101 protein-coding genes (1 of these 101 running past the window's edge) are annotated in these 115,343 nt (G+C 42.4%); 52 read left to right on the top strand and 49 right to left on the bottom strand.

Annotated elements, in window-relative coordinates; genetic code table 11:
* Positions 1–405, bottom strand: partial view of a carbamoyl-phosphate synthase large subunit gene (carB, locus tag AB6735_RS05835; protein ID WP_370994917.1) — the beginning only. 2,412 nt of this gene lie to the left of the window's left edge; the window shows 405 of its 2,817 coding nt (coding positions 1–405); it begins with the start codon at positions 403–405; the stop codon falls past the left edge of the window.
* Between the two features lie 391 nt (positions 406–796).
* Here carB and AB6735_RS05830 point away from each other — a divergent pair, with 391 nt between their 5' ends.
* Positions 797–1,321, top strand: coding sequence for a hypothetical protein (locus AB6735_RS05830; protein WP_370994916.1), 525 nt, complete (start codon positions 797–799; stop codon positions 1,319–1,321).
* Positions 1,322–1,579: 258 nt separating this feature from the next.
* Here the strand turns inward: AB6735_RS05830 and panD are convergent, their stop codons facing one another.
* Both panD and panC read right to left on the bottom strand, forming a co-directional pair.
* Positions 1,580–1,930: an aspartate 1-decarboxylase gene (panD, locus tag AB6735_RS05825; protein WP_370994915.1), complete on the bottom strand. Its 351-nt coding sequence runs from the start codon at positions 1,928–1,930 to the stop codon at positions 1,580–1,582.
* A 164-nt stretch (positions 1,931–2,094) separates the two neighbouring features.
* Complete coding sequence (gene panC, locus AB6735_RS05820; RefSeq protein WP_370994914.1) at positions 2,095–2,925, bottom strand: pantoate--beta-alanine ligase; 831 nt, start codon at positions 2,923–2,925, stop codon at positions 2,095–2,097.
* A gap of 152 nt (positions 2,926–3,077) precedes the next feature.
* On the opposite strand from panC, the gene AB6735_RS05815 reads away from it, so the two are divergent.
* The 6 genes from AB6735_RS05815 (at position 3,078) to AB6735_RS05790 (ending at position 12,257) form a co-directional block, all read left to right on the top strand.
* Positions 3,078–3,902 carry a glycogen/starch synthase gene (locus AB6735_RS05815; protein WP_370994913.1) on the top strand — a complete coding sequence of 275 codons (825 nt, stop codon included), beginning with the start codon at positions 3,078–3,080 and terminating at the stop codon, positions 3,900–3,902.
* 15 nt (positions 3,903–3,917) lie between these two features.
* Positions 3,918–5,315: a DUF4270 family protein gene (locus tag AB6735_RS05810; RefSeq protein WP_370994912.1), complete on the top strand. Its 1,398-nt coding sequence runs from the start codon at positions 3,918–3,920 to the stop codon at positions 5,313–5,315.
* Between the two features lie 187 nt (positions 5,316–5,502).
* The gene (glmS, locus tag AB6735_RS05805; RefSeq protein ID WP_370994911.1) at positions 5,503–7,338 is read left to right on the top strand and encodes a glutamine--fructose-6-phosphate transaminase (isomerizing); all 1,836 of its coding nucleotides are present in this window, start codon (positions 5,503–5,505) and stop codon (positions 7,336–7,338) included.
* 275 nt (positions 7,339–7,613) lie between these two features.
* Positions 7,614–8,549: a LysR substrate-binding domain-containing protein gene (locus AB6735_RS05800; protein WP_370994910.1), complete on the top strand. Its 936-nt coding sequence runs from the start codon at positions 7,614–7,616 to the stop codon at positions 8,547–8,549.
* 131 nt (positions 8,550–8,680) lie between these two features.
* On the top strand, positions 8,681–11,098 hold the full coding sequence (locus tag AB6735_RS05795) for a TonB-dependent receptor domain-containing protein (RefSeq protein ID WP_370994909.1): 2,418 nt from the start codon (positions 8,681–8,683) through the stop codon (positions 11,096–11,098).
* Position 11,099: 1 nt separating this feature from the next.
* Positions 11,100–12,257 (top strand): PepSY-associated TM helix domain-containing protein, encoded by a 1,158-nt coding sequence (locus AB6735_RS05790; RefSeq protein WP_370994908.1) that lies wholly within the window; start codon positions 11,100–11,102, stop codon positions 12,255–12,257.
* Positions 12,258–12,343: 86 nt separating this feature from the next.
* Here the strand turns inward: AB6735_RS05790 and AB6735_RS05785 are convergent, their stop codons facing one another.
* The 13 genes from AB6735_RS05785 to AB6735_RS05725 all read right to left on the bottom strand — a co-directional run bounded on the left by AB6735_RS05785 (position 12,344) and on the right by AB6735_RS05725 (position 24,486).
* Positions 12,344–13,372 carry a 2Fe-2S iron-sulfur cluster-binding protein gene (locus tag AB6735_RS05785; protein WP_370994907.1) on the bottom strand — a complete coding sequence of 343 codons (1,029 nt, stop codon included), beginning with the start codon at positions 13,370–13,372 and terminating at the stop codon, positions 12,344–12,346.
* Positions 13,373–13,383: 11 nt separating this feature from the next.
* Positions 13,384–14,832 (bottom strand): amino acid permease, encoded by a 1,449-nt coding sequence (locus AB6735_RS05780; RefSeq protein WP_370994906.1) that lies wholly within the window; start codon positions 14,830–14,832, stop codon positions 13,384–13,386.
* Between the two features lie 119 nt (positions 14,833–14,951).
* Positions 14,952–15,956: a zinc-binding dehydrogenase gene (locus tag AB6735_RS05775; protein ID WP_370994905.1), complete on the bottom strand. Its 1,005-nt coding sequence runs from the start codon at positions 15,954–15,956 to the stop codon at positions 14,952–14,954.
* Between the two features lie 608 nt (positions 15,957–16,564).
* Positions 16,565–17,176 (bottom strand): superoxide dismutase, encoded by a 612-nt coding sequence (locus AB6735_RS05770; RefSeq protein ID WP_370994904.1) that lies wholly within the window; start codon positions 17,174–17,176, stop codon positions 16,565–16,567.
* A 198-nt stretch (positions 17,177–17,374) separates the two neighbouring features.
* Positions 17,375–17,845, bottom strand: coding sequence for a nucleoside deaminase (locus tag AB6735_RS05765; RefSeq protein ID WP_370994903.1), 471 nt, complete (start codon positions 17,843–17,845; stop codon positions 17,375–17,377).
* A complete protein-coding gene (locus tag AB6735_RS05760; RefSeq protein ID WP_370994902.1) occupies positions 17,842–18,219 on the bottom strand; it encodes an SdpI family protein in 378 nt (125 codons plus the stop codon). The genes AB6735_RS05765 and AB6735_RS05760 overlap by 4 nt, the downstream gene beginning before the upstream one ends.
* 1 nt (position 18,220) lies before the next feature.
* Positions 18,221–18,556 carry a tRNA-binding protein gene (locus tag AB6735_RS05755; protein WP_370994901.1) on the bottom strand — a complete coding sequence of 112 codons (336 nt, stop codon included), beginning with the start codon at positions 18,554–18,556 and terminating at the stop codon, positions 18,221–18,223.
* Positions 18,557–18,779: 223 nt separating this feature from the next.
* Positions 18,780–19,106, bottom strand: a complete 327-nt coding sequence (locus AB6735_RS05750; RefSeq protein WP_370994900.1) for a hypothetical protein — start codon at positions 19,104–19,106, stop codon at positions 18,780–18,782.
* Positions 19,107–19,411: 305 nt separating this feature from the next.
* Complete coding sequence (locus tag AB6735_RS05745) at positions 19,412–20,434, bottom strand: asparaginase (protein ID WP_370994899.1); 1,023 nt, start codon at positions 20,432–20,434, stop codon at positions 19,412–19,414.
* Between the two features lie 42 nt (positions 20,435–20,476).
* A complete protein-coding gene (locus tag AB6735_RS05740; protein WP_370994898.1) occupies positions 20,477–21,244 on the bottom strand; it encodes a TatD family hydrolase in 768 nt (255 codons plus the stop codon).
* Between the two features lie 201 nt (positions 21,245–21,445).
* On the bottom strand, positions 21,446–22,483 hold the full coding sequence (locus tag AB6735_RS05735) for an FKBP-type peptidyl-prolyl cis-trans isomerase (protein WP_370994897.1): 1,038 nt from the start codon (positions 22,481–22,483) through the stop codon (positions 21,446–21,448).
* Between the two features lie 10 nt (positions 22,484–22,493).
* Complete coding sequence (locus AB6735_RS05730; RefSeq protein ID WP_370994896.1) at positions 22,494–23,465, bottom strand: FKBP-type peptidyl-prolyl cis-trans isomerase; 972 nt, start codon at positions 23,463–23,465, stop codon at positions 22,494–22,496.
* A 10-nt stretch (positions 23,466–23,475) separates the two neighbouring features.
* On the bottom strand, positions 23,476–24,486 hold the full coding sequence (locus AB6735_RS05725) for a bifunctional oligoribonuclease/PAP phosphatase NrnA (RefSeq protein ID WP_370994895.1): 1,011 nt from the start codon (positions 24,484–24,486) through the stop codon (positions 23,476–23,478).
* Between the two features lie 123 nt (positions 24,487–24,609).
* Between AB6735_RS05725 and AB6735_RS05720 the strand changes: the two genes are divergently transcribed.
* Both AB6735_RS05720 and AB6735_RS05715 read left to right on the top strand, forming a co-directional pair.
* Positions 24,610–25,029 (top strand): nucleoside-diphosphate kinase, encoded by a 420-nt coding sequence (locus AB6735_RS05720; protein WP_370994894.1) that lies wholly within the window; start codon positions 24,610–24,612, stop codon positions 25,027–25,029.
* A gap of 166 nt (positions 25,030–25,195) precedes the next feature.
* The gene (locus AB6735_RS05715) at positions 25,196–25,390 is read left to right on the top strand and encodes a hypothetical protein (protein WP_370994893.1); all 195 of its coding nucleotides are present in this window, start codon (positions 25,196–25,198) and stop codon (positions 25,388–25,390) included.
* Here AB6735_RS05715 and AB6735_RS05710 read toward each other — a convergent pair.
* Positions 25,377–25,667 carry a DUF721 domain-containing protein gene (locus AB6735_RS05710; protein ID WP_370994892.1) on the bottom strand — a complete coding sequence of 97 codons (291 nt, stop codon included), beginning with the start codon at positions 25,665–25,667 and terminating at the stop codon, positions 25,377–25,379. The two genes, AB6735_RS05715 and AB6735_RS05710, sit on opposite strands and share 14 nt — an antisense overlap.
* Positions 25,660–26,760 (bottom strand): DNA replication/repair protein RecF, encoded by a 1,101-nt coding sequence (locus tag AB6735_RS05705; RefSeq protein WP_370994891.1) that lies wholly within the window; start codon positions 26,758–26,760, stop codon positions 25,660–25,662. Before AB6735_RS05705 ends, AB6735_RS05710 begins: the two co-directional genes overlap by 8 nt.
* 241 nt (positions 26,761–27,001) lie before the next feature.
* On the opposite strand from AB6735_RS05705, the gene AB6735_RS05700 reads away from it, so the two are divergent.
* From AB6735_RS05700 to AB6735_RS05675, 6 genes are all read left to right on the top strand, one after another.
* Positions 27,002–27,679, top strand: coding sequence for a tol-pal system YbgF family protein (locus AB6735_RS05700; RefSeq protein WP_370994890.1), 678 nt, complete (start codon positions 27,002–27,004; stop codon positions 27,677–27,679).
* A gap of 171 nt (positions 27,680–27,850) precedes the next feature.
* Positions 27,851–28,345 (top strand): 6,7-dimethyl-8-ribityllumazine synthase, encoded by a 495-nt coding sequence (ribH, locus tag AB6735_RS05695; RefSeq protein WP_090472642.1) that lies wholly within the window; start codon positions 27,851–27,853, stop codon positions 28,343–28,345.
* A gap of 249 nt (positions 28,346–28,594) precedes the next feature.
* Complete coding sequence (gene ytxJ, locus AB6735_RS05690; protein ID WP_370994889.1) at positions 28,595–28,924, top strand: bacillithiol system redox-active protein YtxJ; 330 nt, start codon at positions 28,595–28,597, stop codon at positions 28,922–28,924.
* A gap of 248 nt (positions 28,925–29,172) precedes the next feature.
* Positions 29,173–30,057 carry a lipoyl synthase gene (lipA, locus tag AB6735_RS05685; RefSeq protein WP_370994888.1) on the top strand — a complete coding sequence of 295 codons (885 nt, stop codon included), beginning with the start codon at positions 29,173–29,175 and terminating at the stop codon, positions 30,055–30,057.
* 24 nt (positions 30,058–30,081) lie between these two features.
* Positions 30,082–30,633, top strand: coding sequence for an RNA polymerase sigma factor (locus AB6735_RS05680; protein ID WP_370994887.1), 552 nt, complete (start codon positions 30,082–30,084; stop codon positions 30,631–30,633).
* A gap of 4 nt (positions 30,634–30,637) precedes the next feature.
* Positions 30,638–31,459, top strand: coding sequence for an anti-sigma factor domain-containing protein (locus AB6735_RS05675; protein ID WP_370994886.1), 822 nt, complete (start codon positions 30,638–30,640; stop codon positions 31,457–31,459).
* A gap of 350 nt (positions 31,460–31,809) precedes the next feature.
* On the opposite strand, the gene AB6735_RS05670 is transcribed toward AB6735_RS05675, so the two are convergent.
* The 3 genes from AB6735_RS05670 to AB6735_RS05660 all read right to left on the bottom strand — a co-directional run bounded on the left by AB6735_RS05670 (position 31,810) and on the right by AB6735_RS05660 (position 35,075).
* Positions 31,810–33,315 carry an NAD(P)H-hydrate dehydratase gene (locus tag AB6735_RS05670; RefSeq protein WP_370994885.1) on the bottom strand — a complete coding sequence of 502 codons (1,506 nt, stop codon included), beginning with the start codon at positions 33,313–33,315 and terminating at the stop codon, positions 31,810–31,812.
* A 281-nt stretch (positions 33,316–33,596) separates the two neighbouring features.
* On the bottom strand, positions 33,597–33,836 hold the full coding sequence (locus AB6735_RS05665; protein WP_370994884.1) for a hypothetical protein: 240 nt from the start codon (positions 33,834–33,836) through the stop codon (positions 33,597–33,599).
* A 45-nt stretch (positions 33,837–33,881) separates the two neighbouring features.
* Positions 33,882–35,075 (bottom strand): anhydro-N-acetylmuramic acid kinase, encoded by a 1,194-nt coding sequence (locus AB6735_RS05660; RefSeq protein WP_370994883.1) that lies wholly within the window; start codon positions 35,073–35,075, stop codon positions 33,882–33,884.
* Between the two features lie 208 nt (positions 35,076–35,283).
* On the opposite strand from AB6735_RS05660, the gene nagB reads away from it, so the two are divergent.
* The 4 genes from nagB (at position 35,284) to AB6735_RS05640 (ending at position 42,336) form a co-directional block, all read left to right on the top strand.
* Positions 35,284–37,206, top strand: coding sequence for a glucosamine-6-phosphate deaminase (gene nagB / locus AB6735_RS05655; RefSeq protein WP_370994882.1), 1,923 nt, complete (start codon positions 35,284–35,286; stop codon positions 37,204–37,206).
* 574 nt (positions 37,207–37,780) lie between these two features.
* The gene (locus AB6735_RS05650) at positions 37,781–38,890 is read left to right on the top strand and encodes an acyltransferase family protein (RefSeq protein WP_370994881.1); all 1,110 of its coding nucleotides are present in this window, start codon (positions 37,781–37,783) and stop codon (positions 38,888–38,890) included.
* Between the two features lie 2 nt (positions 38,891–38,892).
* Positions 38,893–39,399: a DUF2059 domain-containing protein gene (locus AB6735_RS05645; protein ID WP_370994880.1), complete on the top strand. Its 507-nt coding sequence runs from the start codon at positions 38,893–38,895 to the stop codon at positions 39,397–39,399.
* Positions 39,400–39,465: 66 nt separating this feature from the next.
* The gene (locus AB6735_RS05640; RefSeq protein WP_370994879.1) at positions 39,466–42,336 is read left to right on the top strand and encodes a M16 family metallopeptidase; all 2,871 of its coding nucleotides are present in this window, start codon (positions 39,466–39,468) and stop codon (positions 42,334–42,336) included.
* Positions 42,337–42,615: 279 nt separating this feature from the next.
* Here the strand turns inward: AB6735_RS05640 and AB6735_RS05635 are convergent, their stop codons facing one another.
* Positions 42,616–43,206, bottom strand: a complete 591-nt coding sequence (locus tag AB6735_RS05635) for a hypothetical protein (RefSeq protein WP_370994878.1) — start codon at positions 43,204–43,206, stop codon at positions 42,616–42,618.
* A gap of 308 nt (positions 43,207–43,514) precedes the next feature.
* Between AB6735_RS05635 and AB6735_RS05630 the strand changes: the two genes are divergently transcribed.
* On the top strand, positions 43,515–46,154 hold the full coding sequence (locus AB6735_RS05630; RefSeq protein WP_370994877.1) for a ligase-associated DNA damage response DEXH box helicase: 2,640 nt from the start codon (positions 43,515–43,517) through the stop codon (positions 46,152–46,154).
* 160 nt (positions 46,155–46,314) lie between these two features.
* On the opposite strand, the gene AB6735_RS05625 is transcribed toward AB6735_RS05630, so the two are convergent.
* Both AB6735_RS05625 and AB6735_RS05620 read right to left on the bottom strand, forming a co-directional pair.
* Positions 46,315–47,031: a LytR/AlgR family response regulator transcription factor gene (locus AB6735_RS05625; protein WP_370994876.1), complete on the bottom strand. Its 717-nt coding sequence runs from the start codon at positions 47,029–47,031 to the stop codon at positions 46,315–46,317.
* A complete protein-coding gene (locus tag AB6735_RS05620; protein WP_370994875.1) occupies positions 47,028–48,056 on the bottom strand; it encodes a sensor histidine kinase in 1,029 nt (342 codons plus the stop codon). The genes AB6735_RS05625 and AB6735_RS05620 overlap by 4 nt, the downstream gene beginning before the upstream one ends.
* A 223-nt stretch (positions 48,057–48,279) precedes the next feature.
* On the opposite strand from AB6735_RS05620, the gene AB6735_RS05615 reads away from it, so the two are divergent.
* Entirely contained in the window at positions 48,280–49,095 is an 816-nt protein-coding gene (locus tag AB6735_RS05615; protein WP_370994874.1) for a hypothetical protein, read from the top strand.
* 22 nt (positions 49,096–49,117) lie between these two features.
* On the opposite strand, the gene AB6735_RS05610 is transcribed toward AB6735_RS05615, so the two are convergent.
* From AB6735_RS05610 to AB6735_RS05600, 3 genes are all read right to left on the bottom strand, one after another.
* Positions 49,118–49,483 (bottom strand): hypothetical protein, encoded by a 366-nt coding sequence (locus tag AB6735_RS05610; protein ID WP_370994873.1) that lies wholly within the window; start codon positions 49,481–49,483, stop codon positions 49,118–49,120.
* 290 nt (positions 49,484–49,773) lie between these two features.
* A complete protein-coding gene (locus AB6735_RS05605) occupies positions 49,774–50,061 on the bottom strand; it encodes a putative quinol monooxygenase (protein WP_370994872.1) in 288 nt (95 codons plus the stop codon).
* A complete protein-coding gene (locus AB6735_RS05600) occupies positions 50,033–50,671 on the bottom strand; it encodes an NAD(P)H-dependent oxidoreductase (protein ID WP_370994871.1) in 639 nt (212 codons plus the stop codon). Before AB6735_RS05600 ends, AB6735_RS05605 begins: the two co-directional genes overlap by 29 nt.
* A 102-nt stretch (positions 50,672–50,773) precedes the next feature.
* On the opposite strand from AB6735_RS05600, the gene AB6735_RS05595 reads away from it, so the two are divergent.
* Positions 50,774–51,670 (top strand): LysR family transcriptional regulator, encoded by an 897-nt coding sequence (locus AB6735_RS05595; RefSeq protein WP_370994870.1) that lies wholly within the window; start codon positions 50,774–50,776, stop codon positions 51,668–51,670.
* A 210-nt stretch (positions 51,671–51,880) separates the two neighbouring features.
* On the opposite strand, the gene AB6735_RS05590 is transcribed toward AB6735_RS05595, so the two are convergent.
* Together AB6735_RS05590 and AB6735_RS05585 are read right to left on the bottom strand one after the other, a co-directional pair.
* A complete protein-coding gene (locus AB6735_RS05590; RefSeq protein ID WP_370994869.1) occupies positions 51,881–53,365 on the bottom strand; it encodes an aldehyde dehydrogenase (NADP(+)) in 1,485 nt (494 codons plus the stop codon).
* Positions 53,366–53,518: 153 nt separating this feature from the next.
* Positions 53,519–54,385, bottom strand: a complete 867-nt coding sequence (locus tag AB6735_RS05585; protein WP_370994868.1) for a glycosyltransferase family 2 protein — start codon at positions 54,383–54,385, stop codon at positions 53,519–53,521.
* 61 nt (positions 54,386–54,446) lie between these two features.
* Between AB6735_RS05585 and AB6735_RS05580 the strand changes: the two genes are divergently transcribed.
* The gene (locus AB6735_RS05580; protein ID WP_370994867.1) at positions 54,447–55,241 is read left to right on the top strand and encodes a hypothetical protein; all 795 of its coding nucleotides are present in this window, start codon (positions 54,447–54,449) and stop codon (positions 55,239–55,241) included.
* Between the two features lie 308 nt (positions 55,242–55,549).
* Positions 55,550–55,879 carry a hypothetical protein gene (locus tag AB6735_RS05575; protein WP_370994865.1) on the top strand — a complete coding sequence of 110 codons (330 nt, stop codon included), beginning with the start codon at positions 55,550–55,552 and terminating at the stop codon, positions 55,877–55,879.
* Between the two features lie 105 nt (positions 55,880–55,984).
* Here AB6735_RS05575 and AB6735_RS05570 read toward each other — a convergent pair whose 3' ends face one another.
* Positions 55,985–56,713, bottom strand: coding sequence for a GntR family transcriptional regulator (locus tag AB6735_RS05570; RefSeq protein WP_370994864.1), 729 nt, complete (start codon positions 56,711–56,713; stop codon positions 55,985–55,987).
* A 271-nt stretch (positions 56,714–56,984) separates the two neighbouring features.
* Between AB6735_RS05570 and AB6735_RS05565 the strand changes: the two genes are divergently transcribed.
* From AB6735_RS05565 to AB6735_RS05555, 3 genes are all read left to right on the top strand, one after another.
* Positions 56,985–58,808 (top strand): class I mannose-6-phosphate isomerase, encoded by a 1,824-nt coding sequence (locus tag AB6735_RS05565; RefSeq protein ID WP_370994863.1) that lies wholly within the window; start codon positions 56,985–56,987, stop codon positions 58,806–58,808.
* Positions 58,805–60,238, top strand: a complete 1,434-nt coding sequence (locus AB6735_RS05560) for a sugar porter family MFS transporter (protein ID WP_370994862.1) — start codon at positions 58,805–58,807, stop codon at positions 60,236–60,238. Before AB6735_RS05565 ends, AB6735_RS05560 begins: the two co-directional genes overlap by 4 nt.
* A gap of 134 nt (positions 60,239–60,372) precedes the next feature.
* A complete protein-coding gene (locus tag AB6735_RS05555) occupies positions 60,373–61,302 on the top strand; it encodes an NAD(P)/FAD-dependent oxidoreductase (protein WP_370994861.1) in 930 nt (309 codons plus the stop codon).
* A gap of 67 nt (positions 61,303–61,369) precedes the next feature.
* Here AB6735_RS05555 and lgt read toward each other — a convergent pair whose 3' ends face one another.
* Complete coding sequence (lgt, locus tag AB6735_RS05550; protein WP_370994860.1) at positions 61,370–62,233, bottom strand: prolipoprotein diacylglyceryl transferase; 864 nt, start codon at positions 62,231–62,233, stop codon at positions 61,370–61,372.
* Positions 62,212–63,189, bottom strand: a complete 978-nt coding sequence (locus AB6735_RS05545) for a GTP-binding protein (RefSeq protein ID WP_370994859.1) — start codon at positions 63,187–63,189, stop codon at positions 62,212–62,214. Before AB6735_RS05545 ends, lgt begins: the two co-directional genes overlap by 22 nt.
* A 285-nt stretch (positions 63,190–63,474) precedes the next feature.
* Here AB6735_RS05545 and AB6735_RS05540 point away from each other — a divergent pair, with 285 nt between their 5' ends.
* The 5 genes from AB6735_RS05540 (at position 63,475) to AB6735_RS05520 (ending at position 71,741) form a co-directional block, all read left to right on the top strand.
* Positions 63,475–64,059: an RNA polymerase sigma-70 factor gene (locus AB6735_RS05540; protein ID WP_370994858.1), complete on the top strand. Its 585-nt coding sequence runs from the start codon at positions 63,475–63,477 to the stop codon at positions 64,057–64,059.
* A gap of 85 nt (positions 64,060–64,144) precedes the next feature.
* Positions 64,145–65,167 (top strand): FecR family protein, encoded by a 1,023-nt coding sequence (locus AB6735_RS05535; protein ID WP_370994857.1) that lies wholly within the window; start codon positions 64,145–64,147, stop codon positions 65,165–65,167.
* A 252-nt stretch (positions 65,168–65,419) separates the two neighbouring features.
* Positions 65,420–68,830: a TonB-dependent receptor gene (locus AB6735_RS05530; protein ID WP_370994856.1), complete on the top strand. Its 3,411-nt coding sequence runs from the start codon at positions 65,420–65,422 to the stop codon at positions 68,828–68,830.
* A gap of 21 nt (positions 68,831–68,851) precedes the next feature.
* The gene (locus AB6735_RS05525) at positions 68,852–70,351 is read left to right on the top strand and encodes a RagB/SusD family nutrient uptake outer membrane protein (protein ID WP_370994855.1); all 1,500 of its coding nucleotides are present in this window, start codon (positions 68,852–68,854) and stop codon (positions 70,349–70,351) included.
* Between the two features lie 160 nt (positions 70,352–70,511).
* Entirely contained in the window at positions 70,512–71,741 is a 1,230-nt protein-coding gene (locus AB6735_RS05520) for a multiheme c-type cytochrome (protein WP_370994853.1), read from the top strand.
* Positions 71,742–71,824: 83 nt separating this feature from the next.
* Here AB6735_RS05520 and AB6735_RS05515 read toward each other — a convergent pair whose 3' ends face one another.
* The 7 genes from AB6735_RS05515 to AB6735_RS05485 all read right to left on the bottom strand — a co-directional run bounded on the left by AB6735_RS05515 (position 71,825) and on the right by AB6735_RS05485 (position 79,002).
* Positions 71,825–74,155 carry a multicopper oxidase domain-containing protein gene (locus AB6735_RS05515; RefSeq protein WP_370994852.1) on the bottom strand — a complete coding sequence of 777 codons (2,331 nt, stop codon included), beginning with the start codon at positions 74,153–74,155 and terminating at the stop codon, positions 71,825–71,827.
* 15 nt (positions 74,156–74,170) lie between these two features.
* Positions 74,171–74,686, bottom strand: coding sequence for a DUF3347 domain-containing protein (locus AB6735_RS05510; RefSeq protein ID WP_370994851.1), 516 nt, complete (start codon positions 74,684–74,686; stop codon positions 74,171–74,173).
* Positions 74,687–74,808: 122 nt separating this feature from the next.
* Positions 74,809–75,213, bottom strand: a complete 405-nt coding sequence (locus AB6735_RS05505; protein WP_370994850.1) for a hypothetical protein — start codon at positions 75,211–75,213, stop codon at positions 74,809–74,811.
* Positions 75,214–75,325: 112 nt separating this feature from the next.
* Positions 75,326–75,748, bottom strand: coding sequence for a DUF1801 domain-containing protein (locus AB6735_RS05500; protein ID WP_370994849.1), 423 nt, complete (start codon positions 75,746–75,748; stop codon positions 75,326–75,328).
* A 629-nt stretch (positions 75,749–76,377) separates the two neighbouring features.
* The gene (locus AB6735_RS05495) at positions 76,378–77,808 is read right to left on the bottom strand and encodes a COG3014 family protein (protein WP_370994848.1); all 1,431 of its coding nucleotides are present in this window, start codon (positions 77,806–77,808) and stop codon (positions 76,378–76,380) included.
* 116 nt (positions 77,809–77,924) lie between these two features.
* Positions 77,925–78,518: a penicillin-binding protein activator LpoB gene (locus tag AB6735_RS05490; RefSeq protein ID WP_370994847.1), complete on the bottom strand. Its 594-nt coding sequence runs from the start codon at positions 78,516–78,518 to the stop codon at positions 77,925–77,927.
* 49 nt (positions 78,519–78,567) lie between these two features.
* Entirely contained in the window at positions 78,568–79,002 is a 435-nt protein-coding gene (locus tag AB6735_RS05485) for a hypothetical protein (RefSeq protein ID WP_370994846.1), read from the bottom strand.
* Positions 79,003–79,504: 502 nt separating this feature from the next.
* On the opposite strand from AB6735_RS05485, the gene AB6735_RS05480 reads away from it, so the two are divergent.
* Complete coding sequence (locus AB6735_RS05480) at positions 79,505–80,116, top strand: FMN-dependent NADH-azoreductase (protein ID WP_370994845.1); 612 nt, start codon at positions 79,505–79,507, stop codon at positions 80,114–80,116.
* Between the two features lie 348 nt (positions 80,117–80,464).
* Here the strand turns inward: AB6735_RS05480 and AB6735_RS05475 are convergent, their stop codons facing one another.
* The 4 genes from AB6735_RS05475 to AB6735_RS05460 form a co-directional block, all read right to left on the bottom strand.
* Positions 80,465–83,416 (bottom strand): endopygalactorunase, encoded by a 2,952-nt coding sequence (locus AB6735_RS05475; protein WP_370994844.1) that lies wholly within the window; start codon positions 83,414–83,416, stop codon positions 80,465–80,467.
* Between the two features lie 259 nt (positions 83,417–83,675).
* Complete coding sequence (locus tag AB6735_RS05470; RefSeq protein ID WP_370994843.1) at positions 83,676–84,053, bottom strand: hypothetical protein; 378 nt, start codon at positions 84,051–84,053, stop codon at positions 83,676–83,678.
* Between the two features lie 102 nt (positions 84,054–84,155).
* Entirely contained in the window at positions 84,156–86,396 is a 2,241-nt protein-coding gene (locus tag AB6735_RS05465; protein WP_370994842.1) for a CRTAC1 family protein, read from the bottom strand.
* A gap of 200 nt (positions 86,397–86,596) precedes the next feature.
* Complete coding sequence (locus tag AB6735_RS05460) at positions 86,597–87,160, bottom strand: hypothetical protein (protein ID WP_370994841.1); 564 nt, start codon at positions 87,158–87,160, stop codon at positions 86,597–86,599.
* A 204-nt stretch (positions 87,161–87,364) separates the two neighbouring features.
* On the opposite strand from AB6735_RS05460, the gene AB6735_RS05455 reads away from it, so the two are divergent.
* The 7 genes from AB6735_RS05455 to gldN all read left to right on the top strand — a co-directional run bounded on the left by AB6735_RS05455 (position 87,365) and on the right by gldN (position 94,952).
* Entirely contained in the window at positions 87,365–88,078 is a 714-nt protein-coding gene (locus tag AB6735_RS05455; protein WP_370994840.1) for a hypothetical protein, read from the top strand.
* Between the two features lie 107 nt (positions 88,079–88,185).
* On the top strand, positions 88,186–89,172 hold the full coding sequence (locus tag AB6735_RS05450; protein ID WP_370994839.1) for a DUF4271 domain-containing protein: 987 nt from the start codon (positions 88,186–88,188) through the stop codon (positions 89,170–89,172).
* A 13-nt stretch (positions 89,173–89,185) separates the two neighbouring features.
* On the top strand, positions 89,186–89,950 hold the full coding sequence (locus AB6735_RS05445; protein WP_076376218.1) for a uroporphyrinogen-III synthase: 765 nt from the start codon (positions 89,186–89,188) through the stop codon (positions 89,948–89,950).
* 255 nt (positions 89,951–90,205) lie between these two features.
* Entirely contained in the window at positions 90,206–91,525 is a 1,320-nt protein-coding gene (locus tag AB6735_RS05440) for an SUMF1/EgtB/PvdO family nonheme iron enzyme (RefSeq protein WP_370994838.1), read from the top strand.
* A 46-nt stretch (positions 91,526–91,571) separates the two neighbouring features.
* Positions 91,572–92,378, top strand: coding sequence for a gliding motility protein GldL (gene gldL / locus AB6735_RS05435; protein ID WP_370994837.1), 807 nt, complete (start codon positions 91,572–91,574; stop codon positions 92,376–92,378).
* Between the two features lie 39 nt (positions 92,379–92,417).
* Positions 92,418–93,938, top strand: coding sequence for a gliding motility protein GldM (gene gldM / locus AB6735_RS05430; RefSeq protein ID WP_370994836.1), 1,521 nt, complete (start codon positions 92,418–92,420; stop codon positions 93,936–93,938).
* A gap of 6 nt (positions 93,939–93,944) precedes the next feature.
* The gene (gene gldN / locus AB6735_RS05425; RefSeq protein WP_370994835.1) at positions 93,945–94,952 is read left to right on the top strand and encodes a gliding motility protein GldN; all 1,008 of its coding nucleotides are present in this window, start codon (positions 93,945–93,947) and stop codon (positions 94,950–94,952) included.
* Positions 94,953–95,147: 195 nt separating this feature from the next.
* On the opposite strand, the gene uvrC is transcribed toward gldN, so the two are convergent.
* The 3 genes from uvrC to AB6735_RS05410 all read right to left on the bottom strand — a co-directional run bounded on the left by uvrC (position 95,148) and on the right by AB6735_RS05410 (position 102,328).
* The gene (uvrC, locus tag AB6735_RS05420) at positions 95,148–96,971 is read right to left on the bottom strand and encodes an excinuclease ABC subunit UvrC (protein WP_370994834.1); all 1,824 of its coding nucleotides are present in this window, start codon (positions 96,969–96,971) and stop codon (positions 95,148–95,150) included.
* Between the two features lie 136 nt (positions 96,972–97,107).
* Entirely contained in the window at positions 97,108–99,357 is a 2,250-nt protein-coding gene (locus AB6735_RS05415; RefSeq protein ID WP_370994833.1) for a transglycosylase domain-containing protein, read from the bottom strand.
* 1 nt (position 99,358) lies between these two features.
* Positions 99,359–102,328, bottom strand: a complete 2,970-nt coding sequence (locus AB6735_RS05410; RefSeq protein WP_370994832.1) for a tetratricopeptide repeat protein — start codon at positions 102,326–102,328, stop codon at positions 99,359–99,361.
* Positions 102,329–102,583: 255 nt separating this feature from the next.
* Here AB6735_RS05410 and AB6735_RS05405 point away from each other — a divergent pair, with 255 nt between their 5' ends.
* The 8 genes from AB6735_RS05405 to atpG all read left to right on the top strand — a co-directional run bounded on the left by AB6735_RS05405 (position 102,584) and on the right by atpG (position 108,476).
* On the top strand, positions 102,584–102,814 hold the full coding sequence (locus AB6735_RS05405; RefSeq protein WP_370994831.1) for an AtpZ/AtpI family protein: 231 nt from the start codon (positions 102,584–102,586) through the stop codon (positions 102,812–102,814).
* The gene (locus tag AB6735_RS05400; RefSeq protein WP_370994830.1) at positions 102,811–103,197 is read left to right on the top strand and encodes a hypothetical protein; all 387 of its coding nucleotides are present in this window, start codon (positions 102,811–102,813) and stop codon (positions 103,195–103,197) included. Before AB6735_RS05405 ends, AB6735_RS05400 begins: the two co-directional genes overlap by 4 nt.
* A 32-nt stretch (positions 103,198–103,229) precedes the next feature.
* Positions 103,230–104,300: a F0F1 ATP synthase subunit A gene (gene atpB, locus AB6735_RS05395; RefSeq protein WP_370994829.1), complete on the top strand. Its 1,071-nt coding sequence runs from the start codon at positions 103,230–103,232 to the stop codon at positions 104,298–104,300.
* Positions 104,301–104,345: 45 nt separating this feature from the next.
* Positions 104,346–104,588, top strand: a complete 243-nt coding sequence (gene atpE, locus AB6735_RS05390) for an ATP synthase F0 subunit C (protein WP_370995043.1) — start codon at positions 104,346–104,348, stop codon at positions 104,586–104,588.
* A gap of 81 nt (positions 104,589–104,669) precedes the next feature.
* A complete protein-coding gene (locus tag AB6735_RS05385; protein WP_370994828.1) occupies positions 104,670–105,161 on the top strand; it encodes a F0F1 ATP synthase subunit B in 492 nt (163 codons plus the stop codon).
* Between the two features lie 130 nt (positions 105,162–105,291).
* Positions 105,292–105,837, top strand: coding sequence for an ATP synthase F1 subunit delta (atpH, locus tag AB6735_RS05380; protein WP_370994827.1), 546 nt, complete (start codon positions 105,292–105,294; stop codon positions 105,835–105,837).
* A 34-nt stretch (positions 105,838–105,871) separates the two neighbouring features.
* Positions 105,872–107,446 carry a F0F1 ATP synthase subunit alpha gene (gene atpA, locus AB6735_RS05375; RefSeq protein WP_370994826.1) on the top strand — a complete coding sequence of 525 codons (1,575 nt, stop codon included), beginning with the start codon at positions 105,872–105,874 and terminating at the stop codon, positions 107,444–107,446.
* A gap of 145 nt (positions 107,447–107,591) precedes the next feature.
* The gene (gene atpG / locus AB6735_RS05370) at positions 107,592–108,476 is read left to right on the top strand and encodes an ATP synthase F1 subunit gamma (protein WP_370994825.1); all 885 of its coding nucleotides are present in this window, start codon (positions 107,592–107,594) and stop codon (positions 108,474–108,476) included.
* 80 nt (positions 108,477–108,556) lie between these two features.
* Here the strand turns inward: atpG and AB6735_RS05365 are convergent, their stop codons facing one another.
* A complete protein-coding gene (locus AB6735_RS05365; protein WP_370994824.1) occupies positions 108,557–108,946 on the bottom strand; it encodes a DoxX family protein in 390 nt (129 codons plus the stop codon).
* A 2-nt stretch (positions 108,947–108,948) separates the two neighbouring features.
* On the bottom strand, positions 108,949–109,383 hold the full coding sequence (locus tag AB6735_RS05360; RefSeq protein WP_370994823.1) for a VOC family protein: 435 nt from the start codon (positions 109,381–109,383) through the stop codon (positions 108,949–108,951).
* Positions 109,384–109,492: 109 nt separating this feature from the next.
* Here AB6735_RS05360 and AB6735_RS05355 point away from each other — a divergent pair, with 109 nt between their 5' ends.
* The 4 genes from AB6735_RS05355 (at position 109,493) to AB6735_RS05340 (ending at position 114,132) form a co-directional block, all read left to right on the top strand.
* A complete protein-coding gene (locus tag AB6735_RS05355; protein WP_370994822.1) occupies positions 109,493–110,473 on the top strand; it encodes a GlxA family transcriptional regulator in 981 nt (326 codons plus the stop codon).
* A 109-nt stretch (positions 110,474–110,582) separates the two neighbouring features.
* A complete protein-coding gene (locus AB6735_RS05350) occupies positions 110,583–112,310 on the top strand; it encodes a glycosyltransferase family 39 protein (protein ID WP_370994820.1) in 1,728 nt (575 codons plus the stop codon).
* An 11-nt stretch (positions 112,311–112,321) separates the two neighbouring features.
* Entirely contained in the window at positions 112,322–113,350 is a 1,029-nt protein-coding gene (locus tag AB6735_RS05345) for a hypothetical protein (RefSeq protein ID WP_370994819.1), read from the top strand.
* Positions 113,351–113,406: 56 nt separating this feature from the next.
* On the top strand, positions 113,407–114,132 hold the full coding sequence (locus AB6735_RS05340) for a DUF2490 domain-containing protein (RefSeq protein WP_370994818.1): 726 nt from the start codon (positions 113,407–113,409) through the stop codon (positions 114,130–114,132).
* A 128-nt stretch (positions 114,133–114,260) separates the two neighbouring features.
* Here the strand turns inward: AB6735_RS05340 and AB6735_RS05335 are convergent, their stop codons facing one another.
* Complete coding sequence (locus AB6735_RS05335; RefSeq protein WP_370994817.1) at positions 114,261–114,998, bottom strand: head GIN domain-containing protein; 738 nt, start codon at positions 114,996–114,998, stop codon at positions 114,261–114,263.
* Positions 114,999–115,343 lie beyond the last annotated feature (345 nt).

Below are 115,343 nucleotides of genomic sequence, written 5' to 3'. Positions count from 1 at the left end.
TAATTGGCGGAAAGCTTCGCGGTTCTCCGTTTTTTCAATAGCCGCCAGGTCAACACCAACAATTTTAACGCCATATTTTTCCCAAATTCCCTGCTCGGCAACACTAATACAAAGGTTAAGCGCGGTTTGGCCGCCCATAGTAGGCAGTACTGCATCTATCTGCTGTTCCTGTAGTATTTTTTCAATGCTTTCAGGTTCAAGCGGCAGCAGGTACACGTGATCTGCAATAACCTTATCTGTCATGATGGTGGCAGGGTTACTGTTAATGATGGATACGGTAATACCTTCGTCTTTCAGGGAAAGGGCGGCTTGTGAGCCGGCGTAATCAAATTCGCAGGCCTGGCCGATAATAATGGGGCCGGAGCCAATAATGAGAACGGATTTGATGGAATTATCTTTGGGCATAGGGCTTTTTTTAAATAAAAGTTCTAAGTCAAAAGTTAAAGGCGTTTTGAGGGCCATTAAACGATTTTTCCTATGCACTGAAGGCGAGAAATCCCGACCTCAGTGTCGGGGTGCAAAGATAGAGTTTTGTTAAACTTTTTTGACTATTTTTTTATAAAATTTCAGAAAGCTCTTCTGGTTCAATTTTGCATTGCTTTTCATGCACTAAAATGTGTTTTTAAATACAAAAAATGTATTTTTAAATATTGTTGCGATAAACCAGTTCAAAACCTGCACATATTGTGTTTTTATAGGAATTTAAGGTAAATTATACCGAACTTTAGGTCGAGCCCCGTATAAGAGAATCCCCGGACTTTTATCCGTAGCTTACCGGTCAACCATCTGAATTAAAATGATGAAGAAACTTACATTTATTTTGCTTGCTTCAATTTTATTTTTGGGGAGCTGCGCCATGATGCAACGTGTTGTAAAGGGGACGTTCCCATATACAGCCAATATGGTAATCCCGGCATCAACAAGTATAAGTGAGCCTCATACGGCTATAAGTACCGCAAACAGCTTTGATCAGGATTTTACCAAGGATGGAAATAATGCGGGTAAAATAAGCGAGGTGCGCATCTCATCAGCCAAGTTGGAATCAAAAGATCCCGCCAACTATAACATTGGCAATATTGCTTCGCTACGGGTATATATGGCCAAAGCCGATGGGAGTGATGAGGTCATGGTAGCTGTACGAAATGATATTAGTGCTACCGTGGGGAATAGTATTGTGCTGGATATTGATAATTCACATTTTCTTGACGAGTTGGTGCGGCAATCCAGTGTACGTATCCGAATGGTTTACAAATTACGTAAAGCTGGTGATGTGGATGTAAGCCTGAAGCTATCACTCGGCATAGGTGCTGATCCCCGGTAGTTAATTACCAAGTGTAAAACTAATAGGAACGCTGTATTGTACCCTTACGGGCATGCCAAATTGTGTGCATGGTATCCATTTGGGTGATAGCTTGAGTTACGCGTAGCTTCATCATCAATAGGTGGAATCACCGATTTGCTTACTTTTATATCAGAAAGCTCACCAGATAGTTTAGTTTAGGAAGGGAGAAAATATGCAATAATATACCTATCCTCCTTGGAGCAAGGGCTTAGAAGAGAGATGTTTTTGAAATCAGGCTTATTTGATCAGCTTATTATCAGCGTCGGGGAATATCAATATAGGTTCATAGGAACGGGCCTCTTCGGCATCCATATAAGCGTACGACATAATGATCACAATATCGCCAACCTGGGCCAGGCGGGCGGTGGCTCCATTAAGGCAAACGGTGCCGCTGCCGCGCTCTCCTTTTATTACATAAGTTTCAAAACGGGCGCCGTTATTATTATTTACAATCTGCACCTTTTCATTAGGTATTATATTGGCTGCCTCAATCAAATCTTCGTCAATTGTAATACTGCCCACGTAATTCAATTCGGCCTGTGTTACCTTAACCCGGTGAAGTTTGGACTTTAATACTTCAATAATCATAGCGCAAAGTTAGGAATAATTAGTTGATTAGAAGTTCATAGTTAATGGTTGATGGTTCATAGTTGAGAATTTACAAAAAGATGTAAATAGCATGCGTTAAAACACGATTAATATAAAGTTATACGAGTTTCTGCTATGATCTATGAACCATTAATCAATTGCTATTAGCCAATCAACATGTTATCTATCAGTCTTGTTTTGCCGGCACGGGCAGCAACAAGTGCAACAATGTTTTTGGTATCGGCGGTTGCGGTATATAAAGTTTTTCCGTCAACTATCTCCAAATATTCCAGTTCAATTCCTGGCTCATTGCTAATCATTGCTTCGGCCTGTTGTTTTATTGCTGGGATATCGCCTGCATCAAAATTGGTTTTAACCCAGTTGAGTGTTTTTGACAGAACAAGTGCGTGTTCGCGATCATAAGGAGTTAAATGGATGTTTCTTGAGCTCATGGCCAATCCGTCAGTTTCACGTTGGATAGGGCACATGACCAGTTGAACAGGCATATGTAACAGATCAATCATTTTGCTGATCACCAGGAACTGTTGGTAGTCTTTCTGACCAAAAAAAGCAAGATCGGGTTTTACAATATTAAACAGTTTATTAACCACCTGGGTAACCCCCTGGTAGTGCCCTGGTCTGAATTTACCTTCGAGTAAATGTTCCAGATCACCTATGTCTAAATGCCATTTCTCATTATCATCATACATTTCACTAATCACGGGATTAAACAGCACATCACATCCGGCTTGTTCCAGCATGGCAATGTCTGCCGCTATAGGCCGGGGGTATTTTTCAAGATCTTTTGGATCGTTAAACTGGGTAGGGTTTACAAAAATACTGCAAATTACTTCATCGCTATTTTGCTGAGCCTGTTTAATTAATGATATATGGCCCTGGTGCAGAGCACCCATAGTGGGAACAAAGCCCACTATTTTGCCTTGTTTAGAGGTGAAATGATGAGCTATTTCATTTTTGGTGGTAAATATTTTCAACGTAAAAGTTATTACAAATTTTGGTAAAGGTGTGCATTTGTATAAAAAATACCAAAAGTTACTTGCGTAATTCGTTGACAGTTTATATAATAATGCTTATATTTGCAGACTCAAATTTTTTGACTTCTTTACATATTAATACTGATTAAGTGATGGGTAAATCTAAGCTTTTGTTTATAACTCATGAAATGTCTCCCTTTCTCGAACTCACTAAAATTGCTGAAATAACACGCCAACTTCCGCAGGCTATGCAGGAGAAAGGTTACGAGATCCGTATCCTTATGCCGCGTTTTGGCAATATCAACGAGCGCAGGAACAGGCTTCATGAAGTGATCCGTTTATCGGGAATGAACATCATTATCAACGATAATGATAACCCGCTGATCATTAAAGTGGCATCTATCCCGGCGGCGCGTATGCAGGTATATTTTTTAGATAATGAAGAATATTTTCAGCGTAAGCATGTATTTGGCGATAAAGACGGTAAGTTTTACGCTGATAACGATGAAAGAATGATCTTCTTTTGTAAAGGTGCATTGGAAACAGTAAAAAAATTAGGCTGGGCTCCTGATATTATTCATTGCCATGGCTGGTTAAGCGCATTGGTTCCTGCTTATCTGAAAACTACTTATAAAGACGATCCGACGTTTAAAAACTCCAAGATCATTTATTCTATCTACGAAAATGATTTTAAAGAGAAATTAGATGTTGATTTTGCACAAAAAGCGGTAATGAGCAACATGACCGAACAACACGTTGAGGCTTATAAAGATGGCTCCAACTCTGCATTGTATGCAGGGGCTATCCAGTACTCAGACGGAATTGTTTTGGGCAGTGAGAATATAGATGCAGATGTGTTAAATAATGTTAAAAACAGCAATAAATCGGTTTTAGAATTTGATTCTACCGCAGATTTCGAAAATTATTACAATTTTTACGACGAAATTACCAACGACGAATTGGTGCATGTTGCTTAATCTTTAATATTATATATGAAATTTTTAAGATTAGACTTATTGACCCTGTTAATAAGTCTTTTTATTTTTAATAGTTGTAAACGACAGGATGGAATTGGTTTAGGTATTGATCCAACCAATCAGATCAATGGTAGCCTGGTTGTGGATACCAATATCATTATCCGCACAGAAGTTGACTCTACCGCTGTAACATCTGCACTTGCAAAAACACCGCTGGGTAATTTTACTGATCCTGCACTTGGATCTGTTACTTCAAGTGTGGCTTTGGGGATTTCATTACCTAACGACGCGGCTTATACTGTACCTGCAGGTACGTTGACTATTGATTCCGCCGTACTTGTGCTAAGATATGCTGATGGCTTTTACGGCGACTCGGTTGCAACGCGTTATACTGCCAATATTTATCAGTTAAATGAAAAGGCAGCAGCCCAAACCTATTACAATACTAAACGCTGGCAGGTGAATACAGGACTTGTATTAGGAACAAGAACATTCACAGCACGCACACACGATAGTGTAACTATTGCCAGGATCAGAAAAGATACGGTTGATACCGTACAAAAGGTAGGTCCGCAATTGCGTATTCCCTTTAGTAAGACGTTTATATATAATAACCTGTTTAATGCCAACAGCTCACAATTGGCCTCTACGTTACTTTTTCAAAATGCGATAAAGGGTTTATATGTTAGCTTGAGTAAGGGACAGGCTACAGATGCCGGAGGTATTCTACAATTAGCTCTAAACTCTTCACAGTTAGATGTATTCTATAAAACGGTTAATGGTTCAACAATTGACACGGCTTCAGTGACGTTGCCAATTGTATCACATAGTGCGGCGATAGAATATGTTTATAATGAAACTATCAAGGCATCATTAGCAGATCAAACAAATTCACAGAACACGATTTATTTACAGGGATTGGCAGGATTACGGGCTAAAATAAGTTTTCCGGGCCTTGATAAATTTAATCCGGATTCTATTGTGTTGAACCGGGCCGAATTGGTCATTACGCCCCAACCTAATTCCGGAATACCTTATGCACCATTACCAAAGTTAACTATGTATCAGTTGGACATAGCCCACCAACGGACGTATATTCAGGATGCTTCACCTGCCGATGCGCGCAATCAAATATCGGCGTTTGGGGGTAGATACGATAAAACTAAGAAGGAATATCATTTTTTGGTTACAGCCTATATTCAGGATCTGATACGTAAAAAAACAATAGATTACGGAACTTTTGTTGCCCCTATTGATACTACTGAGATCACTACCATAAGCGGAAGCAGCCTCAGTACAACAAGTATTACCCCGAGTGTACAAACTGCTGCCCGTACCGTTGTAATAGGGAGCGATAAAGCTTCACCGTACAAGATTAAGCTAAACATTATTTACACCCGGATACGTAAGTAAGTAAAAGCATATATAATAAAAGAATCCCCGTTAAGGGGATTTTTTGTTTAAGCAACTTCTACTTTTTAAAATTTGTTTTGAAGTAGGGAAAAACTCTTCCTGTTTGTGAAAAAATCAAAATAATAAGCCACGATTTATGTTATATAGCTAATTATTTTTGCTCCATTTACATCTTATTAAATTTATTATGTGCGGAATTGTTGGTTATATAGGTTACCGGGATGCTTATCCCATTATTATAAAAGGGCTTCATCGTTTAGAGTATCGGGGCTATGATAGTGCCGGTATTGCTTTGATTGACGAGGAACTGAAAGTTTATAAAAAGGCCGGCAAAGTTGATGACCTTGAAAAGTTTGTAAAAGATATTGACCTGAAAGGATCAATTGGGATGGGACATACCCGTTGGGCTACACATGGAGAACCCAGCGACCGTAACTCTCATCCCCATTCATCAGGAAACCGTAAGTTGACCATTATTCATAATGGCATTATCGAAAACTACGGTGTTATAAAAGAAACTTTACTTGCCAAAGGTCATATCTTTAAAAGTGATACAGATACCGAGGTTTTAATTCACCTGATAGAAGATATACAATTACAAGGCAAACTTGAGCTGCGCGAAGCCGTTCGGGTTGCTTTAAACAAGGTAATAGGGGCCTACGCTATTGTGATCATGAGTGTTGATGAACCTGACCAGTTAATAGCCGCGCGTAAAGGAAGCCCTATGGTGATAGGTGTGGGCAAAGGCGAATACTTTATTGCTTCGGACGCTACACCAATTGTAGAATATACCAAAAATGTAATCTATTTAAATGATAATGAAATAGCCTACATCAATCGGGAAAATCTGCTGATCAAAAATATTGATAATTCGGTTCAGACACCATACATACAGGAGCTGGATTTGAAGCTCGAGATGCTTGAAAAGGGCGGCTATGATCACTTTATGCTTAAAGAGATATATGAGCAGCCCCGCTCCATCCGTGATTGCCTGCGCGGGCGTATATATCCACAACAGGGTAAAGTACAATTGGGAGGTATTAAGGAGTATGCTGAAAAGCTAAAAAATGTAGATCGCATCATTATTATAGCCTGTGGTACTTCCTGGCATGCTGGTTTGGTAGGTGAATATCTGATCGAAGAGTATGCCCGAGTACCCGTTGAGGTGGAATATGCATCAGAGTTCAGGTACCGGAATCCCATCATTACCGAAAAAGACCTGGTGATAGCCATTTCACAGTCTGGCGAAACTGCCGATACCATGGCTGCTATTGAACTGGCGAAAGAAAAAGGGGCTACCATATTTGGAGTTTGTAATGTGGTGGGCGCTTCTATTCCACGCATTACCCATGCAGGGGTTTACACCCATGCCGGGCCGGAAATTGGTGTGGCTTCTACAAAAGCCTTTACAGCCCAGGTGAGCGTATTAACACTAATGGCATTTTACATTGCGCAACAAAGGGGTACTATAACCCAAAGCAAACTGATAGAATACCTGACAGAATTGAACGAGGTTCCGCAATTGGTAGAAACAGCGTTGAGATCAAATGAACGCGTAAAAGAAATTGCCGCGAAATTCAAGGATTCAACGAATTGTCTGTTCCTGGGCAGAGGAAGCTCTTTTCCGGTAGCATTAGAGGGTGCTTTAAAGCTTAAGGAAATATCTTACATACATGCCGAAGGCTATCCTGCCGCCGAAATGAAGCATGGCCCTATCGCCTTAATTGACAATGAAATGCCAGTGGTATTTATAGCCACACAGCATTCATCATATGAAAAAGTGATCAGTAACATTCAAGAGGTGAAAGCCCGTAAAGGCCACGTTATAGCCATTGTTACCGAAGGGGACACCGAGGTGAAAAATATGGCCGATTATGTGATTGAAATACCACAAACCAACGAAGCGTTTGTGCCATTGATAGCTACTATACCGCTACAACTATTAGCCTACCATATTGCCGTAATGCGGGGCTGTAATGTAGATCAGCCGCGTAACCTGGCTAAATCTGTTACGGTGGAGTAATAGAGATTTGAGATATTAGATGTGAGATATGAGAATTTTAAGTCTTATGCTCACATCTAATTTTTACAAATATGATGGCGCTTGATTTGTTAATCTCATGTCTCACGCCTCATATCTCAAATCTAAAACTATACCGCTCATGGAATTTACAATATTGGTTATCAGGTCATGCTTTGCCTGTGCACCCATTAATCGATATAAATTGCCTGGCTTCATTATAATATTTCGATAGAAAAAATCAATATTTGTTATATATTTGAATAGGATTTATCTATATGACTATTACCCAACTGGAATATATTGTTGCTGTTGATACCTACCGGAGTTTCGTAATCGCGGCCGAAAAATGCTTTGTTACACAACCTACATTAAGTATGCAGGTGCAAAAACTGGAAGATACCCTGGGTGTGAAGCTGTTTGACCGGAGCAAGCAACCTGTAACCCCTACCGAAATTGGCATCGAGATTATTACTCAGGCTCGTATTATGCTATCGGAAAGCGAAAAAATAAAAGAAATTATTACCGACAGGCAAAAAGAACTATCCGGCGAATTGAGGGTTGGTATTATACCCACCGTATCACCTTATATATTACCCAAAATTATTCGCGGTTTTATTGAAAAGTATCCGCAGGTTAAGCTGATAGTTTGGGAGCAAACTACCGAAGAGATCATACAACAATTAAAATTAGGCATGATTGATTGCGGTATCATGTCGACCCCGCTCCATGAAAGTTCATTGACAGAGATTCCTGTATTTTACGAAAACTTTGTAGCCTATGTGTCTAAAAATAGTAAACTCTCCAAAAAGAAAAATATCAACCCCGAAGATATTGATATGGAAGAGATCTGGGTGCTTAACGAAGGGCATTGTATGCGTGAACAGGTTTTAAATATTTGTCAGCGACGTAAATCAACCAAAGGTTTTCTGCATTTTGAATATAATACCGGCAGTGTTGAAACCCTAAAGCGCATGGTTGACCAAAACAATGGCGCTACTATATTGCCTGAGCTGGCTTTGGCTGAACTAACTGAGAAGCAACTGGACAAGGTGCGCTATTTTAAGTCGCCTGAACCTGCACGCGAAGTAAGTATAGTGATACAGCGTAATTTTTTAAAGCGCAGAATGATCGAAGCCTTAAAAAATGAAATACTTGAATTTGTACCCAAACGAATGAAGAGTAAAAAGAAGAAAGAGGTAATGGATATCTAAGCTTTAGCGAATAAGTTGGTTTCGCTATTTCCTGGTGCTAAATTTTATTATTTAGAATAATTATAAATAATTTGGATTGTTAGGGTCCGTGTCTTATTTTTGACGCATTGTTTATAATTAGTCTAAATAAAATGACGCAATCCCAACTTAATTTTCACAAACTATTCCCCCTCTCACTTTTTGCAATTATACTGCTCTTCAATTCAGCTGCAATTGCTCAGCAATCTAAAGGAACTATCAAAGGCCACGTTGTCATTCAAAATGATGGTCCGGCCGAAAATGTTTCGGTTACCTTAAAAGGTACAAAATACGGAACCATCACCAATGAAGATGGTGATTTTACTTTAAGAGCACCGCAAGGTAAATACACCCTGGTTATATCGCAGGTAGGTAGCAAGAGCCAGGAAACGCTTGTTGACCTGGCGGCTGGGCAATCTCTTACATTACCTCAATTTACCGTTAGCAAAGCCTCCAACAACTTGCAGGAAGTAAGTATCAGTGGAAGTAAGGTAAATAAGTTTAAAACTAAAAAGAGTGTCGATGTTGCTAAAATGCCCTTAAGTAATCTTGAAAATGCTCAGGTTTATACTACCATAACTAATCAGTTAATACAAGAACAGCAACTTTTTTCGGTTGACGATGCTTTACGCAACGCCCCGGGCATACAAAAAATGTGGGAAGCAACCGGTCGTGGTGGCGACGGTGGCAGTTATTACAACTCGCGTGGTTTTATTGTACAAGCCAAGTTGCGCAATGGTATAGCAGGTAACATAACCTCAGGTATTGATGCCGTTAACCTGGATAGAATAGAGGTGATCAAAGGCCCATCAGCAACTTTGTTCGGAAGCACCTTAACCTCTTACGGCGGTTTAATTAACCGGGTAACCAAATCGTCTTATGATTCATTTGGTGGCGAAGTTTCATTTGCCGATGGTAATTATAACTTTCACCGCGTGGCACTTGATATAAACACTCCCTTGGATGTTCAAAAAAAGGTATTGTTCCGCTTAAATACAGCCTTTAATAACGAGGGTAGTTTCCAGAATAATGGTTTTAACCGTGCATGGGCTATTGCACCAAGTTTGCTTTATAAAGTTAACGACAGGTTAACAATATCAGCAGATGCAGAATTGTCTTATGGTAAAAACATCGGCAAATCGATCTTCTTTATGCCTTATGGGCAATCAGTTACTGCTTTGGGATACACCAGTGCCGATCAGTTAAAACTGGATTATAAACAATCCTACTATGGCGATGATTTGACACAAACGTCAAGAAGCACCAACTTCTTTGGACAGGTAAAATATAAAATATCCGATCAGTGGACAACAAGTACTAATATCAGCGCAACTCATAGTTTTTCAAACGGCTTTGGCCCCTACTATTATTTACTTCCCGGTGATTCAGTTTCGCGCAATGATCAGTCAACCCGTAACAGTACGGATAATATGATCGAGATACAGCAAAACTTCAACGGCGATTTTAGAATAGGCAAGTTCAGAAACCGGGTAGTTGCCGGGCTGGATTTCTTCAGGGAAAATTCCAATCAGTTCTTTTTCGGCAGCACGCTTGATACCGTATCGGTAAAAGGTAGTCATAACTACTCCAATTTTAACCAGGCAGCTATGAATGCTTTGTATGCTACTGGTAAATATGGTTTTACTTACCCTTCAATCTATAAAACAAATACCTACAGCGCTTATGTTTCTGATGTGTTTAATATCACCGATCAGTTAATAGCCTCAGCCGCATTACGTGTCGATCGATTTGATAATAAAGGTAATTACGACCCAACAACCAATACTACATCCGGAGGTTATAAGCAAACCGCGTTTTCACCAAAGTTCGGTCTGATCTATCAGCCGGTTAAGGATCACGTGGCATTATTTGCCAACTATCAGAATGGGTTTACCAATAAAAACGGAATAAGTGAAGATAGTAAGCCGTTGAAGCCAGAACAAGCTAACCAAATTGAAGGCGGGGTTAAAATTGATCTGTTTGATGGTAAATTAAGTAGTACTTTAAGCTATTATAATATTAAGGTAAAAGACATCGTTCGTCAATCAACTATTAACCAGGCCCTATCTGTACAGGACGGTACACAGATAAGCAAGGGCTTTGAGGCCGAAGTAATAGCCAATCCTGTAACAGGCTTAAATATTATTGCGGGATTTGCATACAATGATTCAAAACTGGAGAAAACCGCTGATCTTACGGTAGAAGGTTTGCGGCCAACCACAGCCGGATCTCCTTATAGTGCCAATTTTTGGGCCAGCTATCGTATTTCAAAAGGTCTTGTAAAAGGTTTGGGCTTTGGTTTTGGCGGTAACTATGCAAGCGATAACAAAATTATAAACAGTAAAACGCTTGGTGTATTTTCATTACCTTCTTATACTGTGTTAAACGCTTCGGCATTTTATGATGCGAGCCAATACCGGATAGGGTTTAAAATGGATAATCTCAGCAACCAGAAATACTGGATTGGCTATACCACCGTTAATCCGCAAAAATTAAGAAGTTACGCCTTAACATTTGCCTATAAATTTTAGTATGACCTTTAAAAAGATCATCCTGTTTTGTCATCGCTGGCTTGGATTTATATCCGGGCTGGTGGTGTTTATAGTAAGTGTTACCGGCTGTCTTTTCTGTTTTCAGGATGAGATACAGGATGCTTTTTACAGTTACCGCAAAGTTGAGGTGCAGCATAAACCCTATCTTGATCCGTCAATTTTAAAAGCTGAAGCGTTAAAAGGTCATAAGGGAGCTACGGCTACTTATATGTATTATTATGGGATTGACCGCCCTGCGGGTATATTGGTTAACCTACCTAAGGATGGGATGCTATATGTTTACCTTAACCCCTATACCGGCAAAATAACTTATACAGAAAATCCCGCGAAGAACTTTTTTATAGTAGTAGAGTTTATACACCTTTACTTGTTACTGCCTCCCAAAATAGGCAGCCTGGTGGTGGGTATATCCGTTATTATATTTATGGTGATCATGATCACCGGGTTAATATTATGGTGGCCAAAACGTAAAAGCGACCGCAAGCGCAGTTTCAATATCAAATGGAATGGGCGTTGGCGCAGGGTAAACTATGATCTGCATAACGTATTGGGCTTTTATGCTACCGCTATAGCGCTTATATTATCAATAACCGGTTTATCTATGGTGTTTGAATCGGTTAGGGAGGGTATTTATACTACTGCTAACCTGGGCCGTTCTTATCCTTCTGAAAAAGAAGTACTCAAGTCCGATTCGCTTTTAAAGAACAAAGTAAACGGCAAGCCGGTTATTGATCAGGTATTTGCAATTGCACAGGCACATTCACCCAAAGCCGAAATGTTTTCCATTAGTGAGGATGCCTCGGCAGCCGGAACCATTGGTATAAATGCCTACGCCCAAACGCTGCATTATTACAAAAGCGATGAGTTTGTTTTTGAAAAATATACGGGCAAACTCCTAAAACAAACCCCGCATAATAAAAAAAGTCCAGGCAAGAGAATGAACGACATGAATTATGATTTGCACGTAGGGCAAATAGGGGGGCTAACCACCAAGATCATCGCGTTTTTAACCAGTTTGATCTGCGCCTCATTACCCATAACCGGTTTTATTATCTGGCTCGGGAAACGCAAAAAATCCAAATCAAAAAAAGTAAAAGAAGTGGTGCACCGCCGGGTCCATAAGCAGCATTTGGCTTGATTTATAAAGAGGGCCTTGTCGAAGGACGCGCGGAGAGGCCCTCCCACCATGCTTCAACGGGGTCAGCATGACATCCTGTAGGTAAGTTACTTCCCAAACGCTATCACCACATCATCACTTACCGGGTGACCGGTACAGGTGAGCACCCAGCCTTCGGCTATATCGGCATCAGTGAGCACATCATTTTTTACCATTTCAATTCTGCCGCTGTTACACCGGGCAGTACAGGTTGAGCATATACCATTTCGGCAACTATAAGGCAACTGCACATTGTTTTGCAAGGCTGCCTGCAATATGGACTGATTTTCGCCGACAGGCAGGTCATGTAGTTCATTTTTAAACCTGATCCTGATAGTTCTGGGTGGGAAATTCAATACCGTTCGGGTAACGGGCACGGTTTCCAATACAAAATTTTCCCGGCGGATCTGCTTAGGGTCGATCCCCATATATACCAATGCAAACCTGATCATGCGCATATAAGGGAAAGGGCCGCACAGATAAAATTCCGCTTTATCCATATCTTGTTGTACTATCTGGCGGGTAAGGGCTTCCACCTTATCGTTATTTAGCCGGTTGGCTTCGCTGCTAAGCAGGTAAATAATTTTAAACCTATCGGAATGCTGTGCTTCCAGTTGATCAAGATCTTCTTTAAATATAATAGAATCAGCATCCTGGTTACTGTAAATAAGGGTAAGCCTACTTTTTCCCGGACGTTTGAGTACATACTTAATCTGCGAAAATATCGGGGTAATACCCGTGCCTCCTGCAAACAACAAAATATCTTTTTCCTGTTCAAATTGACTGATGGTGAACCTGCCTGCCGGAGCCAGCGAGGTCAAAACATCGCCAGGATGTTCTTTAGCCAGCATAAATCGGGATATTTCGCCATTGGCGATACGCTTTACGGTGATGGATAATAATTCCTCATCCGGTGATGAACCTAAAGAGTATGATCGCCTGATCTCCTCATTACGATGGTTAAATATCAGGGTAACAAACTGCCCGGCCTTATATGGGATGGGTTTGCCCGAAACATTGCTCAAATAAAAGGTAGCCGTATCCTTTGTTTCCCACTTTATCCGTTCAATTTTTAGTTTTATTATATCCTCATTCATGAAAGCTATTCCTATTTAGCTGCAAGTCTTTTGCGTATCACGCTGTTCTTTTTACCATAGGTGAAATATATAGCTAAACCGATTGCCAACCAAATTATTAATCGTAACCAGGTATCACCGGGTAAAAAGGTCATCATGGCAAAGCAAACCAATATGCCCAATATAGGCACTACAGGTACCCATGGTGTTTTAAAAGGCCGGTGAATATTGGGCTGCTGTTTACGTAAAATAAGTACACCCGCGCATACCATCACAAAGGCCAGCAAGGTACCTATGCTGGTCATTTCGCCTACCACACGGATGGGCACAAATGCCGCAAACAGGGCGATAAAGGCACAAAGTACAATATTCGATTTCCATGGTGTGCGGAATTTGGTGTGCACATCTGAAAATACTTTAGGTAATAATCCATCCTTCGACATAGAGAAAAATACCCGCGACTGCCCCAGCAGATCAACCAGGATTACCGAAGTATAACCTATCAATATAGCCAGTACAATAGCCTTGCTCAGCCACTGGTAATGCGTTTTCTCGATAGCGATGGCAACCGGCGCGCCTGAGCCGATGAACTCTTTATAATTGGCCATACCTGTCATCACATGGGCAAAGATCACAAACAGGATAGTACACACCACCAACGAACCGATAATACCTATGGGCATATTGCGCTGTGGGTTTTTAGCTTCTTGAGCCGCGGTTGATACCGCATCAAAGCCGATGAATACAAAGAACACCAATCCGGCGCCTCTCAATATGCCCGACCATCCGTAGTCGCCCCATACGCCCGTATTTTGGGGTATATAAGGGTGATAGTTCTGTGGGTTGATGAACGACCAGCCCACGGCAATAAATACCAACACCACACCTACTTTTAAGCTCACAATAATAGCGTTAACCAGCGCCGAGCCTTTAGTACCCCTGATAATGATACTGGTAACCACAATAACGATGAGTGCCGCAGGCAGGTTAATGATGCCCCTTACAATATCGCCATTGGCCGCTTTGGAAGTTTCAAATGGCGACAAGATCAATTGCGGAGGCAGGTAAAGATCGAACCAGGATAAAAACTTGGTTAAATATTGCGACCAGCTAATAGCCACTGTAGCCGCGCCTACGGAATATTCCAATACCAGGTCCCAACCAATGATCCAGGCAAAAAGCTCGCCCATTGTGGCATAGGAGTAAGTATAAGCGCTGCCAGCTACCGGTATCATAGCCGAAAATTCGGCATAACAAAGCGCTGCGAAGGCGCAACCAACGGCTGCTATTAAAAATGATATGGTTACCGCCGGCCCAGAATGTTGTCCGGCCGCGATGCCAGTTAGGGAAAATAAGCCGGCTCCAATGATAATGCCTATCCCAATGAGGATAAGGTTAACCGGGCCTAATGTACGTTTTAAAGAGTGTTCGCCCTCTTCCGCAGATTCCTGCAGTAGCAGGTCGATGGGTTTTTTAATCATGCCTAAAATAAAGTCCACAAAATTAGTAGATTATTTTGCAATCATTTTATTTAATGGCCGGCAAGCACGAAATAAGTGTATTTAATAAATTAATATATTGATAATAAAATGTTTATATATTAACACCATAAATTTTGCAGCACAATTTTACCAAACTGTGTGGATTTCTCCATTTTGTCGATGGCTTTTTGCGCGTTTTTGAAATCGTATACCTCATCAACTACCGGCACCAACTCGTGTTTGCTTACAAAAGCCAGCATCGCCGTAAAATCGTCATGGGTGCCCATGGTGGTACCTAATAATTGCAGCTGTTTCCAGAATATTTTACGCCCATCAAGCGGGGGAATGTTGCCTGCCGTTCCACCGAACACAACAATACGGCCACCAGGGTTACAAAGATCGAGGAATTTGGCAAAACCCGCACCCAGGGCGCTATCAATAATAATGTCAAAGCCATGAGCCATCATTTTCAGCTGCTCGGCCCAGTCCTGCGCCTTGTAGTTTACACCCGCCGCAGCACCCAATTTTTTGGCACGTTCAATTTTTTCGCCGCTGCCGGATGTTACGAAGACCTGACAGCCTACGGCAACCGCCCATTGCAGGGCAAAAACACCTGTACCGGCGCCCACGCCCGATATCAAAACCTTATCACCTTTTTTTGCCTTAGCCTTGGTAAACAGCGCACGATAGGCGGTTAAACCTGCCAGCGGAATGGCCGCAGCCTGCTCCCAGGTAAGGTGATTAGGTTTGGGATGCAGATATTCTACCCGGGTTTTTACGTATTCGGCAAAAGTACCATCATCGGGCAGGCCCAGTATTTTAAAATCGGCACCCTGGTAATCGTCGCTTTTACCATAGTTATTGCTGGGGTTAATCACCACTTCTTTATTGAGCCAATGTTTGTCCTCATCGCTGCCTACTTCGGCTACTACACCGGCACCGTCTGAGCCCAATATGCTCGGGTATTTGATGCCCGCATATTTACCAACGGTTATCCAATAATCGCGGCGGTTTAGGGCGGCGGCTTTGATGTGCACCAAAACTTCACCGGGGGCAAGGGATGGTTTCTCAACTTCTTTGCATACCAGTGGTTTATCGGCGGCTTCTAAAACGATGGCTCTCATAATTATTGAATTATTCGTTAATAATTTGTTTTAAATGGTACTCATGAGTACTAGGTAGTTATTGATTTAGTGAATTAGTGATTTTTTGGGGAATCTCATCTGCATATTTGCACATTTAAAATCTGCACATCTACTTTCAAAAACTTTTTAAAGTTAAAATTTTAACAAATTTTAGTCGGAAACAGGGCAAAAAACACATTAAAAACTGCTCAAAATTCATTCAAAATCATCGGTTTTAACACTTTTTAACAAATTTTTAGCACGTTTTGAAAGTTTAAAAAGTATTGATCTGTTGATTGTCAAATAACAATATGTTAGATGGTCGTTTTTTGTTCTTAACCAAGCAGCCCGGTTTTCTGTTTTTTAGAAAACCGGGCTGCTATATAAATGTAAGAAATTTTTTAGTGAGATAAAAGTTATACCGAGCTTATCTCGGCATCTCATAAGCAAGGTGTATAAGATGATGGTTAGTCTGTCTGGTGGGATCCTGAAACAGTTCAGGATGACGACTTATTATATAAGCCAATCTATCAACCATGTTGTTGTTAACAAAAAAAGCGGCAGAATCATCAGATTCTACCGCTTTAAATTTATGGGTGCTTAAAAAATTAAGCGGTTGCTTTTGCGTAAAGCTCGGCAACGTGTTTCCAGTTGATCACGTTCCAGATAGCTGCCAGGTAATCCGGGCGACGGTTCTGATATTTCAGGTAGTACGCGTGTTCCCAAACGTCGATACCTAAAATTGGGGTGCCTTTTACTTCGGCGATATCCATTAATGGGTTGTCCTGGTTAGGGGTTGAAGTTACAGCCAGTTTTTTATCGGCAGTAACAATAAGCCATGCCCAGCCCGATCCGAAACGGGTTGCACCAGCTTCAGATACTTTGGTTTTGAAATCGGCAAATGAACCGAAAGTGCTGTTAATCGCATCGGCCAAAGCGCCTGTAGGCTCGCCGCCTCCGCTTGGAGAAAGCAAGGTCCAGAATAAGGAGTGGTTATAATGACCGCCGCCATTGTTGCGTACAGCAGGCGGGAATTTAGAAATGTTTTTGATGATATCGTCGATATTGCTGTCGGCCTCTGGCTTGCCTTCTAAAGCTTTGTTTAAGTTAGTTACGTAAGCCTGGTGATGTTTGCCATGGTGAATTTCCATAGTCAGTTTATCAATATGCGGTTCCAATGCATCTGTAGCGTAGGATAACGCCGGTAGTGTAAATGCCATAATAGTTATTTTATTAAGTTTAAAAGTTTAATGTTGTGACGTAACAAATATAAGAGATGAACTGAGTTTTTGTTCTAAAAAAATTGTCAGGTATTTGTCTGAACTCGAATTCGTAGAATTAAAGAATTGACAGAATGAATTAGCCGCTGTAGGCAAATTCGAAAATTCATTAATTCGATAAATTCCAGTTCAGACTTACTATCTCCTTTTTCCCTTAAAAAAACTCTTCACCAACTCCGAACATTCGTTTTCGCGGATGCCGCCGGTGATCACGGTTTTAGGATGGGTTATTTTTTGGTTGAGCCTGCCGAAACCCAGTTTGGCATCATAGGCCCCAAATACTATCCGGCTTACCTGGAACCAATACGATGCCCCGGCGCACATGACACAGGGTTCCATAGTTACATAAAGGGTGCAGCCTTGCAGATATTTGCCGCCCATGGAGTTGGCCGCCGCGGTAAGGGCCTGCATTTCGGCATGGGCTGATACATCGCTTAACCGCTCGGTAAGGTTATGGCCCCTGCCGATGATCTTACCTCCGGATACCACAATGGCACCGATGGGTATTTCGTCTTCTTCCAGGGCATATTTGGCTTCTTTTAATGCTTCGCCCATAAAAAATTCATCCGGCGAGATCGTCGGCTCGTCCTCAAAACTGAAGTATCTCATTTTTGTTCCTTATCAAAGGTTTTTTCTAAATGGTTTTCTGTTGATACAATTAAAAACAAACATGGGATTGGTCCGGAAGCAATTAAAAATAATGCGGTTAGGCCTTCTTTGAGTCGTACCGGAATGCTTACCTCTTTTAAGATAAAGGTGACCAGCAACCCTGCTACCACTAAAAATATCCCGGTTTTTACCATGTAAATGGCCCAATAACGATTAGCCTCATCCCAGGTTTCCTGGCTTTTTTGTGCCGATGGCATTCTATAACCGTACCATTTATTAATATGTTTAGGAGGGTAGTAATGAAAGATAGATCCCAGCAATAGTAAAATCACTCCAACTATTTGCGGTCCTATTATCCAGGGGGCTACATTCATTCTAAATTAATTTGCTGCCGTTGGGCACAGGTTTATCCACAGCGGCTAAAACAATATCCCCGTTTTCATCGGCAAAGCCGGTCACCAAAAACTCCGACATAAATTTGCCGATCTGCTTTTTGGAGAAGTTGATCACGCCGATGATCTGGCGCCCGGGCAGCTGGTCTAAAGTATAATGTTTAGTGATCTGCGCGCTTGACCATTTAATGCCAAATTCGCCAAAATCAACCCGCACTTTAAAGGCCGGTTTGCGTGCTTCGGGGAATGTTGTTGCTTCAAGGATGGTCCCAATCCGGAGCTCTACTTGCTCAAAATCGTGCCAGGTAATCGTATCCATATCGGCAAAGGTAAAAATAGATGTGCAGATTTTGGATGTGTTGATGTGCAGATAGGGAAATAATAAGATGTACAAACTGAAAATAATAATAACGCATCATTGCGAGGTACGAAGCAATCCCCTTTATGCAGGGCGAATAATGCAAGTCGCAGAGCGCTCACGGGAAAAAGAATGTTTTTTAATCAGTAATTCACTAAATCACTAATTCAATAATTAATAAATATCAATTACCCTTCGTGTTGTATTTTATCGCGTCGGCTTTTACGGTTTCTTTATCGTCGTGACCGGTTGTTTGTAAAATAATGATGCCATCCGCTCCCAGTGATTTCGCTTTTTCCGATAATTTGCTTTTAATGCGATCAGAATTGTTGGTGAAGTCCATCGATAAATGGCCAATCACTTTATAATCCTGCTTAACGTCTTTAGCATCATAATAAACATCGGCTTTTGGTGTTGCCGAATAGGTGTCGCCTACATAGGTAATGGGCGAACAGGCTGCCAGAAAAAGGCTGAAAGCAATGATGAGGTGATGTAATTTTAAGGTTTTCATAATGCTCAATTATTTAGGTATAAGATACAGAAAAGGCGCATTAGTTTAAAGCGGGAAACGCGGGTTGTGGTAACAAATTTGTTAGTGAAGGAAATGCATTGGTGCCGAACACTTTTAACTTATTGTAATTATCGAGGTTCTTGGGCCGGCAGGTGCATATATTTATCAATATACTATTGCTGTAAGGAGGAACGACGAAGCAATCTCATAGCTATTCTTATTCGTGAGACTGTACGGAGATTGCCGCGCTATCGCTCGTATGACGTGTAGAGAGGCAAAAAATGCTAAAAGACGAAGAATAAGATTTACGATACTGTGATCTCGCCCCTTAAATCAAACTCCATATAATATTTTACCATCGCCGGGTCATCAAACATACCCAGCAGATACATCATTTTAGTTACAGCCGATTCAAAGGTCATATCATATCCGTTGGCTACGCCAATATCTTTGAGGGCACGACTGGTTTCGTATCGGCCCAACTCAACCGTACCTACCTTACATTGTGAAATATCTACGATCACTTTGCCACTGTCAATAGCGTTTTTCAACAGATCAATAAACCATTGATCTGTAGTGGTATTACCCGCACCAAACGTTTCCATTACAATGCCCCGTACGTCGGAGTTCAGGATAGTTTCTACTACCTTAGTGCCAATGCCGGGATATAATTTTAGTACAGCAACATCACTTACCAGGTTGTTATGGATAATAAGTTCGGTACCCTCCTGTGGATGCCTAATATCGTTGGCGCTAAAACGGAGGTGAACACCCGACTCGGCCAGTATAGGGTAGTTAGGCGAGCGGAACGCCTCGAATTTGGAAGAATTATATTTAAACGCCCGGTTACCGCGGAATAGTTTATAATCAAAGTAGATACAAACTTCGGGTACGCGTGCACGGTCGCCTTTTTTTGATTTGGCAATTTCAATGGCCGTCATCAGGTTTTCCTTGGCATCGGTGCGTATAGCGCTTATGGGCAGTTGCGAGCCGGTAAATATGATAGGTTTGCCCAGGTTCTCAAGCATAAAGCTTAAAGCCGATGCAGTATAGGCCATGGTATCGGAGCCATGTAAGATCACAAAACCATCGTTATCATGATAATTTGACTGGATGAGCCCCGCCAGTTCGCTCCAGATAGCCGGGTTCATGTTTGATGAATCGATGATCTCGTCAAAGGAGTGGACTTTAATCCGGCAGTTTAATTTTTCCAGTTCAGGAACATTGTCCATGATCTGTTCAAAATTGATAGGCTTAAGTACTTTGGTCACAGGATCGGTCATCATTCCAATTGTCCCTCCGGTATAGATGATCAGTATCTGGCTCATGAAATAGGTTGTATGCTGTATAAATTCAATAAATAAATGTTGTTAAATCCCAAACAGCTGTTTTGAATTTTCAGTGGTTATATCGGCCACCATATCCAAAGTTATTTGGTGCAGCTCCGCCACCTTTTGTGCAATGTAGATCAGGTATGAACTTTCATTAGGCTTGCCGCGGAACGGAACGGGCGTAAGGTACGGAGAATCTGTTTCTAAAACTATATGTTTCAGGTCAATTTCGGCTACAACTTTATCCAAACCCGAATTTTTGTAGGTTACCACCCCGCCTATACCCAGGTAAAAGCCCAGATCTGTTACTTTTTGGGCTTGCTCCAGTGTGCCTGTAAAGCAGTGAAATACACCACGCAGGTTTGCATCCTGTTCCTGTTGCAGCACCTCGTATACCTCGTTAAAGGCATCACGACAGTGGATAACAATAGGGAGTTTAAGACTTTTTGCCCAGTTGATCTGCTGGCGAAAGGCTTCTATCTGCTCATTTAAGGTGGTTTTATCCCAGTACAAGTCGATACCGATCTCACCGATAGCTACAATTTGATGCTGATGGTGCGCCTCCCGGATATCATGAAGTTCCTGCTGCCAGTTTTCCTTTACCGAGCAGGGATGTAAACCCAGCATCGGGAAACATTGACCGGGATACGTTTTTACCAGATCAAACACCAACGGCACGGATTCCCTGTCGACATTGGGCAAAAACAGGCGGCTGATGTTGTTGCTGAGGCAACGTTCCATGAGTGCAGCGCGCTTATCGGCAATGGTTTCGTAATACAGATGGGTATGTGTGTCGGTTAGTACCATAGTGCAAATATAGGTAGTGAATTGGTGAGTAGGGAGTGGTGAGTGGTGAATTGGTGAATTGGTGAATTGGTGAGTAGGGAGGAGTGAGTAATAATTTTTTGCCTGAATCAGAATTTATCTAACTTGTCTCCCATTTTTTTAAACTCACCACTCACCACTCACTACTCACCACTCCCTGCTCCCTGCTCACCACTCACCATCCTAATTTGTCTTTTTTGTGAGGGGCTTTCTGTAAACCCGTTTTTTGGCAGGGTTTATCACACCTGTTTTGGCTGCCGGGGCATGTTTAGCCGGTTTTACCTGTACAAGTTCCACATCAAATATCAATGTGCTGAATGGTGGTATGTCCTGTCCGGCACCTCTATCGCCATAAGCCAGGCTCGATGGGATGATCAATTTTGCTTTTGATCCTTCATTCAGTAGCAGCAAGGCTTCATCCCAACCGGGTATTACCTGTTGCTGACCAAGCACTACACTTATCGGCTTATATTCACGGCCTGGCTGATCTAAACCAGCGCTTTTGGCATCGGCCGCAATGCTGGAGTCAAATACTTTGCCATTCAGTATACGACCGGTATAATTTACCAGTACAGTATCGCCAGATAAAGGCTTACGTTTTACCGATGGTTTGGTAACCACGTATCTTAACCCTGAGCCGGTTGAAATAGTGTTTATTTTATTGGCAGCCAAATAGCTGTTGGCCTCGGTTAACTCTTTATCTTTTCGCTTTTGTCCTTCGGCATTCTTTTCCACAATTGCTTCATTCAGCGATTGGATCTTTTCTATTTTAATAACAAAGGTTAAATAGCTGCCTTTTGGAAAAAACGGAGGGCGGGCCTCTTCATGTCCTTTAAAAACAGAATCGGTAGGTACTTTAACCAGGGCGCTGTCTTTGGCCGCCAGTAAAGGAAATATATCCATCAGATCGCCTACATTTTGCGAGGCTTGTATTTGCGCCTGTACCGGCTTACCCGTTTTATAAGTGCTGTACAATAATGAATCCTTATCTGTAGTTTGGATAAAGTTAAAAGTGATCACATCATCTTTCTTTGCTTTTGGGCCCGTATTATTGGTAAATATTTTATACAAGGCACCATTAGCTGTCTTTTTCAAATCGGTGGTTTGCTGGGCACTTGCGCTCACGGTAAATAGCGCAAGTAATGGCAGCAGAAAATAAATTGGATGTTTCATAATAACAAAAAAAGCCTTTTTGCCCGAAAGCAAAAAGGCTGTGTTCAATTTCTTTTAATTATTTAGTTGGCGGCGGTGTTAATTGCGGTACAACCGGTTTTGGTGCATTAGGGTTTGGTTTAACCACGTTTACCATTTCCATTTCAAACACCAGTGGAGTGTATGGGCCAATTGGACCAACTCCCTGATCTTTATAAGCCAAGTCAGATGGGATAATGAATATCGCTTTAGCCCCTTTGTTTAACAATTGCAAGCCTTCATCCCAGCCTGGTATTACTTTAGCCTGGCCAACAGGGATGCGGATAGGAGCAAACTGGCGCATAGGGTCAACTGGTATTTTGGCTTTGGTTGCCTCTTCTTTAATACTGGTATCAAATACTTTACCGTTAACCAATTTGCCGGTATAGTTAACTACCGCGGTATCGCCAACAGCTGGTTTTTCGCCGGTGCCCGGATTGGTAATTACATATTGTAAGCCCGATGCGGTTTTGGTTAATGTAAGGTGATGATCTGCAATATATTTTTTGATCTTAGCCGGTTCTTGCGTTTTTACAGCTTCGCTTTGAGATTTGGCATAATCCCTTATACGACCTTCAAAAACTTCTTGGTTAAGGTTACCCTTAGCTATTACTTTTTCAATTTTTATCTGGTATACGATATACTTGCTTTTAAAGCCCGGAGGACGTTGTTGACCACGTTTAAATATCGAATCGGCTACTACTTTAAATGTCGCGCTATCTCCTTCACCCAACATTCTAACCCCTGCAATAAGCAGATCGCCTTTTGCCTGTTCTTTGGTAGGCATTGGTGTTTTTATCGGCTGACCATTTTCGTAAGTGCTGTTTAATATAGAGTCTCCATCGGTTTTAATTACCATATTAAAAAATAAGTAATCGCCGTCTTTAATTTTGGCACCGCCTTTAGAAGAATGAATATTATAAAGCAAGCCGCCATCGCCCTGCTTAAATCCACTGTTGCAACTTGCTAAACCGATAGCCGCAAGAGACAATAACATCAATTTTCTTTTCATTTTTACTGTTTTACTGTATTAATAGTTTTTTATATTCTGGTAATATTAGTTTAAATTGTTGTACAACCTGTTCGAGGCTATCCTCAGAGTGACCACCGGCAGCATTACGGTGACCGCCACCACTAAAGTATTTTTTAACGATCTCATTAGCCGGAAACTCTCCTTTGGAACGCAGCGAAAGTTTTACCTTGTCGCGTCGTTCTACAATAAATGCCGCCAGGCGTATGCTGGCCATGGATAAAGCGTAATTTACAACACCTTCCGTATCTCCGGTATCAACGTCATATTTTTCAAGATCGTCTTTACTTACCGCGATAATAGCGGTATTATATTCGGGTAATACTTCAAGGCAACTGTCAAGACAATGCCCCAGGAACCTGAGCCGGTTTTCAGAAGCGCTATTATAAACCAGCTCATGGATCCGCCAGTTAACCGCGCCCGCATCAATCAGGTCGGCTACTATACGGTGTACGGTTGAGGTGGTATTGGGTAGCCTGAATGATGCCGAATCGGTCATGATGCCGGTATACAGGCAGGTAGCTACATCCTTATTAATTAGTTCGGGATGCTGCAGCTCATTCACAATAAAATCATAAATAAGCTGGGCGGTAGCACATGCGTTGATATTCCAGTGCCTGTAATCGTCAAAATCCTCGGGTTCCAGGTGATGATCGATCATGATCTTGTAAGCGCTGCTTTGGCCCACCAACTCACCCATTTGATTGATCCTGCCCAAGGCGTTAAAATCAAGGCAAAATACCATGTCCGCATCAGCAATAAGCGTTGCCGACTGTTCCTGATGTTCGGTATAAATAATAACCTCCTCGTTGCCGGGCATCCAGCTCAAAAAATCGGGATAATCTGTAGGGGTGATCACCTTGGCATGGTGCCCTTGCTGTATCAGATAATTATATAGCCCTAACGACGAGCCCATCGCATCACCATCAGGTTTATGATGGGTAGTGATCACTATTTTTTGAGGCTGTGCTAAAAGTTCTTTAAGCGAGGCTAAGTCTAACATCAATTTTAAAAAAGAGTTGCAAAGCTAAATAAATAAATTAAATACAAACCATCTAATTTAATTCAAAACGCTTTATGTTACAGATGTAAAAACCTATTTTTGCGCCAATTTTAAAAAGTAAAAATGAAAACCAACAGAACTTTTACCATGATAAAGCCAGATGCGGTAGCAAACGGCCACATTGGTGCGATTATAGACAAGATCACGAAGAGCGGATTCAAGATCATCGCCCTTAAATATACCTCATTGAGCCCCGAAAAAGCCGGTCAGTTTTATGAAGTGCATAAAGAACGCCCTTTTTATAAAGACCTTGTTAGCTTTATGTCATCGGGCCCTATCGTAGCCGCCATTTTAGAGAAAGACAATGCTATTGAAGATTTCCGTAAACTGATCGGCGCTACCGATCCGGCTAAAGCGGAAGAGGGAACTATCCGTAACCTGTTTGCCAAATCAATTGATGCAAACGCCGTTCACGGATCTGACTCTGATGAGAATGCAGCGTTAGAAGGTAATTTCTTCTTTTCGGCTTTCGAAAGATTTTAACTCTTAGATAATTTGCCGGTGTAATTCAGTTAATTGCACCGGTAAATGTTATTTTTTTGTTCTGTTTTGGTATATGTTTTGTAGATTTACCTTACAGGGTTAATATTTTGGTTTTGTTTATTTCACCCTGAATTAATAACCCTGGTAATTTTTAAAGTTATACAGTATGAAACTATTTCTGAAATGTATCATATACCTGTTACTCGTTGTGTGCCTGGCAGCAGCTTCTATCCTGTTATATAAAGCCCACCCCGAGGTTCAACTGGCTTTTATTATTCCGGGCATATTCATTTTTGCCTACTCCATGATTAGTGATGACATTGGCGTAAAGCACAAGCTTCGTTTTTCTAAAGGAAAATAATTTCCTCAACCAGTACCCCGTTTGCTTTTTCGTTTATCTTGTCCATGATCTGGGCACGCATCATCATGAGTTCGTTTTTGATCACAGATGATTCTATACGCAGAAACAATTTTTTATCGCGGATAAATAGCTCTTTGGTTCTGTTAGCTACGGGCTTCCCCACCAGCTCGGGCCAGGCAGCCACCACGGCAGTTTCATCAAAGCGGCGTTTAATTTTATAAACGTTCAGCATTTGGTCAATAGCATCCTTTAACGATTTGTCATTTGCTTTACGCATCAATTACCCCTCCTGTTACTTTAAATAGTTTTACCTCTACGTTTATTCGCTGAAAAATGTCCTGCACGCGATTTACGCTGGTATCAGTGATAAATACTTGTCCAAAATCGTTATTGGATACCATTTTCATCAGCTTGGTAACACGCCCGTCATCCAACTTATCAAAAATATCATCCAGCAGCAGTAGGGGTTTAAATCCTTTTTGCTGATATAAAAATGTATACTGTGCCAGTTTAAGCGCAATTAAAAACGATTTTTGCTGCCCTTGTGACCCGAATTTTTTCATTGACATGCCATGAATACCAAATTGCAGGTCGTCCTTATGTATGCCCACGGTGGTACGCTCCAGCGCCCGGTCGCGTTCCACATTCTTTTTTAACAAAGCCGCGAAATTGTCCTGCAACAGTTGTGATTCATAAACCAGCTCAACGCGCTCGGCCCCATCACTTAAAAAACCATAATGACTGTTAAAAATAGCGGTAAAGCTTTCCATAAAAGCTTTCCGTCTTTCAAATATACGGTTACCGGAATTCGCCAGCTGTTCATCAAGCACCTCCAGCAAACTGGGGTCATAGCGACCGGTATCGGCAATTAATTTTAACAACGCGTTACGGTTGGCCAGTACCTTATTGTAGGTGATCAGCTCGTCCAGGTAATGGTTATCAGTTTGAGATATTACATTATCAATAAACTTGCGGCGCTCCTCACTGCCTTCGGTAATAATACTGGTATCGTACGGCGAGATCATCACCAGTGGCAATAACCCAATGTGATCAGCCAGGCGCTGATAGTCCTTTTTATTCCGTTTAAACTGTTTTTTCTGATTCCGCTTAACAGAACAGGCCACCGCCTCGGTTTGCTCGTTTTTATTAAAAACGCCGGTAATGATAAAAAAGTCCTCATCCTGTTTTATCTGCTGGCTGTCAATCGGGTTAAAATAACTTTTACATAACGAAAGGTAATGAATAGCATCCAACAGATTGGTTTTGCCAGCACCATTGTTACCGGTAAAGGCATTCACCCCCGCGCTAAAGGTAAGCTCGGCCTCCTGGTAATTTTTAAAATTGATGACTGACAGTTGCTGCAAATACATAACGGGGAGGCAAAGTTAGGGAATTAGTTCATTAGTTCACTTGTATCATTGGTTCATTAGTTTGTCCAAACAAGAATTTATTTGTTGTCCGCTAATACAAACCCATGTCTTTTTTACCCATAAAAACCGATGAACTGTTGAACAAATGAACTATAAAACCATCTCCATAAAGATTTAATACAAAAGCTATTGTCAGAAATTTTGAAAACCGTAACTTTGCACACTTAATTTTAGAACAACAATGTCAAAAACCCAGGCGAACACCAAAGCTGCAGCACCAGAAAGTAATTTTGGACAAAGCGGAAATTTCGTGCGCGAGAATCAAAAAAGCCTATTATTTATAGGTGGGGCCATCATTGCCCTTATTGCTATTTATCTTTTATATCTGAAATTATATTTAGGTCCGCGCGAAGTTCAGGCTGCCGATCAGATGCATGTTGCGCAGGATTTTTGGGCTAAAAAAGATTGGGACAAAGCTATAAAAGGCGATGCCAGCTATCCGGGTTTTGAAAAGATCATTGCCGAGTACAGCAATACCAAAGCCGCTAACCTGGCTTATTTTTACTTAGGTACCGCTTATTTAAACAAAGGCGAATACCGTAAAGCCCTTGATAACCTGAACAACTATCGCGGTGACGACAGCATGGTAGCTGCAGAAGCACTGGGCAGCGCGGGTGATGCTTATGTAGAGCTAAAAGATTATGATAAAGCAGCCTCATCATTTAACAAAGCTGTTGATAAAGCGAAAAATAAATTTTTATCGCCACTTTACTTAAAAAAATTAGGCTTAGTTTACGAAGAGCAAAAAGACAATAAATCGGCTACCGAGGCTTACAAAAGGATAAAAACAGAATATCCTGAAAGCGCCGAAGCACAAAATATTGACGAGTATATAGCTCGCGCCGAAGCGAAACAATAATTTTCGATTTCGGATTTCGGATGTTCGATTTCGGATTTATTGACTTGTAAAAGGCCTTTAAGTCCAGAATCGAACATTTTTTGTTTTATACTTGGAAGCAAATCCGAAATCGAACATCCGAAATCCGAAATATAGATAAATCGAACATCCGAATTCCGAAATCAAGAAATCATGGCTACACAGCTTAAAAACCTATCTGATTTTTCAAATACCGAGATCCCGTCTGCAAAGCCATACCGCTTTGGTATCGTAGTAGCCGAATGGAACGCCGAAATTACCAATGCGCTTTATCAGGGTGCCTATCAAAGCCTGGTAAATAATGGCGCCCTGCCCGAAAATATTGTGGTATACCCGGTACCCGGCAGCTTTGAGCTTACCTCGGGCGCCGATCTGTTGTTGAAAAAAGGCGGACTGGAAGCGGTAATATGCCTGGGCTGTGTGATACAGGGCGAAACCCGTCATTTTGATTTTATTTGTAATGCTGTAGCAAATGGCGTAAGTAATGTTGCTATAAAATATTCAAAACCTGTTATATTTGGTGTATTAACCACCGATAACCAGCAGCAGGCTATTGACCGTGCCGGTGGTAAACATGGTAACAAAGGCGATGAGGCTGCTATTACAGCTATAAAAATGGCACATCTTGCCGAAACATTAAACAACTGATCAACGTAAAAACCTGTATCAATTAATACGATGAAAAAAATTATTTACATAGCGTTTATAGCCCTGGCGGTTGGCTGCATCATCTCATCATGCTCCAATAAACTATGCCCGGCTTATGGTTCATATCCTAAAAGCGGTCGTTAACAGGTAATTGTCATTTTTTATTTTCGCTTAAAGCTATAGGGAGTTTTTTGTGTTATTTTGTAAGTTAGTTTTACTTATAGCACTGTACACTATATCATTATCTTTATGAATTGGATTTCGTTGGAGTCGGCAGATCAATTGAATAGCATTAAACAGCACCAGGGCTACAGCCTGATATTTAAACATAGCACCCGCTGTTCCATCAGCATGATGGCCAAAAAACGTTTTGAACTGGACTGGGAAGATCTTCCGGAAGACATGCCCCTTTATTTCCTGGATCTCATCAGTTATCGTGATCTGTCAAAACAAGTAGCCGAAATTTTCCAGGTACACCACGAATCGCCGCAGTTGCTGCTGATCAAAGACGGTGAATGCGTGCTTGATCAATCACATGGCCAGATCTCGGTTGATGAAGCCCTGTCGGTTTTAAATTAGCAAAGAATTTTAGGAAATAGTATCGGAGGCTTCTCCCCGCGCGTCATTGCGAGGTACGAAGCAATCCCTATGCTATACAGAGCGACTCTGAAAATCGGGGATTGCTTCGTACCTCGCAATGACGTGATGGTTTTAATTCTTGTTTCCTGATTCTTGTCTCTTGATTCTGATCCCCCTATTATAATTTATTCGTAAAACTTGCGCTGTAGCCCATAAAGGGTTATTTGGTTTTTAACTACATTTGCATCATGATTGAATTACCGGTAGTTCCTGCTGTGAGCCAACAACCACAACGTAAGCCTGATTGGCTTAGGGTTAAGCTTCCCATTGGAAAAGAGTATACGCATGTACGTGGTTTGGTTGATGAGCATAAGCTGCATACCATCTGCGAAAGTGGTAATTGCCCCAATATGGGCGAGTGCTGGGGAGCCGGTACTGCTACCTTCATGATATTGGGTAATATTTGCACCCGTTCCTGCTCATTTTGTGCCGTAGCAACCGGCAGACCATTAGCCGTTGATGTAGACGAACCAAACCGTGTAGCTACTTCGGTAAAACTAATGCAGGTAAAACACTGTGTGATTACCTCTGTCGACCGTGACGATTTAAAAGACGGCGGATCCATAATCTGGGCCGAAACCATTAACGCTATACGCCGCGAAAGCCCTGATACTACATTAGAAACTTTATTGCCTGATTTTAGGGGTAATTGGGATAACCTGGCACGTGTGCTGGAAACCCGCCCCGAGGTAGTATCGCATAACCTGGAAACTGTACGCCGCCTTACTAAGGAGGTACGCATCCAGGCCAAGTACGATCGTAGCCTGGAAGCGTTAAAACATGTATCAGAAGCTGGTTTACGCACCAAATCGGGCATTATGCTGGGTTTAGGCGAAACCGAAGATGATATTTTAGAGGCCATGGACGATCTGTTGGCGGCCGGCGTACACATACTTACTTTAGGCCAGTACTTACAGCCAACACGTAACCACCACCCCGTAATTGACTGGATACACCCTGATCAATTTGCCCGCTTAAAACAATTTGGATTAGATAAAGGTTTCAAATACGTAGAGAGCGGCCCATTGGTACGTTCATCCTATCATGCAGAAAAGCATCTGTTTGATATGTGATAATTCCTTTATATATTCACACTGTTGAGTAAGAAACATAAAATATCGCTGACCGAAGAGCAGTTGGTTCTTTCATTGAGAAATCATGAAAAAATAGCTATTGAGGCTTTATATGATATGTATTCTGCTTCACTGTTCGGCGTAATTTCACGTATTGTTATTGATACCGCCATTGCCGAAGATGTTTTACAGGAAACTTTTGTAAAGATCTGGCACTCCTTCTCCAGCTATAACACCGAAAAAGGCCGCTTATTTACCTGGATGGTAAATATCGCGCGTAACCTGGCTATAGATAAGATCAGATCAAAGGATTTTAAAAACCAGCATAAAAACCAGGAGATTGAAAATACCGTAAATTCTATTGATGAACAAAACAGTACAGTTTACAAGCCTGAGTTAATGGGTATTAAAGATTTGGTTGATACATTAAAGCCTGAACAAAAATCAATAATCGATCTGGTGTATTTTAAAGGTTACACGCATGTGGAAGCTGCTGATGAGTTAGGCGTTCCGCTGGGTACCATTAAAACGCGGTTGCGCATGGGTATACAGCAACTCAGAAAACATTTTAATTGAAGTAGTGGAAGATATAAGAGCATATATTGAATCGGGGATATTGGAACTTTACGTTTTGGGGGATGTAAGCCCCGACGAAAGGTTACAAGTAGAAGAGATGGCCCAAAAGCATCCTGCCGTGAAAGCGGAACTGGATGAAATTGAGCGCTCCCTGGAATCATATGCTCTGGAAAATGCCGTTGAACCATCAGAAAATTTACGTAGCCGGGTAATGGGCAGTATCCTCACCAATTTTGGCGACGATAATAACTTCCCGGAAAAGTCACACTCAGTTAATCATAAAGTGGTTGAGCTAACCGCCCGTAAAGAAACCAATTTTTATAAATATGCCTTTGCGGCCAGTTTGGCCTTGTTAATAGCCAGTACCATTGCTTTGGTAAGCGTTTACTCGCGGTTGCAGCAATCCAACAACCAATTGGAGGCTATACAGGTGCAAAACCAGCATTTCAGCAATCGTGTAAACTTAATGGACAAGGAACTGGGCATTTTTCGCGACCCATCTTTTAAACTATTAAAACTACAGGGAACAGCCAAAACTCCAGCCTCGGTTGTAACAGTGGCATTTAGCGCGGTCAGGAAAAAAGTGATGATAGATATGGGTAATGTCAAACTGCCGGAGAATGATAAAGACCACCAATACCAGCTTTGGGCATTGGTAGGCGGAAAACCGGTTGACCTTGGTGTTTTTGACGCCAAAAACGATTCGACAGGTATGAAGGAGATGAAGTCGATTGCGCTTGCAGATGCTTTTGCCGTAACCCTTGAACCCAAAGGCGGCAGCATAAACCCTACCATGGATCAAATGGTGGTTCTGGGTAAATTCTGATCCTCGTTATCCTTCCGTTTTATTGCATTTATCATACTATGGCTCCTGTAGCCCCTTCGCAGTTTAACAAATTTTAACACATTTTTTAACTCATTTTAAGCTGTTTCTGGTTACTTTTGTAAACAAACCAGTACCTTATTATGTTATTTAACAATTATTTAACCAAAATCCACACAAATTATTTGTTTTTTTGTAACTATTAGGGTAGTTAGTGCGTCTTATGTATAGTTAGATCGAAAAACCTGACGAATATCATAAATCTAACACCATAAATTTGAGTATTTAGTTCTTTATAAGATCAGTTAATAGTTAATCAAAAACGGTTGTATCAATACTTGCAACCGTTTTTTTTATGCTATTAATTTGGCCATGGTTATTGGCAATTGCGCGGTGAGCTTACCCGGCAAAACCACATTCAACCTATTTGGCAAGGCCAATTCATCGCCGGCTTTGCCGTGTATATAGATACTGATAAGGCAGGCTTGTAAAGGCGTATATTTTTGAGCCAGCAGAGCCGCAATGATCCCGGTTAACACATCGCCCATACCGCCCGATGCCATAGCCGCATTACCTGATGAATTAAAGTAAGCCTGCCCCTCTGGCGAAAGGGTTATGGTATAATCATTCTTTAATACAATATGAAGATTTAGCTTTTTAGCCTGCTCTATACCTGTTTGCAACCGCTGCCACCAGTTTTTATGCTCACCAAACAAACGATCAAACTCTTTCATATGGGGTGTTAGCACACTCCCTTCCGGTAATTTTTTCAATAGCTCCGGATGTTCTGCCAACAAATTAAGGGCGTCGGCATCAACAACGATAGGCTTTTTATGGTTTTTGATTACGGCTGATAGTAATTCAAGTGCATCATCACCCTTACCCAAACCAGGTCCAATGGCTATCGAACTAAATTTATCCCATTCTATTTGGGGCAGGTTATTTTCATTACGCACGATGGCCATAATCTCCGGCAGATAACTGTTCAGGGCAGTAAGGCCGCTTTCGGGAACACAAGCTGTGATGAGACCTGCGCCCGCATGTACCGCGGCAGAAGCGGATAGTAGTGCCGCCCCCATGGTTTTGGCCTGCCCGGCTATGATAAGGGCATGTCCGTAAGTACCTTTGTTGCTAAAATGCCGCCGTGGTTTCAGCCAGGTCTTCACATCCTTTTCCTCTATAAACAGGTAAGGCGAGTTTATAGACTGTACATATTTTTCGTCGATACCAATATTTACCGCTTCCCAGCAATGAATATACTGGGCTGACTCAGGCAGCAAAAAATTGATCCGGGGTTGCTGAAAGGTGATCACCAGATCGGCTTCAATGGCTGTGGCATCCGCTTGTATCTCTCCGTCGCAGAAAAGCCCTGTGGGTACATCAACAGCCACCACTGTTTTGTTTAGGGCATTGATATGCTTAACCAGCCGCTCATAATCGCCGGTAAGTGGTTTGTTCAATCCGCTGCCTAAAAGGGCATCGATAATGATGGCGCTGCTTTCATCCGGCAACTCATCGTCTTTATTTATTTCGCTTATCGGGATATCGGTCTGCTTTAAGCGCATCAAGTTAATATCAAAATCGGCAGAAGTTTTATCGCTGAAACGCACAATTTTGACAGTCAGTTTTTTATACTGATGCTGATGGAGTATGCGTGCAATAGCCAATCCGTCGCCGCCATTATTGCCCGTGCCACAATAAAAACTGATCGATTGTTTTTTATCCGGAAAATGATTGATGAACCAGCCCACAAATGCTTTAGAAGCCCGCTCCATCAGATCGACAGAGGAGATGGGCTCATGGGCAATGGTATAGGCATCAGCCTGGCGTATTTGGTCGGCAACTAATAAAGACAACATATAATTCTAAAGTAAGGAATTATATGTTTTGTTTTTGTAAAGAATGATTTTCAAATCTGGGTATCAAAATGAATATCAAAAGCCAATTAAGGCTAAAGCCTTATAGGTTTCTATTTGTAATCCGTTGGCTAAAGCCAAACGGCAATGATAAATATAAGGGGCTTAAATATTTCCATTCATTGCCGTCCCTATTTATGGGACGGATGGAGGAGGTAAAAGGCGGCTTTAGCCAAACCCTCAAAAGATAACTTCTTTATAAGCAGAATCAAGCACAATTTTCATTAATGCTTTTTGGCGGGACTACGAAAATGTGTTTTACTTAATTGGTCATAACCTTGCTCGGTAATATTCTCTTTATTCTCCCAGTTTTCCAAGGTTTCGTCTAATCGCTTTGACAATAATTTCACGGCCAAACGTCTGATCTCTGCAAAATCAGCTTCAGGTAGGGGCTTTTCTAATAGCCTCAACATCAATACCTGTTGTTCATTTAAAGCATCCGACGATAATTCCTTCGCTCCCATAATTCAAATATAACGAATTCATTAGTAATATTTTGCTTTACAAGTTTAATGCGCAAAGCTAAACTTACCCATCAACACAGCAGGATTATTACCAATGGTCATAGGTTCGCCGCACAGGGCCTCGTTACCCAGCAGGGCAAATAGTATAGCTTCTTTTGCATCGGGATTAATCCCCAGGCTGCCGGTATCGGCAATAAGGGTATCGGCTAATGCCTGTTTTAAATAATTAACCACAAAAGGGTTTCGGGCACCGCCTCCGCTTATAAATACATGCAGATCATGGGCCGTGATATTTGTCCGGATAAAATGCTCGATAGCTACCGCGGTAAACATGCTTAGCGTACTTATCAGATCTTCGTTTTTAATATGCTCTGTACCTGTACGCAACTGGGCCTGCTCCACATAAGTTAAACCAAATAATTCGGGTCCCGTAGTTTTAGGAGCTGCTTCCTCAAAAAAAGCATGATTGAGCAATGCTCTGAGCAAGTCTTCGTTTATCTTACCGCTATAGGCAATAGCCGAATCTTTATCGTACGCCGTGTTAAAATATTTACGACATGCCGCATCAATCAATGTATTCCCGGGACCGATATCTGTACATAAGATTTGAGTAGCATCGCCGTCCGCAGGCAGATAGGTGAGATTGGCTATCCCCCCTATATTTAATAATATCCGGTTTTCACCGGGCTTACTGCCTAACAGCACATCGCCATATAAAGCCAAAGGCGCACCTTCGCCACCGGCGGCAATATGTTTCTGTCTGAAATCGCTGATGGTTAATATCCCGGTTTTTACCGCCAGGTGGTCACCATCGCCAATTTGCAGGGTGGCGTTGGGATAATTGACCCGGTGATGCAGCCGTTGGGGCGCATGATAAATAGTTTGCCCGTGACTGGCTATAAAATCAACCGAACCTGCATCTATTCCCCAGCCGGCCAGCGCTTCCAAAACCAGTTGGCCATGATAGTTACCTATAAAAGCATTCAGTAAAGTTACCTGTTCGAGGTCTGTCGTTTTGCGGGCAAAAACCTGCTGCACTTCATCCTTAAAACTTTGCTGATAAGGTATAGTAACAAATTGCAATAGCTCGAACTGGGTTTGCAGGCCACTACCGGTAAAACTGCACAAAGCAATGTCCAACCCATCCAGTGAAGTGCCCGACATGAGACCAATACCCATTTTTTTATTTTTTTTGGCGATATGGAACAGCTGCTGCAGATTTTGATTGAACGGTAACATGGCTTTAAATTACAATTTGTTGCGGGGCTTTGCAAAAGTTAAATTAATAAGCGGCCGCATCTCAACCCTTCTGCATCCCGATAGCTATCGGGAGATGGACTTTACACAAACGTTTGCGAATCAAAGTAAGAGAAATTAATACCCTCACTACATAAATATCTGATATATTTGTTTTGGAACAAGCATATAAACTTATTAATACTGATACATGGCCCGATTAAATTTATTGGAAGAGACCCGGTACGAGAAGCTGCCGGTAAGCGTTTATGGAACCCAGCAACAAGCCTCGGTAGCGGTGGCTGCCCGCATTGCCACGCTCATCCGCGACAAACAATCGCGCGGTGAAAAAGCCGTGCTCGGTTTGGCTACCGGTGTTACCCCCATCGGTGTGTATACAGAACTGGTTCGGCTGCACAGGGAGGAGGGGCTGTCTTTCCGTGACGTGATCACTTTCAATCTCGATGAGTATTATCCCATGAAACCTGACGCGGCCCAAAGCTATGTTACTTTCATGTATGAAAACCTCTTCAGCCATGTAGATATCGATAAAGCCAATGTGCACATCCCCAATGGTACTTTGGATAAAGATGATGTGGTGGCTTTCTGCTTAAACTATGAGCGCCAGATCGAAGAATTGGGTGGCCTGGATCTCCAGATCCTGGGTATCGGCCGTACCGGTCACATCGGTTTTAATGAGCCGGGATCGGCTCCTAACTCGGGTACCCGTTTAGTGACCCTGGATGACCTGACCCGCAGTGATGCCGCCCGTGATTTTGGCGGCAAGGCCAACGTGCCTACCAAAGCCATTACCATGGGTATCGGTACTATTTTTAAGGCCCGTGAAATTATCCTGATGGCCTGGAGCAAGAAAAAAGCGCCGATCATCAAAAAAGCCGTGGAAGGTGAAATGTCTGGCGAGGTGCCGGCTACCTACCTGCAATTGTCAGACCATGTAGAATTTGTACTGGATGAAGCCGCGGCTTCTGAACTCACCCGTTTTGATACCCCATGGCTGGTTAAAGATTGTTCATGGGAGGATAATATATTGAAGAAGAAAGCGGTGATCTGGCTGGCGGATACCATCGGTAAACCGGTATTAAAACTGACCGAGGAAGATTACAACAACCACGGTATGGCGCAGCTGGCCGTGGAACAGGGCCCGGTATACAACATCAACATTGATATTTTTAACCAGATTCAGCATACCATTACCGGCTGGCCTGGTGGCAAGCCTGATGCGGATGATTCACAGCGTCCCGAGCGGGCTTTGCCTGCCAAAAAGCGCTCGATCATTTTCTCACCCCACCCGGATGATGATGTGATCTCGATGGGTGGTACATTTATCCGTTTGGTAGACCAGGGGCATGATGTGCATGTGGCTTACCAAACCTCGGGTAATACCGCCGTTTGGGATGATGATGTGTTACGGTACATGGAGTTTGCCATTGATTTTACCCATTCTATCGGTGAAGATCCTGGTCACCTGAAAAAACTGTATGAAGAGATGCGGGCTTTCTTTCCGCAGAAACAGCCTAACCAAATCGATACCCAGGAGATCCGCAATGTAAAAGGTTTCATCCGCAAGACCGAAGCTATCTCGGGTGCCCGTTACGCGGGTTTGCAAGATGACCACATCCATTTTATGGCTTTGCCTTTTTACGAAACAGGCAAGACCAAGAAAAACGCCGTGGGCGAGGAAGATATCTTGTTAACCATTGAATTGTTACAAAAAGTAAAACCACAGCAGATCTTTGCTGCAGGTGATTTTGCCGACCCGAATGGTACGCATTTGGTTTGCTTCAACATTATCCTGGCTGCTTTGGCCCGCCTGAAAGGTAAGGAAGCATGGGTGGATGATTGCTGGTTATGGATGTACCGTGGTGCATGGCACGAGTTTGAAACCTATGAAATTGAAATGGCCGTGCCGCTTTCGCCACAGGAGGTGATCCGTAAGCGCAATGCCATTTTTAAACATCAGTCGCAAAAAGACCGTCCGGTTTTCCCGGGTGATGATGCCAGGGAATTCTGGGTGAGGGCCGAGGACCGTACCCGTGACACTGCCCAGCGTTATGACCGCCTCGGACTCGCTGAGTATGAAGCCATGGAGGCGTTTAAGCGTTATATATTTTAGGTTATACGTTTGACGTGGTAGACAAACAATATGTCATTTGCGAGCGGAGCGTGGCAATCTCTTCGCGTTTATATGCACCCATCGGCTGTGTCTTCACAGCCGATTTGTTTACCAATTGAAATAGTAGCCTGTGAGGACACAGGCAACGGGAATAAAAAAGCCTAGGTATGTGCGACTCCCTCCCTCTTGAGGGGAATAGCCCATGAAAAGACAGCATCTATACTAATTCAAGAGGTGTAGCCCCTAATGGGGCAAAAAACCTTTTGGTTCTATTTCTACAAATATGTAGTCCCTACGGGACATGAAATACAGCCACATTTGCAGCTTAAATTGTTGCTCTATGTCCCGTGGGGACTACATATTTGTAGAAAATAATTGTAAAAATTTGGTGTGCCCCGTAGCGGGCTACCCCTCCTGTCATTTGATGGGCTATTACTCTTGGGAGGGGCAGGGAGGGGTTTCGTTAAGCATATGGTTCAATCGCTTGTATAAACCCCTCCCTGCCTTTACACTCAGACCAACGCACCCCTCCTGTGGGGAGGGAATTAAGAATAAACGTATAACGTAAAACCCAATGACCGCCACGCAAATCAAAAACCCCAGACTCCTCTCCCTTGACGTTTTCCGGGGCGCTACCATCGCTGCCATGATCCTGGTAAATGACCCGGGTGATTGGGGACATATATATGCTCCGCTGGAACACTCCAAATGGGATGGTTGTACACCTACCGACCTGGTGTTTCCTTTCTTCCTGTTTATGGTGGGGGTATCTGTGGTATATGCTATGGAAAGCAAAAAAGCTACCGTACCGCATGGTAAACTGTTATTGAATGCCTTGCGCCGTACTGCTATCCTGATCGCTATTCCATGGATCACACAATTGATCTTTCATCCGGATGGAGGATTGGCTCATTTACGCCTGCCGGGCGTTTTGCCGCGTATCGCGCTGGTTTATTTTATCTGTACCATCCTTTACCTCAAAACATCGCAAAAAACACGCGACTGGATATTTGCCCTCGCACTCATCGGTTATTTTATCATCATGACCTGCATACCGGTACCCGGCGTAGGTTATGCCAACCTGAAACCAGAAACCAATATGGGTGCCTGGATTGATCGCCTGGTGTTTGGTCCCAACCATCTCTGGCGCGAATCGCATACCTGGGATCCCGAAGGTTTGCTTGGCACCATACCAGCCCTGGCTACAGGCTTATTTGGTATACGGGTTGGTAGCTGGTTAAAACGTAAAGACCGCGACGATAATGTTAAAGTAAGCTGGATGTTTACTTATGGCGTAATTGCCGTTGTGCTGGGCCTGATCTGGGACCTGTTTTTCCCTATCAACAAAGCGCTGTGGACCAGCTCATTTGTATTATACACCGGCGGACTGGCCACTATTGCCCTTACCCTGTGTTATTGGCTTATTGATGTGCAGGGACGTAAACGGTTCACTTACTTTTTTGTGGTTTTTGGCGCTAATGCCATTACCGCCTATGTATTATCCGGTTATATCCCGCATTATATGGGGATGATCAAAATTGGCGGGGTATCCATTTATCAAACCTTATTTGTACCTTTCTTTTCGCCTATCAACGCTTCGCTGGCCAGCGCTATATTTACAGTAGCTATCCTGTGGCTGGTGATGTGGGTGTTCTATATCAAAAAGATCTTTATCAAAATATAATCATGAAATTAAAACTCAACCTTATCATCCTTACGGCAACTGTTTTTCTGTTTGCCACTCATTTAAAAGCGCAAACTACTTCTCCCGATTTTAAACCATCGCACCTGAAGGCTGCCGAGCAATATTTGATAGCTACGGGAGTGAGCGCTCAATTTGGCGATATATTAAATAAAATGGTAGATGCCTCAAGCGCACAGATACCCGAGGCAAACCGGGCATCATACGTGAAAGTAATGAACGCTTTTATGGCTAAATACTTCACCTGGGATGCCCTGAAAGATCGACTTGACAAAACCTATGCGGCTGAATTTACCGAGGATGAGCTTAAACAATTAACTGCTTTTTATAGTACCCCGCTCGGAAAAAAAGTGAGTGTTAAATCCCCAATTCTGATACAAAAGGGGATGTTATTGGGGCAACAAGCAGTTGCCGATCATCGCCCCGAGCTGGAGCAAATGATGAAGGATGCGTTTCAGGCCGACGCAGCTCCGGCCCAAAAGAATAATTAACATTTAGTAACTTGTAACTAAGAATTTCGTTTTGCATCTTAGCATTATATATCCCATTCAAATTATATGAATTTAAACCTAAAGCTTTCTGCAGTTGCCCTGGCAGTGATCATCAGCTCGGGAAGCGCCATAGCACAAGTAAAGAAAAAGCCGGCCGCATCGACAAAAAACAAACCAGCTGCAGCACAAGCCGCTGCTAAAGGTAACACCTTGCCCGTTGATGATCAGGTGATCATCGGTAAGTTGCCTAATGGCTTAACTTATTACATCCGTAAAAATGTAGAGCCCAAGAACAAGGCCGAACTATACCTGGTAAATAAAGCAGGATCGGTTTTGGAAACTGACGATCAGCAGGGTCTTGCCCACTTTACCGAGCATATGGCTTTTAACGGTACCCGCGATTTCCCGAAAAATGCCATGGTTGATTATCTGCAAAAATCTGGCGTAAAATTTGGCGCCGACCTGAATGCCTATACCTCCTTTAATGAAACCGTATACCAGCTGCCTATCCCTTCGGATACGGTTAAGATATTTGAGAACGGTTTTAAAATACTCGCCAACTGGGCCGGCTATGTAAGCTTTGACCCCAGCGAAATTGATAAAGAACGCGGCGTGGTATTGGAAGAAGAGCGCCTGCGCGGTAAAAACGCGCAGGAGCGTTTACAGCTGCAAACTTTACCAGTGCTGCTGAATAATTCGCGCTATGCCCTGCGTTTGCCTATCGGTAAAGAGGATATTCTGAAAAATTTTAAACCGGAAACCATCAAAAGCTTTTATCACGACTGGTACCGCCCCGATCTGCAGGCGGTGATAGCCGTGGGCGATTTTGATCCTAAACGGGTAGAAGAACTCATCAAACAAAACTTTTCGCAGCTGCAAAACCCGGCCGGCGAAAAAGCACGCACCAAATATACCGTACCGCCAACACCTGGCACCGCGGTTAAAATAGCTACTGATAAAGAGTTTCCGTACACGCTTGCCCAGATCATTGTAAAACATCCCGGAACGCCTACCAAAACCACTACCGATTATATGCAGCAAATACGCGAGCAACTGTTTAACCAGATGCTCAATGCGCGTTTAGGTGAGCTTAAGCAAAAGCCTAATCCGCCGTTTTTGTATGGCGCTTCCAGTTATGGTGGCTTTATTGGCGAACAGGACGCGTTTACGTCTATAGCCGTATCTAAACCTGGCGAATTGGAGGCCGCGGTAAAAGCCGTTGTTGCCGAAACTGAACGCGCCCGCAAATTTGGCTTTACCCTAACCGAACTTGAACGCGCCAAACAGGATGCTTTGGTAGGGATAGGCAATGCTTATAAAGAACGCGATAAAACCCGCTCAGTAAATTTTGTAAGGGAGTACCAGCAAAACTTTTTAACCGGCGAAGCTATTCCCGGTATTAACTTTGAATACAATTTTTATATCAATAACATAGGCAAAATAACCCTTGCCGAAATGAATGCCCTTACCGGCAAATTCATCAGTGACCAAAACCGGGTGGTGATTGTGGAAGGACCAGATAAGGATAAAGACAAACTGCCCGACGAAAAAACCATATTACAATGGATAGCGTCAGCCGGACAAAATGTAACCGCTTATGTGGATAATGTATCGTCTGATCCACTGATCAGCAAGCTTCCTGATGGTACCAACGTGGTTAACGAAGTAAAGGATGAGGCCATTGGTACAACTACCCTTACCTTAGGCAACGGGGTGAAAGTGGTTTTAAAACCTACCGATTTCCGTAACGATCAGATCCTGATCAACGGCTACTCCTTTGGTGGTACATCATTGGCTAACGATGATGATTTTACTTCGGCCAATTTAGCTGCTCCAATAGTAAGCAGCAGTGGTATTGCCCAGTTTAACCAGGGCCAGCTGGATAAAAAGCTTGCCGGTAAAAATGTAAATATTTCGCCTTATATCAGCGAGTATGCGCAGGGTATCAACGGTAATTCGTCGCCGGCAGATTTTGAAACGGCTATGCAGCTTATTTACCTGTATTTTACACAGCCACGTAAGGACAAGGATATCTGGCAATCGCAAATCGATCAAACCCGGTCGCTACTGGCCAACCGCGGTCTCGATCCCGTAAATGTATTCCAGGATACCGTGTCGGCTGTTTTGAGCAACCATAATTTCAGGTCGATGGTAACCACTATCGATAGGTTAAACAAGGCTACCCTGGATAAGGCTTATGCGTTTTACAAAAGCAGTTTTGCCGATGCCAGAGGATTCACCTTTACCCTGGTCGGCAATTTCAATGTCGAAACCATTAAACCATACCTAACCCATTACCTGGGCGGTTTGCCATCAACCAACAGCAATACCACTTATAAGGACCTGGGAATCCATCCGCCGGCAGGCATCATCAACACTACGGTAAATAAAGGCGTGGGTGAAAAAAGCAGTGTGCAGCTGGTTTTTAGCGGCGATTATGAGTATAATGATGCCAACAACCTGCAAATGGACGCGCTGGAAGAAGTATTAAATATTAAGTTGATAGAGCGCTTACGCGAGCAGGAAAGCGGTGTATACTCACCAGGGGTACGTGCCTCTTACCGTAAAATTCCGGGTGGAAGGTACAGCATCTCGGTTTACTTTGGTTGCGCTCCTGAAAATGTAGATAAGCTGATCAATGCCACCATCGAAGAAATTGGCAAGATCAAACAGAACGGCGCCCAGCCAACAGACATCCAGAAGTTTGTGGCTAAAGAAGCCCGTTCAACACAAGAACAGCTGAAAGAAAACTTTTTCTGGGCAAGCTATCTGGCCTCCTCGTTGCAAAACAAAGAGAACCCAGACCAGATCCTGAACCACGTAAGCAGCCTGGACCAGGTAACCGTACAAAGCACCAAAGATGCTGCCAACAAATATCTGAGCGGTAAAAACTACATCAAACTGGTATTAATGCCCGAGAAAACTGAAAAGAAATAATTTCTATCAGGGATATAATTAAAAACGCCCCGCCGGTCAACCCGGCGGGGCGTTTTTATTGTAGCTTCTTTATTTCTCATGCTCTTTACCATACATAAAAAGCATGTCATTTCGATAGAGCACGGGCCGGCATGAACGTTGTGCGAAAGAGAAATCTTTTGCTGTGAAAAAAGTCCAAATTGCTTGTCAAAGAAGATTTCTCCTCGTACCTTCGAAATGACAAACATGCGAAAGAACTTTTTAAGAGAGGTTTATATGTCCGATAATATTGCTAAGTTCTCAATGCATATTTAAATAAGCAACGGATGTATCGTGTAGCTGGTGAACCACTACGCCTACGCATTTATCGGCGGCATCTATTTCAAAAGATATCCCTTTATCCAGATCGGTATAAACCTGCACTTTGCCATCCTTATTTTTATAGTCGCTGGTTGGTTTCAGGTTATAGCTTTTTTTAATCTCGGCAAGGCTGCTGCCAACGCCCAGTCCTCCTGCTGTTTTATACTCCGGCGAATTAACCAGTACCTTCTGTATGCGGCTAATGATCTCATCCTTATCACCCATTTTACGGTGCGCAAATACGCTGGTACGATAACCACCGGCTTTGTGCCATACCATTAGCGAACTTCCCATGGCCGCATCCGAGCTATCGGGTCGGCCCAATAGCTGGCTTACATTGGCCACATCCTCGCTTAATACTATGTCACCAATGCTTCTGCCCGGGGTAATCAGTTTATTGGTTATAGCGGTTTGGGCTTTAGCCGTATCGGCAGTTTGCGCCGTGGTATCAGCGTTGCTTTGTTTTTGCGCCGGCTGTTTACAGGCAAATAAGGCGGCGCAGCATAATAATAGTATGGTATTCTTCATCATGTTTTTATAACGGTATTATATTTATATTGTTGGGTAGCTTGATATATGTATAAGAAAATTTCGTGGTAGCATGCCGTCAAACGACTCACCCCGTCTTCGCTTCGCTTGACGACCCTCTCTGCCGCAAGCGGCAAAGAGGGTGAAAAATTATTATTTTTATTCTTTCATGTTTTCAAATCCCCTATTTCCGCTAAAGGCGAAGAGAGGGTGACCAAGCGTAGCGATGGGCGGTGAGTCGACTATACGACAAATTATTTGATTCCTATCTGATACCTAACCAAATTAACATTAATTTGTTGAACAAATAAATGACATTCAAAGGCCAACAGGTTATACAGCAATGGTACAGGCAAAAAAACTGGCAGCAATTTCCCTTTCAGCAGGAAATGGAGACAGCGTACCTTTCGGGCTACTCCGGTTTGCTCAACGCGCCTACCGGCAGCGGCAAAACCTTCGCGCTATTCCTGCCCTTCCTGGCCGGGTTCATCAACCAGCATCCTGATACCTATACTACCCAGAAAAATAACGGCCTGCTCATGCTGTGGATAACGCCACTGCGCGCGCTCACCAACGATATCCGCAAGGCTATGCAGGAAGCCTGCGACGAAATTGGTCTGCCCTGGCACATCGCCACCCGCACCGGCGATACCCCCGCCGCCGAAAAACAGGCCCTCAAGAAAAAACTACCCGAAGTACTGCTCACTACTCCCGAAAGCCTGCACTTAATGTTGGCACAAAAGGAGTATCCTAAAATGTTTGCCGGCTTACAGGTTGTTGTGATTGACGAATGGCACGAACTCCTGGGCACCAAACGCGGCGTACAGGTGGAGCTGGGATTGTCAAAGTTGAAAGTTTTGGCTGCGGGGAACAGGGAGCGAGGTGCGGGAAATGAAAATAAAACTGCATGGAAAAACTCCGACTCAAACCTCGCGCCTCGTTCCCCCGGCCTCGAACCCGACTCCCCGAACCTCCGCACCCCGCTTCGCATCTGGGGTATCAGCGCTACAATCGGCAACCTGGAGCAGGCCGCCGAAGTTTTGTTAGGTAATGATTTCCCGCCGAGGCGTATCAAAATGGTGCGGGCCAATTTGGATAAAAAACTGGATATCCGGTCTATTATTCCGGAAAATGTCGAGAATTATTCCTGGTCGGGGCACATCGGTTTAAAGCTGCTGCCCGAAGTGATGGAGATTGTGGCGCGCAGCAAAACCACGCTCATATTTACCAATACCCGGTCACAATCCGAGATCTGGTACCATGCTATTTTGGATAATTACCCCGAGTATGCGGGTATCATGGCCATGCATCACGGCTCGCTGGATAACGAACTGCGCAACTGGGTAGAACAGGCCCTGCATGCCGAAGCTTTAAAACTGGTAGTATGTACCTCCAGTTTGGACCTTGGGGTCGATTTTCGCCCGGTTGATACCGTGGTTCAGGTAGGCAGCCCCAAAGGTGTAGCCCGTTTTATGCAGCGCGCCGGCCGGAGCGGTCACCATCCCGGTGCGGTATCAAGGGCCTATTTTGTACCTACCCATTCGCTGGAACTGCTGGAAGGCGCCGCCCTGAAAGAGGCCATCAGAAAAGGTATTTTTGAAAGCCGCGACCCCATGCTGCTCACTATGGATGTGCTGATCCAATATATGGTTACCCTGGCTGTATCCGATGGATTCAGGGCAGAAGAATTGTTCGAAGAAATAAAAACCACCTACGCCTTTGCTGATCTTACCCGAAATGAGTTTGGCCAGCTGCTTGATTTTATCACCATCGGCGGCAAAACGCTGGCCCAGTACGATGAGTTTTTAAAGGTGGAGGTAGAGAATGGCCTGTACAAAGTAAACAGCCGGCGCGTGGCCATGCGCCACCGCCTCAGTATCGGCACTATTACCAGCGATCTCAGCATACGTGTAAAATGGCTCAGCGGCGGTAGCTTGGGCACTATCGAAGAATCATTTATATCCCGATTGAAACCCGGTAACACGTTCTGGTTCGCAGGGCGCAGCCTGGAATTTATCCGGGTAAAAGAAATGACAGCCTATGTTAAAAAATCAAACTCCACCAAGGGCATTATCCCCAGCTGGAACGGTGGGCGCATGCCCTTATCATCGCAATTGGCTGCTGTATTTAGGGATAAGCTGGATGAGGTAGCGCATGGGGTAGAAAAGGACGAAGAAGTGATCGCCCTTAAACCACTTTTCGATCTGCAGCAGCAGCTTTCGCACCTGCCCCAGAGTCATGAGTTTTTGATCGAGTCGTTCAAATCGCGCGAAGGGCACCACCTGTTGTTTTATCCTTTTGAAGGGCGATTGGTACATGAGGGTATGGCATCGCTGCTGGCCTTTCGCATCAGCAAAATAAAACCTGCCAGCTTCTCCATCGCCATGAACGATTATGGCTTTGAACTGCTGACCGATGAAGATGTGCCCATTGAACAGGTGCTGGAAGATGCCGGCTTTTTTTCGATAGATAACCTGCTGGATGATATCCAGCACAGCCTCAACGCTAACGAAATGGCCCGCCGGCGTTTCAGGGATATCGCCCATATCGGCGGGCTGGTATTTACCGGTTACCCCGGCCAGCCTGTAAAAAACAGGCACCTGCAGGCATCCACATCGTTACTGTTTGAAGTGTTTTCTGAGTATGAGCCCAACAACCTGCTGGTACGACAAGCTTACAACGAAGCATTGGCCTTTCAGTTAGAAGAGTTTAGGCTAAGGGCAGCCCTGCAGCGCATCGCCACCCAAAATATCATCCTCAAAACTATCGAACGGCCAACGCCATTCGCGTTCCCTATCATGGTTGATAGCTTGGGCCGTGAACGGCTCACCACCGAAACACTCGAAGAACGTATCGCCAAAATGGCCCGCAACTATGGCGCTGAAGGTTTTGCAGAACCGTCCGAACGGAAAACCCGAAAGCCTGGAATTACAAGGAAGAAGGGGTTTTAGAGGTTAAAAAAAATACAGGTCATTATTATAAGCAATAGCCGGGCAATCTCATCCCAAGTAAATGTATGCAAGGAGATTTTCTCGTTGTTCCTCTTCGCAATATGATATTATCAGATGTTTAGATTCGTTCAGAATGGCAAATTATTTATGCCTGTACCCCTCAAAATATCCTTTGATTGATCACCGCCATAAAGCCATCCTTAAATTTTTCGCTTACGGGGATATGCTTATCGCCAATATAAATGTGGTTGTCCTGGATCTTATTGAGTTGCTTGGTATTGACGATGTAAGAGTTATGTACCCGCACAAAAGGAACAGTAAGCTGCTCTTCAATATCTTTTAATCTGCGGTAGATCAACAGCTGATCGGTTTGGGTAACAACCCGCACATACTCTTTTTCGCCTTCAAAGTAAAGAATATGTTCCAGCAGGATCTTGCGCAGCACCTTGCCCGATTTTACAAAAAAGTATTCCTGATCAGACTGTACAGGCATGGCGACTGCAGCCGGGGCCTTACCAAAGTAAAATTCTATTTTTTGCTGCGCCGCCAGGAAACGTTTCAGGGTAATAGGTTTCAGCAGGTAATCGATGGTTTTAAAAGTATAGCTTTCGGCAGCAAACTCGGAATAAGCCGTAGTAAAAACAATTTTGGTGTCGGAGGGTAATAAGCCGGCAAGTTCCATCCCGCTCAGGTGAGGCATATTGATATCTAAAAATATAAAATCAACCTTGTTTTTGTTCTCCTTTAAAAAGGCGAGCGCCTCCAGTCCGTTATAACATTTGGTTAAAAGCTGCCATTGCGTAGTTTGACCGATCAGCATTTCGAGCAGCTTTACCGCATTTGGTTCATCGTCAATAATAATGCAATTTAAATTCACGCTAATGGGATCTTTAAAAAAGCGGTAAATGATTGTTCGTTCTTATGCGTATCCAGTTCAAAATTATTTTGATAGAGCAAGGTAAGTCTTTTGCGTAAATTAGTGATGCCAAATCCATTGCTGCCGTTTTGCTTCGGTTTGTCGTAGATCCGGTTCACGGTTTCAAACATCAGGTAATTATCCTCCTGAACCAGTGAAATTTTGATGCAGTTATCCAGGCTTGATTTATCGATACCATGCTTAAAAATATTCTCTACAAAAGTCATCAGCAGCATAGGCGGGATACGCAAGTCGGTATTAAATTGTTTTGTGAAGGTAAGCTGCACTTCATGACGGATGCGGATCTTTTCCAGCTCCAGGTAATTCTCTAAAAATTTAACTTCGGTGTTAATGGAAACCTCATCCAACGGGCTTTCATCTAAAAAATAACGCATAATGTCTGACAGGCGCTCAATTAGCGCTGCCGTTCGCGGAGCTTCGCGATAAGCCTCGTAATAAATATTGTTAAGCGTATTGAACAAAAAATGAGGCTGTACCTGTGATTTGAGCAGGTTGAGCTCGGCCTGGCTTTTTTGCACCATGATCTCTTCGGTTTGCTGCTTTAATTTAAAATAAGCGATGGCTATACGGAATATAAAGCTCAGTGCGAATATCAGGCCGCCACCCAAAACAAATTTTAATAAGGCGGGAAATGTTATCGGCTCGGCTTGTCCGGGTTTGGCAAAATAGGTGTTATAAAAGTAGGTACTCAGATAACCCCGACCCATACCTGCAACAAATAACAGGAGCAGGGAAAGTAGTGCATACAAAACATACCTGCGGGTTTCATAAAAACGGGGATACAGAAAGCGGATATTGCCGTATATGATCAATACATAATAAACAATATACATGTTGGTATAAAACACACTTTCCTTAATACCATCCATAGAAGTAAAGGAAAGGAAGAGTATAATATAAACGGAGATCCAGACCAGCCATTGGAGCTGGGTAATAGTGGCCTTACCCTTAAACACTTGCATCATGCCTAAAATTACAAAGGTTTTTTGGGGTTGTGGTCTTTTTTCAACGCTTACCCGGCTTTATTCAACTAATATGCTTTGACGATCAATTCCCTGGCCTGTAATGCCCTTGTTGAACATATGACCTTCCTGGTTAAAAATAGCCCCATGACAGTTGAAATGATTTTTGGCAATAGTATATAAACAACAGCTTTGATCATACAATAATCTTTAACCATTAACTATCATGAGAACTGACTGCTCCATCTTTAAATTTATAATTACCACTTTAGCCCTGCTATGGGCATTAATGGGTAATTTAAAACCGGTATGGGCACAGACCGATACCATACGCCTGGCTGATAAACGGCTCTTGACACAGGTGTTGAAACCCGGTAACCGGCAATACCTGGTATATTTTCAGATGCTGAACAACAAAAAGAATTTACGTTTTTGGTATTGGATACGTAATACCGCTATCGAAAGCCGCAACGGCGAAAAGGTATTTACCATAAATCAACACTGGTTTGGCAGCGACACCCTTGCGTACCGCTCGGTATACTCAGTTAACAGAATGGCTGATTTTGCACCACTTTACCATACAGAAACTATTAACAATAAAACAAAGGCTTATAATTGGGGCGTGGATAAAATTACCGGGGCTGATAGCGTAAAAGATAATACAGCTAAAAATTTTTCGCTGGCATTTAAGCAGCCCAATTTTAACTGGAACCTGGATATTGAAACTTTTGAAATGCTTCCCCTTGCAGCAGGTAAAACCTTTGTAATTAATTTTTACGATGCTGGGTTGGCACCACCTGAATATGTAACCTATAAGGTAACCGGCAGCGAGATGCTGAGCACGCTGAATAATGACAAAGTTGACTGCTGGAAACTGTTTACCGAGAGCGAATATCAGGGCAAGCACTATACCGAAACCTATTGGATAAGCAAAAAAGGCCACGAGTTTTTAAGGGAGGAGGATACTTTTGATGGTGGCTATCGATACAAAATTAAACTGCCCCTGATGACACCTGATCTGATGAAAAGGTTTAAGCAATAAAAAAACATTTGTATACAGAGGATTAGTCGGAAGGCAAAAAGTCGAGCGCTTTTTTTATAGTCAGTAAACTTGTTCCAAAAGCCAGTTCGGCTGCCTGCTGCTGACTTTTAAGCAAGTACGAAATAAATATCACTACACAAAAGGCACTGAGTATGCTCAGCAAAAAGAATTTAATGGCCTTGGCGTCAGTGTAAGTTAATTCGCGGGTGGTTTGATCATGATGCAGATGAGCAATACTGCTTTTTAGTAATACCAGTGAAAAAAGCAAAACCAGTGTCAGTATTTTGGGCAGTTCCTGCCAGATCAATAAACTGTAAATGACGATCAGTGTTCCTATCAGTAAAAAGATCATCAGTAAAGCAATAATTGTTTCGCGGACTCTTTCCATGTTTCTTATTTGAGGCTGTGACACCAAACATGGGCGTTTACCCTTACACCAGGCATAGAAAATTTTACTTCATGACCTTTAAACCGGAGTCCTGAAAACCGGGTGTTCCAGAGGAACATCCGGTTTATAGAAAATAGATAAACAATCTTTTGGCTCTGGAGGAGCCTCCTTTATTCGTCTTTTTTTTGCATGCTTTATCCCCGATAGCATACGTCATGATGATTACCCGCCAAAGAAAGCTGAAGACGAGCCTCACCTAAATCCCGCAAATGTAAGCCGGTTGCCCGCCATTATTTTACCGGCTGTGTTTTGTAAATCAAAATATCACCATCGCGCAGATGGGCGGTGTTGCTGATAAAGCGCTGGATGTGCGGCTGGCTGTTATGCAAATCCAAACCGGCGGCATCACTCCATTCTTCGTGAAAAATGAAGGTGTTCTCATCATCGGCCTGATGCAGATCGTACTGCAGGCAAGCGATTTCTTTGGTAGAATGGCTTACCAGTTCCAGTAAATGCGCTTTTAAAGTTTCGGCCTCGCCGGGGATGCTTTTAACTATTGCAGTTAAGTAAATGCTCATATTGTTGTGTTTTTGTATGGGTGATGAAATTTTCAGTAAGATGATTGATATAAACGGGCAAATCGCGTTCAATATTGGCATTTTTTTCTACATCGTGAAAATGCAGGCTTTTTAAAGGTGTCATCCCAGTAAAGGCATTCATCCGGTGAAAACCGAATAGTACACCATCGTCTACACTGGTTTCATTAAAAAATTCATTGGGCAATGTAAAGGCTTCACGAGGGGCGTTCCATGAGGAAGTTAACATATACTGCCTGCCATGCAGCATACCGCCGGTACCATAATTGATAGCCGGGTTGACTGATGAACGGCCATCACTGTGATAAATACCTTTAGCGTGTCCTTCGGTAAACACCACGTCTATATATTGTTTCAGCGCGTGAGGCACCTGGAACCACCAGATAGGGATGTGATAGATTACTACATCGGCCCAAACGTATTTTTCAACCTCTTCGGCAGGATCATAATCGTCGTTAACATCGGTATATTTTACCTCATAACCAGGCTGGTTATTAAAAAATTCGACACTGGCATCACTAATGGTTTTGTTGAACTTACCTCCGGAATGACCAAATTTTTGCCCTCCGTTTATTACAAATATTTTTTTCATATTCTTATCTTAAATTTTGATAACACAAAATTATGCCGGATTTAACTACTATTAAAATAATTTAAATCATACATTTGTATCATAATTATAATAGCATAAGTTATGGTAAATTTAGAGTGGTACCGGACTTTTAAAGCGATATATGAAACGGGAACCCTTACCGGCGCAGCCGAGGCACTGTACGTATCGCAACCCGGCGTGAGCCTGCACCTCGGTTCGTTAGAGGCTTATGTGGGCTATAAACTGTTCGACCGTACCTCACGTAAAATGGTTTCGACTGAGCGCGGCAAGATCCTGTATAACTATATCCAGGAAGCGCTGGAAAAACTGGAATCGGCCGAAAAGCATTTCCATCGCAGTACCGAAAAAGATACGCCCACCATCAGCATAGGCATGTGTTTTGAAACTTTCCAGATCACGCTGGAGCCCTACCTGGCAACATTACCTTTCAATGTGATCATTAAGTTTGGCGAATACCCGCAGATGCTGGCCGACCTGGATAATGGCATCCTCGACCTCATCATCACCCCCGAAAAGGGTAGTAACAAAAGCATCGAATACACCCCTTTTTCTAAAGAAACTATTGTGCTGGTGGCTGGGAAAAATATTGACTGTGCCGAATTTGACAGGCTGTTGTCACAGGATGATATGGCTGGTTTAGAACAATGGCTTACCGCGCAGCGCTGGTATGGTACCACCGGCGATATGGAGCACTGGCTGCGTTTTTGGTATAACAACTTTAACCGGAGGCCCAACTTTAAGCCCAATTTTATTGTGCCGAATTTAAATTCGATAGTACGCTGCCTGAGTAGCGGCACAGGTCTGGCGGTGATCCCCGATTTTTTATGCAAGCGGGAGATAGAAAACGGTGATGTAAAGCTGATATGGGAAGGCCGGAAGAAGGTAGAGAACATCCTGTATTTTTCCATGCGCAAGAAAACTACTTACGCTAAAGAAATTGAGCGTATAAAGGAGATTTTTATAAAGGAAATGGCGTAGATAACTCCATTACGTCATACGAGGAGGAACGACGAAGTACAAATAATAAGATTGTCATTCTGAGCATAGCGAAGAATCTATTATGCCATAGAAATGTCTGCGAACAGATCCTTCGTTCCTCAGGATGACAACTTGAATTATAGAGATTGCCACGCTTCGCTCAATAACATGGTTTAGAAAAGCCCTCCCCTCAGAGAGGGTTGGGAGGCTTTACTTTTTCCACTCATTATCAACCATACGCCATATATTCAGCGGGTTGGCATTCTGTAGGGCTGGCGGCAACTGACTATCCGGCCAGTTTTGGTAACATACCGGGCGAACCCAGCGTTTTACGGCATTAATGCCAACAGCGGTAAAGCGGCTATCGGTAGTGGCAGGCGAAGGGCCTCCATGTACCATGCTGGCGCAAACCTCCACCCCGGTAGGTACACCATTAAATAATATTCTACCGGCAAGTGATGGCAGCAGATCTATCAGCTCGGGATGATTGGTGAGGTCTTTTTCGGTACCCATTACCGTGGTAGTGAGCTGACCAGATACGGACTTTAAAACTGCTATCAGTTCCTGTTCATCACGGCAGCTTACCATGAGCGAGTATGGGCCAAAAACTTCTTCGTGCAGCAGCGGGTTCTGCAAAAACGTTTCGCCGCTTACCTGGGCAATAATAGGCAATGCTTCTATATCATAGGCTGTTGCTTCGGTCTGTTCAACCAGGGCTACGCCATTTTGCTTAAGTGCGGCAGTGCTTTTTTTCTGATATGCGGTGTGGATACCGGCGTGCAGCATTTTGGCGGGTTGTATCGCCTTGATGCCAGTGCTTAAATGTTCCAGGAAATCATGCAGGGCCGGACTTTCTATGGCCAGCATTAGTCCGGGATTGGTGCAAAACTGTCCCATGCCCAGTGTAATGGAGCCAGTGTATTGTGCGGCCAGGTCGGTTGTGTTTTTTTGCAAAGTATCCGGTAAAAAGATCACCGGGTTAATGCTGCCCATTTCGGAGAATACCGGTATCGGGTTTTCCCTTTGTGCCGAATAGGCAAACAGGGCCTTGCCACCCGCGGTTGAGCCGGTGAAACCTACGGCAGCCGTGTGCTCAGCTTGTACTAACGCCTTGCCGCTTTCGAAAGAAGTACCATGTACATGCTGAAAAACATCGGCGGGCATATTGCAGATAGCTATGGCTTTTTTAATAGCCTCATATACCATTTCTGAAGTTTCGGCATGGGCAGGATGGGCCTTTACTACTACCGGGCAACCCGCAGCCAGTGCACTTGCGGTATCGCCGCCAGCGGTAGAATAAGCGAAGGGGAAATTACTTGCCCCAAAAACCACCACAGGTCCCAGAGGAATCAGCATTTTGCGCAGATCTGGTTTTGGTAGCGGTGTGCGTTCGGGTTGTGCGGTATCAATGGTAGCCTCTACCCAGCTACCCTCACGCAGCATGGTGGCAAACATGCGCAGTTGTCCTGTAGTGCGGGCGCGTTCGCCGGTGAGGCGGGGAATTGGCAGGTTAGTTTCCTCGGATGCTTTTTGCAGCAGGGCATCACCCAGTGCATCAATCTCCTGGGCTATAGTATCCAGAAACTTGCTCTTTTCTTCGATGCTTTTTTTTCTGTAGATCTCGAACGCCACGTATGACCGCTGCATTACCTGGTTTATTTCGTCGACACTGGATTCTTTAAATGGATTAGCCATAACAGATGTTTATAATAGATGATCGTACAAGCGGCCTTAGCCGCGAATATTTTTAACAAAGATATTTAAACAAGGTTCAATAAAATTCACCGAAACTATCCTTTAATGTTATGATTTTGGCCTTTTCCCGAAAGAGATAAATGAAGCTAAATTTTATCGGTTGTTTAGTATGCTCCATTTAAGCATTTGGATCCCTTTTTTTATTTTATGCTTAAAGGTAAATGTGTTTTTTCGAAACAGGTAAAACAGTAGGTTTTGCCAGGCAAATAAAGTGTCTGTTTTATTCATAGCTAAATACAAACAGCAATACACGGAGTCGTCTAAGCACTTTTGATAGGCCGGGGTTTGTTTTAAGGCATTATTTTTTGATAAGAACTTGTAGTGATAGCTGTAAAATTTATAATCATAGTTTTGTGAACTAAAACCACTTTCGCCATAGAGGCAGATGTCAATGTTTACATAATGTGTTTTGTGTAATTTGCTGACAAATACTTTTAAAGTAAAATGATAGTCGGCTGCTATTTTAAATGAATTGCTGTAGCCGCCTAACTCTTCAAAAAGGGTTCTTCTATAGAAGGCACTTTGGTGATGGAGTCCCTCTGTTAAAACTCTATCTACTGTATCATAAGCATACTTTGTGTTTGATAACTGACCAATAACATTACCATATATCAGGTGGCATGAATTGTTGCTTAACTCCTGGTGTATAGCCGATAATACCTCTGTATCATACAATGTATCATCGCTCCCCATAAAGTATAACCAATCGCCGCAGGATAGTTTTATGCCCTTGTTCATGGCATCATAAATGCCTTTGTCTGGTTCTGATAAATATTGAAGAGGTAACTCTTTAGCATAACTATTGATTACAGACATGGTATTATCTGTAGATAAACCATCGATAACAATTACCTCATAGTTGGTAAATGTTTGGTTTAAAATACTATTTAAGGCATCTGATAGTGTGGCTGCACCATTGAAAACCGGTATGATAATGGAAAAGAAGGGCTTATCTGGCATAGATTTAATAGCGAACTAATGTATAAAATTATTACTTTAGTTCGCTATCGCCAGCCTGATTATGATTGATAAATTGCCTGTTTCTGCCATTATTGTAGGGTATAATGAAGCCCGGTTATTGAAACAAGCCTTAAAACCCTTGTCATTCTGTGATGAGATCTTATATTTTGACCTGGGCTCTGAAGATGATTCTAAAGAAATAGCTTTACGGTTTGGCGCTAAGGTAATTGATCATGCCCGGGTAGATAGCTGCGAGTGGATACACGCTAAATACTCCAGGTCAACAAAACATGAATGGGTGTTGATCACCGATCCGGATGAGGTGCTGAGTGAAGAGCTGGTTAATGAAATTCACCATATTTTTAAGGGTGGCGTATCGCTGGATAACGTTGGAGCCATTAGTTCGCCATGGATATTTTATTTTAAAGGAAAACGACTTTACGGCACTAACTGGGGTGGTATAAACAGGAGAATATTACTGGTGAATCATAATCGCTTTGAATTTCGGGAACTTATTCATCTGGGGCGAAAAGTAAAAGATGGTTACACTACTTTTGATATTGTTTTTAAAGGGAAAAACTTTATTCATCATTACTGGATGATAAGTTACCGGAAACTTTTTGAAAAACATTCCCGGTATTTGCGTAACGAAGGAGAGGCTCGCTTTAAGAATGGGATCCGTAGCACACCACGTGAAATAGCTTTGCAGCCTTTCCGGTCGTTCCGTAACAGTTTTATATCTGCAAGGGGGTACAAAGACGGCTTTACCGGGTTTTTTCTCTCCTGTTTTTGGGCATGGTATGAAACCAATGCCAAAATCCGGAATTATACATATCAAAAGCAAACAGGCAATTAACCAAAGTCTCCAACTAAAGCATTGTGTTCCGGGTAAAACCCGGAGCGCATTTTGTTTTTATACTACTGGTTAAATTAAAACCGCTGATGCAATAAAATATGCTTACCTTTAAGCAATTCCTTCCATGCCATTAATAAATTCTTAGGCATTGCCATTATCCAATACGGTGATAATTAAGTTTTAGCTAATAAAATAATACCAACATCATCATCAAAATGAGTAAAACAATTGTTTGCCTTCTTGTTAAAAACAATGTTATTGTATCATGAATTGCCGGTGCTGTTGTAAACAAGTAAAACAAGTAAACCATGATAATAGACAAGCAAGCTATAGAAAAACAAACCCGCATGTATATGTTCGATTTATTAAATACTGCCAAAGAACATGGTTTTAAAGGAGAAGATAACTGGGAATTAAGTATGGCTACGGATATCGAACGAATAAAAATCCAGAAAGATTATTATCCAACAATTGCAGCCAGGATATTCCCGGAGATATTATTACAGGTCTTTCATACCATTAAATCAAGACTCAATCAGCCGAATTACCAGGAAAATCATAAAGAAGGAACGCGGAATGTTTTGAATGAAGAGCTAACCTATTTGGTAGCATTTAACCCTAAGCGGCCTCGTACGTAATATAAGATCTGGATATGACTGACCGCCTGAAAAATAAACAAAGTGATGTGATATGGAAATTTAATTTGATGAGTCAGGCATCAAATTAAATGATGTGGCAGGCCTTTAACGGGTGCTCTCTACGGTGTATACAAAGCTATCAGCTTTATAGTATCCCAAATTATATTCAATTGGCCTTTCGCCTTGATCAAAAACAAATCTTTTTCTAAACAGTACCGGACTGCCAACGGCTACTCTCAATTTTTCGGCAATAAAGGTATTAGCTGATTTTGCACTGATCTCTTCTTTTGACAAGGTAGCTATAACAGAATGATCCTGCTCCAGCATTTCATATAATGGTCTTTTAAAATCCTCATCGCCCGTAAGGCCAACACGCGGATGGAAATAGGAAGCGAAATAAACAAATGGCTCATCAGTACGACCTCTTACTCGTTCCATTTTTAATATTTTGCGGTCTGTTTTTATTTCGAAAAACTTTGCCAGCGCCTCATCTGGAAATACCCAGGTAACGTGCAATTCAAAGTTCTTGATCGGGATTCCTCTTAAAGCCATTTCCTGCGAAAAGCTTAACCAGTTGTTTGATTTTGAGCTAACTGCAGCCTGCGCAACCTTGGTGCCGAATCTTTTTTTACGCACCAGTAATCCTTCAAAAACCAGTTTGTTGATGGCTTGTCTTAAAGTGGTACGTGATATAGCCAGCTTTTTGGCCAGATCTACCTCGTTTGGCAAAAGTTTACCTTCCTGGTACTCTTCTTCTGCTATCAACGTTCTTAAAAGGGCTTCGGCCTGTACGTGTAAAGGGATAGGACTTTTATGATCTATAGCGTATTTCATTTATTAGTGTAAATTACAATAATAGCCATTTTATTCAACAAGTTTATTTGTTGCTACATAAAGACGTACCGAAACAGTTTTTAGTATTCGGCAATTATTATTTTCAAGTACAAAAATAAGTTAATTGGAAATTACTTGTATGATAAATTTATTTATATGTTTGTACATAATATATCATAAGTCGACTGGTTACGAATGTTTATTTGGTGATGAAGCTCTTTTAAGATTCTTATACACTCAGATAAATATGTACGTACATTATTACAAATAAATGAATGTCAATCTAAACTATACAAATACATCCGGTTGGGGTAAATCTGCCAACGAAAAGCTCCGGAAAACTTCACAATTTTTAATGCCTGTAAGATTAACAAATAACAGCAGCATTGCACAGGATGAATATAATGTTTATCCGGTAAGTTCATTAGAAGGAGGAAAGATTTTTAACGGATATCATTCATTAGCCCGGTACATCATCGGGAAAAAAACTGTAATTATTGATGGATATGCAGGTGTTTTCTGGAATGCAATAAAGGAAGCCTTAAATAAACATTTTGCAGAAGAAGGATTAACAGTTAACTGGGTAGAAACTTCAGCATATTTAAGGTCGCAGCAAGAAATTGAGAATTCAATTGAACCTTTTTTGGGAGCTCCCGATGCTGTTTGGGGAACCAAATGTACCCTAACCCTTCGTGATCTGTTTGAACTGGATAAATTAACGGAACAGTTATCCGGTAAGGCTGTGGATCTTAATATAATGATAGGTCCGGGAGCGGCATTAAGCAACTGGGATGCGCCCGTAATTTATATCGACCTGCCCAAAAATGAAGTGCAATTCAGGATGCGGGCAGGCGTTATAACCAACATAGGCGCTCATGAAGCTAACGAGCCATTTTACATGTACAAACGTTTTTACTTTGTTGACTGGGTTTTACTGAACAATCATAAAAAACAAATACTTAATAAAATTGACGTTATAGCAGACGGGCAATGGACAGATGATATTAACTGGATGTACAAAGCCGATTTCATAGATGGTCTGGATGATCTTAGCCGGTCGGTGATCAGAGTTAGGCCCTGGTTTGAACCTGGAGCATGGGGTGGTCATTGGATACAGGAGCACATCAAAAACATCAATAAAGATGTAGTTAATTATGCCTGGTCGTTTGAATTGATTGTGCCGGAGAATGGATTGGTATTTGAAAGCGACGGTTATTTGCTTGAAGTATCTTTTGATTTCCTGATGTTTAATAACCAGCAAGAGGTGCTGGGCCTGCACGCTCAAAAGTTTGGCGATGAGTTCCCTATCCGGTTTGACTTTTTGGATACCTATGGTGGAGGCAATTTATCTATCCAATGTCATCCTTCGCTAAAATATATACAGGAGAATTTTGGTGAGACTATAACCCAAGACGAGACTTACTACATACTGGATTGCAAGGATAAGGCCGAGGTTTATCTTGGTTTTCAGGAAAGTATTCAGCCCGAAGAATTTAGATCGGTATTGGAAACCAGTCAGCATGATAACAAGGAGGTGGCGATTACAAATTATGTTCAGGCACATGCAGCCAAAAAACACGACCTGTTCCTGATCCCAAACGGTACCGTACATAGTGCAGGAGCTGATAACCTGGTGCTGGAGATTAGCGCTACACCCTATATTTTTACCTTTAAGATGTACGATTGGCTAAGGCTCGATCTTGACGGTAACCCGCGCCCGATTAACATTGAGCATGCTTTTAATAACCTCAATTTTGAGCTTAAAGGTGAAAAAGTAAAAACAGAGCTTATTTCCAAACAAGAGGTTATATGGCAAGGCGAAGACTGGCAACTGGTACATTTGCCAACGCATCAGGAACATTTTTATGATGTACACCGGATAGAATTTGACAAAGAGTTCACCATTGAAACCCATAACCAATGCCATGTAATGATGTTGGTTGAAGGATCGGCCATTACCATAAAAACAGCTAACGGAACCAAACAAACTTTTGCTTACGCCGAAACCTTTGTTGTGCCGGCAGCGGCACAATCATATAAATTAACCAACCTGGGTAAAAGCCGCGCAAAGGTGATTAAAGCCTTTTTAAAATGAGTGAAGTGATTGATATTACGGCCGCAAAACCGGGCAAGATCTATCTTTATCTGGTATGCCTTGTGGCTGCCCTTGGTGGGTTTTTATTTGGTTTTGATACCGCTGTAATTTCAGGGACGGTAAGTTTGGTTAAGCATAACTTTAACTTAAACGCGGTTAGCGAGGGCTGGTTTGTAAGTTGTGCGCTGTTAGGTTGTATCATAGGCGTTAGCCTTTCCGGTAAATTAAGCGATAAATATGGCCGCAAAATCGTACTGATCATTTCGGCGGTGCTTTTCCTGGCATCGGCTTTAGGTTGTATGCTATCAGGCTCATTTACCACTTTAATTATATTTAGATTAATTGGCGGTTTGGGCATTGGTGTAGCTTCTATGGTATCACCTTTGTATATTTCAGAATTCTCGCCATCACGTCTCCGTGGAATGATGGTATCGTTATATCAGCTCGCCTTAACCATTGGCATTGTACTGGCTTATTTTTCAAACGCTTATCTGGCAAATCATGCCACCGATGTGTTTAACAATGCTGATATCAGTAAAATATTTTCGGCCGAGGTTTGGCGCGGTATGTTAGGATTGGGGGCATTGCCCGCTGGTATATTTTTGATCTGTTTGTTTTTAGTGCCCGAGTCGCCACGCTGGTTATTATTAAAAGGGCAGGAGCAAAAGGCAATAACAGTGCTCACAAAAATTGATGGAACCGAGATGGCGCAGAAGGAAATGGATGCTTTTAAAGCGTTGAACAAAAATAATGAAGGCGGCTCTATTAAAGAACTATTTACGCCGGTTTATCGGAGGGCTTTATGGATAGGATTACTGCTACCCTTTCTGTCGCAGGTATGTGGTATTAATGCGGTAATTTATTATGGCCCCAGGATTTTGGAGCAGGCGGGTTTCACGCTAAATAATGCACTTGGCGGCCAGGTAACTATAGGTTTGGTTAACGTAATATTTACTTTTGTGGCCATTTTTACCATTGATATATGGGGACGCAGACCCTTACTGTTTACAGGTATTGGCGGCGCTGTTATTTCATTACTCATTATCGGAACTTTGTTTGCATTAGGAATAACTACCGGGCCGTGGATATTGATCTTTATAATAACATTTATATCTTGTTTCGCATTCTCTTTTGGGCCGGTTTGCTGGGTAGTTGTAGGCGAAATATTTCCTAATGCCATCAGGGGAAAGGCGATGGCCTTGGCTACACTATCGTTGTGGATAGGTAATTTTTTAGTAGGGCAGCTAACACCTATGTTATTAGAAGGTTTGGGTTCCTCATGGACATTTTGGCTATTCGCCCTTTGCTGTTCACCTGCATTATGGCTTACTTTTAAACTCATTCCCGAAACCAAAGGCCGTTCATTGGAAAATATCGAAGCTTACTGGAAACAGGCTTATATCCAAGGAGGCAGATCAGATAAATCGTAATATTCGGTTTCAGGTATTTAATTAAAACAATGAGCCATAAAGACATGCTGTCTCTATTCTAACAGCTTAACTCGGCATTAAATGCAATAAAGTTGCATTTAATGTTATTCTTCATTAATTTTAAACCCGAAATAATGAAGATGAAAGTGATGAATAGTTTCGAAACAGATTTTGACGTAATAATTATAGGTGGTAGCTACGCGGGGCTCTCCGCTGCTACTTCTTTAGGGCGGGCACTCCGCAGAGTTTTAGTGATCGACTCTGGTAAGCCTTGTAACCTGCAAACACCTCATTCACATAATTTTTTAACCCGTGACGGGGAAACGCCGGCGGCTATCACTCAAATAGCCCTGGAACAGCTCACTATGTATGACACAGTTAAGCTGATTTTTGATACTGCAATAGAAGCTACTACAAAAGAAGATGGTTTTCGCATACAGACGTTATCAGGTAAAAAGTATTTTGGCAAGAAGCTGCTTTTTGCTACAGGAATAAAAGATATTATGCCGGATATACCTGGTTTTTCTGAATGCTGGGGAATCTCTGTAATACATTGTCCGTATTGTCACGGTTACGAAGTGCGGCAACAACCAACAGGTATTTTAGGAAATGGTGATGTGGGTTATGAGTATGTGAAACTTATTAATAACTGGACAAAAGATATCACATTGTTTACCAACGGAGCATCAACATTAAGTATGGAACAGGTGAAGCAGTTAAAATCCCGTAATATTCATATTGAGGAAAACAAGGTCAGGGAAATTGTACATGAAAACGGTCAAGCCAAAGGCATATCATTGGAAAATGACAGCATCTATTTGCTAAATGCTTTATATAACCGACCGGCCTTTATACAGCATTGCGACTTGCCCATGAAACTGGGATGCGACCTGACCGATGCAGGTTATATTAACGTAGATAGTTTCGGGCGTACCAATATATCGGGGATTTATGCGGCCGGTGACAACACCACGCCTATGCGAGCGATATCTATGTCAGTAGCGTTGGGTACTGCAGCAGGAGCGTTTATCAACAAGGACTTAATAGACAATAATTATATTTAAATTTTTTAAAACCAATAGTATGATAAACTTAAATAATGATCGTAATGTTGTTGCTCCTGCACTATTTTTATATCGCTTCTATCTTATCTGGAATTATGGTTTTCTTTCCGCTTTTAATGACCATTAGAATAATGCCTGCTATAATAAAAGGAATGCTTAATAGTTGCCCCATATTTAATGACATATAGGCTTCAAAAGCCACCTGATCTTCTTTTAGGTCTTCTAACAGGAATCTCGCTGTAAATATTAATATCAAAAATAGTCCCAGTAAAAAACCATTTTTTGATGACCAGTATTTGGCTGCTAAGTTCAGCAAGATAAAAATACCAAGATATGCCAATGCTTCATAAAGTTGTGCCGGATGCCGGGGAACGCCATCATCTCTGACAAAAATAAATGCCCAGCTTAACTCCGTGGGCCGGCCGATAATTTCGGAGTTCATCAAATTGCCCAATCTGATAAAACATCCCGCCAGCGGAACAACTAAAGCCAGTTGATCCATAACCCACAACAGGTTTATATCCTTATGGTACTTGCGATGGTAAAGCCAAAGTGCTATAAAGATACCAATGCCACCACCATGACTGGCCAATCCCTGATAACCGGTGATTTTAAAATGAGGTGTGAACTGAAAAGGTAAAATTATTTCTATTAGATGCGAATGATAATAGCCCCAGTCGTAAAACAGACAATGACCCAGCCGGGCGCCCACAAGTGTGCCGGCTACTGTATAGATAGTAAGCCTATCAAGCAGGTACGGGTTAACAAGGGCGGTTTTAAAACGGTGTTTAACAATTAGGTAACTCAATACAAAACCACCTAAAAATAATACGGAATACCAACGCAGCGCATAAAAGCCGAGGTCGAAAATGTTGGGATTAGCATCCCAGGTAATATACCCGTAGATGTTTAAATGTGTCGATATAAGCATTGTTTCAACATTTTTTCAAACCCGGCAGGGTTTAAGTTTTTACCAATAAATACAATACGGCTGTTCTTTTCCGTATTATCAGCCCAGGCATCGCCGGCAGCAACAGCCAGATCATTCATAACCGATTGGATGATTATTTTTTTGGGTTGATCATGAATGTTAAAAATGCCTTTTACGCGGTAAACATCTTTAGCCTGAAAGTTAAGGAAAACTGTTAATCTATGTGAGAGTAATTGTAAGTCGAAAGGCTCGTTAAAATTAAAGCTTAATGAAACCAGATCGCCATGTTGATGACGCTGTAACGCAAAGGTTCGATTAGCAGCCTTAGACAGTTTAACATCAACTACTGCCTGACGTACAGCCTGGTAAATTTCAGCAAAAGGGTAACATTCCCGATGGCCTGATAATACAGTTGCTAAGGGATTAATACCTTTTAAAAGTTTTTCGATATGAGCCAATTGCTCAGTGTCGATCATGTCTGTTTTAGTGATGAGTAAAATATCACTAAAGCTGATCTGGTTGCGCGCCTCATCGGTTTCGCGCAGTTGTTGTTCAATGTTACGGGCATCTACCAGGCATATTACCCGTTTAAGTTTGTAATAGTAAGGCACATTGGCATTGGTAAGAAAGGGCGCCGCTACCGATGCAGGATTTGCTATACCAGTGGTTTCTATCACCAACTCATCAAACTCTTCGCGGCCTTCCCATAACACTTCCAGCAGCGAGTAGAAGTCTTCATTCAAAGTGCAGCACAAGCAGCCATTGCTGAGTTCAAACAGCTTATCATCAGCGCAAATAACCAGTTGACCATCTATCCCTTCCTGACCAAATTCATTTTCAATCACGGCGAGTTTTTCGGTATTTCGATAGGCTATTAGTCTGTTCAGGAAAGTGGTTTTACCGGCGCCGAGAAAACCAGTGATTATAGTAACTGGCTTTGCTGCTATTACGCTCATTTTTCAGTCTGTTTAAATTTAAACAAATATAATTAATAAATGCAATTATGTTGCTTTTGATTGCTGTTAGACGAGTAAATAATAATATAGTTGCAAGTCCGTTTTTATACAGCAAAGTGTTTTAATAACACTTTGTAAATTTTTAATAACTAAAATGTTACGGTGAAAAATAAAAAATCAACGAAACTATTACAATCAAGACTTGGTAGGTTGTTGATTTTTTTTCAGTTTTGTCGATTGGTTAATATTTTAATTACATCCTATTAACCTGCTGTTACCTAAGTTATGATTGATTTCACAGAAGAACTGTCCGAAGAGGAACTGATACGGTTGCTGAAGCAAGACAGGCTTGGTGCGTTCCGTGAGATATACTCCCGGTACTGGAAAAAATTATTTGATGAAGCATACAAGAGGCTAAAGAACAGAGAATTGGCCGAAGAGGTTGTACAGGAACTTTTTACTAATCTTTGGACAAAAAGACAAGTACTGCAAATCAACACTACTATAGGCGCATACCTGCATTCGGCAATAGCTAACCAGGTTATTGACATCTATCGTAAGGAATTGGTGCGATCAAAGTATAAAGAGGCCTTTAAAGTTGTACATACGGAGGTTGATAACTCAACCGTAGATTCCATCATGTTAAAAGACCTGGTTTATACCATTGATGAGGAAATAAGCCACCTGCCCGACAAATGCCGCTCGGTATTTGAATTGAGCCGTAAAGAACACAAAAGCAATAAGGAAATAGCCACCTACCTGGGGATATCCGAGAAAACGGTAGAACAGCATCTCACCAAAGCCTTAAAACAAATAAGGCTTACCCTTACCCACTATCTTACCCTTATGCTGTTTTTATTACTAAAATAATTTTTTAATAAAAAGTTTCAAACCGACTAAGGGATGTGTCTTTCTCAAACGTCAATCATAGTATAAACCGAATTTTTTTCTTTTCATGAAAGAACATCTATCTATTGAATTACTGGAAAGGTATATTAATGGCGAATGCACGGATGATGAAGCTAACCTGGTAAAACAATGGTACCAATCATTTGAACATGATACTAATTATACTTCGGCTCTGAACGCCTCTCAACAAAAAGAGTTGGAAGAAAAAATATATAACAGTATACTGAGCAATATAGATGCTGTAAATGATCAGGACGCGCCGATAATAAATAACAGAAGTAATACCTGGTTATGGGTAGGTGCAGTAGCTGCCATGCTATTGATAGCTATTATGATAGGTTTATTCCGTAAAACAAATACGGGTACCCAAGATACGCTGGCCAGCAATCAGCAGGAAATGGTGTCTATTACCAATAACTCCCACCGTATTTATAAATCAAAACTTCCCGATGGCAGTACAGTTTGGTTAAACCCTAATGCCCAATTAAAATATCCCAAGAGGTTTGCGGCATCGGCACGTATGGTTTTCATGTCGGGCGAATGCTTTTTTGAGGTCACTAAAAATCCAGAACGCCCTTTTATAATCAGTAGTCATTCTATTATTACCAAAGTTTGGGGAACAAGTTTCCGGGTGCGTGATAATGGGCAAAGCAGTGAGGCTGATGTGGCGGTAGTAACTGGTAAAGTATCTGTGAGTATTAAAACCAAACAGAGCGTAAACAACACCCGGTTAAATATAGAAAACGGGGATGTGATGCTGTATCCGCATCAGAAGGCGGTGTACTCTGTGCATGATCATACATTGAAGCCTATCACCAAATCTGATGAAACCACGCTTAAAATATGGAACCACGAGGATTTGTTATTTGATAATAAACTGATGAAGGATATTGTACCTGTACTAAACGCGAGGTATAAAACACACATTGTTGTAGCCAACGAAAAATTGAACCGCTATATGCTTAACGCAGATTTTACGGGCTTTAACCTGCCCGATGTTCTTGAGGCGCTTAATAAATCGTTAAGTATTGATTACGAAATAAAAAATAACACTATCGAACTTAAATAAACCAACTATTAACCAAACCCATGATTGAATGAAAGAGAGAACAAAAGCCTAAAAATCAGTTATAAGCCAGCAAGAAAACTGGTATAAATAAAAAAACTTAGAAGTGTTACGACCACTCCTAAGTTCAGATTAGCCCAAATCAATTGACACCATTTTTAATGGTGGCGGGGCGTTAATTGTCTCATTTTTAAAAAGAAACATAACAAATATATGAAATTTCGTTTACGAACACCCATTCCCTGGTATCAAATCATGAGGATAACATTTATACAAATTCTGATATCAACCATGTTAACCGGTATGGCATACTCAAACACCTTGAGTGCCCAGGGTATACTTGATAAAAAGGTAAGTATATCATTAAATAATACCACCCTGGTTGATGTATTAACTCATTTGCAAAAGAATGATAATGTTAAGTTTATATACAGCAGCACAGCTATCAACGGCACTCAGAAAGTTTCTGTTAACATGAAAAACGAGTCGCTTAAAAATGTGCTTGACGAAGTATTAAAAAGTAAAGGTATAAGCTATGAAGTACTGCAGGGCAGGATTGTTTTAGGCAAAGCCAGCCCCGTTGATGAAACAGTTCCGGTTCCTGTAACCACTCCGGCAAATACAGAAACAGATATTGCTGCAACGCCAATAACTGGTAAGATTGTTGACCAAAGCGGTCAGCCTATTATTGGAGCCAGCATCCTTGAAAAAGGCACCACAAATGGCGTGTCAACAGATTTGAATGGTAACTTTAAACTGAACGTAGCTGGTCCGTCATCTGTATTGGTGGTAGCTTATATTGGTTATAATAACCAGGAGATAACTGTTGGCAACCAAACTAACATTACCATAACCCTTGTTGAAAACGTTAAAAACCTGAACGAGGTTGTTGTGGTTGGTTACGGTACACAAAAGAAAGCTACCGTTACAGGTGCTATCAGCAGTGTTAAAGCTGCCGATATACAAGACCAACAGGTAACTCGTATTGACGATGCTTTAAGAGGCCGCGTTAGTGGGGTAAGCGTTGTACAAAGCTCCGGTCAGCCTGGTGCCGCTCCGCAAATACGTGTAAGAGGTGTTACATCAAGAATAAACAGCGATCCGTTATATGTTGTTGACGGAGTTGTTGTTGATGACATATCGTTATTGAACCCTAATGATGTTGAATCAACGGAGGTTTTGAAGGATGCATCCGCAGCTATCTACGGTTCTCGTTCATCAAATGGCGTTATCCTCATCACTACCAAAAAAGGTAAAAAAGGTGATGCTGTAATTAGCTATAACGGCTATATAGGTTTTCAGGGGCCGGTAAGCAAGGTTAAATTGGCCAATGCATCACAGTATGCCACTTTAAGAAATGAAGCACAGGTTAACGATGGCAAAGCTCCTATATTCACCAATCCGGGATCATTAGGCGCGGGTACCAACTGGCAAAATGAGATTTTCAGTAACAATGCTCTGATTCAGAATCATAACCTGAATATCAGCGGCGCTACTGATAAAGTTACTTACTATACTTCTTTTGGTTATCTTGATCAAAAAGGTATCGTAATGCCTGATATTTCTGATTACAAGAAATTCAACTTTACAACCAATACTACTTATAAAGTAAAAAAATGGTTCACTATTGGTGAAAATTTCACCTATTCTTATAACCGAAATAAGAGTGTAGGTAATACCAATAGTGTATTTGGCGGTCCACTTAGTTCTGCTTTAAACCTTGATCCGCTTACCCCGGTAACAGTAAGTGATATCGGTGCCCAACCAAACGCGTCTGTTTATACCGATCAGGCCAATTACATAGTAAGAAATGCACAGGGATTGCCGTATGGTATATCCAACTATGTATCGCAGGAGATCACCAACCCTTTTGCATACGCTCAAACCCGGGTAGGTAATTACAACTATGCGACCAATCTCCTGGGTAATGCTTTTGCTGAGATTGAACCGATTGAGGGTTTAAAGATCCGTACACAGATAGGTGCCAAACAATCATATTATGGGCAGGATGGATTTACCCCACTTTATTATCTAAATTCAAGTACAAGCAACCTTTCAAGCACTTCACAGTATCAGGAAAACGACAGAAACCTGTCATGGAACTGGGATAATACAGCTACTTATACCCGTTCATTCGGTAAGCACAATTTATCTGCTTTAGTAGGTACCAGTGCACAGAAAATAACGTCATCGGGCTTAGGTGGCACATTCATTGGTGAACCGGTAAATTCATTTGCCGACGCTTCAACCGGGTTCGCTTTACCGGCAGCTAACAGGATAGCTACTGGTATCATAGCTCAACCACACACATTGGCTTCGTACTTTGGCAGGGTGACTTATGATTATGATCAAAAATACCTGTTCATAGGTATCATCCGCCGCGATGGTTCATCAAGGTTTGGTAGTAACAATGTTTACGGTACGTTCCCATCAGCCGAAGCTGGTTACGTAATCAGCCGAGAAGACTGGTTCCCGAAAAATACCTTTGTTGATTTTATTAAACTACGTGGTTCATACGGTATTGTAGGTAATGAAATGGCTGTTGGCGATTTTGCCTATGCTGCAACTATTGGTAGCGGTCGTAATTATGTATTTGGTAATGATAACCTGATTGTTGGTTACAGCCCTAATGCTCCGGCCAACCCGGATTTGAAATGGGAAGAAACCCGTACTGCTGATCTCGGTTTTGATGCTACCTTGTTCAATAACTTGAGCGTAACCTTTGATGTTTACAGAAAGCTGACCAAAGGTATGCTGCAAAATGTGCAGTTACCAACTTATGCCGGTTTTAGCGGCCAACCATTTGCCAATGTTGGTGATATGGAAAACAAGGGTGTGGAGTTAAGCCTGGGATATACCGGCAAAGTAGGTGATTTTAAATATAACGTAGGTGGTAACATATCTTATAATCACAACGAAGTAACCAGCCTGGGTAATCAGATAAACTACTTTACTGTAGGTAGTGTACAAAGCTCCACCTATGAAATTGGCCGTACTGCTGTTGGTCAGCCGGTGGGTGCGTTCTATGGCTTCCAGGAGCTGGGTGTATTCCACTCACAGGCAGAAATTAACGCTTATACTAAAAATGGCCAGTTAATACAGCCTAATGCTAAACCAGGTGATTTTAAATGGGCTGATGTAGATGGTGATGGTAAAATAACCGCGTCAGATCGTAAATTCCTGGGCAATCCGCTGCCTACCTTTACTTATGGTGTAAACTTTAACGCCAGCTACAAAAACTTTGACATAAAAATATTTGGTCAGGGTGTTTGGGGTAATAAAATTTACCAGGCTTACCGCCGTTTAGATATCGCTTCGGCAAATTATCCTATCGCGGCTGTAAACGCATGGACGCCAGAAAATGCAAATAGCAACTATCCTCGTTTAACCGATGCTGATCCAAACCAGAATTTTAAAAACCCATCAAACTTTTACCTGCAAAATGGTGCTTACTTCCGTATTAAAACCTTGCAGTTGGGATATAACCTGCCACAAAGCTGGTTAAAATCCGCAGATGTTAAAAAGGTAAGAGTATTTTTAAGTAGCAACAACCTGGTAACTATTACCGGTTACAAAGGTTATGACCCCGAAATAAGTGGTGGTATCGATATGGGCATTTACCCTCAGGCCCGCACATTTATGGCTGGTTTAGACATTACTTTATAATAACAAATAACAAGATTGATCATGAAATCAAAATATATTATATATACGGGAGCAATTTTGCTGGGTGTAGGTGCTTTAGCTTCCTGTAAAAAATCATTTCTGGAATTAACGCCACAAGGGCAGTTTCTTCAGTCAAACTATTATGCTAATCCCGCGGAGGCGCTTACCGCTGTGGTGGCAGCTTATGATCCGTTGGTTACCGAAACAGGCGGTATTGATAATACCTACTCATCACCACTGGGTGCATTGAACGCTGCATCGGATGATTGTTACGCCGGTGGTGGCAGCTCGTCAGACGTACCCGCATGGCAGGCTATTAATAATTATACCCTGTCGCCAACTGTTGGTCCTCAAAACCAATTCTGGGCTATTAATTTTCAGGGTGTAAACCGCGCCGACGTTTTGTTAGAGCAATTACCTAAAGTACCGGGCCTAAGTGCTGATCTGTTAAAAAGGTATACAGCCGAGGGCCAATTCCTGCGTGCGCACTATTACTTTGACCTGGTTAGGTTATTTAAAAACGTGCCCTTAATACTCACTACTTTAAATATCAGCAACGTGTATCAACAGCCTCAGGCTCCTACAGAAGCTGTATATGCGCAGATAGAAAAGGATCTTTTAGCAGCTATTGATGGCCTACCGGTAACTATTATTCCTTCAGAGAATGGTCGGGTATCTCAAGGTGCAGCAAAGGCCCTTTTGGGTAAAGTGTACCTGTATGAAAAAAAATGGTCAGATGCCGCACGCTTATTAAACGATGTAAATACCAATTACAGCTATAAACTGCTGCCTAATTATGGTGATATATTCAGCACCAAAAATAAGTTCAACAGTGAATCTATCTTTGAATTGGTACACTCTGGTACACAAAGCTATACCTGGAGCAACTGGGATCAGTTTAAATCAAATGTGTATGTACAAATGGTTGGCCCAAGAAGTTATACCGGTCCAATTTACTACAGCGGTGGTTATGGCTTTAGCCCGGTTACTACCCAGTTAGCCGATGCCATGAAAGGTGATCCGCGGTATGGTTATACTATTGTAAATATCGACAGCTTAACCAAAGCTACTAAAACAAGCTATGCGCCAAGCTATCAGAATACTGGTTACTTTATACAGAAATACGCACCTATAAACGCCAATAAAGTAACAACAGGTATTACCGAACTGAACTGGCCTAATGACTACATCGAGATCCGGTTGGCTGATACTTACCTGATGGAAGCTGAAGCTGATCTGAATGGTGGTGGCAGCACCGCGCGTGCTCAAACTTTGCTTGATGCTGTACGCAGCCGTGTGGGTTTACCATCTGTAGCGGCAACCCTGCAAAATGTTTATACCGAAAGGCGTTTAGAGCTGGCTACAGAAGGTCACCGTTGGTTTGACCTGGTACGCTGGGGACAAGCACCCACTGCTTTATCGTTTAAAGGCTTTAAAGCAGGTGTGAATGAAATTTTACCTATCCCATTGAATGAGACAACCAATGGCAGCCAGGTAAAACAAAACCCCGGCTATAATTAATATAACCGCTTATATAGAAGGGCTGCCGCGTTATGTGGCGGCCCTTTGTTTTTTATTTGTTTTACATAATTATTGAAGTAAATTGTTGTTGAGTTTACGAGCTTATCCCAGCCGATAAAATCAAATTTAAACCACCGTATCCAATTTGTGAATTAACGACATGCTTAAGAAAAAGACCTTCTTTTTTGTTTTAATTTCCCTTATCCCCTTAAGTTTTATTTTAACACAGTGTTATAACGCCGGTGCTCCGGAAGATGATCCGCGGGGGCAGTTATTTGCCGGTTCGGAGAGCTGTGTTAAATGCCATAGCGATGTTTATAATTCCTATACGCATACCGCCCATTTTCAAACTACACGCCCGGCCGCGGCCGACAATATTAAAGGTAGCTTTGATAAAGGCTTTAACATTTTAGATTATGGTAGCGGGCTGCATGTAGCTATGGAAAAACGTGGTGATAGCCTTTACCAGGTTGGATACATGAACAACAAACAAACTGAGGCTGAAAAGTTTGAAATAACTGTAGGCCTGGTAAATGCCCAAACCTATTTGTATTGGAAAGAAAACCAATTATTTGAGTTGCCGGTATCTTACTTTACGGCTTTGCATGGCTGGGCTAATAGTCCGGGATATGATCCAACCCGAATAAACTTTCAACGCCCTATATTGCGTAAATGCCTGGAGTGCCATACTTCCTACATCAGCGACTTGCCCCAGGCGAGTATGCAGGTAGGGTTTGATAAAGCCTCACTGATATACGGTATTGATTGTGAGCGATGCCATGGCCCGGCTGCCAATCATGTTAATTATCATACCGCTTATCCGGATGAGAAGAAGCCAAAATATATCACCACCTACGCATCTTTAACAAGAGGGCAAAAGATGGATGCCTGCGCGGTTTGCCACTCGGGTACCAAAGGCGATTTTCAGCGTACATCATATGCTTTTCATATGGGCGATACCTTATCCAAATTTAAGGAGATGACCTTTTTGCCTGATGATCCTAAACATCCAAGCCCCGATGTGCATGGTAATCAGAGCGCGTTGTTACCTGCCAGCAAGTGCTTTATCATGAGTAAAATGGATTGCAATACTTGCCATGATCCGCACATTAATCAGGAACGGAACCTGGCTATGTTTACCCAGAAATGCCTGAGTTGCCATAGCGAGGCCAAGCACAATTTTTGTAAAATGGCTCCACAAATAGGTGCTGTGATTAATAACTATTGTATCAACTGTCATATGCCGCAGCAATCATCGCATGTGATCATGGTAGGAGGAGGCTCACAGGGTAAAACCAGCGCGCCTTATCTGTTACGGAACCATCATATCGCGGTTTACCCGCAGGAAACCCAAAAAGTGCTGGATTTTATCAAGACCAAGAAGATATAAACAGGGCATATAAAAGACGCATATAATGCGCCTCTACGTGTAAATATTTTGTAGAGACGCATTGCATGGGGCTTTTTAACAAGTTAATAGGTAAGTGTTAAGCCTCCCCCCCAACCCATGTCGCTATCATAATGACTGGATAGCGCGAAATTGCGGGTAAAAATGTACCTGAACCCTGCCGCGTATTCCTTATCCGTATTACCCATAAAGGTAAAACGCAGGCGGCTGGTAAGCGGTATATCATCCCTGCTAAGTTGAAATCTTAGCTTGCCATTACCATCAATACGGGCATCGGCTACTATCAGCATGGGCAGGGTATAAGCTAAACCGGCAACTACTGTTTTGCGGTTATTTTTATTGCTTACCTGACCGAACAGGTTCTTTTCAGGCCCGCCATTTTCTTTCTTGTAATGGTAATCAAAACCACCATAAGCATATAGCCATTGCATACGACCAAAATATCGGCCCAACATGGTTTCACTTTCGTAACCATCATGATCATGCAGACCAAGGTGCCACAAGGTCGAAAACTTCCAGCGGGTATTAGCCAGTGAAGCGGTACCATCGCTGCCATTGCTTTCCAGCCCGACTCTTGCCGATGCATAAAAATGCTGATCATCCGCATAGATCTTTTTGATGGCTGCTGCCGGATCAGGGATCTCGGGATTAGGCGGTGAATTTTCATAACTGAAGATACGCCCCATGCCGCTCATCATGTGGTAGAGGATATGGCAGTGGAAAAACCAGTCGCCGCCTTCGCTTGCCCTGAACTCAATGGTGTCCCTTTCCATCGGCATAATATCCAGCGTGTTTTTTAATGGTGAATGATCGCCCTGGCCGTTCAATACCCTGAAGTAATGCCCATGCAGGTGCATAGGGTGCCGCATCATGGTATTGTTGTACAGGATGATGCGCACGTTTTCGCCCTTTTTAATCAGGATCTTGTCCGACTCAGAAACGGTTTTGTTGTTTATCGTCCACACATAACGGTTCATATTGCCGGTAAGATCAAACCGCAGTAATTTGGTTGGCCCTTCGGGGAGGGTGGTCACCTTGGTTGATCGCAGCATACCATAATTCAGGGTAACGATATCGGAAGAATTACCGCTCATGTCTATGCCATCCATATTCATGTTACCCATATCCTTATCATCAGCTTTTTTATCGCTCATGTTCATACCTCCCATTTTGTCGGCTTTCTTGTTTTTTGGGCCACTGGTTTTTTGAGGCTCACCTGTTATTTCGGGATACATCACGGTATTCATATCCATCACCTGGTTGGTCATGGTCATGCCATCCATCTCCTTCATGTTGCCTTGCATGTCCATCATCCCGTTCATCATTTTCATGCCCTCAAAATATTTCAGGCGCGACAGATGGGTGGCTTTATGCTGTGTACCCGAACCCAGCCAAAGCGACGTGTATTTGGTTCGATCTTCTGGAGTAGCTAAAAATTCATAGCTGCCATCTTTGGGGATGGTGACCACCACATCATAAGTTTCGGCAGTAGCGATGATCAGACGGTCAACCTTTACAGGTTCTACATCTTCGCCATCATTGGCTACTACGGCGATCTTACCACCCGCATAATTAAGCCAGAAATAGGTTGATGAACTGCCGTTAACCACGTGCAGCCTCACCTGGTCGCCGACCTTAAACTGCGGCGCAGTGCTCTCCGGTTTGCCATTGCTGAAGAATCGGTCATAGAATACATCGCTCACATCCATGGCTGTCATTCGCTTCCATTCGTTGGTAATTTTGGTTTTAAACTGACCTTCTTTAATAGCCTCAGCATAGTTCTGTGTGCTGCCTTTGCGTATGGCATACCAATCGGTAGCATTATGCAGCAGGCGCTGTACCTGTTCAGGATTTTCATCTGTCCAGTCGCTCAGTAACAAGGTATAATCCTTAATGGATGATGATTGCTTTTCATGAATGATAAAAGCGCCATACATCCCGCTTTGCTGCTGGGTCATGGTATGCGAATGGTACCAGTAAGTGCCATGCTGTACCAATGGGAATTTATACAGATGTGTTTCACCAGCTTTTACCGGCGATGTGGTCAAATAGGATACGCCATCGTACCGGTTAGGCAAAATAAGCCCATGCCAGTGGATGGATGTTTCCATCATCATGTTATTATGCACGTAGATCTCGGCAGTATCACCCTCGGTAAAGGTAAGGGTAGGTGCCGGTATCGATCCGTTAATGGCCATTGCGGGCCTGGCCTTACCGGTGTAATTTACCGTGGTATCGCTTATATATAAATGGTAAATCTCCCTGTTGCCTATTTTGGTATAGAAAGGCTCCCGCTTAACGCCGGCACCCTGATCCATTTTCATAGATAGGTGATGCTGACCGAAAGCAGTAGCCGCCAGGAACAGATTTACCCATATTAAAAGGTAAGTCTTCATAAAAAAGCCTGTTTGTTATTTGGCAGCCGGAGCCAGTGTTTCTGTTGTTTTACCGCAGGTTAGCATTTGCTTTCCGTAGTATGGATTTTTAATGGTGTTGCTTTCACTCAACCAGGAGGCCTTTTTCATAGGGCAGTATTGCTCATAAACCGTATTGGTGTTCAGTTTAAGGCCTTTAACTACGGCATACATGTTTTTAGATAAACTCGTGAAATGTTCGCGCTGGTGATCAATAGCATCGCTCTCGCTGATATGGCGACTATCAAATTCCAGTTTTTCGGCATAGGTCATCCACAATTTATGCTGATCGGCAGTTAACTTATCCATGGGCACAGCGGCAATGGCGGTTAATAGGTCTTTGGCTTTTGCTTTGGTTTGCGCGTTGTTATCGGCAGTAAGGGCATTCTTAACGTCCAGGTAAGCGCTTAATACATTGTTTACAGCGGTATTGGCTGTTTTATCCTGGGCTTTTACGGTTGAATAAGTGATCAGTACGGTGAAAAGTATTATGAAGGATTTTAACGTTCTCATGATTTTTATGATTAAAAGTAATTAATTTTTTGATGGTTATATCGTTGATTGACAGTTAGTAACCATATAGCTGTCAAATGACAGGGCATCCTATTGCCAGGCTTAAAAACAGAATTACTTTATCAGATTTGGAGAGAACGTTGTTGTATGGCTATCGCTTTGCCCGAGAGACCCGGAGGGGCCTTACCTAAACTTAGCTTGAACGAATTTAAAACAAGGTACTGTGTAGCAGCCGGTATTAGCTGAAATGGTCTGGTAACAATAGCTACCAATGACGCTTGAACATCAACACCTGCTGGTTTTATATTTTCTTTGATCACATAATTGCCATGCTTTTTGCAGCAATCGCAATCATCGTTTTTGGAATTGTGTTTATGGTGATGTGGAGAGCTGCCATGATTCATGGCCTGCATAGCCATTTGATTGCCCATTAAGCTTTGGCCTGTACAATGTACCAGGCATACGAACATCCCTGTGGTGAGTAACAGGTAAAATGCTGCTATGCTTAAAACGGTGGCTCTTTTCATCCAACAACAAAGTTAAAGCATTATAACGGATATGTTTTATAAAATTTTATGTGTCATTTATAAAATTTTGGTCAATAAAAGCTCTTGGCTAAGGGGCTAAAGGTAATAACCATTACTGAGGGCCATATTTCGCTTTGATATAGTCTATCGTAGAAGTGATCATTTGCCGGAGTATCCCCTCGTTAATATCTTCCAGTTTTTTGATGTAGGTACAGCCTTTCCCGGTTTTGTGCTTGCCGAGTTTCGCGAGTAGCTTTTCTTTTTCCGCAGGCTCCTGCATGAGGTAAAGGCTAATTTCAGCCTTGCGTGGAGAGAAAGCGACCAGCGGCATATCGCCCTCGCGACCGCTCTCATATCTGTAATGGCAGCTGCCAAAGCCTACAATAGCGGGTCCCCACATTTTGGCTTTCAGGCCGGTTTGTTCTTCCATGATTTGTACCAGCCTGAAGCTATCCTTGCGCTTAGTTTCATCCGGTACCGCATTCAGAAACTCGGTTACACTGGCGGTGGTTTCTTTAGTTTTGTTTTCGGCCATGGTTTGACAGGTTGAAAGTGACAGGTTCCTGAAATAGATACAAGTTAATTAAAAGATTTTATAAAATTCAAACAACCACAATCAGCAGAAAACTTTTTAAACCTTTATTTTAACACTTTTCTTATCAAAAACGGGGTGGAAATGAATCGAAAACTGCTCAAAACTCATTCATAACTATCTATTTTAACACTTTTTAACAAATTTTTGACACGATTTTTAGGATTTAAAAAGATTAACTTGATTGATAATCAAATAACTACATGTCAGTCGGTGGAATTTTGAGACCTTTTTTCTCTTTAACCAAACAGCCCTGCTTACAATTTTCAAGTAAGCAGGGCTGGTGATTGAATATACTTAAAGATACAGAAAATGTTTGGAATTTGCAATGGGATAGTCGCTATAAGGAAGGGATAAGTAATAACTAAAGCCATGTCATTGCGAGCGCAGCGTGGCAATCTCTATGCTTTACAGGGCGAAGTGACGTATCATCTTAATCTTCCTGTGTAGAGATTTGCTTCGTACCTCACAATGACGTGCTGAGAAAGAATGCTTTTCTTTCCACCGCAGGTGAAGAGAGGGCGATCCAGCGAAGCGTAGATGGGGTGAGTCAATTCCGGTTTGAAACCTTTTTATCTTAATGAAGAATAATTATAAAACTGGAGCCGGCCGGTGCCGTTTACTTTGATTGTTTTTGTTTCGTCGGCGCCGTGGCTGTTTTTTAAGGTAAGACTAATCTGGTTTTCGCCTTTTTGCAGTGGAATGCGCGCGTATGAAATGTATGATGGCAGGGTTTGCCAATTGCGGGTATCGGCTTTTTCAGAGAGCAGGCTGTACAGCTGTATGCCATAACCTATGCCTTGCAATAAGGAGTTGGTATTGCCATTGTTATCTTTAGCGGCGGCACGTACCGAATATTCTGCTATCTTTTTTACAGCCAGCCTGGAAAGTACCTTGCCCATCTCGTTTAAGGTACGTTGCTGTAGGGTTTTAAAGGCCAGCTCATTGATATCCTCGGCTTTTTCAAGTGGGATCTGCTGCTGGTTACTGGTGACTACCGCGCCTGAATAATATGGGGTTTGGGCCACGTATTTTGGCCAGGCTACACGCAGGCTTTCTACCGATTTGGTATTTACTTTATTCCTGTCGCCGCTATAATTGAAAGGGATTACCAAACCACCGGCTGCATCGGTGAAGAAAAGGTCGCCGTTGTTGTTCCGGATCAGGCTGAAAAATAAGTCGACCTGGGTTTTAACCGGTGCAAGGCCGTTTTCCCAAAAAAGGATCAGCTCGCCGCCTTCGCTGGGTTTGGGCAGTACATAATTGCTGATACCGAAGGTTGTTTCAAATTGATCTGCCTCTGTCGTAAAACCATTAAGCATAGCCGTACGGATCACATCCTGCTGCAGGCCAAGCGGCATAGCAGTACCGTAATAGGTTTTATCGGGGTTTTTCAGGTACAGCTCGGCCGCGTTACGGTAAGATATAAATGCGTTATTAACATCGTTATTGCTTTCATACAACATGCCCTGCAGCATGAGCGAAAACGCGTCGTTTGAGTAACGGCTATCCTTATTGTTAAATTTATCGCCTTGTACCTGTGCCTGCAGACTAATGCGCCTGGCTTCTACAATGGCATCCTCCGTATTGTGCAGGTACATGTAATTGAGCGCCTTGTAATAATGGATCATGAATTTCTCAAAATCCTCACCTTTATAGCGTTGCGTCATGGGGTTTACCAATGCACCAACAGCCTCATCTGCCGCACTGGTAAGGCCATGTTCCAGCATCGAGTCGGCCTCATTAAAATATTGGTTGCTGTTCTTATATTCTCCGTTCAGCTGACTTATCCTTCCTTTTTCCATCAGGTAAAGGAGCCGGTTACGGGGTTTTTGGATCAGGCTGTTTTTGTCCAGCTCAGTCTCGGCCGCTTTGTAATTCCCGGCCGAAACATTTTTATAATACGGAAGAATACGGTCATTATAAGATGCGCAGCCCGACAAAAAAAGCATCAATCCTATAACAGATGATGCCAGGAGAATATACTTGCGGAGGTTTATCATTATTTATAAGGTATCAAGTAGCTAGTATCAAGTATCAGGACAGCTTCACAAGGCTGCATAAATAGTATTCAAAAAATCTTGATACTTGATACTAACTACTTGATACTAAAAGCAGATTAGTTTTTTACGTATTTGGCTATTTTCTTTTCGCCTATCCAAACTACTTCGTTGGTTTGGATGTTGGTCAGTTCCAGGTTTACCTGGTAGTAAACTACTTTTTGGCGTTTGTGCGCGTCAACAATGGAGTTAATAGAACCTTGCAGTATATAATCGGCACCATTTTCCAAACCGAATTTTTTCATGCTTGAAACGGTAGCGTTGGTTTGCTGATCTTCTTTTTCGGCACGCAGCTCTTCACGTTTTTTGCCGCCCTGTACCAAACGTACTTTTTGAGTTTGTATAAAGGCGCTTTCCACATCTTTTACAAAGGTTTCGGCATCAATATGTTCGTGGCTTTTGTTTTGAACAAAACCCACAATAACTACCGGTCTTTTTCCCTGGTGCTCTTGCTGGTGTGTATTGATCCAGTTGGCATTTAATATTTTATCGGTAAGATCGGCTGCTACTAATCTCGAGTCGCTGTTGTTCCAGTTTCCGCTGATATCGATAGTTTCGTCTGTACTAACACGCGTTACTTGTCTGGAGCATGAGGCTACTAACATTCCTGAAACTGCAAGGGCAGCAACTGCTATAATTTTGTTGAATTTCATGTGTATTGTTCGGGGTTTTATATAGTAAGATTGTATTTGATGTAAATTGTTACCAGCCAAATCCTATTCCAACGCTGGTACGTCCGCCCCAGCCGCCACCACGGTGGCCACCCCAACGGTTGCCCCAGCTACCGCCCCAGCCGCTATTCCAGCCCCAATTACTGTAGGGGTACGAGTAGCCGCCATAAAGGCTCCATGATGGTGAATAATCATAACCGTTCATACGTTCCTGATGGCGCCATTCGCGGTTTTGCCTGCGGCGTTCCAGTCTGGCCTCGTACCAATCGTAAGCTTTATAGGTGTTTTGAACAGTAGTACCGTGCAGGCTGTTCAAGCTGTCGGCTCCACGCATATATTTATACTGACTTTCCAGATATCTGGGATTTTGATCAGGTTCTAAAGCGGTTGTTTGTTGGGCGTGTACTACGCCGCTGTAAAAACAACCTATCAGTAAGCTGGCAATGATAATTAATTTCCTTTGCATGACTTTAAATTTGATGTAGCAAAAATAAGTAAAAACAAATCGCTTGTACCTACACAAAGTTGACGTACAGTCATTTATTTAACGTTTTTTAACTATAACGATCATATATAAACGAATAAAAAAGCGGCTCTGCCATTTTGATGGAGATATGCTTTTCCTATCAGACTTAAATTGTAGGGAATGGATTAATGGGGGTTGCAAATAAATTTGGTTTGAAACGCCCTGATATCGACTCACCCCGACTTCGCTGCGCTCGTCACCCCTCTCTCCGCTTCGCGCATAGAGGGGTTTTCTTTTTTCTTTGCCCTCTTTCTGCCAAAGGCGAGAGAGGGTGGTCCATCCGCCAGCTGGCGGAGATAGATCGCTGAGTTGGCTATACTCCATACTATTTCATCAAAATTTGCTTACTACTATACTAAAGGATATTACTATCCTTTAGTATAGTAGTATCCTTTACATAGTTATAGTAAATACCTTTGACCAAACAAAAAAATAAGAAACAATGAAAAAGATATTGAATATCATTTCGAGTGTTAAAGGGAACGAATCCTACAGCAATAAGCTATCTGGCGCTATATTGGAAAAACTGACCGCTGCTTATCCCGGCAGCACTGTGCAGACACACGATCTGACCAAAAATCCATTCCCTCATCTGGAAGCATCAAAGTTCACGGCGTTTTATACACCAGAAGAAGCACGTACGCCTGAGCACCGCGAGGCTGTTAAACACTCTGATGAAGCGATACGTGAGCTTAACAATGCTGATATCATTATAATTGGCGTGCCGATGTATAATTTTGGAATCCCGTCTACATTAAAATCATGGATAGACCATATTGTTAGAGCTGGTGTTACTTTTAGCTATCAGGAAGGTGGTATGCCAGAAGGTCTTGTAAAAAACAAAAAAGTTTACCTGACTATCGCTTCGGGCGGAGTATTTTCTGACGGCCCCTTGAAAAGTTACGATTTTACAGAGCCATACCTGAGAACCGTTCTTGGTTTAATTGGTTTGACAGACATCACCACTTTCCGTGTGGAGGGACATTTTAGAGGCGAAACCAAAGAAACCGCTTTGCCCAAAGCATTGGGTGCTGTTGAGGAATATGCTTATTAACTATACTGGAGTAGACTCTTAGAGGTGGTGCGGTGATAACACCGACCACAAGCTCAACTACGTGAGTTTTTAAGAAAGAAAGAAATAAAAAGGTTGTCATTTCGGACGGTACGAGGAGAAATCTTCTGGGATTCGCAATTGAAACTTTGTATTACGCAGAAGATTTCTCTTTCGCGCAACGCTCATACCCTCCCATGCTCTATCGAAATGACAACCATTTTTATAGGGGCTGTCATCCTGAGGAACGAAGGATCTTCTTCAATATGTCTTGACGAAGAAGATGCTTCACTCCGTTCAGCATGACAAATTTATTCTTTAATAAGGCAAGAGCTCGGGATATTGGCCCATTTAGTTATGATCAATCTGCGACGTTAACGTTGCCGGCGCATTTCCCCAGGTATCATGATAATAAACCGAGTTGGTTACCTGTATATTTTGAGCTTGTTTTGTACCAATCACCTTAGAATTATCCTGTGCCTGCACGGCTTTTATATTACTGATCCGTGCCCCGATCACATCGTCCAAAAACAGGGCATAGCGGCTGTCGCGTTTTTCATAATTAAAGGTGCAATTATTGATGGAGATATCTTTTACATGCCTGACCCAAAGCCCGTAGGAGGGCTGGATCTTCAAATCGGCTACATTGTACTGCCCTACACCAAGTTCAGCCGGAGCGCTGGCTGTATCGGCTAATGGGTTGCCGCCCTTTACCAGGAAATTGACATCATCAAAAACTACATTTTTAATATAGCCCGTATGCAAACCATTGGGAAGTTTAAAATCCAGCCCGCCGGTAACATCGGCATTATCAGGGAGCTTGTAGCCGGCAATGATCGGGGTGGCCTTGCGTTGGGATCCATCGTAGAGTTTCCGTTTGCCACCGTATGAACTGCCACCATAAACTTCATACACATCCAGGCCTTTGAGGTTAATGTTTTCAACCAGGCCAATGTTTACGTTTTTAATCAGCAGTTCATCGTGTTTTTTGCCGTTTTCGGTAAATACATATCTGCCGGCTTCGGCGCCGATAACCCGCCCGCGATTAGATATGGATATAAAAAATGGCGTGGTGGCCCGGTACATTTTAGAGCGCTCCCGAATAGGGCCCGTTCGGCCGCTGTTAAGGTAAATATCTTTTACATGCCCGCCATCGTTGGTGGATATGGAGAATCCGGCTTTATTGGCGCCCAGCACATAAATATTATCTACGTAAACCTGCGTAATGTCATCTGCAGTTTCGGAGCCTAACTGGATGAGGTTGCAGTTAGTATCGCCAATAATGTTGCGTACCAGGTAATTACTGGCCGGACGGGTAAAGCCCAGCGAACAATCGGAGCCGGGTTTTACCACATCATCGGAACTAACCCGAGAAAAAATGTTGGTCACCCTTACATTGTTACACTCCATAAAATCATACACATCGCGCACATTGGTTTGATTGTTTTTGCAGATGTAGGTATCATGAATGTTGATGCCATCGGTACCGGTAGCCAATAAGGCGAAATGCCCCGAGCGATCGAGCTTGAGCATATTATCACTGTCGAATACTTTTGTGCCATTGCTGCCTATATAATAAGGTTCATCTTTAGTTTCATCATACCACAGATCTTCTGGGTGATAGATGCCGCCAATTTCAATATGGGTACATAGTTTGAGTGAAAATAACTTGTCGCAGCGATTATCTGGTGCGTTTTTCATTACGCCGTCGCCGTTAACCAGGCTGCCGTTCCCGTTGATCTGGCCGTTGCCAATAATTTTTACATTGTCGAGCCGTTCGCCAGAGAACATAGCGTTTTTAAAATAATGGTGACCGACGTCCTGCTTGGTCATATAGTTTTCCGGGTCGGCATAAGGACCAGCATCAGTAGGGGAAAGACCCGAGCGGTATTTACGGTCGCTAAACCAGGTTGATTCCGGTGCATCACCGCCTTTCAGGGCTTTGATGATGGCGTCTTTTTCCAGGTACAGGAAAACATTGCTTAGCAGGTGAACGGTGCGTACCATATAGGTCCCCTGGCTAAATAACAGGGTGCCGCCGCCCAGCTGATTGATATAGGCGATGGCCTTGTTGATGTTTTCGGTATCATCGGCACCGCTGCCTGTAACGCCAAAAGACTTGATATCTATTTTGCCCGAGTAAAACCAAACAGCATTGGAATAACCTTTTTGTATACCATTTTTAACGCTCAGTTTAAAGGTGTACAATGTATTGGGGGCCAAGCCCCAAACCGATGCGGTGGCTGCTTTAATGTCGATTTTGGCTTTTGCAGCCGACCATGTTTTGCCTTTATCTGCAGATTGCATTAATTGCAGTCCGGATGCATTACCCCCTTTTCTCCATTTAAAATTTGCCGTTGTATACATTGTCGGTATTTCGCGGTAGCTCATGGTTGTATCAGGTAACCGTTCCAGATCAGAAATGGTGCGGGTGGCGGTTAGTATTGCCGTTTCGGAACCGGTGCCCGGACTTGTTAATACTTCCGGTTTAGACGTACTGTACACTGCTTTGAACAGATATCTCCCGGCTTTTTTAAGATTCACACCGCTGATCCTGAGCTTAAGATCGGCGCCGTTTGCTGGTCTCAGGTCGAGATGGCTGAAGGTGATGACCGATCCACTAACCGACGATCCGGAAATAGTTACATCGCCAACTTTAGTGTAAGAGTACTTAGTACCCACCCTCCCGATGGATTGCGTGGCGAGGCCACTTAGCTTTACATCGCCCCGGCCTATAACGTTTACTGTTGTGTTGTCCATAGTAACGGTAATGCCGGCGGGGATATAAACTTTTACAGTTGCATCCGGGCTGCGTTGTCCCGCTGTGAAAGATAATACGATATCGCGGCGGGTATTGGCGGTTATGAATGGATTATCTAAACTCAGGCGACCGCTCAGCGCCATGGATTTAACAGCAATGCCATACGGTTTGGTTAATGCTCCCTTTGATGTTACTACAAGCTTATCACCGGTTTGTATATCGCCACTGGTTTTTGTTATGCCGGTTTTATCGATGATGGTATAGTGTTGAACAGAGCCATCGGCAGATGCTAATTGTCGCGGCAAATCATTTACGCTTACTTTGGTGGAGATGAGACCCTGGTCTTCGGGTGTATCCACCGTAAACAGGAAAGTAGTACCGCTGATGAGCACCAGTGAATCGTTAGTTATCCGCGCGATGTTCCTGGCGTTTTTACCAAAAGCTATACGGGTGCCTGCCCGTTGTGTTTGACTTTTTACAACTATTGCCGACAGCGCAAAACACAAAAGGAACGCGAATTTTATTGCAAATAACCTGATCATATTATCAATATCAAATAGCTCGGGGAAAGAGGGGCTGACCGGGGCGAAATCAGCTATACAAATAAATAGGAAATTGCAACAGTGCGCCTATCAATTATTGACTAACTATTCATCTATTTTGACATTCTCAATAGATCTAAACATAAATTTACCTGAACACCATAAAGTGCTTTATAATTGATGCCTGTAATGAGGTATATAACAGCAAAGTCTCATCAATTTGATGAGACTTTGCTGTTATTGAAAATGAGATGATACCTTAATTAGGCGCGCTCCATCCATCGCCCCAGCCACTACCTCCGGTATTTTTTGACTCTTTTATCAGTTTATCATACTTTGCTGCTTGTTTAGCAGTTAAAACGGCTTTTATTTTGGTTATGGTAGCCGTGCGAAGAGGTTTTATAGCAGTTAACATTTTGTTATTATCGCCATGCGCATCTGTCTTGATCTTATCAAACTTTTTGGACGACTCCTCGTATATTTTTTCAATCTTAGTGGTTTGCGCATTATTGAGCTTAAGCTGTTTTTGCAGCTCCTTAGCTTTTTCGGCCGGACTATTGGTTCCCGGGTGGTTTTGGGCATTGCTTGCCGTTGTTATTCCAACAAGGATGAAGCAGGCTAATAAAAAATTTCTCATGGCTTAAAATTAGAGTTGATGGTCAATTATTTATCTAAATGTAATCTATTTTAACAATATATAAAAGCTGTAATACCACTGGTTGTTTTTTAAAATAGGACCTTAATTCATTTTGGCGGTCATTGGCATACAAACCGGTGCTCCATGCTGTTTGTCTATAAAGGTTAATTTACTCAACGGAATGGTTTGATAATGATCATCACCCTCAGTGATCTGTAGGAATTGATTGGGCATAACATTTTTAAAATGCTGCACAGTATTACTGCCTGCCCACTTAATTTCAACATCATCTATCAGTTTGGCCCGTCCTACACCCATTTCCTGACGCAAAGGCGAAGAGCCAAAACTTCCGCCTGAGTTTACATCTTTATAAACACTCCGTTTAGCTCCATTTTCGGTGAAAGTTAATTTAATGTGGCTGCCTATAGCTGCTTTATTTGCCTTAACGCCATTTAGCTTTAAACTTATCCAATTATTATTGCTTACACCCGGATTCATATATAATGAGCTGGTATAGGAGTCACCGATGTAAGCACCTCCCATTTCAATAAATATGTCCTGGTTGCCTGTATTCCTGAGGTCGGCAAAAGCTACGCCATGTCCTTTCTGAAGGTTACCTGTACGTGAAGATGTGGTAATATCAGCAAATCTTTTCCCCTCAATATTTCTGAAAAATTTATTGGGCACCAGTGATTTGAAATCGGGATTGCCTGTGCCAAAATACATATCAGGATATCCGTCATTATCAATATCGCCAAAATTTCCTCCCATGCTATAAACCACTTTATTTAGGCCGGTTTCTTTAGTTACATCTGTAAACGTACCATCGTGATTGTTTTTATACAGGAAAATATTACCGGCTCCGGGAACCGGCGAACCCAATGCCTCAGCGGCGCTATAGTATCCCAGGGCGCGATCAAACTGGTAGTCGGCCACCATAATGTCTTGCCAGCCGTCATTATTATAATCATAAAACCAGGTAGTAAACGTTCTTTCTTGATTTTTATCTATCCCGGCTTTCACGGTAACATCTTCAAAATCGACATTAGGGCCGGCTACGCCTTTATTTCGAAGTAAAAACTTTTTGCCATCCATAGTTGAAATGAATATATCGGGCCATCCGTCATTATCATAGTCGGCTGAGGTAACACCTTTTATAAATGCGCTGATATTACAATGGGCCGCTGCAGAAATATTGGTGAATGTTCCGTCGTGATTATTGATATACATGGCACAGGCGGATGCATTTGGATCATAAAGGTTTGTTGGACTTTCTGTGCCTACAAATACATCCAACCAGCCATCGTTATTAAAATCGGCCCAGGTGGCAGTTTGAGTTGGATGAAAAAAGAGGAGACCACTGGGTATGGTTACATCAGTAAAAGTACCATCGCCATTATTGCGCAACAAGGAGCTTGGCTGGTTGCCAAAGCCTTTGGTAAGCCAGGCACCCCTCAGAACAAAAATGTCTGTATAGCCATCATTGTTATAATCCGTTTGCTGAATATTTAAGCCCCCGGTTATGCCTTTTAAACCGCTTTGTTCGGAACGATCACTAAAAGTGCCATCTTTGTTATTTTGAAAATAATGCATAGGATCGCTCAGGTCCCATCCCGATGTGATAATGTCGAGATAACCATCGTTGTTAAAATCATCAACAATAACGCCTCCGGCCCTGCCATTGATATTAAGTCCCAGGCTGCCGGCCATATCCCGAAATGGCTTTACCTGGTTACTGGTATCCGGATTTAAATTAGGTATCAGTAATTGTTTGGGTACTTTTTGCGGATATTGGCCCATGGTCATGTAGGCAATATTGATTAACCACCGGGATTCAAGATCATCTGGCTTATTTTTTAAAATGGTCTTATAAATTTCAATCGCTTTTTTGGAACCGGTTTGTATTTGATGAACACCTTCATCTTTAATGGGATAAATACAGGAAGACCCGTTGTGGTTAAGCATACAGTTATTGCGCTCCCCTAACCGCATATAAGCTATGCCTAAATCTGGTAACATGTTATCGCCCAGCATAAAATCCATATGGTACAACAAGTTTTCATAGATCTTTACTGATTGCTCTTCTTTACCGGCCTTGAGTAAAAGGGACGCTTTGGAAGCTAAAAGATATTGGTTTTGGCTATTGCCTGATTTTTTAAGCAAAGAATCACAAAAAGCGATTTTGGCCTCCTGATTAAAGGGATGACCGGTATTGTTATTTTGTTTATTAATTTTTTGAAGTATCCGGATCATTTCATCATGTGGCGAATCCTGACGGAATGCTATGATTATAGTGCCCAGTAATAAGGCAACTAATCCGCAGATCATTAATTTTTTCATCATGTTTATTGGTTTACCTGGAGGTATCTGTTAAGGCATACCTTATTATAGATATGTATTATTCATTAGGTTAATGCATAGGGGCTTTGGCATTCCTCATTAAATAACTCCATGTTTCAATTGCGTCATAATATGTATCCGAGCAAAACGTATTAATGTTCCGGCAGATACAGCTTTAATTGATGTGACAAATGAGAATGGAATTAGATAAGGAAACGCACTGCATTCTTTTTAGGAGGTTGCTCTGGAATATCTTTCTGTTGATAGATCAATTGTTGAACAGGCTGTTCAATATTTTGAGGCAGGCTTTTTACAGGACAATAGAAATCAAATTGTACAAAGCAAAAATTCAGGTTATCCTGTAAAACGGATTTGCCGAATGGTACATGGTCTTTCTGGGGAATAGATTCTCCCTGTATGCCTTTCGCTTTGAGAATATTTTCGGACGAAAAATGAGTGGTTTCATAGTTAGGAATGCACATTAAGTACATGACATTCTGTGTAAGCCTCATTTTTACATAGTTATAATTGGTGTTTTCGAACTGAATTTGTCCGCTTATATTTGCAAAACGGCTCCAATTGCTAATACCCGGTAAATTAACAGGAATAGCTACTTCTGTCAGATCTTCTACATTGTAAAGGCCTTTACGTATCTGTTCGGTGAAAAATTTGTCGGTTTTATAAACTAAATATTGATGTAATGCCAATTGCCCACCAATATTAAAAAGGTGTATAAAAAGTATGAGTATGGCAATTTTCTTCTTCAAAGATCAACAGGCTCAATTGGTAAAATATAAAAATAAGTTTTTTTATTAAAGTTATTCCTAATAACCGGTATTTTATTGATAATTATGTGCTTATATAGGGCCATATAAAAGAAATGATATATGGATCTGATTAAAAATGCCGATTAAATTAAGTGATCAGATCCATATTTTTAAAGTATATTTATATATTCATTACATGCCTGAATGAAACCTAAAATAACTTTATTGATCATATTTTATATTCCGATGGTGTTTCGGGTATACGGTCAGCGGCCCGGCCGCGAGATACAGATCAATATTGATACCCTGTTAAATGCCCGACCGGTAACTACACTTACTCATGGCAAATTGGTAACCTGGAGCAAAGGCATCGACGGTGATGGACAAGGCGATGGTTATCTTACGATGGCGGCGGCTTTGTTTAATAAGAATAAAGTTGCAAACGCGCTGCCGGATAACCCAAGGATAGAAGCCACGCCCGAACATCCGTCGATTACGCTGCATTATAAAAATAACGATGGTACAGGTTACCAGACCCGTTTTGTTTCGGGCGAAGGCAGTTTTGGGTTTAATGTACCGCCTAAAAAGTATATGGGCATGTATCTGAGCCTCACCAGTGCCGAAGGGGGATCGCAATTAGAAATAGAATTAACCTATCAGGACGGGGCAGTCATAAAAAATTGCTGGCTGCCCGATTATTACAATGACATTATTGCCCGTGACACCTGTTTAAGTTACGTAGTGCATGACCTGGGCAAGTGGGATAATAAAAATAACATGGCAGAGCCCAACCATCATAATATTGATGCCCTGAACATTTACCCCGATCCACGACGGATCTTGCTGCATATTAAGGTTAAAAAGGGTGCTGCCGGATATCTTGTGTTTTGGGCTGCTACCGGCGTGCCCGTTAAGTAAAGTTTTATAGAGTATACGCCCGCTTAATTATAAAGGGGGTTATAAAACAACCAATTATTACAATAAATTTGCAGCAAAATTAACGGGCTTTATATTTTGCTTTTTAAATGCGTTTAACTACCTGGTGTTTCCTGCTTTTATTATGGAGCTGTTCGGCTGTGTTTGCTCAGCAGGATTCGGTAATTACGGGTAATAGCGCGCGCAGACCAGCAATTATCCGCAGAACCGGCACCTCAGTGCTCGACTCAGTGGCAGCAGCCATGCATGCCCGCAAGATCTTTGTAGCCGATTCTATAGCCTTCCGATATATACACGCGCCCGATTCTGCAACTACAAGGGAGTTTACCGATAGTTTACTGGCCCATGCTTCATACATATATAAAGGGTATGGATTTTTAGATATGCCTTCCAAATCAAAGGGTTTGGTGAGGGACGGGCACAACCGCCCGCTGCGCGACCCCTGGATAGTTATTGTTATTGTTGGCTTACTTTTATATACGGCCGCCCTTAACATCGGCTTAAATAAAGATGTGACCTATGTGCTGCAATCGTTTTATAGTAAACGCGTACTTTCACAGGCAGGTAAAGAAGAAGGTTTTGTGAGTTCATGGGCTTTCTTGGGCCTTTTTTTATTGTTTTGCTTAACCTGCGGTTTGTTCCTGTACCAGTTGGCCGCCTACAAAAGTGTTTATTATGTAGTGAGCGGTACGCGTTTATATGTGTCGTTAACGGTTATCATCATCGTTTTATTCGCCTTGAAGTTTTTGGCCCTTAAATTTTTAGGATTTGTTTTTGATATAAACCGCCTGGTAAGCGAATACCTGAATATATTGCATCTTACCTACTTTAATTTAGCGTTTATATTTTTACCGGTTGTGATTTGTTTTAGCTTATTAACCAGCCGGTATGTACCGGCTTTGCTTGATGTAACATTGATAATAACCGTAGTTATATTTATATGGCAGTACCTCCGGAGCAGCGTAAATATAATTTCTACTTTTCGATTTCATAAGTTTTATTTATTTACGTATCTTTGTGCCCTCGAAATTTGCCCCGTTTTGATTTTGATAAAGGCATTGAATATTAGAATTTAGGTAGTTTAAACGAATTGACTTGGAAGACAGAAAGAAAAAGGTTAAAAGTATATTAGTTACTTTATCAAAACCCGAAAACGATAAGAATCCGTATGCAGAACTGGCTAAAAAGCTAAACCTGAAAATTGACTTCAGATCATTCATTCACGTTGAAGGCGTTCCTGCAAAAGATTTCAGAAAGGAAAAAATAAACCTGAGCGATTTTACCGCGGTTATTTTTACCAGCCGTAACTCGGCCGACCATTTTTTTCGTATTTGCGAAGAAATGCGCTTTGAGGTGCCGGTAGAAATGAAATATTTCTGTCTTTCTGAAACCATAGCGCTTTATCTGCAAAAATATATTCAATACCGCAAGCGTAAGATATTTTTTGGCAAACAAACCGCTGCCGACCTGGCAGAAGTGCTCAAGAAACATTCGGCCGAAAAATTTCTTTACCCATGCTCAGATGTGGCGGCAGAAGAAACACAGCGTTTTTTGTTAGAGAACGGTTATAACTTTACGCCAGCCGTATTGTTCCGTACCGTTTGCAGTGATCTTTCTGATCTGGCCGATGTATTCTACGATGTGATCGCGTTTTTTAGCCCGTCAAGCATCCAGTCGTTATATAAAAACTTTCCCGATTTTAAACAAAATAATACCCGTATAGCTGCTTTTGGTGCAACCACGCACAAAGCAGTGCTCGAAGCAGGTCTGATCCTGGATATTCCGGCGCCAACCCCAGCTGCCCCATCCATGACCATGGCTATTGAGCAATATGTTAAGCTGGTAAACAAATAAATAATTTTAGAAATTTATTGACCCCTATTGCAACTTTTTGTGAAATGTTAGCGTATTAATGCCAACTAATTCACATTATTGTGATTAGATTTTTGCTCCTTTACAATGCAATAATTTGTCGTTAAAATAGCGCGGAGAACGTTTGTTGACTTTATTTTAGGTTAAAAAAATGTTTTTTGGGTTTGTTAGCGCAAATTTTTAATATATTCGGGGGGCTCATAATGTTATAGTTTATATAACTGAATTTGTTTAAAAATGAAGCATATCTACTTTTTAATAGTTGTTTTGGCGGGCGGGTTTTTGAGCGGTTGCAGCAAAGGAGGCGATAGAGGGGAGGTTACCGGTATCCCACAACGTTCATTCAGGTCCGAAGTGCCTTATGGTATGGTTTATATACCCGGCGGAACCTTCCTGATGGGACAAACCGATCAGGATGTAACCTTTGCGCAGATAGCGCAAACCAAGCAGGTTACCATTGCTCCTTTCTTCATGGATCAAACCGAAACCACCAACAGCCAGTACAAACAGTTTGTTTACTGGGTTCGCGATTCCATCGCCATTACCAATTACGCTAACGATAATAAATATTACATCCAACCCAAAGGCGCCGGTGCCAATGCCAATAATAATAACGGCAAAAAATTCATTAACTGGGATTATGTAAAAAAGAATCCTGTTTGGAGTAATAAAAAAGGCCAGGCCGGTAATGCTTCAAAATTACAGGGCATGTATTATCAGGGCGACGACCGGGTGTTTGACCGCAATGAAATAGATGTACGTATATTAAAGTATAACTACTCCATTATGGTACTGCGTGATGCGGCCAATTATAAAAACGATAAAACCAAAAGACGTTCTGATTTCATTTTGCGCGATACCGTAGCCGTTTATCCGGATACCCTGGTATGGCTGAGTGATTTTTCATACGCTGCCAACGAGCCTATGGTTGAAGGTTATTTTTCGCATCCGGCTTTCCGCAATTATCCTGTAGTTGGCGTAACCTGGAGGCAGGCGCGGGCATACACCGTATGGCGTACCCGTTATAACGATGCCTATAAAGATTCACGCCGCTTACCGCACCGCTTACCATACAGTTTGCCTTCCGAGGCTCAATTTGAATATGCCGCGCGGGGCGGCAGGATAGGTACCGACTATCCGTGGGGCGGTCCTTACATTAAAAATGCTAAAGGCTGTTTGCTGGCTAACTTTAAGCCTGGCCGTGGTAATTATACGGATGATGGCGGCGCTTATACTGTAAATGTTCGCTCGTATTTTCCTAATGATTATGGCCTGTATAACATGGCCGGTAACGTAGCCGAGTGGACATCGTCAACATATGACGAATCAGCATCATCATTTGTACACGACCTTGCACCTACATTTAATTACGAAGCTAAATCAACAGATCCGGAAGTATTAAAACGTAAAGTTGTACGCGGCGGATCATGGAAAGATATCGGATATTTTCTTCAAAATGCGACCCGCACCTATGAATATCAGGACACCGCGAAATCATACATTGGTTTCCGTTGCGTAACTGACTATTTGGGCCGCGATATTAAAGACAAACGATAAACTAACTAATTAATAAACAATCTACACAAATTATTTCTGAATTATTATGGCAGGGAAAAGGAAATCACCGAAATGGCTGGGAAGTGTTATTTCTATCGGGGCATCAATTGTGATTATAGGATTATTATTTAAAATAGAACACTTACCATTTGCATCAACCTTTATCAGGATCGGATTAGGAGTAGAAGCATTTTTGTTTTTTATATTGGGTGTTTTCCCGCAGGATTCAGATGTTGACTGGACGCGTGTTTATCCTGAATTGAATGAAGATTTTAACGGAGAATTGCCAAAGGCAACAATAAGACCTGCAGCAAGCAGTAATTCATCAAACACACAGGCTTTAGATAAAATGCTTGAAGACGCTAAAATAGGTCCGGATTTGGTACGTAGCCTGGGCGATGGTTTAAGAACTTTTGGCGATAAAGTTGCCGCTATATCAAGGGTAACTGATGCTGGCGAAGCTACTATTGCCTTTACCGATAAAGTAAAAACGGCCTCGGCAAGCTATGATAAGCTAAGTACCGCTTTTGATAAGGCATCAGCTAATTTATCAGAATTGGCCAATTCAAATGTTGATTCAAAAGTATACCATGAGCAGGTGACCAAATTGGGTCGTAACCTGTCTGAGCTGAATGCTGTTTATGAATTGGAACTGCAGGATTCAAGCGCTCATTTAAAATCAATGAACAACTTTTATAAAAACCTGTCTTTAACCATGAACAACTTCAATGAATCTTTGGATGATTCAAAACAGTTTAAGGAAGAAGTGGGGCGTTTAGCTAAAAACCTGGCATCGTTAAATTCGGTGTATGGGAATATGCTTACTGCAATGAACCAGCCACGTGTTAATTAATATAATTAATAGATTTTTTACAAGCTAATATTTATATAGATGGCCGGAGGTAAGGAAACCCCAAGACAGCGAATGATAGGCATACTATACCTGGTGCTTTTAGGCTTAATTGCCTTAAGTGTACCAGATAATCTGTTAGATGCTTTTAAAAATATTACAAACAGTTTAGACCAGTCGCGGACGAATGTGACAACCAGCCTGCAAAGTACTTATTCTGCGTTTGAAGCTACCAAGTTGAAAGAACAACCTGAAAAAGCACAAATCTTATTAGGAAAAGCGAGAGAAGCCAGCAAGATAGCAGACGAATTGAACGGTTATGTTGAGAATTTGAAAAAAATATTGATTGAAAAGGGCGGTGGTATAAACGAGGCAACTAATGATGTTGACGGCCGGGAAAGCGTTGATATATCTCCAGAGATAATGATCAACGACAAAAAGGCTGATGCATTAAAAGAGCAGATAGAAAGTACAAAGGGAAAGTTGTTGGCATTATTGGGTAAGGATAGCTCTGGTGTTAACTTTTCGCTGAATGCTAACGATCCGCCTAAGGTTAAAGGCTATCCACGTAAAACCTGGCAGCAAGCTTATTTTGGCGATGGTATCCCATTGGGAGCAGCGTTAACTACCTTGGCCAAGGTACAAGCTGATAATAAAAATGCAGAAAATGAGGTTGTGAAAAAAATACTCGGTAAAGTTGATCAAGCGCAGGTAACTCTAAACCAGTTTAGGGCAGTTGCAGTGGCGCCAAGCAGTTATGTTTTGGCTGGTCAGCAATACAAAGCTGAAATTTACTTAACAGCATACGATAAAAAATCAGACCCTATAATTACCGTAGGCGGGACTACAATACCAACGGCTGACGGGGTAGGTACTTATACTACTACTGCAAGTGGGGAAGGATTACATACCTGGACAGGTAGTTTGTCTGTGAAACAGGTAGAGGGTCCGCCAAAGGTATATCCTATTTCAGCTACTTATATGGTAGCCAAGCCATCGGCAGTGGTATCGCCCGATAAAATGAACGTATTATATATAGGTGTATCCAACCCGCTTTCGGTATCGGCGCCGGGTGTGCCTACATCCAGTATTAATATCAGCATTCCCGGAGCTTCTGTTAGCGGTAGCGGCGGTCATTATACAGCCAGAGTAAGCAGTGTAGGGGAAGTAAAAGCTACTGTTACCGGCGAAAAAGGTATGGTTTTAGGTACATCTGTATTTCGTGTAAAACGCATCCCGGATCCTAAACCACAATTTGCCGGCAAAAGCGGCGGTAATACCAGTGCTGCAAACCTAAGGGCGCAGGACAGGGTATTTGCCAAATTGGAGAATTTTGACTTTGATGCTAAATTTAACGTAACGCGTTTTACACTGCTTGTTGTAAAGCCCCGCCAGGATGCTATTATATATTCAAGCTCTGGCGGCGGCGAACTAACAAGTGCGATGCGTTCAGCGATGAGTACCGTTACACCGGGCACTACTGTTGTATTTAAGGATATTGTTGCAGTTGGCCCTGATGGAACACCGAGAGGACTTGACCCGATTGTTATATCCGCAAATTAAAGGCGTATGAAAAAGAAAATTTTGGTGGTTGTACTTTGCTTAGTGTGCGTGTCGGCAGCATTTGCCCAGAAACGCCCGGCTAAAAAACGTACCAGGAAACCTGCTACTACCACGCAACAACAACCCGTACAGCAGCAGCCAGCACAGCTGCAACCACAGCAATCCAGCCAGCAGGATAATGTGGTAAGCCAGCCACCGGTTGCCGATACTTCAAAGCGTAAGGTATTTGATCCAAACAAGCCTTTTGAAAGACCGCTTGATGGTTATTATAAAAAGAACAACATCCTGAATGCCAAGGTTACGCCCCTGCCAAACCTGCGCGAAAACGATGTGGTTTTTGCTAAACGTATTTGGAGGGAAATTGATGTACGCGAAAAAATGAACCAGTACCTGGCCTCGCCAAAAAGCAGATTGATTGATGTGCTGTTAAATGCTATTGCTGCAGGCGAGTTAACCGCTTATGATCCAACACCAACGAAGGATGATCCGGGAGGCGATGCTTTTACGGTACCGCTTTCAGCGGGAGGTGCCAAATCCAAAATGGCAGATAGTTCGGTAGTTGATAAGTTTGATAAAGACGGTAATAAAATAGGATCGTCGTTACAAGCCGGTGAGTTTAACCCCGATAGTGTAGTTAAATTCCGGATTAAAGAAGACTGGGTTTTTGATAAACAACGCTCGGTATTTGAGCCCCGCATTATTGGCATAGCGCCATTGATCAAACCAAAAGCAGGCAACCTTGACCTGGATTATCAGCCCGCGTTTTGGGTATATTTCCCGGAAGCAAGACCTATTTTTGCCACCAAAGAAGTTGCCAGCCGTAACAGCGACGCGACAGGTTTAAGTTTCGATGATGTTTTTATGAAGCGGATCTTCACCAGTTATATTGTTAAAGAAAGTAACGATAAAGACGAACGCATAAAAGATTACGCACAAGGTATTGATAAGCTTTACGAGTCGGATCGGATCAAAAAAACACTGATGGACTGGGAGCTTAACCTGTGGTCGTACTAACCAATTACCAACCTAAATTTTAAAGCTAAAATTCAGAGCCTGCGGGTATGAGTTTTGGCTTTTTTGTTTTCTATACAATCCTCTTTCAAGCGTCATTGCGAGGTACGAAGCAATCTCTAAGCTATACAGAGCCGCTCTGCTTATCGGGGATTGCTTCGTACCTTACAGCAATGACGGGTTGGTTATATTGCTCTTTTAATTTTGACCAGTTTCTGCCTCTTTGCCAAAATATCCTAAAATAGCTTTTGCCTGTTTCAGGTTAACTACTTCCAATAGCGTTTCTTCACTGGCTTCACGGATCTTTTTTACCGATTTGAAATATTTTAATAACTTCTCGGCGGTGGTTTTGCCTATGCCATCTATCAGTTCCAGTTCGGTAGCCAGGGTGCCTTTATCGCGAATCTTCCGGTGAAAAGTGATGCCAAAACGGTGGGCCTCATCGCGCAGGTGTTGGATCACTTTTAATGTTTCTGATTTTTTATCCAGGTACATCGGATACTGGTCGTTAGGATAATACAGTTCTTCCAGGCGTTTGGCAATGCCTATAACGGTTACCTGTTTATCGATACCCAGTAGTTTAAGGCTGTGCATGGCCGATGATAACTGGCCCTTTCCTCCATCAATAATGATGAGTTGAGGAAGTTCGGTACCTTCCTCCAGCATACGGCGGTAGCGGCGGTGTACGGCCTCTTCCATGGTGGCAAAGTCATTCGGGCCTTCTACCGTTTTTACGTGGAAGTGCCGGTAGTCTTTCTTGGATGGCTTACCATCTTTAAACACCACAATAGCCGATACCGGGTATTTACCCTGGAAATTGGAGTTATCAAAACACTCAATATGGCGGGGCAGCTGGTTCATCCGCAAATCCTTCATCATCTGCGTGAGCAAACGTTCGGTACGGACCTCAGGATTCAGCTTTTCGTATTGGTCTATCTTTTCTTTTTTGAAGAAGAGCACATTCTTTTGCGAAAGATCGAGCAGCTTTTTCTTTTCGCCCAGTTTGGGTACGGTGAACTTAATGCCGGGATGGTCTTCCAGGTCGATACCAAAAGGCACAATGATTTCTTTAGAATCGCTGTTATAACGACTCCTGAACTCGGATATGGCGAGGGTAAGTAGTTCCTCATCGCTCTCATCCAGGCGCTTTTTAAGCTCAATGGTTTGCGTTTGGATGATGGTGCCGTTCATTACTTTTAAAAAGTTAACAAAGGCTATTTTATCTTCCGACGCGATGCTGAAAACATCCACGTCTGTTATGGATGAATTAACAACCGTTGATTTGCTCTGGTAGTTTTCCAGCAATTCAAATTTGCGCTTTAGGCGGTGGGCAAGTTCGTAGTTATACTCCGCAACGGCTGTGTCCATTTCGGTTTTAAGCCGGCGTAATACAGCGCCTATCTTACCGTTAAGGATATCTTTAATCTCCTCGATGCTGTTGTTGTAATCATCTTCGGTCTGGTAGTTTTGGCAAGGGCCTTTGCAGTTGCCCAACTGATATTCCAGGCAAACTTTAAACTTTCCTTTGTCAATGTTTTCGCGGGTAAGCTGCAGGTTGCAGGTGCGCAGGGGATAAGTTTCTTTAATCAACCCCAAAATATTATGCATCATGCTTACCGAAGCATATGGCCCCAGGTATTTGGAGCCATCTTTAATAATACGCCGGGTCCAGAAAATGCGGGGGTAGTTCTCGTTCTTGATGATGATCCAGGGATAGGTTTTATCATCCTTAAGCATCACGTTGTAACGTGGCTGATGCTTTTTGATCATGCTGTTCTCCAGCAGCCAGGCATCAACCTCGGTATCAACAATGGTAAAAGTGATATTACGGATCTTGGATACCAAAACCCGGGTTTTGGCATTTACATGTACATCCTGGTTAAAGTACGACCCAACCCGGTTGCGCAGATCTTTGGCTTTGCCAATATATATCAGTTCCTGCTCACTATCCCAATATTGATAAACACCAGGTTTGTGAGGTATATTTTTTAATGCAACTTTATAATCAAATTTTTCACTCATAACTCATTTAATGAAAACAGATATCAGTGCGTCATTGCGAGGAACGAAGCAATCCCCTATTTACAGAGTCGCTTTATGGATAAGCCCTGTATAGTTGGGGATTGCTTCGTTCCTCGCAATGACGTTTGGGGTTAATCTAAAATCCCAGCTTCTTATCAACTTCAGTAGTTCCCTGTTGTTGCTGATTGTATTGGTTGCAATCCATTACTATACTCACACCGTTTTTAGGTGCATCAAAATCGACATTCTTCTTGATGCCTAACGCGGCGTTGGCGTATACTTTTTTCATGTAGAACGCAAATATAGGCAATGCGCTGTTGGCACCTTCACCCAGCCGGGTCGACTGGAATGCAATGTCACGATCTTCGCAGCCTGTCCACAAACCGGTAACCAGTTGTGGGGTGATGCCAATAAACCAGCCATCGGAGTTGTTTTGGGTGGTGCCGGTTTTACCACCTATCGGGTTGCTAAGACCATATTTATATTGTAAGCGGGAGCCCGTACCATCCTGAATTACCCCTTTAAGCATATAAGTCATTACGTAGGCAGTTTGCGGGTTCATGGCCTGTACTACTTTTGGTGTATGGGTATATAAAACGTTTCCGTTTTTATCCTCAATGCGTAATATATAGGTGGGCTCTGTCCACAAACCGTGGTTGGCGAATACCGAATAAGCGGCTGTCATTTCAAATACAGAAGCATCAAACGTACCCAGGCAAATAGAAGGATACGGCGGTACAGGGCTGGTGATCCCCATTTTTTTGATTAACTCTACAACCGGCTCGGGTTTAACTTCACCCATTACGTGGGCGGTTACCCAGTTTTGAGAATGTGCCAAAGCCTGGCGCAGGGTAATAAAGCCTGGTATAGTTTCTGATGGTGATGAGCGCGGGCACCACGGACCGCTGCCATAACCTCTGATGGTGTCCGGCACATTATTGATCTTCATGCAAGGCGAGTAGCCATTATCAATAGCTACCGCGTAGGTGAACGGTTTGGCTGTTGAGCCCACCTGGCGCGTACCATTTTTAACCTGATCATATTTAAAATGCTCAAAGTTGGTGCCGCCTACCCAGGCTTTAACATAGCCTGTAGTTGGGTCCATACTCATCAAGGCATTACGGAGCAGCATTTTACAATATACAATAGAGTCGATCGGTTTCATCAGTGTATCAATGTCGCCGTGCCAGGTAAACAGATTGAGCTTGTCAGGAGTATTAAAGTTGGTGGTGATATCTTCATCGCTCATACCCTGGGCCTTCAGCTGCTTGTACCTGTCTGATTTAAACATGCCCTGCTGAATCAGCAGTTTATAATTATGGATGCTTTTAGCCAGGTTTTTTCCGCGCCAATGATCATTGAACTGTACCTGCAGATCGCGCATATATTGCTGCTGAGCCTCCTCCGCATATTGCTGCATGGTGGCATCAATGGTGGTATATATTTTAAGGCCGTCACGATCAAGGTCATAAGGCGAACCATCTGAGCGGTTGATGTTTTGCTCCCTAAACAGTTTTTGCAACTCTTTTTTAAGTACCGATCTGAAATAAGGTGCCGGGCCGTCAAAGTGATTGTTCGGGTGAAAATCGAGCCCAAGTGGTTTTTGTTTGTACTCATCGGCCTGTGCCTGGTTCAGGTCTCCTTTCTCTACCATGCGGTTAAGTACCAGGTTACGGCGTTTCAACGCGTTTTCGGGGTGACGGATAGGCGAGTAGATGCCGGGCCCGTTCACCATACCAATTAGTAATGCTGCCTGGTCTGGTGTAAGCTTATCAGGAGTAGTATTAAAATAGGTACGTGCAGCCGACTTGATGCCATAGGTGTTATAGGCGCCAAAATCAACCGTGTTAAGGTACATGGTCAGGATCTCCTCTTTGGTATAATGGCGTTCCAGTTTAACAGCGGTTACCCATTCCTGCATTTTTTGGATTACACGTTTAAATGGATTGGCGGCCCTTTCTGAGAACAGGTTGAGCGCCAGTTGCTGGGTAATAGTACTGCCGCCTTGTTTCTGCCCGATGAGTAAATGCAGAAAAATAGTAAAGCTGCGACCAAAATCAATGCCGGAGTGTTCAAAAAAACGCTTGTCCTCGGTAGCCACCAACGCGTTAACTACGTTGGGTGATAGTTCTCCATAGGTTACGTTGGACCGGTTTTGTATATAATAGGTACCTAATACCTTTTTATCAGCAGATAATACTTCGGATGCCTGATTGCTTTTTGGATTTTCCAGATCGCGGAAGGAAGGCAGCTGACCAAATACATCAAAAATTGTTAGCGCTATCATCAATCCAACAAAAACGAAACCGGCTATTATGGTGCGCCATATGTACCAATTATATCGTCTTATATCCTGTTGCGTAAGCTTGGGCTTAGTAGTTCTCATTTCAATAATTTTTCTGGTAATAGTTAATATAACTATCCACCGTTTTTTGATCGGCTAATTTATCCAGATTTTCCTTGGTAATGATAAAAAAACTGTATTTATCCTTAGGAACCTTCATAATATCGGGTAATACCGGGATAATGCTCTTGGCATATTTCCGGGCATCGCTCAGGCTGAAAAAGCGGCCAATGTAAATGATCTGGTCGTCTGGCCCGGCATTAACCAACTCGTGTTTAAAGCCATAGCCAAAAAAACGGATACGGTTAAATTGCCCTATACCAAAACGTGAAGATGCCAGGTTAGTTGTACCCGAAGTTACATTTATAGCAAAATAGTAGTGGGTGCTATCGCGCTTTGAGAATATGGAGGCGATGTTTTCTGCTACAATAACGGGTGGAGCTACCGTTGTGTTAACGCTGTCCGGATTAGCCTGATTGGCTTGTTGTAATACGTATGCAGGCTGTTGAATATGATTGTCGCTTAGTTTACCCTGTGGCGTGTTTAGCTGGGTATTGATCTTTGTTGTAGCCGAGGCCAGTCCGTTCAAAGGCGCGTTCACCGGGTGTCGGTATTCTGGCAGCTGCGGCGATGGTATATAGGTTTTCCGGTACTCTGTTTGCTTTTGATAGGCTACAGGAGGAGTGAACGGAATTTCGTTTGGATCTTCGCTATTAAGTACCACCGGTCGCGCGGCTACTTCCTCCAGGTTGGCATGAATGTAAGCCAGGTGCTGCTGGGCCAGCGGAGTTATTAATACATCATCGGGGTATTTGGCAACTATCTCCTGCATATCAGTCAAAAATGGCGGCAGTTTTTCCTGGTGTCCCGCGGCTATGGCCTTTAAATAAAATAGTTGTGCCGAGAAGCGGTTGTCCGGGTATCTCTTTAACAGATCTTCTGCGGCGCTGATCACCTGGGCGTATTGTTTTTGCTCATACAGATCATATACCTGGTTATAAAATACATTAAACCCGGCGTTGGCGTCGTTTAGCTTTTTGCTGTACTCCGGATCAAGAATTATTTTGGCGAACGCGGTTTGCGGGTATTCTTTCAGGATAAGGTTTTTGTACATGTCGGATTTGGCCGCGTCGATATCCGTATACAAACGAAACAGATTATAATAGATAGCCGGCTTATCCGGGTTATTCGGAAAGCGGGCAAGCATTTTCTCAAAGGCGGCTATAGCCTCTTTTTTATCTTCCAGCACATCGCGGTATAAATTGCCAAGATCAAGGTAGGCATTGTAAATACGGATATTGGACTGACTAAGCTGATCGGGCGTTAGCGGCAGATCATGAATGAGCTGTTGTTTATACTCCACGTTTCTTACCGAATCTGCAGCCTTACCGCTAAGGCCCGCGAGCTTGTCGGTAGTGGTGTTTGGTCCTGTTGTAGGTCCGGCGTTGGTGGGCATACCTGCGTTTGAACGTTTACTGCGGCGCCAGTTGTCTTCCAGTTTGCGGTTTCCCCACTGGCGCTTAAAGGCAACATAACCCTGGCTTACCGCATTGGTATTATAAAAATAGAATGAGCTTACCACGTTTTGGCTATTTTGTCCGTTTTGTCCATACTGTCGGTTTAGGCCATTTTGTGGTGACTGTGCATCGGGATTATTTAAGGTAAAGCTGTTGCTGAACGGATCGCGGTTGTTATTGCTGGCTGCCGCCGCCGAAGCAGCTGCCTCGGCGGCGGCAGCTTTTTCCTGGGCCGCTTTACGGGCAACCATCGCATCAATATGAGCAAGCCGCGTTTTTTCGTCGAGCCCGGCCAGCATCTGCAGCGTATCCTCTCGGGCTATGGTTTGGAGCAGACCTGTCAGTATTTGCAGATTGTTACTCTTTTTAACAATAAGCTGATAGCCCGGATAGCTGGGCGACAGGTAGGTAAGGGTACTATCGTAATACAATTTAGCGCCCTCATAATTGGCCTTATTTTTAAAATCAATGTCGGCAATGCGCAGATAGGATACGCCCCGCTGATTTTCGTTTTTAGTGCTGTGGCGTATGGATAGTTTGTAGTTCTTGATGGCGTTATCAATATCGCCGGTGGAATAATATTGCTGCCCGATGTGATAGTATATCTGGTCGAAAAAATCAATATTGTCGTGATTCTTTAATAGTTTACGTAGCTGGTCTATCTTACTTAATTTAATACCATTGCGGTTATCCTGTATCCGGATGCGGTTTAAATTGGCATTAAAGGCCATCTCAAACGAGGCATTGCTTTGCACAATGCGGGTATAGCTATCGTAAGCGTCGGCTGGTTTTAGATTGAGCTCCTGTAATTGGGCCAGAATAAAGATCCAGCGTAGCTTCAACCTGCTTACCGAACAGAATTGGATAGCTTGCTTGGCATCTTCCTCGGCCTCGGCATAGTTTTGCGTGTTGATGTTGTATTGCATGCGTGTTGCATATACATCGGCAGTGAAACTTTTGCCTGGTTTTTTGGGATTGATGTTTTGTATAGCCGAATCTATAACCACCTTGGCTTGCGGCAAATTGTTCAGGTATAAAAGAGAGCGCCCTTTCCAAACCATAGCTTCCTGGGCCAGCGGGAAATTATTCCCGAATGAACGTACCACATAGCTAAAATACTCCACCGCGTCAAAATAGCTGCCCTCCAAAAAGCGGGCTTTGCCCAAAACCAGGTAGGCATTGCCAATGTAATGGCTTTGCTCTTTGATGTTGATAATGGTATTGGCCTTGGTAATGGCCAGCTCCATATCCTTATCCGGCGAACCGCTCTGACTGGTAGTATCGGGATAAACATTCAATAATTCGGTATAAGCATCTGGGAACGATGCAGCATAACTTTCCTGTTTACGGCGTAATAACTCGTTGGCATTAAACAGGATATTGTAATGCGCGGTAAGGTTTTGCATGGAGCGGTTAAGGCCGCTTTGCTTTTCGAGCGAGCACCCCGCAATGATAATGATAAGGGTAAACAGTAAAACTTTACCGTTTTTATACATAGAAGATATAGGTAGTTGCCTCAAAATAAGCTATTGGTTTTAAAAGCATCGCTAAAATACTAAACATTATACGATTTCGGATTTAGGATGTTCGATTTTAACCGTTGTTAGTTTTGATGATGCCAATCATTTCGGATTTCGGATGTTCGATTTGGGATTTATTATGCTGTTAATTCTTTAATTCTGAGAATTCTGATTCAAACGTTTTAATTCCGATAATTCTGGTTCAGACCAACGCTTTTCATAAATTTGCACATGCCAAAAAAAGAACAGGACGACGAATCTGAAAATAGAGAAGAAGTAAACAGCATTGCTAAATTTAGCGGTATTGCTTTTCAGATGCTGGTTATTATTGCCCTGTTTGCTTTTGCAGGCTATAAAATTGACGCGGCTATGGCTAACCAAATAAAATGGGTAACAGCTGTACTGTCGCTTATTGGAGTATTTATTGCATTATATATTGTTATCAAATCTGTGAAAAGTTGAAGCTGCTTCCTAATATAATATCCTTTTTGTTTTTTATAGTGATTATAGCTATACCGCCGTTGTTGCTAAGTTATACGGGTTATGCCAACTGGTTAGATAATAAATTTTGGCTGCTGTTTTTTTTCATCACTGGACTCACCTTTTTAACTGTAATTTCCATTGTAATTGTAGGGCAAATTAACCAGGAATTGTATGCGCAAGCCTTTTTAGCGGCTACAACGGTTAAAATATTGGCCTGCTTGTTTTTCGTGCTTATTTTTTTAAAGAAAAACAGCGTAAACAGGTATGTTTTCATGGCCGATTTTTTTTACATATATTTCTTAAATATGGCCTTTGAAATTTATGGTTTGTTACGTAACTTGCGCAACCAAAAAATAAGGTAGAAAACTTCATTTAGATGAATAATAGCTCGATTTTGAACTCAAAAATATTTAAACCATTACTGATTTCCGCGCTTTTTTTGCTGCTTTGTGTTAAGTCAACATTATCTTTTTCGCAGGAAAAGGCTTCTGAAGGCACCGAGAAAGCTTTTGATCCGAAAGAAGCGATCTTTGAACACATAGGCGATTCGCACTCATGGCCGGTAGCAATACCATTACTTGGCGAGCACTTCATCTCGTTGCCTGTTATTCTTTATACTGACAAAGGTCTGGACATATTTTCATCAGGTGATTTAATGCCTAAAGAAGAAAGTAAAGAATTGCCCGTTTATAAAGGGAAGTACTACAGCTACAAACTTGAAGGAAATAAAATAGTGGCTGTAGCTGATAATGGTGAAGTTAATAATAGCGCTAAGATATATGATCTTTCAATAACCCGTAATGTGGTTAGCATGTGGGTGGGTATGATCATTTTGTTGATTTTGTTTTTTACCATCTCATCAAGCTATAAAAAGCGAGCTGGAAAAGCGCCTAAGGGCCTCCAGGCATTATTAGAGCCTATTATCCTTTTTGTAAGGGATGATGTGGCTATCCCTAATATTGGCGTAAAGTATGCCAGGTACATGTCATTGCTGCTTACCATATTTTTCTTTATCCTTATTAATAATTTATTAGGCCTGGTGCCGGTCTTTCCGGGGGGCTTTAACTTAACGGGGAATATTTCGGTAACATTTGTACTTGCGGCCATTGTTTTAGTAGTAATTACCTTTAGCGGTAACAGATATTACTGGAAACACATATTTGCACCTGATATCCCTTTTTGGTTGTATATTATCATGGTTCCTGTTGAGGTAATCGGTATATTTTCAAAGCCCATCGCTTTAATGATTCGTTTATTTGCCAATATTACTGCAGGACACATTGTGGCGTTGAGCTTAATATCGCTAATATTTATACTAAAGTCTATTTGGGTGGCGCCTGCTTCTGTTGCATTTGTTGTATTTATGGACGTGCTGGAGCTATTGGTTGCATTTTTACAGGCATACATTTTTACAATGCTCTCTGCGCTGTTCATCGGTATGGCAGTTGAGGAGCATCATCATTAATATTAATTAATTATCTTATATATAAATCAACAAACAATGATTGGAATGATCGGAACCATTGCTCAGGCTGTAGCCGCAGCAGGAGTAGTAGGTAAAATTGGAACAATTGGTGCAGGTTTAGCCGTAATTGGCGCTGGTATCGGTATTGGCCAGATTGGTGGTAAAGCCGTTGAAGGTATTGCCCGTCAACCAGAAGCTGCTTCAAAAATTCAAACTAACATGATCATCGCAGCAGCCCTTGTAGAAGGTGTTGCATTATTTGCGGTGGTTGTAGCCTTCCTTGGCTAAGAAAAATTAAGAATATATCCCGGAGCGATTGGCTCCGGGCATATTCTTTTAAGTATTTAAGGATATTAATAATTATATATTATGGAATTAGTTACACCTGCAATAGGTTTGGTTTTTTGGACTACGGTATCTTTCTTTATTCTGCTGTTTATATTAAGAAGGTTTGCCTGGAAACCTATTTTAGGCGCTCTTAATGATCGTGAACGCTTTATTGAAGATTCATTGTCAAAAGCCGAAGCCGCTAAAGATGAGATGGCCCGTTTAACTAACGAGAATGAGTCGTTACTGAAACAAGCCCGTGCCGAGCGCGACCAGATCCTGTCTGAAGCCCGCAAAGTAAAAGAACAAATGATAGCTGATGCCAAAGAGCTTGCCCACAAAGAAGGTGCACGCATGATTGAACTGGCCCGTGTGGAAATCAACAACCAGAAATCAATAGCTATGGCTGATGTTAAAAATCAGGTAGCTACCCTGTCATTACAAATTGCCGAAAAAGTATTACGCAAGCAATTTGAAGATCATCAGAAACAAGACGAACTGGTGAGCCAACTATTAAAAGAAGTTAAATTGTAAATAATTTCGGATTTCGGAATTGTGATTTCGGATTTTTGAAATTGTTATAATTTATATAAAGAGCGAATTTGAATTTATCCATCGGGCAAAAATCCGAAATCGAAAATCCCAATTCCCAAATAAAAAAGATATGTCAGAATTAACAGTAGGAACCAGGTACGCCAAATCACTAATTGACCTTGCGCAGGAACAAGATATTGTTGACGCCATCAAGGCCGATATGGATCTGTTTTTGCATACCCTTAAGGCAAATCCTGAACTTAAAGCTGTTTTAAGTAACCCGATCATCGCCCACATCAAAAAGATAAAAATACTGGATGAAGTGTTTGCTGGTAAGGTGAACAAGGTTACTATCGCATTTTTTAAATTGATGGTTAACAAAGGTCGTGGTGAGGTATTATACGCTACCGCGCTTGAATACATTAACCAGTATAACATCAAAAGGCATATCACCAAAGCAAAAGTTGCTTCGGCTACAGAGCTTTCTGCAGCCAACAAACAAACACTGGTTGCCGAATTACAAAAGGCAATTGGTGGTACTGTTGAACTGGAAGCTAAGGTTGACTCATCATTAATTGGTGGTTTTGTATTAACGGTGGGCGACAGGCAGGTAGATACCAGCATTGCTGCCAGCCTGAAGAAATTAAAGAAAGAATTTGCCGAACAGGCAGTTTAATATTAACACTAAAACTCTAAATAAATTTTAAACAATGGTAGAGGTAAGACCAGACGAAGTATCGGCAATTTTGCGTCAGCAATTGGCAGGCTTCAAGTCAGAATCTGAATTAGAAGAAGTGGGTACTGTACTCCAGGTGGGTGACGGTATTGCACGCGTTTATGGATTGACAAAAGTACAATCAGGAGAGCTTGTAGAATTTGGCACAGGATTGCAAGGTATCGTACTTAACCTTGAAGAAGATAACGTAGGTGTGGTATTGTTAGGTAAATCTGACGATATTAAAGAAGGTGATACCGTAAAACGTACCAACCGTATCGCGTCTATCAACGTAGGTGAAGGTATGCTTGGTCGTGTTGTGGATACCTTGGGTAACCCAATTGACGGTAAAGGCCCTATCAGTGGTCAAACCTATGAAATGCCTTTGGAGCGTAAAGCGCCAGGTGTAATCTATCGTCAGCCGGTAACTGAGCCTCTGCAAACCGGTATCAAAGCTATCGACGCGATGATCCCTATCGGCCGCGGACAACGTGAGCTGGTAATCGGTGACCGCCAGACCGGTAAAACTGCCGTTTGTATCGATACCATCATCAACCAAAAAGAATTTTATGATGCCGGACAGCCGGTTATCTGCATATATGTAGCTTGCGGTCAAAAAGCAAGTACAGTAGCAAACATTGTACGTACACTGGAAGAAAATGGTGCTATGCCATACTCTATCATTGTAGCTGCAAACGCTTCAGATTCTGCAACCATGCAGTTCTTTGCTCCGTTTGCGGGTGCCGCTATCGGCGAGTACTTCCGTGATACCGGAAGGCCAGCTTTGATCATCTATGATGATTTGTCAAAACAAGCTGTTGCTTACCGTGAGGTATCATTGTTATTACGTCGTCCACCGGGCCGTGAGGCTTATCCAGGTGACGTGTTTTACCTGCACAGCCGTTTATTAGAGCGTGCCGCTAAGATCAACGCGAATGATTCTATCGCGCAGCAAATGAACGATCTTCCCGAGTCTATAAGGGGTATTGTGAAAGGTGGTGGTTCATTAACCGCTTTGCCTATCATCGAAACACAAGCTGGTGACGTATCTGCTTATATCCCAACCAACGTAATCTCTATTACCGATGGTCAGATATTCCTGGAATCAAATCTGTTTAACGCGGGTGTTCGTCCGGCCATTAACGTAGGTATCTCGGTATCACGTGTGGGTGGTAACGCGCAGATCAAATCCATGAAAAAAGTAGCTGGTACCTTGAAACTGGATCAGGCTCAATACCGCGAATTGGAAGCATTCTCCAAATTCGGTTCGGATCTTGATGCTTCCACCAAAACTGTATTAGACAAAGGTATCCGTAACGTAGAGATATTGAAGCAAGGTCAGTTTGCTCCGGTAACTGTTGAAAAACAAGTAGCTATTATATACTTAGGTACTAAAAACCTGATGCGTAATGTGCCTGTAAAAGATATCAGGAAGTTTGAAGTTGAATTTACCAGCCAGTTAGAGGCCCGTCACCCAGAGGTTTTAGCTGCCCTTAAAGCAGGTAAATTCGACGACCAGATCACCGGCGCATTAGAAACTGTAGCCAAAGAACTGGCAGCAAGATATTAATTTTAGATATGAGATATTAGATTTGAGATATGAGACAATGGCTTATATCTTAAATCTTTAAAAAAAGCAATAGAAATGAGTAGTGGAGGAAAGAGAAAATGAGTAAGTCTCATATCTCACATCTCACATCTCACATCTCAACAAAATGGCTAATTTAAAAGAAGTAAGAAACAGGATAACATCTGTATCATCAACCCAGCAGATCACCAAGGCTATGAAAATGGTTTCGGCGGCTAAGTTGAAGCGTGCTACAAATGCTATTGTACAATTGCGCCCTTATGCCAATAAGCTAAAAGAGCTGCTGGCTAATTTATCTGCAAGTTTAGAGGATGGTTCATCACCTTATTTGCAGGAGCGCGAGCCCGTGCGTGTATTGGTGGTTGTAGTAACTTCAAACCGTGGTTTGGCTGGTGCTTTTAATGCCAACGCAATTAAAACAGCTAACAACCTTATTGCCGAAAAATATACCAAGCAATTACAGGCCGGTAATGTTTCGATAGTGGCTATCGGTAAAAAAAGCCAGGAGTATTACGAGCGACGGAAGTACAATGTAATTGGTAACAATAACGATCTGTACAATGAACTTAACTTCGAAAATACTTCCAAAATTACCGAGAGCATTATGGAAGGTTTTGTTAATGGTAAGTTTGACCGTGTGGAGCTGGTGTATAACCACTTCCGTAATGCAGCTGTACAATATTTAATTGCCGAACAATTGTTACCAGTGCCAAAACCCGAAAAAACGGATGAGGTAAAAACAGCTAATGTTGATTACATCCTGGAGCCTTCGCAAGAAGAAATTGTGGAGCAGCTGATACCTAAAAATATCAAGATCCAGTTATACCGTGCTGTGCTGGATTCAAACGCGTCTGAACATGGGGCCCGTATGACAGCCATGGATAAGGCTACCGAAAACGCAGGCGAATTGTTAAAAGCCCTTAAGCTTTCATACAACCAGGCCCGTCAGGCAGCCATTACCACCGAGCTTACCGAAATTGTGAGCGGTGCCGCGGCTTTATCTGCACAATAACAATTTATAAAAGAGTTTATAGTAAAAAGGCCTTCTTATTTAAGAAGGCCTTTTTTGTGTTCACTTTTTTTCTGACCGGTTTAGCTTTCGACAAACACACGATTACCTATGTCTGATCTTTTATGATAAAATATATAGGACCCCGCCAACAGTAAAACAGGCAGGATGATAAAGATCAAAGCCGGCAAAGGTCGACCAAGGACGATGTTGGAATACAAGGCGCCCAGTATGTCGAAAGCTATGCCGGCATAGGCCCACTCTTTTAACCGTGGATAGCCAGGAATAAGGATCACTGCGAAAGCCAGGAGCCTGGCAATACCCAGGAAAGGCACCAGGTAAGCAGGATATCCAAGCCCGGTAACTATCTTAACCGAATCGGGGTACGAAATCGCGTCGAATACGGAACCCACACCTACAACAGCGAGCAATATACCTGTACAGATCCAGTACAATATATTTATCCTTTTCATGATTATTTACTGTTTTGTTTCAGGTCATAATTGAGCATCCATTGTATGCCGAACCTATCGCAGCACATACCGCAATAGGCACCCCAAAAAGTTTTGTTAAGTGGCATTTCTATTTTACCGCCTGCTGACAGGCCATTGAACAGCTTGTCGGTTTCGGCCTCGCTTTCGGTATTTACACAGATATAAAAATTGTTGCCGATAGTTAAGGTTTGCCCCATGGATTCAAGTGTGTCGGTAGCCATCAGGTTGTTATGTTTGCCCATGGGGAGCGACGAGTACATGACCTTTCCCTGATCCTGCTTTGGCATCCGCTCAAAACCCGGACTTTCGTTAAAACGCTGAAAACCTGCAAATTCTACACCGAATATAGATTGGTAAAAGTTCATGGCCTCTTCGGTATTACCCATGAAATTTAAATAAGGATTAATGCTGATCATGATGATTGTTGTTTTGTTAAAACAAAGGTAAACGCAATATCTTTTATGCGTGATGTGCTAATACGACAATGTTAGGTAGGGTATTGCGACAAAATGGTATATTTAGTTCATGATCAGTATAGCCATTTTAACACTTAAAAATGCGGTGATGGCATCCATTGCCGATACTGCTTATGTATTTGCTACTGTTAACGAACTGCTGGAAAAATTGGGGCAGCCGCCTTTGTTTGAGGTGAAACTGCTAGGGACAGATAAGGAAGTACAATTAAGCAATGGCATTTTCTCTGTTAAGCCGGATGTGATCATGGATGACCTACCGAAAACAGATCTCATCATTATCCCTTCCATGATGGGCGACGCTATTGCCGCCGCTTATGTAAACAAAGATTATGCCTCCTGGATAATTGATCAATATAAACAAGGTGCCGAAGTGGCCAGTTTATGTACCGGCGCCTTTCTGCTGGCTTTTACAGGCTTGCTGCGCGACAGGCAATGCACAACACACTGGGCGTATGCCAACGAATTCAGATATTATTATCCGGATGTAACCCTGGTTGACGAAAAGGTGATCACCCATCAGCATGGTTTGTATTCAAGCGGTGGTAATAATGCCTATTGGAACCTGCTGTTGTATCTGGTCGAAAAATATACCAGCCGCGAAATAGCTATTCACACAGCTAAATTTTTTGTGATCGATATCGACCGCAGGTACCAATCGCCCTTTATTATTTTTAACGGCCAAAAGAATCATGAGGATGACACCATCCTGAGATCACAGGAATTTATTGAACAGAATTATAAAGGAAAGTTAACTGTCGACCAGATAGCGGATGTTCTTAATGTCAGTCGCCGCACGTTTGAGCGCCGGTTTAAAAAGGCCACCAGGAGCACTGTGGTTGAGTATATCCAGCGTGTCAAGATCGAAGCTACCAAGAAGCTGCTGGAAACCGGTAAGCGGTCGATCAATGAAGTGATGTATCATGTGGGATATTCAGACATGAAAACTTTCCGGGATATTTTTAAAAAGATCACCGGTATGACCCCAAACGACTACCGGATCAAGTATAACAAGGAAGCGGCTGTTTTATAAGTGAGGTTAAATGATGAAGATTAGATGTATTTTACTTAACCATGATTACTAACATTTTAACGCTTATATCTTTTATCATACCTTTGCCCATTCAATTTTCAGGATATTAATGCAGCAAAGCAACTTAAATAACACGCAGGCCACGATGAACTATAATCGCCCCGTTATTTATTTTTTGTTGCTTTGGACGGTATTGAATGTACTGCAAGCCGGCACCCTGGAGATACACGCCGACGAGGCCTACTACTGGATGTACTCGCGGTTTTTGGATTGGGGTTATTATGACCACCCACCCATGGTGGCCCTGTTCATCAAAGCCGGCTATAGTCTGATACATAATGAATTTGGCTTGCGGTTGTTCACTGTGCTCAGCAGTTCGGTGTCATTATACCTGATATGGCTGATGCTAAAAAAATACCAGGTAAATGCCAAAGCCTTTATCCTGGTGATACCGGGGATATTTGTTTTCCATATCTACGGTTTTACCACTACACCTGATGCGCCGCTGTTATTATTTACTACCTTATTTTTCTTTTTCTACCAACGGTATGCCGAAAGGGATAGCTGGCCGCTTGCGCTCATACTCGCCCTGGTTGTTGCGGGTTTGCTTTATAGTAAGTATCATGGTATTTTAGTTGTAGGATTTACGCTGCTCTCCAATCTGAAGTTATTAAAGCGCCCATCGTTTTGGGGTATTGTAGTGTTAGCTGTGGCTTTTTATACACCACATATTTTGTGGCAGATAAATCACGATTATCCGTCTATCAAATACCATCTTTCCGAACGTTCGGCCGAAACTTATGATTTTTCCTACTCCTACCTGTACCCCTTGGGCCAACTGGTTATGGCCGGGCCGCTAATAGGCTGGTTTTTGTTTTATAAAAGCTTTACCGTACGTATCAAGGATACCTTTATGCGCACATTGCTGGTAAATAGCATTGGCATATTGATTTTCTTTTTCCTCACCTCATTTAAAGGCGAGGTGCAGTTGCACTGGACGCTTATTGTATATGTGCCTTTAGCTATGCTGGTACTTATTCACTTTGCGCAAAGCGGTTGGCCTGCATGGTTTAGTCGCCTGGCGATAGTCAATATAGTTTTGATCGTAACGCTTAGGTTGTTGATTGTATGGGGACCCTCATTTATGATGGAAGTTGGGGCCATCAGAAGCTTTTTCGGTTTTAAGAACTGGGCCAAAACAGTACATGATAAGGCGGGCGATAATTATGTGATATTTAGTGAGGGCTTTCAAAATCCATCAAAATATAATTTTTATAACAATACCGTTAAGGGGCTTAATTACGATACGCGTTATTACCGCCGTACCCAATATGATATATGGCCCATTGACGATAGTATACAGCGTAAGAAGGCTTACCTGGTGATGGAAGATCGCATACCGGGGGTAACTCCCGATACTATTAAAACACCAGTTGGCAACTGGTATGCCGGTTGGGTAAATAATGTGCGTACCTATCAGAAAATTGATTTCAAGCCTTTATCTTATAAAGTGACTGCATCACCGGGGCAAAAACTCACCTTTGACCTTTCATTCAAAAACACCTATAGCTTTCCCATTAATTTTGGAAATACGCCCGATGAGTCGCCTGTTTATTTTGAGGCTTGCTTTTTTGAAAATTCATCAGATCTGGTAAATACGCAGAAGGCCGACGACAGCTTTTATCATATTGCTTTACAGCCAGGGCAAACCACACAATATAAATTTACACTTACAGCGCCCGCAAAAAAGGGACGCTATGATCTGCTGTTTTCGTTACGCACCGAGCCCTTTGCTGGAGGACGAAACAGCGGTATTATCAATTTTACAGTTAAATAATACATCACCCCATGCTTAAAAAATTATACTTATTTGCAATCATTATCTTCATAAGCAGTACTGCTGCTTTGGCACAAAATAGCCTTGACATCCATTTTAATGGAATGGGCTTTCTGGACAACCGGGAGTATAAACCTTTTACAGAAAGGTCACATACCTACTCCGGTGTGCGTACCGAACTTGATCTGGGTTTGAATATCGATAGCGTGCATCATTTTGTTGTAGGTGCCAATGCCTTGCATGATTTTGGAGCACAGCCTTATTTTGCAAAGGTTAATCCCGTGGCTTATTACAGCTATACCGGCAAAAGCTGGCTGTTTAACGCCGGTGCTTTCCCGCGCGAGGGTCTACTTGACGATTACCCGCGTGCCTTGCTGAACGATACGCTGCGTTACTACCGCCCCAACGTTGAAGGTTTACTGGCGCGTTACCATAATGAGCACTTTACCGAAACCGGCTGGATTGACTGGGTGAGTCATCAAACCGATACCCAGCGCGAGGAGTTTTTGTTTGGTTTTTCGGGTAAGTACCGCCCATCACTTTTTGGCCCTTTTTATGTGTCGCATTACTTTTTGCTGTTGCATGATGCTGGACCGGGTGTGCCTATTCCTAACGATCATATCCAGGACAACGGTGGGGGGCAAATCCGTTTAGGTCTAGACTTCAGTCATAAAACCTTTTTAGATTCGTTATCAGTAGAGGCAGGCGGCATGATGTCATTTGAACGCACCCGTGGTGTTGATGGTTTTCAAAAACCGGCGGGCTTTATAGCAAACGCTTATTTTAGCTGGCACAAGTTTGCTTTGTATGATGAATTTTATAAAGGCCAGGGCAGCCATATCATATACGGCGATTCGTTTTATCAGTTTAAAACTTATAACCGTTTGGATCTTATTTATACGCCGTTTTTATTTAACAGGATAAAAGGGCAGTTTATTTTAAGCTTCCACCAGGTACCGGGATATCAGATGAGTAACCAGGAAGCCTTTAGAGTAACGTTTGACCTGGGCCGGAAAACCCTGCTCAAGTTCAAGGATTAAAAAGAAAGAAATTAACCTTAATCGCGTATCAAGTTTTAAAACAAATCACATATACTATGCAATTAAAACACAAACTACTGGTTCTTTTTGTGTTCCTGTTTATAGCTCCTGCAAGGCTATTGGCACAAGAGAATCAATTTTCGGGTTGGGCGGCCTGGTTTCACAGCCAACGTCTGTCTGAACACTGGGGCTATTCGTTCGACGGGCAATTCCGCTCACATGATGACCTGAGCTATTTAAAACACATCCTGCTCCGTCCATCGGCAAATTATTACTTTGCCAATAACAAAATTGCGGCGCTGGGTTATGCCTATATCGCCACCAATGGCCGTAGTGCCAATGGCGACAAAACCTTTAGGCCTGAGCACCGGATATGGCAGCAGTATACTTACTCGCACAAGCTGGGTAAACACATTGCCATAGCACACCGTTTCCGTTTAGAGCAACGCTTTTTAGGGAAAACCGCCAATAATAAAAATGACGATTACTTTGCCCAGCGTTTCCGGTATTTTGTACGGGGTGTAATTCCATTTAAGAATGATTCGGCAGTATTTACCAAAGGCCCTTTCCTGGCCCTGCAAAATGAAGCCTTTGTTAATGTTCAAAACAAAAACCGGGTGAACAAACACTTCTTTGATCAAAACCGTGCCTATGTTGCGCTGGGTTACCGCGTGAGCAAAATGTTTGATGTAGAAGCCGGTTACCTTAACCAATACATTAACCTGGCCGAAAGCTATACGCTAAACCACGTAGCCCAACTGGCTTTTTATACGAGGTTTTAATTGTGAGTAAGGATTTTTGGAACAAGGAGCAAAGATAAGTGAGGTGCTACCATCGTTATATAAAGCCGAATGAGGACTAAGTTATCTTGTCCTCATTCCAAAAATCCTTGCTCCTTGTTCCCTTTTGTTTACAGCCTGCTGATATCGCCGCTGCCTGCCTTGGAGCTGCTGATGTTTTTGGCGCCGCCGGTATAGTGAATATCGCCAGAGCCGCTTACAGATGCTTCTACTTTATTGCTGGCATTTACAGTTGCATCGCCACTGCCTGCTACACGTACCGCGGTATTCACGGTTACCAGGTCGCGGGCTTTAAAATCACCAGAGCCAACTACGCTTACACTTGAGTCATCGGCACGGCCCGATAGGCTCATATCGCCGGAACCAGAGATCTTGCTTTCCAGTTTTTTTACATTTACTTTGCCTAACATATCGCCTGAACCGGTGACGTTTAATCTTAAGGAGTTAGTGCTGATACCATCTTTAAAAAAGATATCGCCAGAACCGGTTACCGAAACGCCATTCAGATCCTTCGCGGTCACATAGATCACCATTTTCCTGTTTCCAAAGCCCCAGTTATTCCAGTTGGAATCTTTCTTACTGTGTATTTTTAATACGCCATCCTGTACTTCGGTAACAATACGGTCAATAACATTAGATGGTGCTTCTACCTTTACCGATTCTGTTGACCCCTGGGTAATATAAACATCAAAAGAGCCCGCCAGGTCAATAGCGTGGAAGCCTGATAAATGACGATCCTGCGTGCTTTGTTGTATGGTTTTAACAGTAGTAACAGGTGCAGCGTAAGTATAGCCGGTAGTGCCTGTTGCTAAAGCTGCAAGTAGTAATAGTTTGGTTAGTGATTTCATGGTTAATGTTAATTATTTGTTTATAAGACGCAATACGCGCCGATAGGTTGCACTGTTTTTGAAATAAAGTTAGTTATTAGTTGTTGAATGAATGTTTGATTGAGTTGGATTATGTCCCTTAAGGTCTCTCGCAGAGGATCCGGAAATGGTCCATGTAAACCCAATTTTAACCTAGTCTTGCGCTCGTTTGCAACGAGTGCTTAACATGGGTTTGCGTTTAAAACGCAAGAGCGATGCAATCGCCTCTCCACAATAAGCACTCGTTGCAAACCACAGGTGTTGGGAAGACGAATGGATAACCTTAACTTTAGGGGTATATGCGAGTACCCGACTTGTTGAAGTTGA

The organism is Mucilaginibacter sp. RCC_168 (assembly GCF_041355315.1).
In the GTDB taxonomy this organism is placed as follows: domain Bacteria; phylum Bacteroidota; class Bacteroidia; order Sphingobacteriales; family Sphingobacteriaceae; genus Mucilaginibacter.
Note: the sequence above shows the minus strand (reverse complement) of the source record. Positions and strands in the feature narration are given on the sequence as shown.

Coding starts and splice junctions, on each gene's coding strand:
- AB6735_RS05830 (WP_370994916.1), top strand. CDS start 797: ATGATGAAGAAACTTACATTTATTTTGCTTGCTTCAATTTTATTTTTG.
- panD (WP_370994915.1), bottom strand. CDS start 1,930: ATGATTATTGAAGTATTAAAGTCCAAACTTCACCGGGTTAAGGTAACA.
- AB6735_RS05815 (WP_370994913.1), top strand. CDS start 3,078: ATGGGTAAATCTAAGCTTTTGTTTATAACTCATGAAATGTCTCCCTTT.
- AB6735_RS05810 (WP_370994912.1), top strand. CDS start 3,918: ATGAAATTTTTAAGATTAGACTTATTGACCCTGTTAATAAGTCTTTTT.
- glmS (WP_370994911.1), top strand. CDS start 5,503: ATGTGCGGAATTGTTGGTTATATAGGTTACCGGGATGCTTATCCCATT.
- AB6735_RS05800 (WP_370994910.1), top strand. CDS start 7,614: ATGACTATTACCCAACTGGAATATATTGTTGCTGTTGATACCTACCGG.
- AB6735_RS05795 (WP_370994909.1), top strand. CDS start 8,681: ATGACGCAATCCCAACTTAATTTTCACAAACTATTCCCCCTCTCACTT.
- AB6735_RS05790 (WP_370994908.1), top strand. CDS start 11,100: ATGACCTTTAAAAAGATCATCCTGTTTTGTCATCGCTGGCTTGGATTT.
- AB6735_RS05785 (WP_370994907.1), bottom strand. CDS start 13,372: ATGAATGAGGATATAATAAAACTAAAAATTGAACGGATAAAGTGGGAA.
- AB6735_RS05780 (WP_370994906.1), bottom strand. CDS start 14,832: ATGATTAAAAAACCCATCGACCTGCTACTGCAGGAATCTGCGGAAGAG.
- AB6735_RS05775 (WP_370994905.1), bottom strand. CDS start 15,956: ATGAGAGCCATCGTTTTAGAAGCCGCCGATAAACCACTGGTATGCAAA.
- AB6735_RS05770 (WP_370994904.1), bottom strand. CDS start 17,176: ATGGCATTTACACTACCGGCGTTATCCTACGCTACAGATGCATTGGAA.
- AB6735_RS05765 (WP_370994903.1), bottom strand. CDS start 17,845: ATGAGATACTTCAGTTTTGAGGACGAGCCGACGATCTCGCCGGATGAA.
- AB6735_RS05760 (WP_370994902.1), bottom strand. CDS start 18,219: ATGAATGTAGCCCCCTGGATAATAGGACCGCAAATAGTTGGAGTGATT.
- AB6735_RS05755 (WP_370994901.1), bottom strand. CDS start 18,556: ATGGATACGATTACCTGGCACGATTTTGAGCAAGTAGAGCTCCGGATT.
- AB6735_RS05750 (WP_370994900.1), bottom strand. CDS start 19,106: ATGAAAACCTTAAAATTACATCACCTCATCATTGCTTTCAGCCTTTTT.
- AB6735_RS05745 (WP_370994899.1), bottom strand. CDS start 20,434: ATGAGCCAGATACTGATCATCTATACCGGAGGGACAATTGGAATGATG.
- AB6735_RS05740 (WP_370994898.1), bottom strand. CDS start 21,244: ATGGTACTAACCGACACACATACCCATCTGTATTACGAAACCATTGCC.
- AB6735_RS05730 (WP_370994896.1), bottom strand. CDS start 23,465: ATGAAAAGAAAATTGATGTTATTGTCTCTTGCGGCTATCGGTTTAGCA.
- AB6735_RS05725 (WP_370994895.1), bottom strand. CDS start 24,486: ATGTTAGACTTAGCCTCGCTTAAAGAACTTTTAGCACAGCCTCAAAAA.
- AB6735_RS05720 (WP_370994894.1), top strand. CDS start 24,610: ATGAAAACCAACAGAACTTTTACCATGATAAAGCCAGATGCGGTAGCA.
- AB6735_RS05715 (WP_370994893.1), top strand. CDS start 25,196: ATGAAACTATTTCTGAAATGTATCATATACCTGTTACTCGTTGTGTGC.
- AB6735_RS05710 (WP_370994892.1), bottom strand. CDS start 25,667: ATGCGTAAAGCAAATGACAAATCGTTAAAGGATGCTATTGACCAAATG.
- AB6735_RS05705 (WP_370994891.1), bottom strand. CDS start 26,760: ATGTATTTGCAGCAACTGTCAGTCATCAATTTTAAAAATTACCAGGAG.
- AB6735_RS05700 (WP_370994890.1), top strand. CDS start 27,002: ATGTCAAAAACCCAGGCGAACACCAAAGCTGCAGCACCAGAAAGTAAT.
- ribH (WP_090472642.1), top strand. CDS start 27,851: ATGGCTACACAGCTTAAAAACCTATCTGATTTTTCAAATACCGAGATC.
- ytxJ (WP_370994889.1), top strand. CDS start 28,595: ATGAATTGGATTTCGTTGGAGTCGGCAGATCAATTGAATAGCATTAAA.
- lipA (WP_370994888.1), top strand. CDS start 29,173: ATGATTGAATTACCGGTAGTTCCTGCTGTGAGCCAACAACCACAACGT.
- AB6735_RS05670 (WP_370994885.1), bottom strand. CDS start 33,315: ATGTTGTCTTTATTAGTTGCCGACCAAATACGCCAGGCTGATGCCTAT.
- AB6735_RS05665 (WP_370994884.1), bottom strand. CDS start 33,836: ATGGGAGCGAAGGAATTATCGTCGGATGCTTTAAATGAACAACAGGTA.
- AB6735_RS05660 (WP_370994883.1), bottom strand. CDS start 35,075: ATGTTACCGTTCAATCAAAATCTGCAGCAGCTGTTCCATATCGCCAAA.
- nagB (WP_370994882.1), top strand. CDS start 35,284: ATGGCCCGATTAAATTTATTGGAAGAGACCCGGTACGAGAAGCTGCCG.
- AB6735_RS05650 (WP_370994881.1), top strand. CDS start 37,781: ATGACCGCCACGCAAATCAAAAACCCCAGACTCCTCTCCCTTGACGTT.
- AB6735_RS05645 (WP_370994880.1), top strand. CDS start 38,893: ATGAAATTAAAACTCAACCTTATCATCCTTACGGCAACTGTTTTTCTG.
- AB6735_RS05640 (WP_370994879.1), top strand. CDS start 39,466: ATGAATTTAAACCTAAAGCTTTCTGCAGTTGCCCTGGCAGTGATCATC.
- AB6735_RS05635 (WP_370994878.1), bottom strand. CDS start 43,206: ATGATGAAGAATACCATACTATTATTATGCTGCGCCGCCTTATTTGCC.
- AB6735_RS05630 (WP_370994877.1), top strand. CDS start 43,515: ATGACATTCAAAGGCCAACAGGTTATACAGCAATGGTACAGGCAAAAA.
- AB6735_RS05620 (WP_370994875.1), bottom strand. CDS start 48,056: ATGATGCAAGTGTTTAAGGGTAAGGCCACTATTACCCAGCTCCAATGG.
- AB6735_RS05615 (WP_370994874.1), top strand. CDS start 48,280: ATGAGAACTGACTGCTCCATCTTTAAATTTATAATTACCACTTTAGCC.
- AB6735_RS05610 (WP_370994873.1), bottom strand. CDS start 49,483: ATGGAAAGAGTCCGCGAAACAATTATTGCTTTACTGATGATCTTTTTA.
- AB6735_RS05605 (WP_370994872.1), bottom strand. CDS start 50,061: ATGAGCATTTACTTAACTGCAATAGTTAAAAGCATCCCCGGCGAGGCC.
- AB6735_RS05600 (WP_370994871.1), bottom strand. CDS start 50,671: ATGAAAAAAATATTTGTAATAAACGGAGGGCAAAAATTTGGTCATTCC.
- AB6735_RS05595 (WP_370994870.1), top strand. CDS start 50,774: ATGGTAAATTTAGAGTGGTACCGGACTTTTAAAGCGATATATGAAACG.
- AB6735_RS05590 (WP_370994869.1), bottom strand. CDS start 53,365: ATGGCTAATCCATTTAAAGAATCCAGTGTCGACGAAATAAACCAGGTA.
- AB6735_RS05585 (WP_370994868.1), bottom strand. CDS start 54,385: ATGCCAGATAAGCCCTTCTTTTCCATTATCATACCGGTTTTCAATGGT.
- AB6735_RS05580 (WP_370994867.1), top strand. CDS start 54,447: ATGATTGATAAATTGCCTGTTTCTGCCATTATTGTAGGGTATAATGAA.
- AB6735_RS05575 (WP_370994865.1), top strand. CDS start 55,550: ATGATAATAGACAAGCAAGCTATAGAAAAACAAACCCGCATGTATATG.
- AB6735_RS05570 (WP_370994864.1), bottom strand. CDS start 56,713: ATGAAATACGCTATAGATCATAAAAGTCCTATCCCTTTACACGTACAG.
- AB6735_RS05565 (WP_370994863.1), top strand. CDS start 56,985: ATGAATGTCAATCTAAACTATACAAATACATCCGGTTGGGGTAAATCT.
- AB6735_RS05560 (WP_370994862.1), top strand. CDS start 58,805: ATGAGTGAAGTGATTGATATTACGGCCGCAAAACCGGGCAAGATCTAT.
- AB6735_RS05555 (WP_370994861.1), top strand. CDS start 60,373: ATGAAGATGAAAGTGATGAATAGTTTCGAAACAGATTTTGACGTAATA.
- lgt (WP_370994860.1), bottom strand. CDS start 62,233: ATGCTTATATCGACACATTTAAACATCTACGGGTATATTACCTGGGAT.
- AB6735_RS05545 (WP_370994859.1), bottom strand. CDS start 63,189: ATGAGCGTAATAGCAGCAAAGCCAGTTACTATAATCACTGGTTTTCTC.
- AB6735_RS05540 (WP_370994858.1), top strand. CDS start 63,475: ATGATTGATTTCACAGAAGAACTGTCCGAAGAGGAACTGATACGGTTG.
- AB6735_RS05535 (WP_370994857.1), top strand. CDS start 64,145: ATGAAAGAACATCTATCTATTGAATTACTGGAAAGGTATATTAATGGC.
- AB6735_RS05530 (WP_370994856.1), top strand. CDS start 65,420: ATGAGGATAACATTTATACAAATTCTGATATCAACCATGTTAACCGGT.
- AB6735_RS05525 (WP_370994855.1), top strand. CDS start 68,852: ATGAAATCAAAATATATTATATATACGGGAGCAATTTTGCTGGGTGTA.
- AB6735_RS05520 (WP_370994853.1), top strand. CDS start 70,512: ATGCTTAAGAAAAAGACCTTCTTTTTTGTTTTAATTTCCCTTATCCCC.
- AB6735_RS05515 (WP_370994852.1), bottom strand. CDS start 74,155: ATGAAGACTTACCTTTTAATATGGGTAAATCTGTTCCTGGCGGCTACT.
- AB6735_RS05510 (WP_370994851.1), bottom strand. CDS start 74,686: ATGAGAACGTTAAAATCCTTCATAATACTTTTCACCGTACTGATCACT.
- AB6735_RS05505 (WP_370994850.1), bottom strand. CDS start 75,213: ATGAAAAGAGCCACCGTTTTAAGCATAGCAGCATTTTACCTGTTACTC.
- AB6735_RS05500 (WP_370994849.1), bottom strand. CDS start 75,748: ATGGCCGAAAACAAAACTAAAGAAACCACCGCCAGTGTAACCGAGTTT.
- AB6735_RS05495 (WP_370994848.1), bottom strand. CDS start 77,808: ATGATAAACCTCCGCAAGTATATTCTCCTGGCATCATCTGTTATAGGA.
- AB6735_RS05490 (WP_370994847.1), bottom strand. CDS start 78,518: ATGAAATTCAACAAAATTATAGCAGTTGCTGCCCTTGCAGTTTCAGGA.
- AB6735_RS05485 (WP_370994846.1), bottom strand. CDS start 79,002: ATGCAAAGGAAATTAATTATCATTGCCAGCTTACTGATAGGTTGTTTT.
- AB6735_RS05480 (WP_370994845.1), top strand. CDS start 79,505: ATGAAAAAGATATTGAATATCATTTCGAGTGTTAAAGGGAACGAATCC.
- AB6735_RS05475 (WP_370994844.1), bottom strand. CDS start 83,416: ATGATCAGGTTATTTGCAATAAAATTCGCGTTCCTTTTGTGTTTTGCG.
- AB6735_RS05470 (WP_370994843.1), bottom strand. CDS start 84,053: ATGAGAAATTTTTTATTAGCCTGCTTCATCCTTGTTGGAATAACAACG.
- AB6735_RS05465 (WP_370994842.1), bottom strand. CDS start 86,396: ATGATGAAAAAATTAATGATCTGCGGATTAGTTGCCTTATTACTGGGC.
- AB6735_RS05455 (WP_370994840.1), top strand. CDS start 87,365: ATGAAACCTAAAATAACTTTATTGATCATATTTTATATTCCGATGGTG.
- AB6735_RS05450 (WP_370994839.1), top strand. CDS start 88,186: ATGCGTTTAACTACCTGGTGTTTCCTGCTTTTATTATGGAGCTGTTCG.
- AB6735_RS05440 (WP_370994838.1), top strand. CDS start 90,206: ATGAAGCATATCTACTTTTTAATAGTTGTTTTGGCGGGCGGGTTTTTG.
- gldL (WP_370994837.1), top strand. CDS start 91,572: ATGGCAGGGAAAAGGAAATCACCGAAATGGCTGGGAAGTGTTATTTCT.
- gldM (WP_370994836.1), top strand. CDS start 92,418: ATGGCCGGAGGTAAGGAAACCCCAAGACAGCGAATGATAGGCATACTA.
- gldN (WP_370994835.1), top strand. CDS start 93,945: ATGAAAAAGAAAATTTTGGTGGTTGTACTTTGCTTAGTGTGCGTGTCG.
- uvrC (WP_370994834.1), bottom strand. CDS start 96,971: ATGAGTGAAAAATTTGATTATAAAGTTGCATTAAAAAATATACCTCAC.
- AB6735_RS05415 (WP_370994833.1), bottom strand. CDS start 99,357: ATGAGAACTACTAAGCCCAAGCTTACGCAACAGGATATAAGACGATAT.
- AB6735_RS05410 (WP_370994832.1), bottom strand. CDS start 102,328: ATGTATAAAAACGGTAAAGTTTTACTGTTTACCCTTATCATTATCATT.
- AB6735_RS05405 (WP_370994831.1), top strand. CDS start 102,584: ATGCCAAAAAAAGAACAGGACGACGAATCTGAAAATAGAGAAGAAGTA.
- atpE (WP_370995043.1), top strand. CDS start 104,346: ATGATCGGAACCATTGCTCAGGCTGTAGCCGCAGCAGGAGTAGTAGGT.
- AB6735_RS05385 (WP_370994828.1), top strand. CDS start 104,670: ATGGAATTAGTTACACCTGCAATAGGTTTGGTTTTTTGGACTACGGTA.
- atpH (WP_370994827.1), top strand. CDS start 105,292: ATGTCAGAATTAACAGTAGGAACCAGGTACGCCAAATCACTAATTGAC.
- atpA (WP_370994826.1), top strand. CDS start 105,872: ATGGTAGAGGTAAGACCAGACGAAGTATCGGCAATTTTGCGTCAGCAA.
- atpG (WP_370994825.1), top strand. CDS start 107,592: ATGGCTAATTTAAAAGAAGTAAGAAACAGGATAACATCTGTATCATCA.
- AB6735_RS05365 (WP_370994824.1), bottom strand. CDS start 108,946: ATGAAAAGGATAAATATATTGTACTGGATCTGTACAGGTATATTGCTC.
- AB6735_RS05360 (WP_370994823.1), bottom strand. CDS start 109,383: ATGATCAGCATTAATCCTTATTTAAATTTCATGGGTAATACCGAAGAG.
- AB6735_RS05355 (WP_370994822.1), top strand. CDS start 109,493: ATGATCAGTATAGCCATTTTAACACTTAAAAATGCGGTGATGGCATCC.
- AB6735_RS05350 (WP_370994820.1), top strand. CDS start 110,583: ATGCAGCAAAGCAACTTAAATAACACGCAGGCCACGATGAACTATAAT.
- AB6735_RS05345 (WP_370994819.1), top strand. CDS start 112,322: ATGCTTAAAAAATTATACTTATTTGCAATCATTATCTTCATAAGCAGT.
- AB6735_RS05340 (WP_370994818.1), top strand. CDS start 113,407: ATGCAATTAAAACACAAACTACTGGTTCTTTTTGTGTTCCTGTTTATA.
- AB6735_RS05335 (WP_370994817.1), bottom strand. CDS start 114,998: ATGAAATCACTAACCAAACTATTACTACTTGCAGCTTTAGCAACAGGC.